The sequence below is a fragment of the Paenibacillus sp. cl123 genome (assembly GCF_900101595.1).
Lineage (GTDB): Bacteria > Bacillota > Bacilli > Paenibacillales > NBRC-103111 > Paenibacillus_G.
The window spans coordinates 144,033-259,375 of record NZ_FMYY01000006.1 but is presented as its reverse complement, the minus strand read 5'-3'; the positions used below and the strand labels follow the sequence as shown (position 1 = coordinate 259,375).

Genomic DNA, 115,343 nt, shown 5'->3' with positions numbered 1-115,343 from the left:
GATGGCCATTATTGAGAAATATTATTCAAAGCTGTCAATCAAGGAGTTAAACCAGCTGAAGGCCATTCTGGAAAAATTCGAAGGCATTATCGCGGCATCCGCTGTTCAAGCAGGCTCGGGGGGAGATATATGAATTTGGCAATAGAGGAACGTATCGGAGACATCGCTTCATCTTACGTGCGCAAAAAGCCGGGAGCTTTACTGACGATCGGGGTTCTCGACCATGGACAAACGCATATTTTCGCTTTTGGTGAAAACCCCATTCAAACCAAGGTTCAATCCAAGGACGTTATTTACGAGATCGGGTCCATCTCCAAATTGTTTACCACGAGCTTGCTGGCGAATCTCATTCACCAGCGATCAATGGCCTTGGAAGATCCGATTGCACACTACTGGCAGGATATCCGAAGCGATTGTCCGATTACCCTTAAGCAATTGGCAACGCATACGTCCGGCTTGCCCTCCTACCGTGCGCTTCGCGATATAAAAATTGCATGCTCGCAGAACGTCCAGCGAGACCCCTATTGTCAATATTCCTTGGAGGAGCTCAGACAGTTGATCAATCGAACAACCGCCATCGGGAAAGGAAAATTCCGCTATTCCAACGTCGGCATGGGGCTGCTTGGACAGCTTATGGCTTGGCATCACCGGACTTCTTACGCGGAATTGCTGGACCGGCTTATTGCAAAGCCGCTCCGTATGCAGGATACGTTCATCGCCTTAACGAACGTCAATCCGGATCGGGTCATTCAAGGCCACACCAGCAAAGGTATACCTGTCGGGCCGCTGGCGATGAGCGACTTTCAGGGCGCTGGCGCCATTCGTTCGACGGTATCGGACCAGCTCCGCTTTCTGTCCGCCCATATGACGGCTCAAGAAGGATCGGCATTCGCCATGACGCATGTGCCGCACGTTAAAATCACGAATAAGCTATCCTCCGGATTAGGCTGGATGATGGACAAGGAGATGCTCTGTCACAATGGCGCTACAACCGGCTTCTCCAGCTTTATGGGGATGGATAAGAGCGCTCAGGCTGGCGTCGTCGTATTGTCCAATTACCGCAACAGCCTTATTCAAGACACTCCCGACCGAATCGCATACGATGTCATGGCCGCGCTGACAGGTAGAGGGCGTCAACAGACTTAAATTTATTTTTCGATAATGACATTCTCTAATTTAAGATTTACCAGGTTTGCGATCGTATCTCCAACCGGGCACTTGCTCTCCAAGAAGTGTATAAATTCATCAACCTTCTCTTTGGGCGAATCGGTTTTGATCCGGAACGTATATCGGATGTCGGAGTAGCCCGGGCGAACCGAGGATTTGTTGAAAAATCCGTCAAGATCAATATCGCCCTCAACCTCCACGCGAAAATCATCGAGCTTCACATCAAACTTGGGCGCATAAACTCTGGCAACGATAGATTGGCATGCTCCCAACGAGGCAAGCAGAGCTTCGACCGGATTCATACCCGTATCCGTGCCTCCCAAGCTTTTGGGCTCATCGATGATCAATTCAAAATTTCGGGCGGTTGTTTTAACCTTCACTCCGTCTTGCAAATGCGCTGTTGCTTTAAAGGTGTGAACATTGGGCATTGTACGCTCTCCTTTGGGAATCGGACACACAACTAAATCCGACTTATTTAATATGTATTATAGGTATTATATAAGCGACCCTACATCCTGTCAATCGATTCCCGCGTCTTCTCGCCCTCTCACAAAGTCCCTTGCGCTGTATCTTGCCTTAAGTCTGCTGTCATTCGCAGACCTAAGCAAGAATAGAACGAACATTAGTGATAATATGCATAAAGAAAGTAGATGCCGGGTCTTCTTGACCAACAACTTCGGCATCCCTTGCATGCAAATCGAGTGATTTTCCCTGATCAGTCAACACTACTCCAGTTAACTCAGCCTGAATTCTGCCAGAAGGTATAGCCACCTCGAAGGGATATCCCTTCGACTGGTTTGTTATTGGGACAACGAAGGCAAATGAGGAGTTGCCTAGATCAACCATTCCATCCGAGAGCACAATGGCCGGACCCTAGCCGGACTGCTTATGCCCTGCTTGAGAATGCGGCCGCATCCATACAATACTTCCTCGTTGAACCGTTCCGGTAATCGTCATTAAAAAATCTCATCCCCTGCCGGCTCGTTGAAAACTTCTTCGTGCACCGCGCCGGCTTTGCATTGTGCCCGCAATTTTAGAAAATGCTGGCTCTGAGCCTTATGATGATTATCATGTTCGATAAACTCTTGAATGATATACAACACCGAGTATGGCGTTCCCGTATGAGGACACAGCTTAACTCCGTTTACGGTTACATGCTTCCTGATCGCATCTTCACCGGCTTCTAGCAGCAAATCAATTAGTTCCATGCGGGTAGCGCAGAATAAGTCTAGCATCTGATTTTTACTTACTCCGGATTTGGCATATTCATAGGCCCGAGCATTAAATGAGTCAAAGTCCGGAAATACGATTGTATTGTCTTGTTGTGCCGAAGGAATGGCGTTTGTTATCAGATACCGGTTTGGCTATAAGCCTACGATCCTTTTCCATTTTCTGATTTTCGTCCGAAAGCTTTTGAAGGGTGCGACAGAATTAATATGAATCCATTTGCTCATAGGCCAATTTGCGCTGGTTACAGTCCACTTTCGTCTTCCTGCAACGAATAAATCCTCCTCTTCAAGCACTTCGATCCATTCACAAATCTCTAGCACCCGCCGTTTTAATAAGGGGCGTAGTTCATTTAGGGGAAGACCTGCGTAGGTGTCGTAAAAATGCTTATACAATAGTCCTAGCTCATTCCACTTGTAAGCTGGAGATGGGGTAATCACTTCTTTTCCCGCTTTTTCATCGCGTTCCCAGCCTAATAACAAGTTAAGCCATCCTAACTGGTAGGCAATCATTTCTCGAGGAGTCCGGTCGACTTCTGCAGTTCGATACTCTTCTTTATCTATGGGAATCCCGTCAAACTCTTGATCCAGTAACAAATATGTTCTCATTATTTCATCTGCAAGAGCCTTCTTACTTTCATATGCCGGCACGTCGACCTCTCCTTTATCACCTATCATCTTTCTCAGCACAGCTTTGTCCAAACTATACTAAATGGGCCCAAATAATCCCATACCCTATGGACGGATAGTTTAGATTATTTGTTGCGTTTATTGCTAAAAGAAGAGCAGATTAGATGCGCAAGTTTTGTGAAGAGGAAGGACGGTCCAACTTGTTCAGCAGGGGGAGTAGGAATTGGCTGGAAATACGGCTACAATAAAATAGGTTGTACCTACACAATCACACTCGTGAAGGAGGAATATTCATGCAGCTAACCTATCACGGACATTCCTGCGTACAGATTGCTTCAGGCGGGCAATCGCTGATTATCGACCCGTTTCTGAGAGGAAACGAGCTGGCGGTGACGGCGCCCGAGGACATTCGCACGAACGCGGTGCTGCTGACGCATGCGCATGCGGATCACATTACCGATGCCGATCTGATCGCCAAAGCCAACGATGCGCCGGTTGTCGCCACCTTTGAGCTGGCTGCCTACATGTCCTGGCAGGGCGTGCGCACAATCGACATGAACATGGGCGGAACCGTTGATCTGGGGTTTGCGAAGGCCAAGATGATCCAGGCGTTCCACAGCTCCGGCATCATTGTGGACGATGAGAAGCGCATTGTCTATGGCGGCATGCCCGGCGGCTATATCGTCACAGCGGGCGGCTTCACCGTCCTTCATGCCGGAGATACGTGCCTGTTCAGCGATATGAAGCTGATCGGCGAACGCCATGCTCCCATCGATGTCGCCTTTATTCCGATCGGCGACCGTTATACGATGGGACCGGACGATGCGCTGCAAGCAGCCGAATGGTACGGCGCCCGCTTAACTATCCCCGTACACTACGATACGTTTGGGGTTATACGGCAGGATGCGGAAGCATTTGTAAGGCAGCTGGCTGAACGGGGAATGCAAGGGCGTGTGCTGCGTCCAGGGGAGTCACTGACGATCGGGGCGGAGTAACAACCTGCATGCGCCACAAGGGGAGCCTCCCGTCGCCGGGAAGCTCCCTATACGTTTAAGGAGGATGGCAGTATATGACGCTCACCTTTGAAACCAATCGTCTAACTCTTCGACCTTTTGAATTAACCGATGCAAAAATGGTTCAACTATTAGCCGGCTCTGAAGAAGTAGCAAGTACAACCCTCTCCATTCCCTATCCCTATCCAGACGGAGTAGCTGAAAAGTGGATTGAAGCGGTACGCCAATCTATTGAAAAAGGGGAAAACTATGCTTTTGCCATCGTAAAAAAAGAAGATGGGGCATTGATTGGAAATATGAGTATGGGGGTTTCTCTCAAACATAAACGTGCTGAGCTTGCATATTGGATCGGGAAACCTTTCTGGGGGCAAGGGTATGCAACAGAAGCTGCCAAACGGATTGTTCAATTTGGATTTGAAGATTTAGGATTGAATCGTATTCAAGCTGCCGCCATGACAAGAAATCCTGCATCCTATAAAGTTATGATAAAAATCGGCATGAAATACGAAGGTACTTTCCCGCAGCATGTGCTAAAGCAGGAGAACTTCGAAGACCTCGTATATTATGGAATGATGAAATCAGACTATACGAACCCGTCGTCGTGAACGTTTCCTCCCCAACAACACCTATATTAGAGGAGCTCAATAAAGATGAACCCAGATAGTATCCATCAAACAAACAGCTTCTATTGGAGCACAAAAGGAAATGACTTTTTAGGAGCGATTGTGCTTCCTCATTATGGAGGATCTATCTCAGAAGAAAAATGCCAGCTTTTCGGTGATGTCTCAGGGAAAAAGATGTTGGAGATAGGATGTGGAAACGGTCAGTCCTTGCAGTATCAGGGGGAACGCAAAGCATCGGAGCTATGGGGGATCGATATATCAGAAAAACAGCTCGAAAGGGCGGCGCAGCATCTGACGTCGTGCGGTCTTTCAGCAAACTTGATTTGTTCTCCCATGGAAGAAGAATGCGGCATACCGGAGGATTATTTTGATTTTGTTTATTCGATTTATGCCATAGGCTGGACCACCGACCTTGAGGGTACTTTTCGCCGGATCGCTTCTTACTTGAAAAAAGACGGCGTGTTTATTTTCAGCTGGTCTCATCCTATACATAAATGTGTTGTTGCCGAAAATAATCTGCTTGTTTTCAACAAATGTTATTTTGATGAATCTTGGTATTCGGTGCCTCTGGATTTAGCCGGAGAAGGCGTGCTGACATTATCGGACCGTAAGCTATCCACTTATGTGAATGCGCTGGCGAAAGCGGGATTTGTTATCGAGCAAATGATTGAGCAACCCGATGATGAGATTATGCAATCATGGAACGATAACAGCGGCAGCTTTGCCAAAAAAGCAAAGATGCTCCCTCTAACCTTTGTAATCAAGGCAAGAAAGCTATAACCCTTAAACCCACTCGCCGATTTATCGCCCAGCAAGAGCTCCCTGTACAATGGGACTTTGTCCGTATCCGATGTACAGTGGAGCTCAAACCGAGGCCGACGGCCATCTCAGACATTTTGCAACCACAACTGAACTATCGTCCCCGTTAGCTGGGCAATCGCAGACTATCGGCAAAACCTTTCCGCCAAGTCGGGTACAGCGGCTTCCAGCCGTATTCCTCACGGGCCTTCCTGTTCGATGCCCCTCGCTCCCAATCATTGCCGCTCGAAACAGTTTGCGGCCCAGGCGCTCCTAACGATTGTGCAAAAACCGGCAGCCAGTCTACTCCTTTTGCCGGTTCGTCGTCCACGATGTTCACTGGACCGGATGGCCATCGCAAGGCTAAAAGCGCTGCTTCAGCGGCATCCTCCACATGAAGAAAAGAAGTGATTCCCTCCGTTGCCGGGACCTGCCTTTGACGAATTTGTTCAGCTATAAATCCATTAGGCGCATACCAAGTGCCTGGACCGTAGAACATCCCATAGCGCAGAATGACATGCTCCGGTAGTTCAGTCACCGCTTTCTCCAGTGCCAGTATGCCATCAATCGTCGTTTTTCGAGGCTCTGCGGCTGACACATGTAACGGCACATCTTCTGTTGCCGCTCCCTCCCCCGGTTCATACGCCCAAGAAATACTCTGTGCAATGATGCGTTTAACACCAATGGCCACGGCAGCAGCTACTAGATTTTGCGTGCCTTCAATGCGTATCCTTGTATTCTCCGAAAAATTGCGACTGCTCAATGAAGTCAATTGGTGAATGACAACATCTGGTCGGGATTCTTCCAATGCTGTTCGCAGCGACTCACGGTCAAAAACGTCAGAGAGCAATGCCTTTGCTCCCGCGTTTTCGATGGCGGCTTTCTTACTCTCGTGGTGCGTCATTCCAATGACTTCATGACCTTCACGAATTAATTTTGGGAGCAACAAACGTCCGACAGCTCCAGTAGCTCCAGCGACAACAATTCTCATGAATTTGTCCCTCCTGCTAAATTTCCATCATGATTAGGTATGATTCTACAGGGTATTAAAATGGAAATAAAGCCCCCGTATGGGCAGCTCATGCGGTCTCAACTGCCCCACTGTGGCTGGTTCCGTGGTTTCTGCCGATGCTTCGCCGTGTTGTTGTGTGCAAGCAGTTGAGCGAAAAAACAAAGAGGACTGCAACAGCCTGCCTCTCGGCAAGCTGATACAGCCCTCTAATCCGTGTCAGACGCGGCCGCGGCCTTACCACATTAGCTAAGCACAGAATCAGGCAAGGGGTTCCAAAACTCAGCTTGATTCCTTAATCCGCCGGATTCCCTGCACCACCTGCTCCTTAATTGTCTCCCGGAGAGCGTAAACGACCGGTGCTGAAGGTATGTCGAATTTTAGATGAGAGTGGGGAATTTCCGTGAGCAGGGTGCCGATCGGGCTGCCTTGCTTGTCATGGATTACGTTCCAGAATATTCTCGATCTGTTATCCTCCGTACCCCATTTTTCAAGGGAGTTTCGGAAAACCAAGCGCTTGGCGATAACGAAATCATTCTCTTCAAGCTTTTCCATAGCGCTGAAACCGGCATCTTCCAGCTGTTCGAATATGAACGGCATAAGCTGATCCAAATAAAGACCATAGGCCGCGTCTTCGATCTCAACAAAAGCAGCCGTCAATTGTTCATACATGGATTCGTACAAGGACTTCCACTCGGAATCGATGTAACGGTTGGCCACCTCACGTATTTCTTCGATCGCCATGTCTTGCCGGAAAATCGGGAACTCTTTCTCCACAAGCAAACGCCTCCTTTTCTTCATGTCAATTCCATTGTACAACTTGTAAGCCAATTCGAAGGTTTAGCAAAAAAGCGGAAGGAAAATCACCTGTTTTTATAGAAAACCTTATAATAAAGTTTAATCTTGGTCTTTTGCTATGAGGAGAGAGATGATGAATTGACAAGTCCCCAAAAAATGGCCGCGAAATTCATGATTAGCGCCAGTACGATAAGGAATTACGAAGCTAGAGGTCTCATACCTCCAGCTGAACGATCATCCAATGGCTACCGTATTTATACGGACCGGCACGCGGCCTATCTGTCGTGTATCCAAGCCATGGCCCCGGCATTCGGAATGGAAGTGACGGCCGAGGCGCTTCGCTGCATCCATCAGGACAAGCCGCAAGATGCCATGTGGATCGTCCGTGAAAAAGAAGTCGCTTTGTACGAGGAAAAAAAGAAAGTAGAGAGGTTAATCCAGGATATTCGGATATCCGCTAACGAGCATAAATCTCCGTCTGCCGAAGAGCCGTTCACCATCAACGAGGTATCCAGACTGACGCAGGTTCCCAAATCGACGATCCGCTACTGGGAGCACGCGGGATATGTAACGGCTGAACGCAATCCTGACAACCGGTATCGTCGATACCGTGGATCTCATTTGCTAAAAATCAGGTTGCTTCAAGCGCTGCAAAGCTCCGTGTATTCCGAGGATACCGTGAACTTCAAGCAATCTATCGCCGCAGCCGAACTTGAGGATCTGCAGAGGGTTATAAATGTGGCTGAGAGGGTCAGGACTTATCTGGATCAGATCATCGAATCCCAGATGTGCGGGATATCCTGTTTGCACCAATTAATTCAGTTTAGAAAAGCCGCGATTCCTGACGATTAAGCTTGAGGCAATTACCGCCGATCTGCTTTACCCAACCTCTTGTTTGCACACTTTTAGCAGAAAAATCCAAAGAGAGCTGCAACAGCCTGCCTCCCGGCAACCTGTCACAGCCCTCAAATCTGCGTCCGGCACGGCCTTACGCCTCGCCCTCTTCCCCCGTCGCGATCGGATTATCCGGATACGAAATCCAATCGCTCCAGCTGCCCGCGTACAGCTTCACATTTTTGACCCCTGCCTCGGTCAGCGCCAGCACATTCGGCGTAGCCGAAATGCCCGAGCCGCAGTACACGATAACCTCCTGCGCGTCCGCGATGCCGCGGAATCGCTCCTGCAGGTCCTGCGCCGGCTTCCAGGCACCGTTTTCCGTCAGCGCATCCTTCCAGAAGTAATGGACAGCGCCGGGGATATGGCCCGCCACCGGATCGAAAGGAGCCTCAAGCCCCAGGTACTGGTTCAGATCCCGCGAGTCGACCAGCACGGTGCCCGGACGTTCCGCCGCCGTCCGCACCTCCCTGACGTCCGCCAGCAACTGCGGCCGAGGCTCGGCTGCGAACTGCCGGGGCTGCGGAGCCGGCAGCTCGTCCGAGACAAGCAGCCCCGCGGCCGTCCAGGCGCTGTAGCCTCCATCCAGCACATGGACATCGTCATGGCCGAGGTAGCGCAGCACCCACCACAGCCGGGCCGCGGCCGGCCCGTTGCCGTCCTCATAGATGACGACCGTGGTGGAGCGGTCTATCCCGAGCTGCCCGAACCGCTCGGACAGCCGCTCCGGCGAAGGCAGCGGGCTGCGTCCGCCATGCTCGCCGGCAGGCGCTGTCAGATCTGCTTTGAAATCTACAAACACCGCTCCCGGGATATGTCCCTGTTCATAAGCGCGTCGTCCGTAGTCTGCGTCCTTAGGGGAGAAGCGGACATCCGCCAGCACAAGCTCTCCCGTCTCCAAGCGCTTCAGTACCCAGTCCGTGCTTACAATATGCGAAACCGACATCGAAGCTTCCAACTCCCTCTGTTCCCGATTAGATTAGATCGTAAACTCCAAGTCCTCTTCCGTCTTGATCTCATGTATCGTTGCATAAATATCCTGCTGAATCTTCAGCAGTTCCACGTCATCGCGCTTGCGCGGGCGCTTGGCACGCACCTGGAAAATCGAGCGGATGCGGCCCGGCCTCGGGGACAGCAGCACAACCCGGTCTCCGAGGAACACAGCCTCCGACACGTCATGTGTGATAAACACAACCGTCTTCTTCTCCGCCTGCCAGATCGTGAGCAGGTCGTCCTGAAGCTGCAGCCGGGTCAGATGATCGACCGCTCCGAACGGCTCGTCCATCAGCAGCACCTTCGGACTGTTCGACAGCGCCCGGGCCAATCCGGCACGCTGCCGCATTCCTCCGGACAGATGATGCGGGTACTTATGCTCAAAACCCTTCAGGCCGACGAGGTCCAAATATTTCTGAACCCGGAGCTTTCTCTCCGGCTTCGGAACGCCTCCTATCTCCAGACCGAGCTCTACGTTCTGGAATACCGTCCGCCAGGGGTACAGGGACGGGTCCTGAAATACGACTCCCCGCTCCTTGCCGGGGCCAGTCAACGGCTTACCCTCGAACAGCACCTCGCCCGAGGACGCCGGCTGCAAGCCTGCGAGGATGTCCAGCAGCGTGCTCTTGCCGCAGCCGCTCGGCCCGAGTATGGCGAGAAACTCGCCGTCTTCAATATGCAGCTGTATGTGGCTTAGCGTCTCCGTAGGCGAGGAGCCGCCGTATATCTTGGAGACATCATTAATTTCAAATCCCGCCATACGACACCTCCGCTCCCCTTATTTGCCCGGAATATATCTTAGGTCCAGCAGCTTGTCCACGTCATAGATTTGATCCTGCAGGCCCAGCTCCAGCTGGGTTTGCTGCGTGGAGAGCAGCGCCTGCTTGTCCACATTGGGGTTGTTCTCCCACAGCACATTCTCCCGCTCGAACGCCTTGTCCGCTGCGGCCGCGTCCACCTTGACCTTGGACAGGAAATATTCCTTGTATTCCGGTAGATGGCTCTTCGCATATTCCTGGCTCTTGAAGTAAGCTCTCAGGAGCTTCTTCACTGTCTCCGGATGCTTCTCCACGAAGTCGGTCCGCGAGATGATGACGCCGGTATGGAAATCCGGAAGGTAATCCCAGCCCTTGGCCAGCAGCTTGCCTTTGCCGCTCGCCTCCGCGAGCGATGCGAACGGCTCATGAATGATCGTAGCGTCGACCTGTCCGCTCGTCAGACTGGCGAAGGCGGCGTCATTCACGCCGTTAGCCAGATAAGTCACATCGGTTTTGCTCAGGCCGTGCTTCTTCAATATCGTCTGCGTATAGACGTCAAGACCGCTGCCGAAGGCCGCCGCTCCGACCTTCTTCCCCTTTAACTCCTCGATCGAATTAATGTCCGGACGGGCGATTAGGTAGAAGGGGCCTTTCGTACGGAACAGCGAGGAAACGATCTTGAGCGGCGCCCCCTTCCCTCCGGCGATGATCGCGCTCGTCGTAGCCGCATCGGCGATATCCAGGTCCTTGCTCGTCAAACCGGCGATCGGGTCCTGAGTGGAGATGAACTCCACGTCCAATCCTTCGTCCTTGAAAAAGCCTTTGCTCGCGCCGAATTGCACCGCCAGTCCGCTGACTCCGTTGAATGCCGCATACCTGACCTTCTCCAGCGGCTTCTCCCCGCTGGCTGAGGCTGCCTGCGCCTGTGAAGCGCCGGAAGCCCCTCGATCGACGGCCGCCCCGCATGCCGAGGCGATGACCATTGTCGCCAAGCTCGTAATCGTTAGCCCTGCTCGAAGCAGCTTATTCATCTGTGACTCCCCCATTGGTTGCTTATCGAATTTTGATTGAATTCCTTATGCAGCGGTTGCGAAATGCCTAGGATGATTTCCACTTCAGCACAACCTTCTTCTCCAGCAGATCGATCAGCCAGATGATCCCGACGGAGACCAGCGTCACCACCGCAATAACGGCAAACGCCTGCGCCGTGTTGTATAACGAAGTCGCCTTGATCAGCAGATTGCCCAGCCCGTTCTTGGAAGCGATCATCTCGCCGTACAGCGCCCCGACAAGCCCTGTCGCCGCAGACACCCGCAGCCCGGCGAAAATCGTCGGAGCGGCGGAAGGCAGGATGACCTTCACGATCAGCTGCAGCTGGTTCGCCTCGAACACGCGGGCCACCCTCAGATGGTTTTCCTGCGTTTGCTTGATCCCGGTAATCGTATTGAAGGCGATCGTGAAGAAGCAGAACAACACGATGATGGCGATCTTATGAGACGGGCCGATGCCCAGCCATAGCATCAACAGCGGAATGATCGTCACCTTGGGCACAGCCATCAGCGCCGAGAGGAAAGGGCGGAAGAACCGCTCCGCCCCGGGCACCAGCACGAGAAGCATGCCGGCGGCGATGCCGGACACGACCGATATTGAATACCCCACTATAAATTCGTGCAAGGTGACCAGCAGATCCGTGTAGATGCCTCCGGCTGCGAACAGCCCCACTGCCTCTTTCCATACCTGCGTCGGCGCAGACAAGTATAACGAGCCGACAATTTCCTGCCTGACCAGCCACTCGCAGACTGCCAGGAGCGCAATGATCAGTGCGACCTGACCGGCAAGCACGCCGGCGGGGCGCCCCTTTCTGACCCTATTCGTACCCATGCGATTAACCCCTTATGTCAAAATACGGCCGCTTCCGGCCGCAGCGTCGTCCGGTTAACTCTCCTGCAGAGCGCCTTGCTTGGCGAACTGGTTGGCCGGACGCTCCAGGCCGAAATGCGAGCGGAATGTGCTGCCTTCGTATTCGGTACGGAACAGCCCGCGTCTCTGCAGCACGGGCACGACATGCTCGAGGAACAGATCGAGACCGCCCGGCATATACGGAGGGCAGATGTTAAAGCCGTCGCAGGCTTCCTGCACGAACCACTCCTCGATCTGATCGGCGATCTGCTCCGGGTCCCCGACGATCAGCAGATGGCCTCTGGCCGTCGCGGAGAAATAATAGAACAGCTCGCGGACCGTCAGCTCCTCTTTGCCCGAGGCTCTCTGCGCGAGCCGCACCAGGCTGCGTACTTCCTCTATGGGGAGGCTCGACTGCTCCAGCTCCGGCAGCGGGTCATCCAGCGAATACCCCGACAGATCGATGCCGATGCGCGCGGACAGCGGTCCCAGGTCGAAGTTCGTGACCAGCAGCTCGCTCAGCTCCACATACTTCGCGCGGGCAGCCTCCTCCGTCACCCCGACGAGCGGCACAAGCCCGGGCATAATAAATAATTCCTCCGGCGAGCGGCCATACTTGGCCGTCTTCGCCTTGATGCCGGCGTAAAATTTCTTGGCCGCATCGATGACGATCTGACCGGTGAAGATGACATTGGAGAAGCGGGCTCCAAGCTCCTGGCTGCGTTCGGATGTCCCTGCCGACAGCAGCGGAAGCTGCCCTTGCGGGGGCCTGGCCACATTCAGCGGACCCTTGACCGAGAAATGCTCGCCGACATGGTTGATCGCATGCACCTTGCTCCCATCCACGAACACGCCGCTTTCCTTATCTCTTACGAAAGCTTCGTCCTCCCAGGTATCCCACAGCTGCTTCACCACGCCCACGAATTCATCGGCATAATCATATCTCTTCTCATTATCCCAATGCTTCTCCCGGCTGAAGTTCAGCGCAGCCCGCGCGTCCGCGCCCGTGACGATATTCCAGGCCGTGCGTCCCCCGCTCAAATAATCCAGCGATGCGGTCAGACGCGCGATATGATAAGGCTCCGCATAAGTCGTATTGGCGGTGACGATCAGCCCGATGTTTTCGGTCACGGCCGCGAGATTGGCAATCATCGTGAACGGCTCCAGCCTGACCATCTGGGAAGGGAATTGATGCTGCATATCCGCACTGGAAGCGAGCGCATCGCCAAGGAAAAAGAAGTCGAACTTCGCTTTCTCCAATGACCGGATTGTGCTGTGCAGAAATCCGGGATCGAAGGCCCCGTCCGTGCGCGCCTCAGGCAATCTCCAGCCTGCGGGATGATAGCCGGTAGCGAACAGGAACAGACCGAGATGCAGCTGACGTTTCGTTTGACTCATAGAAATACCCTCCAGCCTTGTTGGCGTGAATTTAGATGTGCAGACCGATGGAACGCGCTGCGGTGTCGATGTCGTCGAGCTCTTCGCTCGTCAGGCGTTCACCCGCAAACTGGACGCCTTGCTCGATATGCTGCGGCTTCGACGCTCCCAGGATTGCCGAAGTGATAGATGGGCGGCTCAGCACCCAAGCCAGCGCGTACTGGCCCAGCGTCCAGCCGCGCCGCTCGGCGAGCGGGCGGAGCACCTCGACCAGCGCATAAGCCGGATTCGCCTCCAGCAGCGTTTGCAGCCGCTTCTCCCCGGCGGCCAGCCTGGAGTCTTCCGGCGGCGCTTCATCCTGCCGATACTTGCCGGTCAGGATACCCCGGCCAAGCGGGCTGTAGACGATAACCCCGACTTCCTCCGACTGAACGAACGGGACGAGCTCCCGCTCGATGGACCGGGAGATAAGGCTGTACTCCGGCTGAACGCTTTCGAACCGGTGCAAGCCGTGGAGCGCGCTGATGCCGTGCGCCTTGGCAAGCTGCCAGGCCGCATAGTTGGAGCAGCCGATATAACGGATCTTGCCCTGCTTCACCAAGTCGTCCAGCGCGCGAAGCGTCTCCTCGAGCGGAGTCCCCGGGTCGAAGCTGTGCACCTGGTACAGGTCGATATGATCGGTCTGCAGCCGCCGCAGGCTGTTCTCCAAGGCGCGGTACAGATGGTACCGGCTTTGGCCGGCATCGTTGACGCCCGGACCGACTCTGGCGGTAAACTTCGTGGCAAGAATCACGTCGTCCCGCCTTCCCTTCAGCAGCCTGCCCAGGATGGACTCGGATTCCCCGATTTGGCTCAGATTGCCGTTATCCATACCGCTTCCATATATATCAGCCGTATCGATGAGGTTGATGCCGGCGTCCAGCGCGCGGTCCACCACTCCGGCCGAAGCCTCCTCGTCGATCCAGCGCCCGAATGCCATCGTGCCCAAGCTGATTTCGGTTATTTTCAATCCTGTTTTTCCCAATCTCCGGTACTGCATGTTCAGCCCTCTTTTCTTGAAGTTAAGCTTCCGGGAACGAGGAACGAGGAACGAGGATAAACGCCTCACGGCTTCTATTTAGAAGTCTCGCGTTTAACAAGAAATCGCACATTCACCGGAGCTTTTATGCTTGCTGTAATAACAAAAACAACCGAAAGACGCCTTTACTGCTTAAGGATGCGTCTCCGGTTGTCCGGTAGATGATATTTAATTCTTATTATTCCTAGTAGATAAATCAGATATTAGCATGATTGATAGAACAATGCAATGGAAAAACGTGGAACTAGCCTATGTTCTCGCGTTCACTCTTCTTACATTATGCTCTTGCGACAAAAACAGGAGGCGAGCTGACGCTTCGCCTCCTCCTTCCGCTCTATGCTACTTAATGGAATAGGGCAGCTTGAACTGCCAGAGCAGCGTACCGTTGCCAGGCCCGACATCCCCTGCCACGCCGAAGTCGTTATCGTTCAGAATGGACAGCACATTGCCGTTCACCAGGGAGATCCCTTCGATCTTCTCGAACGGGAAGCCGAACTCCACCGCGTCAAGCACCGTACGCTTGGCCGGGAAGCGGATGCTCTGCTGAGCCAGCTCGTCCATGCTCATCTGCTCCAGCGTCTTGTCTGCCGCCTGCGCGTCATCATACTTGCCGAGCACATTTGTCGCTTCGGACAGATCGGTCAAATAAATGCGCTTGAGCTGCGCCGCCTCGCCCGCATTCTTATCCCGCTCATCGACGAGCAGGGTGGTCTCGTTTACCGCTATCAGATCCGAGATAACGATGTCCGCCTGAGCCAGCTTTTGAAATTGACCCGCATCCTCCGACACATACGCGTATTCGGCGACCGGCTTCAGCGTGCTCAGATCGAACTTGAGGATGCGCAGCACCCGCGAGTTATCCGTTTTCTTATCCGGATTACGCAGCGGGCTTTGCATGGCCGCGAACATCCACTTGCCGTCAGGCGTAATCCCGACCGCCTCCATCCCGCGGTTGGAGCGGCGGTTCAGATAGGCCGCCGGAATCGTGTCCACCAGCGGAACAGCCGGAGAATCGAGCAGCTCCTTCATGCCTGCCGGCACGATGCGCTGAATAATCGTTCCGTCGCGCTTGACCTGCACGATGCTCGGGCCATACTCCTCGGAGATCCAGAAGGTATCATCCTTGGCATTGTAGGCGATGCCTTCGATATCGAGGCCGTACGGATCGTAGCTAAGCAAGGTTTTCGCTTCCTTGTCATAAGGCTTCTCGTCGCGGGAGGCCACATTGGACAGGCCCGTAATGTTAGCGGTTTGGGATACCGGGTCCACGCCGTTCACTTTCAGAGGGATCGTCTCCAGAATCTTGATCTCGCCCTTGTCCACCTGAATTTTATAGATCGACGGTGTGTAGGAGCTAAGCGGGAAGGTGCGGCGGACTTCGCCGTCCACCGGCACTTCGCCGTTCGGGCCGCGGTCGGCCGTGGAATAGAACACATTGTCCGGATCGCCCGGCAGATGGGTCAGCGAGGAGCCGACGCTCATCTTGATGCCGTCCGCCAGATCGGGCGCATTCAGCTCGTATTTGCCTATCAGCTCGGGCTTGTCCGTCAGCAGGACGCTTTGCGTCGCAGCATCCCAATCCACATACTTGTTCAACAGCTGGCCGAAAGCGCGTACGGGCAGAAACAAGCTGCCTTCCACATTCACCGCCGGCAGAGCCGGCTTCACTGCCGTACCGTTCAAGCTGTACTGCACCTGATCGGCGACTACAGCGGATTTTTCTTGGGTCGCGGCGGAGGCCGGCTCTTGGAATGCGGCACCGGCGAGCAGGATGGCGGATAAAGCGCCTATCATCGTTTTGCTTGTCATGGGATGGATGATCCCCTTTCCGATTAGAAGGTTATGGTTATGTACCCTTCCACTGTACATCGGTTATGTTAACGGAGAAGGCATTTTTCATTAACGGAAGGTTAAGCTTTAAACTTTTCACCCCGGACAGAAAATCGGTTATAATAGAGCGGAGAATATTACTTAAGAAAGCAGGTTCGAGATGGGTCGTAAATGGAATAACATCAAAGAAAAGAAGGCGTCCAAGGACGCCAATACAAGCCGGATCTATGCCAAGTTCGGGCTGGAGATTTACGTAGCCGCCCGCAAGGGCGAGCCGGACCCCGAGTCCAACCGCGCTCTGAGGGTCGTGCTGGAGCGGGCGAAGACGTACAATGTGCCCAAGGCGATTATTGACCGCGCGATCGACAAAGCCAAGGGCAGCTCCGACGAAATCTATGAAGAGCTGCGGTATGAGGGCTTCGGCCCGAACGGCTCCATGATCATCGTGGACGCGCTGACCAACAACGTGAACCGCACGGCCTCCGCTGTGCGCGCAGCGTTCAGCAAGAACAACGGCAACATGGGCGTTAACGGCTCCGTTGCTTATATGTTCGATGCTGCGGCCGTCATCGGCGTAGCGGGCAAGTCGCTGGATGAAGTGATGGAGCTGCTGATCGAAGCCGATGTGGATGTGAAGGACATCGAAGAGGAAGAGGATAACGTGCTCGTCTACGCCGAGCCCGAGCAGTTCCACGCCGTGCAGGAGGCGCTCCGTCAGGCGGGCATCACGGAATTTACCGTGGCCGAGCTGACGATGCTCGCTCAGAACTATGTCACGCTGCCGGAAGACGCCCAGGTTCAATTCGACAAAATCATCGACACGCTGGAGGATCTGGAAGACGTTCAGCAGGTGTACCATAACGTGGAGTATGCCGACTAGGAACAGGACAAGCTCCTGCCCAGCAACCGCAAACAAGCCGTTCCCTCGCCTCGGTTGGCGACAGGAACGGCTTCTTTGTTTAGCTGTATGGAGGGCTTTTGCCCGGCGCAGACTTTAGGTTATTTCCGCTCCCGCAAGATCCGCTCCAGCATAGCTGCCGCCTCCGCCCGGGTCGAGATGCCGTCCGGAACGAAGCGGCTTGCCTCGCGTCCTTCCACGAGTCCAAGCGCAGCTGCCGCTCTTACGTGCTCGAGGGCCCACGGAGCTACAGATGACTCGTCGCCGAATGCGGATAGTTGGCTGCCGTCCGGCTGGACGCCCTGGATAGCCGCATACGCACGCATCAGCATGGTGACCATTTCTTGTCTGGCGAGCTTGCTGTTCGGGTTGAAGACAGCTTCGCTCTCCCCGGCAGCTATGCCCGCCTGCACCGCAATGGCTATCGGCTGCTCATACCAGACACCCTTCTCCACATCCTCGAATGTCAGCTCGCCGCCCTTCGTCAGCTTCAGCGCCCGGACGAGCAAAGCCGTAAACTCGGCGCGCGTGATCGCCCGCTCCGGTTCGAAGGTCTTATCGCTCGTGCCTGACACGATAAGCTTGGACGTTAACCCGCCTATGATATCGCTCGCCCAGTGAGCATCGGGTACATCGGTAAACGACTTCTTGAGCTCCAATACCGCATATTTGCTGAAATGATGAATGTCCGCGGTCCATTCTCCGTTCAGGAGCTTGCCTCCCGCGTACTCAAGTGTCCCATCGTCCGCCACATAATAGACGCCCGCCCGCTTGGCGTCGATGCCTGCATGCGCCTTCAGCTTCAGCGTCATCGGCGGATCGAACGCCGCCAAGCTGACGGCTTCGCCATTTTTCTTGACGAAGGAAAAGCTGAAGTCCATCACCTCGCCGGCAAGCTTGATGACGGCTTGCTTGGACGATTGAAGCTGAGCGATCAGCTTCCCGGATTCGGCCGCAGGCACAGGCTGCGCCTCCAGAACGATAGAGCCTTGCTCAAGCTCAGCCGCAAGCACCTGGCTCGTTAACTGCCGCAGCAGGCCGGAAGGAATCTCGACAGCCCAGGAGGCGGCTTCAATCGCCAAACGGTTCGAGCCGATCGCTTCGGCCGCGTTGGCAGGCAGTACAACCTGCCGGGACTTCTCGGAAACGGAGATGGCTATCTTTCCGTTCTCGGCGGCCTTCTGCAGCTCTTTCTGATCGATCACAGCCTTCTGTTCGTTAGCTTCGTTAGGGACAGGCGCCTGCGGCGTTCCACCGGAAGCTTGCCCCGGCGTCGAGTCTTCCGGCGTCTCTTCAGGGTTGCCACCCGGGTTTCCGCCTGGATTCCCTCCTGGGTTACCACCCGGGTTCTCGCCCGGATTGCCGCCAGGATCTCCGCCAGGATCTCCGCCAGGCTCCCCTCCGGTCTCTTTCTTCCAAGCAATCTTGTATGCCAGCTTCGATTTGCCATCCTTCGCCAACACACGGATGACCGTTGCCTCGGAAGCATGCAGCACTTCCGTCGATACGACGGCTTCCGCTTGGGTTGCCGTCGCTTGAACCTCCGATTTGGCAGACAGCGGATGGCTGTAGTTAAGCACGCCTGGCGAAAAGCCTTCCAGCGGCTTTCCGTCGATCGAGATAGCGGACAGCGTCGCATCCGTCTCCGGTATCGCGATACGGGATAAGGAAACTCCGGCGTCCGGAGCATAATAAATGCTGCCGTCGATGCCCAAAGTCATGCTGTTCAAGAAATCATTCACGATGACTTTATACCGCAGCGTTTCAGGATCAACCGCGATAATTTTCCGCGACAGCGTCGTGTACAACATCCCGTCCGGCGCCCATCTGAGGTGGAACGGCATCCATTTGCTCGTATTATACGTGCTTGGCTGGATCAGCTTGCTTTTCACGACCTGCTTGGTCGCCACATCCATGGCAAAAATAGTTCCGTCCACCGCGCCCCACAGCAGCCCGTCGGGTCCGAAGGAGATTTCGCCGATCATGCGCGGCGCTTGGTCGATGCCGGGGATGGCCGGCGTAAATTCGTCGATTTTTTGACCGCTTGCCACATCCCATACGAAAATTTTGGCCGCCGGCTCGGAAGGATCGATGCCCAGTCCGCCCCATACCGAGGTGCCGCCGTACAGGAGTCCATCTTTATACGCCAGGCCGATGATGCTTTGATTCGCCACAACCTGATCATATTGCTTCCAGGTATCCTTTGCTTCATCATAGACCGCCAGCGCCCCGCCCAAATATCCGTAATCGGGCACTGTCCCGACAAACAGCTTGTTATCGCCCGACGTGATGGCGAACGGCCGGTCCTGATGCTTTACTTGGTATTCCAGCTCCGGGTTCTGATTCAGCTGAACGGGCTTCGCCGGGTCATAGCTGTACATCACGGCTCCGACATACGTGCCATAATACACCTTGTTGTTCATAAACCCGATGCCTTCCGGCTGCGCAAATGAAGAAATATTGACATCCGTCCGATTCGTGAACGGGTTATAAATGCTCATCCCCCGCTGATAGCCGCCGAAGTACAGCCTGCCGTCGAAGCCGCGCTCTATGCCTTGAATGCGGACCGGCTGCGGGTCGATCTTCAGCTCGACGAAGGACATCCAGTTATCGGCAGGGTCATACAGCATGTATTCGCCATACTGCGTAACCATTGCCAGCACCGTCTTCCCGGCCTTCTCTCCGCCGGTCATCTGAATCCAGCTCATATCCTTCACACGGGTCGTATCCGGGAGAGGGACAGCGAGCGGAATTTCCGTCGATGTCTTGGTCCTGATATTGTATTGGTACAGCTTGGTCAAATATTTATAATAGATCAAGTCCGGATCGGCCGGAGACGGCTCCGAGATCATATTGCTGTATTGGAAGCTACTGTCGATCGTGCCGGTATCCAAATCCCAGACGACCATATTGATTGTGCTGACCGAGACAAACAGCTTGTTCCGAACCTTGAACACATCCGCTATCGTATTGGTAGCTCCCGTATGGCCTGGAATTTGGATCTCCGTTTTCTCGCCGGTCACGCGATTTACCTTGAACAGCTGGACCGTCGTTCCCAATCCCGCGTAGATGTAGTCCTCGTCGACGGCGATCCCGCGAACATATTGCTGTCCGGGCTGGACCGTGCCATAATTGCGGAACTGCTTGGTCGTCGTGTCGTATTCGAACAATTTGCCGTCCGATGTCGGACTGTAGGTGCCCCCGTATATTTTGCCGTCGATCTCCTCGATATCCCATACCCAATTATCCGCCGTGTTGTAGCCCAGCGTCTCCACCCGACGCTCGGCAGGCAGGTAGCGGTATAAAGTCCCGTCGCCCGTTCCGGCAAAATAAACATTTTTGTCCGAGCCGACCGCCATCGCCCAGGTCGCCTCCGTGTTCGGAATATCCTGAGTAAACTTGCGCGCGCCCGTCTCCGCGTCCACCACGTAGAAAGTGCCGGGCAAGCCGTTGGTGACGAAATACACTTCATTTTCGCCCTGCGCATTCGTTTGGACAGCCCCTGCCTGGCCCAGATTGACATTCACCATCGGACCGAGATCAACCAGCGCTCCGTATTGGCGGGCAAGCGGCTCTTCAGGCGGCAGCACCGTAAGAGAAACATCGTCGAAATACGCCTTGGTCAAGCTGACGCCGCCGGAATACAGACCGATTCTGGCATAGGCCGCTCCTTCCGGCGCCTGCGTCAGCATCTTCATCTCGGCCCATTTGCCCGTCCCGAGCGTGTTGCCGGAGAACAGCTCCTGCTTGACCGCCAGGCGCGTATCTTGATCGTTATAATAATGGACCTCCAGGACGATATTATGCGTTTGCTGGAGGACATGCACGAAGCTTGACGCGATATACGTCGTCTTCGGGGTCACCTCGATCCGGTTCGTGAGCACGCGGAAGCCCGAGCTTTGGGCATCTGCCGTCGCATCCTCGAAATAAAGGCTGTAATTGCCGCTGCGCGCCTGCTCCGCACTCCGCGTCATGCTGCCCGATGTGGCCGGGTCCGTCATCCATTGCGGAATTTTACCGCCGGACAGCTCCTCTTCGAAGCCAGGGTTCAATACTTCCTTCGCAAGCTCCGGAGCCTGCGGCTGATCGACCCGCTCGATGGAAACATCGTCGAAATACGCCTCAGTCGTCGCCGCCTTGCCCGAATTGAAGCGCAGCTGAATTTGAGTCGCATCCGCAGGTACCTTGAACGGAACTGCAAGCTCATTCCACGCGTTCAGCAGCAGCTTGCCCTTGGCGAAGTTGATGAACGTTGCCGTACCGACCTTGGCCGCTTTGTCATTGAAATAATGAACCTCGTAGCCGATGCTGTGGGACTGCTGAATGACATAAGCAAATGCCTGCGCCTTGTATTCCGCGCCTGGTACTACCGGAATCATACCGCTTGTGACCTGCAGCTGCTCCTTATCGGTGAGATTGCGGAAGTGCAGGCTTCGGATTCCTCCGTGGGCCTGATAAGTGCTGGCCGCCACAGTGCTAATCGCGTTCGTCGTGACGAGACTCCAGCCCGGTATGCTCCCGTCAGCCTCGGGCTCCAGCTCGAAGCCGGCGTTCACGATGCCTTGACTCTCCCCGCTCGCTGCCGAAGCGCCCCCAGACAGCGTCAGCATGGGGAAGAACAGGACAAGACACATTAAAAAAGACAATGCTCGGCTGCTATATTTTTTCTTCATTCACAATTCACCCCTGTACCAAATTTGAAAAACACCTCGGTTAGCGTCCTTCATACACTGTACATCCTCCGGGACATCACTCCTTCCAAGCCTTCTTCCAGGCTTTCCCCTTTCCTCTCCCGGTTCCGCGCCAGCTCTCCGCCCGTCCGTCGCTTCGGGGCTACTTCGCCAGCCACCGGCTGCGGAGGCTTCCGGCGAGCTCCACAATATGCTGTCCGAATCGTTGCGCTTCATTGTCCAGAGGCAAGCCCGCCTGCTGCAGCGCACGCCGGACAGCATCCTGAATACCGGCCAAAGCAGCCGTAATTCGTTCCTTCTGCTCCTCCGTCGCCTCGGCCTTATCCACATCGACTACTCTCGCCGGGAACAACGGGATGTTCCAGTACGTAATCTGGCCCAGCTGCGCTTCGAGCTCCTCGAACAAGGCGCGTACGCCAGCCCGTTCCGCCGCCGGATAATACGCGTAGTAATCGCGAAGAATTCCCTCCAGGTCGTCGCTCCATAACGCCCGGCAGAAAACATAGCTGTTAAAGCCATGCACCCATCTCCATGGATACGGGTCCTCCCCGCGGTAAGGAACGACGAGATCGACGATGCCATGCACCTGAAGCTGTTCGTAGAAAGCCACATCCTCCATGATGCGCCTCGGCATGAACGGGAACAGCCGGGAAAGCATAAAATGATCGCTGTAATATTCAAAGATCGTCAGCTCGCGCCCCGTTTGCCCGGTCGTATCCGCCCACTCCAGCAAGGCCCGCTTCGCCCGCCGGTCCGATTCATGCGGGCTATCCTCATAGCCGTACCGGTAATCCCGGCCCCAATAGGCCCAAAGCGTATGTACATCCCTTGAGGGCTCGGCGTCCCGGCGCTCCAGCATTCCCCATGCAAGTCCGGCGTTATAGGCGATATGCTCCACGCAGACCGGCAGACCGGCCTCGCGCAGACCGGCGTCCAGCTTCTCGGTAAACCGAAGGTAAGCGTTCAGAAAGCCTTCCTTATCAGCCGCCTTATCTTCGGGCCACAAGGAGATGCGGGACAGATTCGACACATCCCGGCAATAAGCGATCATGTCCCGGAGCAGAAGCTCCTGCCAGACCGCATCCTTGAAATCCACCTGTGCTTTGGCCGTATAAGGATGCGCCGCCGTTTGATTCGGATACCTGTCCCTCCCCTTCTCCAGGAAGAACATCAGGCTGTGGCCGCCAAGCGTGACGGATATACCGCGCTTCGCGATCTCGGGGGCCAGCTCTCCCCCTACTTGATCCCACAAGGAGAAGGTGAAAAACAGTTCGTTCACTCTGTTTTTGGCCAGCCAGTCAACCATCGCCTTCAAATAATCCGGTTCATTGATCGTCTCGAACACAAAACCTCTTCGCTCCAAGCGCGGGGAGTAAGCACGAATTCGTACGGGGGCGCTCGCTTCCCTGCTGCCCGCTCCCTGCGCATCCGCTCCCCGACTCTCCTGCCAGGCAGCAGGTCCCAAGACAGCCGGCGCTTCGCCCGGATACACCCAGCCCAGTCCCCACTGCTCTCGGGCGTACTCGTACACCGCATACAAGGTCGCCCGCTCCGACTTGCCCGACAAAACCAGCCCATGCCTGGTGCGGAGCACGACGAAATCATCGGAGTAACGGGACTGTCCGCACCCGGCGGCTTGCGCCAAGTCCGGCCTCCAGTCCTTCAAGTCGTCCCATGTCCCGATCCATACCTGCTCAGGGGCGTCCGCCCGGTCGATACCAGCAGCGCGCATGCGCCCTGCATGCCGCTCGCTCCAGTCAAGCAGCCTGTTCCACTCCTCGCCGGCAAAAGCTAGCACCGTATGCTCTCTCGAAATTGTCACCTTATTCACGCTTCCTGTCTCCCCTTCCCATCAATCTTTCTCCGCCATCGATCCCGTCACGGATGCCAAGCTCGGCCCCAGCCTTCAGCAAGCGCTGCTGCAGTTCCAGCACCGGCACATCGGCAGCGGCACACTCATAGCGGACCGCCAAGGCGGCGGCCGCGCCGGCAGCCTGGCCAATAGCCATACAGCTCGGCGTTAATCGGGTGGTCGCCTGAGCTTCATGGGTCGTCGAGATGCACCGTCCGGCGAGCAGCAGGTTATCCACTTGCCTTGGCACGATACTCCGGTAAGGAATATCGTAGGCCCCGCCCTCCCGGATGAAGTTTGCCGTCACGCCCTTGCCTTCCGGGTTATGAATGTCGATCGGATATCCGCTGCGGGCGATCACATCGTCGAATCTTCTTCCGCCGAGCACGTCCTCGCCGCTCAGCACATACCGACCAAGGATGCGACGGGTTTCCCTGACCCCGATCTGCGTGCCTACTGCCGAAACGCTGGCTTGCTCAAAGCCCGGAATATGCTGACGGAAAAATGCCTCAAGCAGCAGCACCTGCTTGCGACCCTCGATCTCGGCTTTCGTCAAATCCTCGGCAAGCGTCGGGTCCAGTCCCGAGATGCGAGATACGTTGATCAGCACTTCATCCTCATGGGGACCCGTGAAGAACAAGAGACCCTCGCGCTCTATAGGCAGATTCGCCGCTTTCCAGTGACTGTAGAAGCCCATCACCCCGGTAAGCGGCAGCCGGTCCAGCTCATTCACCAGCGATTTTTCATAGAACTCTGCGGGATTCGCCTGCATGTACTGCTTCACCTTGGCCAGATCTACCCCGCGCATCCGGAATTTCATCGTCATAGGCTGTACCTTGTGTCCATCGTTCCCCTGCTCCCAGGGCGCCCCTGCCAGGCAGGCAATATCGCCATCGCCCGTAGCATCGACATAAGTATGAGCTTTAAGCTCTACAAGCCCGCTTTTGTTATGCAGCAGCACGCTCTTGATGCATCCCTCGGTGGCATTGACGCTGATCACCGACGTATGGAGCAGCACCTCCACCCCCGCCTCGTGCAGCATATCGCAGGCAAGCACTTTATACACCTCGGGATTATACGGGGTCAGCGTATGAACGAAGCCCACCGTATCCCGCAGATGCCCGGGCGACGCCTGCAGAGCCATCAACCGGTCGACGATCTCCTGAGCGATCCCCCGGATAACCTGTTCCCCGGCCGCCGAATGAAAGGTCATCCACGGATATACGAGCGCAGCCGTAGACATGCCGCCCAGAAATCCGTAACGCTCGACAAGAATCGTTTTGGCTCCGCCCCTCGCCGCGCTGATCGCCGCCGCTATTCCTGCGGGTCCTCCGCCTAGAACGGCTACCTCAACCTGTTTCTGTGAATTCATCCGCTTTCTCATTCCTCTCCATTATTGGGAGCGCTCCCAGTTTGCCCAAAAAAGAACGGATGGGTCATAGCCCTTCCAGTTCTCCTACTTTCTATTTTGATGCAGGCTCATGCCTGAGGACTCTTCCATGTTGAGCTTTTCATTGTTAACAACTTTCCTCCAACTGAATTTTCCCTCTATGGACCTTCCCCCGGCTTGCTCCGAGGCAGTTCTGACTCGTTTTCCCTGCCGGCTCTCTCACGTCGTTTTCCGGATGATCAGCTCATTCTCGATAACTATATCCTTCGCTTCATACGGACTCCGGTCACCGCGCAGCAGCTCCATCAAGAGCCCCATCGCTTCCCGGCCAAGTCTGATCTTGTCCTGACGAACCGTTGTAAGCGGAGGGGTAAAGTAGGGCGCAGCCTGGATATCGTCATAACCTACGACAGCTACGTCCTCAGGCACTCTGAGACCCCGCTCGAATAAAGCTTCCATCGCTCCGAAGGCCATCAAGTCATTGGCCGCGAACACCGCGTCAGGCCGGACTCCGCTGTCCAGCAGCTGTCCCATCCGCTTGCGAGCCTCTCCCTGATCGGCTCTGCCGTCCATAACCAGGGAGCTGTCCGGAAGAAACCCGGACTCTGCATGCGCTTTCTTATATCCCGTAAACCGTTCCGTTTCGTGATACGTATCGCGAAGCCCCCCGATATAGGCAATCCGGCTTCTTCCCCGCTCCAGCAGATGCCGGGTCGCTTGATAAGCGCCGCCGCGGTAGTTGGAGGTTACGCAGGCGAGCGGAAGCCCTTCATAGCTCCGTTTGCCCACAAGCACATAAGGAATATGCTGCTGGCGGTAATACTGCAAATACTCCTCCCGGATAGTTTCGCCCATAATAATAAGCCCGTCCACCTTCCGCCTCGTGCCTATGCGTTTCCAATATTCACGGTCGGATTGGCTGCGGTTGGCGAAGAGCAGCAGATCATAATCGTACGCGGCCGAATCCGTCTGAATCCCTTGCAGCACCTCGTAGAAAATATGATGCGTCAAGAAATTGGGATCGAGCCCGAATACCATCACCCCGATATTGCCGGTCTTGCCTCCAGCCAAGCTTCTCGCCTGGGGATGGGGGTAGTAGCCGGTCTGCTCAATGATGCCCAGCACCTTCTCCCGCACTTCCGGCTTCACGCCCGGCTGATCGTTGATCACACGGGACACGGTTCCTCTCGACACTCCCGCCAAGCCTGCGATGGATTCCAGCGTATGCTTCATCTTGCACCTCACAATTTGGGAGCGCTCCAAAAATTTATTGCTTTTATTATCAAGCACGCCGGTACGAAAGTCAATCCCTTTGCTTGCCCGCGCTTTAGAGGATTTAATCGAGACTGCTTAGGCAAACCTTCGTGGAAGATTTTTCAAAATCATGTTAAGAACTCCAGTCCCTCTTGCAGAAATTAAACGAGGAGCTGGACTGCGCGTATTCGCCAAGCAATCAGGCCAGCTTATACGATTTACCTTATAAACCTTATCCTTTTAAGCGCCAACAGAGCGTATCTATACGGCTTTTCGCATAAACCCCATACTTGTAACCGCTGGTAGGACAAATGTATTCGTTTTTCCGTATAAATCCTCTAGGTTGACCGCCTATCGGGCATATTTCATCCGATTTTTCGGACAAGCACTCTAGGCTATGTTCGGAACGATAATCCCCTCTCCTCCAACGCCGCCCTAAGTACAGGCAAAGATTTGGGTCCCATCCCGTGCAGATCCATGATCTCTTTTTCCGTGCAGGCGGAGAGATGCTCCACCGTGGATATGCCATGATGCTCCAACGCTCGTCTTGCCGGGGCTGCTAGCAGCGCAAGAAATCCGTCAGCAGGCTTGCGTTCTTGCTCGCAGATCGGACAGGAAGGACAGTCGCTGCTTTTATAAAATTGATGACCCTTGTCACAAACTTTTAACTTTTTATTAGAAGCTGCCATGCCGGGGCCTCCTGTTTCTTAATTTATTTAGATGAAGGCTTGGATTCCGCCATCCCCCGGAATTTCCCATAGAAAGCCACCCAATTTTGTATATCTTGGAGCGGCGCGGCGTTCAGCCTGTATCGCGTTTCCCTGCCGACTTTCCTGTCAAGCACCAGCCCGGCTTCCTTAAGGATGGCCAGATGCTTGGATACCGCCGTGCGGCCCATTTGAAACTGTGGCGTCAATTCATGAAGCGGCAGCTCTTCCGCCTCGGCTAACAGATGAATGAGCTGGCGTCTGGTCGGATCGGCAATCGCGCCAAACACATCACGCAACTGGTCGCGCTCGCTCATAACACCCCCTCCTACGTTCAGGTTGATCCTATGATAGGACACTGTTTGGTGACACTTCGATTATGGGGCACCACTAGCCGTCCTGTCAACAAGCCGTACAGGCTATGGATAAAAGTGTCTCAGGCTGTGGGGTCCGGCGGGTTGGAGCGAGCGGCGAGGCGGCCGGCGTCATGCCCTGCAAAAGCGATCCTCTCAATGCTCGGCAAGACAAAAAAGAATAATCGCCTGTTGGACGTCCACTAAAGTTTTCTTGAATTCATACCCGACAAAATACGAGGAAGAGATGACATCTTCGCTTACTTCTTCATGCCGGTAAAATGGAGGACACGGATTGATCATGGCCCCTTCCTTGGCCAGCTTCATACGATCCAACGTCATCTGATAGCTGCGGATATACGGTTCTGTCACATATCCACTCGGTAAAGAGTCGGTAAGAACGACATCGCTGTCAGCCAAAACGCTCTCCAGATCGGTGTGAAAGATATAGTTCGGAGTTTCTTGCTCCAGCTTATTGCCTTCCGTACAAACGTGGTGGAATTTGAGATTCATGACCTTCGCCGCTTGCATCCAGGTTCGTGCTATATTGCCCCTTGGTCCGACAAAAGTGTAGACCAGGTCCCGGTAATCTTTTCTCAGTTTACTTATCGCGTATAAGTCCGATAAAATCTCGCATGGGTGGTTATAAGCAGTCATGGCGTTGATAATGGGGATGGAAGCATGTGCGGCAAGCTCCTTCACTTTTGAAAAATCGGCATGCCTGACGATGGCTCCATCCGCCCAGTTTTCCATATACCGGATAATATCTTCCAGACTTTCTTTCCGATCCAGAGCCTGCGGAGGAAACAGGATACTTCGGCCACCTAAATCCTGTATGCCCCGTTCGAAAGTTACGCGAGTTCTCAAACTTGTTTCGGGGAAAAACAACAGAAACGTTCGGTCTTTTAGTAAATGCTGCTGCTGCCCTGCCCTCACTCGATCGGCTAAATTGAAAATTTCTTCAATATGATGCGTAGTTAAGTCTTCTATATCCAGCAAGTTCACGGACGACACCTCCAGCCAGTAAAATTCGCCCTTCGAATAAATATACTTTATTATGAATATTTATTTAAATCAATTAGTGTACAGACGGAGCGGACGCAAAGCGCCCCCCTCATGCTTGTTACAGCCGAAGCCGGGCGAAGCGGCGCGGAATTCGCACGATTGCCGTCACTTCCGTCGAACACGCTTCATCCACTCCGGCCAATCATCCTGCGCGCCATCCGTCCAAGCGCAATCTGCATGATCTAGCGGATACCGTCTTGGACAGCAAGGTGCCGGTAGGCGATGCCATTGTCGGGATTGACGGGCTGGACCAGAAGGTTGCCGCCGTCTCGACCTTCGCCAACTCCTTCCTGCTGAATGCGTTGGTGGCGGAGACAGTGGAGTTGCTGGTTCAGGACGGCGTGCAGCCGCCCATCTGGACGAGCGGCAACGCGTCCGGCGGCGACGAGGCGAACGGCCGACATCTCGAGCGATTTAAGGGCAGAGTCAAAATGCTGTAGCGGACGCCGCCAAGCGGTCAACGATCCAAGCCGCCGGCGGAAGCTTTTTCGATCGGAGCAGGATAGTATGTCAGAAGGGAAAACAGGCTGCAAGCGCTATGTTGGCAGCCTGTTCTCCGTTGTTTTGCAGCAGGGACGCCCTTGCCTACGCCTTATAGAATGGGATGGATGAACACGGTTACTGCTCAGGTCGGCCTTAGATGGGGCCATTCAAGCAGCAGCTTGTAGCTGTACTCGAAAAACCGTATAACATGTGCCCGATTGGCGGTCAGCGTATAGGGTTTATACGAAAAAACGTATACCTGCACCCTGCTGGCGGCCACAAAGACAAGATTTGTGCGGAATATCGTAGCAGATACGCTCGACCGGCAGCCAAAGGGATAAAAATTATACGAAAAATCGTATAAATGAGTCTGATAGCATGCTGAATACGCGCAGCCTGGTCTTGTTTGATATCCTTCTCCTTTATACGAGAGGCTGGAACTCCTTGGCATCAAACCGGTAGCCGTTATCGATCCGAATATAACCGCGGACGCAGTGCCGCCGGTCTCTGGCGAATACGCTGGAGTAGTTCTCATTGTCTCTGTTGCCCTCAGCGACTACTAGGTCCTCCTCCCTGCAAGCTAAGACAACTCCAATATGGTCATGCGGGTCATCGGAAAGCAGCTTCTCATAAATGACGATATCCCCGCGCTGCGGAACAAATCCCTCTTGGCCGTCCTCATAAAGAAAACCCGTTTCAGGCCGCTCGGCCCACTCCAGCCAGGCGCCTACACCGGCCAACCGGCATATGCCGTTCGGGTAGCGAATCGGCAGCCGAAATCCGGCCTGCCAGCAGCAATGATAGACAAATGCGGCGCACCAGCTGTTCTGCAGCTCCTTGTATATGGCCGCATCCGGCCAATATTGGCAGATTTCCCGGTAACGCCGGTCTCCCGGCACTCCCACTACTTTCGATCCCGCCAAAGCCTCCGCGATATCCGCTAACTTAGCGCGTCTGTCCGTCCCCCTGTGCGGACCTTCCTCGACTGCGCTGAGGTTACGGCTCTCTGCCGGTAACTCTGCCAGTAACTCGGCCGGTAACTCTGCCGGAATCCCCAACTCATGCAGCACCCGTCGCAGTCTGAAGGCATTCGGCGGCGGAAAGCTGCATCCCGTATGTTGAAAATAAGCTTGCAGCATGCAGGCATCCTTGACGATTTCCTCATACGGTCCATGAACCCGGCTGCCGTCCTCCTGATAAAAGATCGCCTTTAGCATCGTCATCTGCTCTTCTCCTGAAAAAGTCTTCATATCCCGTAACAGCGGCCTCACGGCCTCGGAGCTGTTGGGTCCGGGGAACTCATGAATACCCGTTTTGTAAAAGTAGTAATGATGAAGCAGCCCCGCGATCGCTGCGGGCTCTTGATCCAGTCCGCGTTTCTTCGCCAGCAGCGAAGCAAAGGCCGATACCCCGTACAAATGAACAGAAGCCGCTTGTTTCCGGGTCTCGGAACCAATGGAAGTAATCATCTCCTGAACGATAAAGCGAACGCTATCCAGCCTTGTAGTCACTTGTTCAATGTTCAAGCCCTCCCCACCCTCTCCTTGAAGCTTACCCGCTCGCTGCGGAAATTTAGCAATAATCATAAGGACTCCTTCAGTCTTTCAGAGTCGCAATACGGTTACCGATTCGTTTTCTACGATTTCGCCGCTGTCGCGGAAGCCGAAGCTTTCATAAAGCCTTTTGGCCGCCACATTCTCAGGCTTGTAAGGAATCCAGCAGCAATAAGCAGGTCCTGCCGGAGAGGTGCGGATAAACTGCAGGATTTTCTTCATGGCTTCCCGGCCATAACCCCTGTTCTGATGGTGCTTGTCGATCATCAGCCGCAGAATGCAATAGCTGTCCTCTGCGATTGCCGGAAGTTCGTACCCGGTGATGCGATAAGTAATCATCACAAATCCGACCGGCTGTTCATCCGCATAGATGGCAAATGGAAACGGATGTCCCCCATTGGTCGTCAGGACGTAACACGAAGCCACGCTGGACAGATTGGATGCAACGAAGCGGCGCTGATCTTCAGAAACCTCCAGGTTAAATATGGCACGCCGGTTTTCCAGCGTAATTTTTCTGAGCGTAATCATGCAAGACTGCTCCCTTCAAGGATCTTTATTTGCGCCGCGGTCGCTTATCTAACATACAACTTACACAAAAAAATAAATAGACTTATATTGATTTTTTTTATAGACTAGTATGTATCCATGCCATTTTTAGGAACTGCCCTTCTGGGGCCTAATCGCCAACTGCTCAAGAGCTTGAGGAAGTGACGGAGGCAGCCGAACGGTTAAACGAACTTAAAGCGGCTTTAGCCACTGCTGATGAGTAGGTCAGTCTCGCCGCAGCGCAACAGCGATATGAAAATGGCTTCACCTCTACTCCTTCCGGCCTGATTTCAGGATAGATGTCAGGTTGTTTCAGACCCCCGCGGGTCGAAGCAGCGAGAACGCCAAAGAGGGCTGCAACAGACTTGCCAACCGGCAATCTATCGCAGCCCCTTGCATTACTTGATCTGACATTGCCTTTTAAATTCGAAAATCTCATCGACCGCTTGCATATACCCGCCTGACTGTCGGAAGGACTCCCCCACAGCTGCCGCAGCTGTCTTGAAAGCCGGGAGGCTTAGAACATGATCGGCGGTCCCTCTTAGCTGATCTGCAGTCAAGCTTTGCATGTGCAAGGTAACGCCTGCTCCGAGATTGGCGACTTGCCTCGCAATGTTCGGCTGATCCGCGCTTTGCGGGATGACAATGAGCGGAACCCCGTAGTAGAGACCTTCATGGGCACTGTTCATTCCCCCATGGGTAATAAATAGCTCCGCGCACGGCAAGACATCGATTTGCGGGACATAACTTTTTACGATGAAATTTCCAGGGAGTTCCCCCAGGTCGCCGATTTGGACTTTATTGCCTACTGACATGACAACCGTATAATCCGTGTTCCCAAATGCCTCAAAACATAATTTATAAAAATCACGGGCCTGGTTAAAGACGGTCCCCAGTGAGATATAAACGGTTTTTTTCTCCTTGATCGCTTCGAAGTCAAAATCCGCCCAACCAGATCGCGCAGAGATGGACGGACCTACAAACTTGTAAGTTTGGTCGAAAGCTTCTCCGCCAGGTTGAAACTCTCTTGTCGTATACACGATGGTAAGCGGCGCCGGATTGCAAAATACTTCATAGGGAGAATGAACCTCCGCCCCATATTTCTCCTTGATCATGGCCGTCAGACTTTGAAAATGATCACGTATAGGTGCGGCAACTTCTGCTGGAACCTGAGTGTAAAATGGTTCAAGCATCTGCTCGAAGGAGCCCGGGGTCTCCGCAAAAGAACTGCACGAGCTGACGGCCGGAAGCTTGAGCAGTTGCGCAAGCAAACGCCCGCAGCCAAACATGGAATCATGAATCATATAATCAAACTGCTCTCCTCTGATCTGCTCCAGCACGCTTGGTATCACGATATCGGCCGTAAGCAGCAGGCCGTTGACTCTTTCGAGCAAATGGTCCCTTCCTCCGGAGATAAAAGCTTTTATAAATTTTTGACCGTCAAATGTTCGTACGGTTGCTCCCGTCTCCTCCATGCGCTCCCGAAAAGCTTCTATGCAGAAGTAGACGACCTCTTCCCCTCGGGAAATAAGCTCTTTCACCACACCAATCGTCGGATTGATATGTCCCTCTGATCCGCCATTTATAAATAAAGCACGCGCCATATTCATCGCTCCTCCATGCGATAGAAATACAAGGCGGAGCCAACAGCTTGCGCTGCGGCCCTTCGCCTCTTACTCGTCTCAGTCGCTGCCGGATTACGGCTGCTCCAGCCTGTTACATGGTATTATGCGTTCGATCCGGCTCCTTCTAACCATTCCATACAACCATCCGCCATTTCTTGAAGCTCGTTAAATAACAAGCCGGCGTGATAGCCGTCGCAAACCGCATGATGGAACTGCGCCGATAAAGGCAGCCGTATTGTATTGTCCCGGCTATGGTATTTCCCAATCGTAAATATGGGTAGCAAGTAAGTCCCTTCGGTGTAAATGTTCAGGTTAAACCCCGTAAAGGCAACCCAGGGAATGCTGGAAATCGGGAACGTGTTGGGCGGTTCATGGGGATCGGGGAATAACTGCCCGGCATTCTTGTAGGTTTCCGTCTGGTGAAGATACCGAACATAAAATGTCATAAACTCCTCGCTGTACGGCGTCCATATGCTGGAAAAGGTTCTGTCCTCCTCGTGAAATATGGTGAAGCTGGGAGACATATGATCCCAGTAGCCCAACCGGCCCTCCGAATCGAAACAAGTTCGAAATTCACAGTAGCGATTCACCACTGTCGTAATCATATGGATCAAAGCGGGGTATAACTTAATTCCCTGCCGCTTTAGTTCCGTTCGCAGCAAAGTAATGTCAATGTCGGCCGTCATGCTGTACGTGCAGCGGACCTGATTCAAATAGTGTTCGAAATATGATTTTCTGGCCCAGCGATCCGTATCAATCAAATTGAAATTCATTTTTCACCCTCCTAAAATGTTTGTATTTTAAGAGGGACTATCCACTGCTTTAACCATATCCCTATCACGTTCCTCGTCGGTTTTATAGAGCGTTCGATCATTTTTCCGCAAGTTCCTGCTCCATAAATATACCATGACGAAACTTTCCCGCCAAAATCTTTCTTAAATACCAAGGTGAATCTTCATCTGTGGGCGGGTGAAGCCGAATGGAACGTCAACAAAGAGCAAGTGAAGCATGCTAGCGCTCGGAGGGTGGAAAAGCTACGGGTGTACGGAAAGAAAAGCCGGACTCCCTTACCCGGTAAGGAAACCCGGCTCTAATAGTTATTTTATGGCCAGCCATATTTCATTCAACGAATCCTGACTATAGGGATCCGGGTCAATATACGCTTCAATGGCTGCAATTTCAGCGAGCTCATACCCGTTCGACGGGACCCATTCTGAATAAATCTGCCTCCACGCATTTACCATCGCAGTCGGGGCATGTCCCCGCACTTCAAAAACGGCCCATTTAGAGGCGGGAATTTGAATGCTCTCTAAACCGCTTGAAACCTCCCCGGCATGCTCTGCAGCAATCCAATAATCAATCGTGCTCTTTTCAGCATTATAATTGTCGGTAATCCCTAATAAACCTTTAATTTCTCCGTTCATTAGTGGAATCAGCTTGTCGACCGTTCCATTTCCGTGGGCTTCACCCCAAAATCCGGCAATACCTGGACCTTTAGCTTCTTCGCCGCATGGACATTCACGTTTTACGCCAACTACTTGGAAAACATCTCTCTCAACAATCCGATATTTCATGGGTTCCGCTCCTTTCAAACTGACCTGAATTGTCAGGCGGTTATAAGATTGCAGCCTCCCCGCCCCTTTTCGTACTTCACTCGGGGTGACGCCATGCTGTTTACGAAAAGCTTTGGAGAAAGCCTCAGGAGTGTCGTAGCCATATTTGTAAGCAAGGTCGATGATTTTGCAATCTGTAGTGGATAACTCTTGCGCTGCCAAAGTCAGTCGACGTCGCCGAAGGTATTCCCCGACGGTGACATCCGTCAAAATCGTAAATGTGCGTTGAAAGTGAAAGGGAGAGACATTGGCTTGCCTGGATATTTCTTCAATTGTAATAGGCTCCAGTAAATGTTCTTCCATATAGTCTATCGCTCTTTGCAAAGATTCGACCATTGCCATATAGCCCAGCTCCTAATGAAAATTATAATGATAATGTTACCGTCCATCCTGTTATTTTGTGCTCTGTGCGGACTGTTTTTATGGCCGGCTGCGCGGTTCCTGCAGCTGCATTCTCCAGCTTCCTGTGTGCAAGCTGTCGGACGAAAGCCAAAAAAAGGGCCGCAACAGCCTGCTTCCCAGCAACCTGTCACAACCCTCAAACCCGCGTCCGGCGCGGCCTTACGCCTTACTCTTCCCCTGTCGCCACCGGGTTCTCGCTGTACGAAACCCAGTCGCTCCAGCTTCCCGCATACAGCTTGACATTGCCGAAGCCTGCCTGCTGAAGCGCCAGCACATTCGGGCAGGCGGTGACGCCGGACCCGCAGTACACGACGATCTCCTCCGCCTCCTTCAGATCGGCGAACCGGTCCGCCTGCTCGGCGGCAGGACGCCATAGACCACCCTCGGTCAGCCCATCCTTCCAGAAGCGGTTCTTCGCGCCGGGAATATGGCCGGCGACCGGATCGATCGCTTCCTCCAGACCAGCGTAGCGGCGAGGCTCCCGTGAGTCGATCAGCACGGTTCCCGGGCGGCCCAGCCGCTGCTTTACGTCGTCCATGGACAGCACCAGCTCCGGGCGCAGCCGCGGCCGGAACTCGGCCGCACGTTCTACCGGCGGCTCGTCGGTTACCGGGTAGCCCGCTTCCTTCCATCTCGTGTAGCCTCCGTCCAAAATCGCAGCGCGCTCATGCCCCATGTAGGCGAGCAGCCACCACAAGCGGGAAGCCATCGCGCCGCCCTGATCGTCGTAAGCCACGACGAATGCCCCCGCGTCTACCCCGATAGCCCCAAGCTTCGCAGCCAGCTTCTCCACGTCAGGCAGCGGGTGACGCCCGCCGTGCGCAGCCTTGGGAGCGGACAGGTCTTCCTCCAGATCGAGATAGAACGCTCCGGGAATATGGTCAGCTTCGTAGTCCTTCCTTCCGCTTGTCGGATTCCCCAATGCAAAGCGGCAGTCGACAATCACGATATGATCGTCGGTGCCATGCTCGAATAACCATTCCTGACTGACCACATGCGACAAATCCAGTCACTTCCTTTACCGGGATGATTTGCTGTATAGTTACCAGTATACACCGGAACGACGCTGTGGCGAAAGTCAGCCCAAGCTCCTTTGGGCTTTCGGCCCGGTTCATCCGGGACAAGGAGGGTTGCTGCCATATGACAGACAAACGCGCAAACGACCGCCGGACAAGCTTATCCGGTACCCATACAAGCCGCCTGGCGGAAACGGAGCAAAACCGCACCGACTGCGGGCAATCCTCTCCGTTCCGCATAGCTCCGCTTCTGCTGGAGCATTGCCGGGACATCTGCGAGTGGCGCTACGAGCCCCCGTACGACATCTACGCCTGGCAGCCTTGGGAGCTGATGGCCTCCCTTCAGCAAGAATTTGGCGACCCTCAGCTGCGCGAGGAGCAGTATCGGGCCGTGCTCGACGCACAGGGCGGACTGTGCGGGTTTGCGCAATTTTTCCCGATGGCTGCGGTGACGCGTTTGGGTCTGGGGATGCGGCCGGACGCCTGCGGCCAGGGAAGCGGAGCGGAATTCGTCCGGGCCATCGCTGCCGAAGCGCGGAGGATGAAGCCGGAGGATGAGATCGACCTCGAGGTGCTGACGTGGAATAAGCGGGCTATACGCGCCTACCGGCGAGCAGGCTTCGTCATCACAGACACGTACGAGCGGATGACGCCGACCGGTGAGGCTGAATTTCATTGTATGGTATGGTCGGAATAGAGCATGGCCAACACGATAAATAAAGGAGCTGTCGCAGCATGTTCAACGAGCACCGGGAAACGCTGAGGCTGATCGCCTCCCGGCTGCATTCCGCAAAGGTCGAATGGGCGCTTGGCGGTTCAGCGCTGCTCGCGCTGTACGACTTGGCCGATCAGGTAAATGATCTGGACCTGCTTGTCGCCGCCGAAGACGCAGAAAGGGCCCATGACGCGCTGAAGCCCCTCGGAGCATTCACTGCCATGGAGCCCCGGGAGCCCTTCTGCACCGCCTATTATGCCCGCTGCTCGATCAACGGGACAGGCGTGGATATGATGAGCTTATTCGGCATCCGCCACGAGCAAGGCGTATACCGGCTGGACTGGCATGCGGAGGAAGCAGACGAAACCTTTCGCTTGCCAGACGGGGACAGCGGCGCCGCAACGGATATCCCGCTATCTGCGCTCGAGGACTGGTACGTGCTGTACAGCTTGATTCCCGGACGGATGGCCAAGGCCGAGCGCATCGCCCGCTACTGGACCCGGCACGGTGGCCCGGCGCGGCATCGTCTGCAGCAGGCATTAGCCCGAGAGCTGCCCGACTTCCTGCGTGACCGGGTGCTTCAGCTGCTGCAGGACGCCGGGCAATAAGCAGGCGGCGGCTATCTAGCATGTACGGGGAATTGGTGCAGCCCCCGGGCTTGCCCGCTCAGGAGTCCGTATCTGGATGCGGAGGCCCCTCTACGGCCGCATAACGGCAAAAGCCTCATCGAACCGCTCGGCGACGGTAAAGTCCAGCCGGGTGAGCCCGCCTGCGCTCCAGGTCGTCAGCCGCAGGGTGACGACCTTGTAATCGATCGCGATCAGCGGATGATGCTCCTCCTCCTCGGCGATCCGCGCCACTTCGCCGACGAAGGCGACCGCTTCGGGAAATGATCCGAACCGGTACCGCTTCGAGATCCAGCGGCTGTCTCCCTCGTCTTGGAGCCAGCCCGGCCTTGCGGCAAGCAGGGCCGCTGCGGCTTCTTCCGTCAGCTTGCTTCTCATCGCAACCGTCCCCCTTTCCCCAGCGGGGTTATTTACACCAGATGGATCACTCTAGTAAAGGAATCTCCGCGATCCAGCCGGATCAGATGCCGCTTCGCGTCATGCGTCACCTGGCAATCCCCCACGCTCATGGACGACTCCGTCCCTAGTCCGTAGAACAGATCGTCCGCCAGCGTCTGCATACATGCAGTCCTATCTTCGGGCGCCAGCTCCGCCCAGTCCGCTTCCTCCATCTCCAGAAATTCGTGACAGCCGTCCACCGCTTGAAGCGCTTCCGTAAAATCCCCGATAATGTCCTTGTATTCCCGACCGAACTTAACTCCCATAGCTTATCCATCCTCCCTTGGCCGAAACCGGATATATTGCCTTCATTGTACCTGCAAATCCGCCGCAGCCGCAACCGGACCGCTGCCAGAATCCGGCTGCGGCAGGCGCGCCTGTCAGGGCCCGCGCATTCATATGCAAAATCTGGTACACTATAAGGATAGACAAAACGAGCGGAGGGCAACACATGCTCAAGCTGCAGATCCCGAAAAATCGAATAACGATGTTGGCCCGGTATCTGCGCGACCACTTTGATGCGGATCAGATTGAAGCCGGATGGGACTGCTTCCACAAGCGGCGCGTCGAGGAGATCGAGCTGAAGCACGGGCTGGAGGTACACGCGCTGGTGCGAGCCGCTAAAACCTTCGAGGTCATCCTCGATCTGGAGTCCGCCGGGCGCAGCGAGTGCAGCTGTACGGAAGGCGAGTACTGCCAGCACAAGGCCGCGGTCATATTCGCGCTGTACGTGCCTTACGGCAGGCCCGAGCTGATGCTGCAGCAGCTGAAGCAGGCCATCCTCGTGCGCAACCGGCAGCAGCAGACGCGGCAGTCGAACCGCATCGCAGAGAAAAAACAGCAGGAGCGGCTGGAGCCGCCGACGCCGGAACAGCCGCCGAGCCGATGGCAGCGGTTTTTCGATCAGCAGTTTTACGGATTTTCCTTGAATCAGCAGCAATCGATCGAGCAGTTCTACACCAGCGCGCAAACGCTGCTGACTCCGTACGGCGAAGACTGGGAGCAGAAGCTCCGGCAGCTGTACGATTTCCATATTTTGCTGTTCGTCATGCGAAAAATTGAGCATTTTTATGCCGATACGCAAAACTCGTATATGTCCTATTACATCGAGACGGGCTGCAAGGCCGTAGCCAGACAATGCCATGAAGAATTCCAGCAGCGACTCCCCCGCATGAATGTGACCGGGATTGCCAAAACTTACCCGGCCTACTGGAAGGAAACACTGGCCCTGATCGGTGAAGAAGCGCTCACCGGCAAGGATTCGCCGCTGTCCTGGTCGACGGTGTATCGCGGGATCTGGTGGCGCATGGCCTCCGAAGAGCGCTGGATTCAGACCGAGCGTCTGCGGATACGGAAGCTGCAGCAGGCTCCAGAGACAGGCACGCGGCGCAAGGACGCTTTGCTGCTGGCCGAGGCCCACTTCGACCTGCTGGAAGCCGGGGATGAAGCCGCCCGGGAGAAGCTGGATCAGCTGTCCCGCAAGGAGCCGCGCGACTTTTTTCTTTACCTGCATGACTGCTATGCGGAAAGGAACTGGCCGCGGATGCTCGCTTGGCTGCGCTGGCTGCTGCCCTTGATGCAGCGGGCCCAGCAGGAGGACCTGCGGCAGTTCTGCCACTACTGGATCGAAGCGGTCCAGCAGCAGACGGGAGACGACAGCGAGTGGGTGGAAGTGATGGTGGCGCTGCTGCCGAGAACCTACAGCTTCTACACAACTTACTTGATGAAGTCCGGGCGTTACCAGGCGTGGGTCGATCTGCAGCTGGCGAGCCGCGTGTCTCCGCTGGACCTGTACGGGCCGGACCTGGCTGCGGCCGAGAAGCATGATCCGTCGCTGACGCTTCCTTTGTACCATCAGGCGGTGGAGAGATGCATAGCGGAGAAAAACCGGACCGCCTACCAGCATGCGATGAAGCTGCTGAAAAAATTGCACGGCATCTACTCCAAGCTGCAGCGGCAGGTCGTCTGGGAAGACTACATGTTCCGGCTGGCCAGCAAGCATGCCAGACTGCGCGCGCTGCAGGAGGAGCTTCGGAGGGGAAAATGGATTCCATGATCGATACGACCGCGATTCGCGTGCATATACGATGGGCGCAGCAGGACGGCTTCTTCATCTGGGGGACGCGCTACAATAATGGAATCTGCGACGCTTACGCGCTGAAGGACTGGATGTTCGCTTGGCATGCGCCCTCCTTCTACGGCGCCTTCATCGAAGTGACGGAAGCGGCCGGAGTAGAAGGATTGTTCCTGCCTGCGCTGGAGGCCTTGCATTACTTGGCGGCTCCCGCGATGGTTCAGCATCAGAAGCTCACGCCGGACACCGACTTTGCCCTGCTCACAAGGCTCGCCGCTCCGGTGCGCGACGCGCTCGCGGCGGGACGCTTCATGCCCGATTTCGCCAAATGGAAAGCAGGCGAGCTCGGCTGGAAGCTGGAGCTGCCGGAGCGCGCCGCAGTCTGGGCCGCATCTGCGCTGGCCCGGCAATGGATGGAGCGGCTTATCCCGCTGTGGATCGAGTCCGACGGCGTTATGCGGGAGCACCTGAAGCGTCTGGAGCGGTCCTTTCCGTTGTTCCGCCGCGGGGGACAGACAGCGGACACCGACGTTTGGATGGATGAGGAAGACTGGCTGGTCTCCATCGGATGGCAGTCGGACGGCACGCCGTTCCGCACCTGTCTGAAGCTGGAAGAAGCGGCGGCGGCCGGCGGGGAGTGGCCGCTGCGCATCGTCCTTCAGGACCGCGCAGACAAGGAGAAGCTCATTGAGCTGCCGGCCGCCGCTGTTCGGAGCTGGGCGGAAGCGGAGCTTGAACCGGGCGAGGCCGGCGTGCCGCCTCGTGGTGCGGAGGCAGGTGCTCCGCCTCGTGGTGCGGAAACAGGAGCGCCGGCTTACGCTGTAGAGACAAGGGTGCCAGGGGCCGGCGCAGAGACGGGCGCTCCCGCAGGCGGCGCAGATGCGGCGGCGGCGAACACGACGGGAACTGCGGATGCAGCGGCTGCCCCGGATATGGAGAAGCTGCCCGCGGAGTGGCGGCCCCATATTCTCCGCGCCGTCCGGGATACGGACAAATGGACCCGGATGGCGCCGTGGCTCGCAGACGAAGAAGACGGCAGGCTGCGCAGCGGCCTGACGCAGGACGAAGCATGGCTGCTGCTGACCCAGGGCAGCCTGAGGCTGATGGAAGCCGGCTATTCGGTCTTTCTGCCGGCCTGGTGGGAGCGTATCCGCAAGTGGAAGCCGCGGCTCAAGGCCAAGATCAAATCGTCCGTCGGCACAGGCCCCGGGTCCACGCTCGGATTGAATCAGCTGATGCGCTTCGACTGGAAAATCGCGCTGGGCGACCTGGAGCTGACCGAAGCAGAATTCCGCGAGCTGCTGGCGCAGAACCGCAAGCTGGTCCAGATCCGCGGGCAGTGGGTTCAGCTTGATCCCGCCCATCTCGACCAGCTGCAGCAGGTGATGAAGCAGGTGCAGAAAAAGCAGGGCCTCACGCTCAGGGACGTGCTGGAGCTGCACCTGCTCGGCTCCTCCGAGGGCGAGGAGGATTTGGACTTCCATCGTTCCCTGCAGATGGAGGTCGAGCTGAACGAGCATCTGCAGGAGCTGGTCGAGCTGTTGAACCATACGAAGCGTCCGCCTCTGCTGGAGCCTCCGGCCTCCTTCCGCGGGACGCTGCGTCCCTATCAGCTGGAGGGCATCTCCTGGCTGCTCTTCCTGCGGCAATGCGGGCTTGGCGGCTGTCTGGCCGATGACATGGGCCTCGGAAAGACGATCCAGATGATCACTTATCTGCTCCATCTGCGCGAGCAATCCGGCAACCCCGCAGGCGAAGCCGAGGCGGACCAAAGCGCAGCGGACGGGCGGGCAGCCGGGGCTGGCCGCTTGCCGACGACGGGATACGGCCATATGGCGAAAGAAGCCGCAGAGAACGATACTGGGCCGCTCAAACAGGGAGCGCCTGGACACGGAAGCCCTTCGCTGCTCGTCTGTCCGACCTCCGTGCTGGGCAACTGGCAGAAGGAGCTGCAGCGCTTCGCTCCGAATCTGCGGGTGCATCTGCATTACGGTCCGAACCGGACCAAAGGCGAAGCCTTCGCCGCAGCGGCCAGCGCCTGCGATATCGTGCTGACGACCTATACGCTATCCCATCTGGACGAAGCGGAGCTGGCGGCGATCGAGTGGGAAGCGATCTGTCTTGACGAAGCCCAAAACATCAAGAATGCCTATACGAAGCAATCCTCCTCGATCCGCAATCTGAAGGGACGTCATCGGATCGCACTGACGGGAACGCCTATCGAAAACCGGCTGACGGAGCTCTGGTCCATCTTCGATTTCCTGAATCCCGGCTATCTGGGCACCTTGCGCGACTTTACCCAGCGGTACGTCAATGCGATCGAGCGGACGCAGGACGCGGAGCTGATCGGCAAGGTGCAGCGTCTCATCCGCCCGTTCCTGCTGCGGCGCGTGAAGAAGGACCCTTCCATCCAGCTCGATCTGCCGGATAAATACGAATACAAGTCGTATATTTCCCTGACCGCGGAGCAGGCAACCTTATACGAAACCTATATCCGCGATATGTTCGAGCGGCTCGACAAGCTGTCGACGATGGAGCGGCGGGGGCTTATATTGGCTGCGCTAACCAAGCTGAAGCAAATCTGCAATCACCCCGGACTCGCCGGCGGGCTCGGCAATGCCGCTCAGGCGCGGCTGGACTGGCGGCAGCGGTCCAACAAAGTGGAGCGGCTGCTGGAGATGGTGCAGGAGCTGCGCCAGGAGGGCGACAAATGCTTGATCTTCACCCAATTCGTGGAGACCGGCCATCTGCTGCAAAGAGCGCTGACCGAGGAATTCGGGGGTAAAATTCCGTTCCTGCACGGCGGCACCGTCAAGGCGGAACGGGACCGGATGATCGATGCGTTTCAAGAAGGCGATGCCGCCGATGCGGACAATGCCGGCATTTTCCTTCTGTCGCTCAAGGCCGGCGGGACAGGGCTGAATCTGACGGCGGCCAACCACGTCTTTCATTTCGACCGCTGGTGGAATCCGGCTGTTGAAAATCAGGCGACCGACCGGGCGTTCCGCATCGGACAGACCCGCCATGTGCAGGTGCACAAATTCGTGACGCTCGGCACGCTGGAGGAGCGCATCGATGAGATGATCGACCGCAAGCTCGGCTTAAGCCAACAGATCGTCGGCACCGGCGAGCAATGGATCACAGAGCTGTCCACCAGCGATCTGAAGGATCTGTTCGCCTTAAGGAGCGAGTGGGTTGACTGAGCCGAGCCACGGTTCCTTCAAGCAGAGCCTGCCATAAGCTTCTTCCCGTTGCCTGCGCAGGGGAAAAGCTGGCGAGCACGGGCGGCCCTCCACGCAGACTGGGAGGCCGAAAGGCGAGCGCCATCCCGCCTTCATCAGCCGGGCAACCTGAGCTGCCCCCGGCTGACCGGGCGGCCGAAGAACAAGCGCCGTACCGCGTACATCCAGCCCGTATAACCGGAGCTGCCCGGCAAATCGGGCTGCCTAAGGCCGGGCGCCGGAAGCGGCGGCCAAGCCAGCCACCGGACTCCCTTCTTGCTCCGCATACCAGCTGCTGCTCATGCAGCGGCAACGGCAAGAACCGTTCCATCACCCGACGGGTGGCAGAACGGTTCTTTTTTTTGCAGCGAGGCTTTCGCAAAAGCAAGCTTCTCGACAAAAATACAGCTCTCATGCATGCCCCCCGGCCCAAGCCCCGCTTTCCCCGCTTTCCCCGCAACAGCAAGCGTGAACCGTACCTTAGGCACGCTCCTTCCCCCGAATGAGAAAGCAACATTTCAAAATTTCTCCTGTGGTACAACAGAAATGAACTAAAAAAAGGAGCTGATACGACAATGAAAACGCTGCAAGGCAAGATCGCGCTGGTTACAGGAGCAAGCCGGGGGATTGGGCGGGCCATCGCGGGACGATTGGCGCAAGAAGGCGCCGCGGTAGCCGTTCATTTCGGCAAAAACCGGACCGCTGCCGAAGAAGTCGTTCGCGAGATCCAGCAGAACGGAGGGAAGGCATTTTCCGTAGAAGCCGATCTCGGCTCCGCCGACGGCATACAAGCTCTCTACGCCGCCTTCGATGAAGCGTTGAAGCAGTATACGGACGGCGCTTCCTTCGATATTCTGGTCAACAATGCCGGAATCGGCCTTGTCGCCTCCATCGAGGAAACGACGGAAGCCGCCTTCGATGAGGTCATCGCCATCAATGTGAAAGCTCCCTTTTTCCTGATTCGGGAGGCTCTTCCCCGGCTGCGGGACGGCGGCCGCATCGTTAATCTGTCGTCATTCGTCACTCGGGTGTCCTTGCCCGGCATTCCCGCATACAGCATGTCCAAGGGAGCCATCGACGCGCTAACGCTCGCCTTGGCTCCACAGCTCGGCCCGCGCGGCATTACGATCAATGCGATCCAGCCCGGATTCGTCGCCACGGATATGAATGCGGCCGCGCTGCATAACCCTGCGGCGCGCCAATCGGCGGCCGGCTTCTCAGTCTTCGGCCGCTGGGGAGAACCCGCCGATATAGCCGATATTGCCGTCTTCCTGGCCTCTCCCGCCAGCCGCTGGATTACCGGCCAATGCATCGACGCCAGCGGGGGATCGCATCTGTAGCCGCCCGGCGGCTCAGATGCTTGCCCTTGGTATGATGCAACGGACAGCACTTGTCGTCCGCACTCACAGCACGCAGTCGCGACGCCTTACGCAGCACTCGCCGCCTTCCCTCACGGCGCGCAACCCGCGACACATACTTGCCGCCTCCACTCCCAACAAGCAGTCGCGGCATCCGGCTGCCGCTTGCCCGCAGCCGCAAAAGCCTGGCCCCCCGGCCAGGCTGTATTTCCAGTTTGTCTTCACCCGCCCGCCAAATCAATCTCCAGATCAAAAAATATGTAATGCGCCTCCCCCAGCGGCTCCGAATACGTCTGCATGGAACGCGAGGTTTCAAGGTCCGTGTACGGCTGTGACAGGCAGCCTTGCCCCCCATGCTTCATCTGCAGCACAGTGGGAATGAAGTACGGCCGCCAGATCCAGTTCGACCCCTCGTAAGCGGCATCCCGGCGCCAGCTGCCGTCCGGATTCCGGGTATAGTTCGACGACACCTGGAAGCCCTCTTCCCGGCATATGTACATCCGCACGACATTCTTGTCCACATGGCCGGACAAGGTCTGCAGCAGCGCATCCGCCTCTGCGGGCGTCCGGGCTCCTGACCGGGCCGAGAGCAGCGTCCGCAAGCCGCTTGCCGCCGAGAACAACGCCCGGTGGCGCTCCAATTCGCCGTGCGTGTAGAGCGCGATATGCTCGCGCAGCAGCGGCTCGTAAGCTTCCTTGCGCTGCAGCTCGGCCTCCGCCGGCGAGAACAGAAAACCCTGCACGTACCTCGCGCCCACTTTTAACGCATAATGCAAATCCTCCTTCGTCTCGACGCCTTCCACCAGCATGGAAGCGCCCATCTGCGCAGCCAGAATGGAAAAGGAGTTCAACAGCGCGTGGTAGCCCTCGTGCCTGGCCCCCTTCTTCATCAGCTTCAAGTCGATCTTTAGAATATGGGGCTGCAAGGAGGCGATACGGTCATAATTGCTGTGACCGCTGCCGATATCGTCGATCGCGATCGTGCAGCCCGCTTCCCGGTATAAGCCGATCATCTCCGACAGCTCCTCCAGCTTCCCTGAGAATGGCTCCTCGGTTATTTCCACCACGATCCGCGACGGATCGAGCCCATGGCGCTCGGCCATCTGCAGCGTGGGCAGCTCGCTGACCCGTCTGGCTTTCCGATAGATCCATGACGGCTTCAGGTTCAGAAACAGACGCTCTTCTCCCGGCGCCCGGGCCATAGCTGCAATCGCCTGCTCCCGGATCAACCGGTCTACCTTCACCAGCCGTTCGTCAGGCAATCCGCTTTGCTGGAAAAAGGGGCCCAGACTGCGTACGACTCCGCCCGCCACATGCCGCCCCAACGCTTCATAGCCGATGATATGCTGCGTCTGCAGGGACAGAATCGGCTGGAAATAGGGGGAAATCTCCGCAGCAGCAGGGACCTGGGCGGCAGAAGCAGACTCCGAATTTATCATGATTTGTTCCTCCTAACGCCTTAACCAGATTGTTCGAATTCGGGCAGCGCTGCCAAATCTTCCACAGGCACTGCAGCAGATCGGCACTCACTAAAACTAAACCGATCTTTAGGGTAAAAAGGATTCATTTCTCCATTTGTCGAATAAAAGAGAATTAATACTTAAATTGAGTTAGGATGGTCCTCCTTATGAAAGCATCGCATTCCCGCACGTCCATCGTTTATCCGATCATCCTGGTCGTCCTGCTCGTCCTCATCAGTCTGTCGAGCTTCGTTGCCTCGTCCAATACGGAGGGCAAAATAAACAGTCTGGTTGACTCCATCATCCCGATGAACGATCTCGCGGACAGCCTGCTCATCGACCTGATCAACATGGAAACCGGCCTGCGCGGCTACGAGCTGTCCGGGGACGAAACATTCCTGGAGCCGTACCACCGGGGCAAAAGCAAGCTGCAAATCGACTTGGCCGGCATGACCGAGTTCGGACAGTCCTATCCGCGGCTCCGCGAGCTAATGACCGACAAGGCTCTGCCGCTTATTTCGCAGATGGAGAGCCATTACGCCAATCAGATTAACCTGTTCGACAACGGGCAGCGAGAGAAAGCACTGAACCTGGTCTCGACCGGCAAAGCTTATATGGACAGCTTCCGGCTGGTCCAGCAGGAGCTGAAGGACGAGATTGACAAGATGGCGACTGACGCGCGCCAATCGGCTCATCAGGCGGAGCTGCTGGCCAGATTGATCATCGGTGTCGGAGGCTTACTCGCCCTTGCCGTCGGCGTATTGTCCGTCCTGATCTTCATTCGGGCCAGCCGGGCCGAGAGCGCGCTGCGCAAAAGTGAGGAAACCTACCGGTATATGGCAGAAAACCTCGAAATTCAGAATGAGGAAATTATCGCCCAGCAGGAGGAACAGGAAGTCACGCTCGAGAAGCTGTCCGCGCGGGAACGCGAGCTGGAGGCGATCAGCATGTACCAGGAGAAGCTGAGCGGCTCGGCCCGCCTGGAGGCCTTCCTCCGCGACTCGATTCCCGCCCTGCTAGAGACGCTTCAGCTGGATTCGGCGATGCTCGTGCTAAGCCGCGCCGCCGGAGAGCGGGTGTCGGGCACGGAAGACAATCCCGCGGAAGCCGATGAACCGGTCTTCGAGCCGGTCTTCTCGATCGGCTATCCGTCCAAGCTGACGGCCGTCCGGCAGAGCGAGCTTTACGGGACCGCTCGCCGCGTGCTTGAAGAGAAGCGGATGCTGGAGTCCGTCCGGCAGCCCTCCGAAGCGGAGTGCGGCTTCCACCAAGGCATCGACAGAGCGGTCGACTATTATTTCCCTTTGCTCGACGAACAACAGGAGAGCGTCGGCTTCCTGATGCTGACCGGCTACCAGACGACCTCCTTCGAGCATCGGGCCAGAATTGCGCAAGGGCTCATCCGCCAGTTCAGCCTTGCCTTCATGGTCCAGCAGGCCAACGAAGCCCGGAACAGGCAAACCGCGCGGCTGGAGCAGCTCAACTTGCAGCTGCTGCAGGAGAAGCAGCTGATTCAGGAGCAGAGCGATGTGATCGGCAACATTTTGCAATCGACCCACGAGGGCATGGTGATGTGCGATAATCGCGGCCGCATTATGTTCGCGAACCATCGGATGCTCGAGCTGTCCGGCATGGAGCATCCCGTAGGCGCGCCTCTTCTGGACCTGAGCCGGCATATGCTCGCCGGGTCGGACGCCGGACGCCAGGCGCTTGCCTCCTTCGAGGAGCTGCTCGCCGGCAAACTGGACCGTTTCTCGGAGCGCTTTCCCCTCGCGTCCGGCGAGCAATCGCGATACGTGGAGCTTTACGCCACCAAGGTCGGCGACTCCGCGCTCCAGCAAGAGCAAGGATACCTGTTTGTGTTCCGCGACCGGACGGAGGAAGAGAAAATCGACGAGTTGAAAAATGAATTCATCAGCATCGTCTCTCACGAGCTCCGGACCCCGCTGGCCAGCGTGCTTGGCTTCATCGAAATTTTGCTGCACCGCCAGCTGACGCCGGAGAAGCAGCAGAGATATCTGCAAACGGTCTATAAAGAAGCAACCCGTCTATCCACGCTGATCAACGACTTTCTCGACCTGCAGCGGATGGAAGCCGGCAAGCAGGAATACCGGCTGCTTCCGCTGGAGCTGGGCGAGCTGATACGGGAAGCCGCCGGGCAATGGAGCAGCAGGCAGAGCCACACGATCCGCCTGCACCTGCCCGAGCAGGAAGTCTGGGTTCGCGCCGATGCCGACCGCCTGATGCAGGTGGCGCATAACTTGCTCAGCAACGCCATCAAGTACTCGCCGAATGCCAGTCAGGTGGATGTCTTCCTCGAGGCCGACGGCGACCACGTCCGCTTCCGCGTGCAGGATTACGGACTCGGCATCCCGGAGGAAGCGAGGGACAAGCTGTTCTCCAAATTTTACCGCGTCGACAATTCCGACCGGCGCCAGATCGGCGGGACAGGGCTTGGCCTGTCGATCGTCCGCGAGATCGTAGAGGCCCATCAAGGAACGATCGATTTCGAATCGGTTATGGGCCAGGGGAGCGTATTTACCGTAACGCTCAGCGCCTATCGCGGCATGAATCCGAATCATGGCATCCTGCTTCTTGAGGATGACGACAACCTCGCCAAGCTGATTCAGGTGGGCTTGCAGAAACTGCAGCTGCCGACCGTCCATCTGCGTTCCGCCGAGGAGGGGCTGCTCGCGCTGGAGAGCCATCCCCAAACGCCGCCCCGGCTGTGCATCGTGGACATCGGGCTCGAAGGGGCCAAGAGCGGCTGGGATTTCATCGCCGAGCTGTACCGCCACCCCAAGCTGCACCGGACGCCGGTCATCGTCTCGTCCGCCATGGACCCCCCTCTCGATTACCGGGAGAAGGAAGGGGAAACCTACCTGCGCAAGCCGTTCTCCATGGAGAAGCTGCTGCAGGTCGCCGAGCAGCTGCTGCAGCGCAGCGAGCAGCGGCCGACCTACGTGTTTCCTTCGGGGGATGAAGGGCTCATCCGCTCCAGCCTGGCCCGCCAAGGCATCGAGATCGATTCGGTAACCTTGAGCGCAGACCATATACAGATCGAACCTAAGCCCCAGCGGGAGGACTAGACTCGCGGGGATCATAAGCTCCCGAGCCGGCGACCGGGCCATTCCCCGGTCGCCTGTTTGCCACATAGCCCCGGAAATCCGGCGCATAACGCGCAGCCCGCGGCCGGTCGGGGTTTCTATTCGCTGTGTCCAACTCCCCATAGGCTCTCCGGCTTTCCGGCCTCCTATTGACCGGACTTCTAGCGTATGCGCGTTTCGTTCAGCTGGAACTGATTGACGAGCTGCTCCAGGAATGCCGTAATCGACTCGACACGCTTGCTGGTCAGCTTCACCTGCCCGGTATCCGCCATCAGCTCCTGCACATTGCCCTCCACCTCGCGGGATATGAGCCGGTTATCCTTGCTGATCCCCGCGATGCGCTCCATCAGCCGGACCACCTCGTCGATCACCTGCATCTTCAGGGAATCATTGCCCGAAGCATCGCTTAGCAATTCGGAAGCGGCCGCCGCCAGCACGCTGCCCTCCTCCACTACCCGGCTTCCTTCCTCCATGGAAGCAAATGCCTTCTCCGCATGAGCCGATATGCGCTGGATAGTGTCGTGAATCTCCTCGGTGGACTGCCGGGTCAGATCGGCCAGCTTGCGAATCTCGGAGGCAACGACGGCAAAGCCCTTGCCGTGCTCGCCTACCCGAGCCGCCTCGATGGATGCATTCAAGGCCAGCAGATTCGTTCTCGCCGATATCTCTTCAATCACCTGCAGCACACTGCTGATCTCCCCGGTCGTCTCCATGAATGTCCCTATCGTCCGATGCGTCTCCTCCACCTTGGAGGTGATGTGAGACATCTTGTCGCCGATCCGCTCCACTTCATGATGCGCTACGGCGATCTGGCCGGATGCGTGGCTTTCGAGCTCGCGCAGCGTTTGCTTCATCTCCTCGACGGCATCCTTGGCTTGATCGATATCCTGAAGCTGCCTGCGCAGCGAACGGATCATATCGCCAATCTTGCCGTTCATCCGCTCCGTAGAGCCGGCGGTCGCATCGGTCGAGGCATGGAGCTGCCGCTGACTGGACAGCACATCAGCCGCCGCCCGCTTCACTTGCAGCATAACCCCCTCCAGCGAGTCGATCATATTATTGATCCATTTGGCCAGCTCCCGCGATTCGTCCCCCCGGAAAAGCTCCGGCTTCAGTCGCTGCGTCAAGTCGCCTTTCCCCTCGGCGTTCATCCGGATAAACCGCATGATCTGCTGCAAGTAGCCGGACAGCGGCGACGTCCCCTTGCGATACAATACCGAGGCAATCAACAGGCCGATCACGGCCTGGAGCAGACCGGCAGCCAGGCCCGTCAGCCAGAACGGCATGCTTTCCCGCGCCAGCAGCCCGATGATCCCGGCCGCGACGACAGCTCCGATGCCGATCCAGGGCAGCTGCAGCCGGAACAGCCGCCAATTCATTCCGCGGACCCGGTATACCTCCTCCAGATCCCCTTCGCACATCATTCCCCACAGATCGGGACAATGCGCCAGCCGGAACGTGACCCCCTTGCCGATGACAGGAATATGCCGATAATCCGAATAACCGGGGAAAGCGACGAACAGATGGCTGCCGTTCTTGATCGTGTTCGCTACGCCGGGGTGAAGCTCGCCTGTAGCCGGATCGGTGAAACGAAGCTCGAGCTCCGTATGCTCCCTCACCGTCACCTTCCCCCAATCCGTCGTCACGCCGTCCTTCAGGTTCTCGCCGTGCGTAAAAGTCCGATCCTCGAATCGGCTCCGGGATAATGCCGTACCGGGCGCGATATGCGTCAGCGGTCCGGCGGCAGCCATGAACAAATAATTGTCTCCCGAATCGGGATACACATGGCCGGACTCCCGCTGGATCAGATCGCCGATCACATCATTGGGCACCCGGCCGCAGAGCGCCCCTCGCCATCCGCCTTCCTGCCCGAACGGTAAAATAAACAGCAGCGTCATCTCATCGTGGAAGCTCGAAGTGCTCGGTCCGATCCTCATGGTTATCGGATCGGCATACGGGCCGAACAAGCAGCGCCCGCCCTCCCCCTGAGAGCGGGAGTACTGCAGGCCGGGACCGATCACGCTCTGGTCGCCGTACGCGGCAGCGACGTGAGGCTTGTAGGTGGAGTAGATGACCTTGCCCTGCTCATCCAGCACGAACAGCTCGGAGAAGTCCGGCGCCCTCTGGCGCATGGAGGCGCAGTACGCGTCCCAGCCTGACATATCCGGTCCGGAAGCTGCCTCTTCCCCCCGGACCGCGACGGCCCCATCGTCCGTCAGCCTCTCCAGAAGCCGGTCCAGATGCCCCCAATACTCGTCCGCCCAACCGACCAGCAGCTCCCGGCGAGTCGCTGCGATCCCTTCGAAGATATCCTCCACATCTTTCTTAAGCCCCCGGTTAAGCCGATACGACCACCAGAGGGGCAACCCCCGGCGAAATCCTAGCCAATCAAACATTTCCCCCACCTACCTTCGACTGGTCTATATTATTTATGTCATGTATTATAACACAAATAATGAGATTTTCACTGTATTTTATGTATTTCGAACTATTGAAATGGGGGTTTTTTCGAAAACAGCCCCAGCTCAAGATAGGTTTTCTGTCATAATTTCTGATACCTAAGAATCAAGCCTGACCGAAGTTCCGTCGGATCGCCGTACAACATGCAGACCGGGAGCTTAAACCCTTCCTCCCCAGAATCCGCTGGCAGCGCGCCAGGGAGCAAGCAGCAAAAACCCCTGTCGCCGACTATTCAACGGCAACAGGGGTACGAAAATTTACGTGAGATAGCATGACATCCGCCGGACGAACGGAGCAGCCGGTTACTTCGATTTGGGCGAGGCGAACAGCGGGTACACAGCCTGCGTCTTCGCCTTGGCCGCCCTGGACCGCTCCAGCCAATCCCGGATCATCGTCAGCAATTGGGCGCTGTTCACGGGCTTGGTGATGTAGTCGGAGGCGCCGGCCTCCAGGCATTGCTCCCGGTCTCCCTTCATCGCCTTGGCGGTCAGCGCGATGATCGGCAGCTCCCGATACTCCGGCTTCTGCCGGATGGCCCTCGTCGTCTCGTAGCCATCCATCACCGGCATCATAATATCCATCAAAATAATCTCAATATCCGGCGTCTGCTCCAGCAGATGGATCGCATCGTGACCGTTCTCCGCCGGAATCACCTTCATGTTGTGACGCTCCAGAATGGTCGTCAGCGCGAAGATGTTGCGGATATCGTCGTCAACGACCATGACCTTCTTGTACTCGATCATATCGTCGGATTGATGCAGCTTGACGAGCATATCCTTGGAGTCCTGCGGCATATCCTCCGATTTTCGATGCAGGAACAGCGTCGTCTCGTCCACGATCTGGATCGGCGAGGTCACCTCCTTGACCACAGCCGACCTCATCAGCTCCTCGAGCTCATCCTCTTCATCCGGCGTCAGCTTCTTGCTGCATTTCACGATAATAGGCAAATATTTATGCTTGGCGTTCTTCTGAACTTCCCGCACGAAGGCGGCAAATCCCATATCCGGCACATGATTGTCGCACAGGATGCAGTCGAACGTCTTGGACTTCAGCTGATTGAGCGCCTTGCGCGCCGTATCGACGACCACGATCTTCAGATCGTCTCCTTGGACCAGCTTGGTGAACTCGCTGCGCTGCTCTTCCTCTCCTGCCATCACAAGAAGATGGTGGACCGGCCGGTCGGCGAAGCCGCTCAATTGATCGATTGCCTTCTCCAGCTCTTCATTGGTCACAGGCTTGCAGAGGTATTCGTACACGCCTTTGCGCATCAGCCCGACTTCGTTCTCTTCAACCGAAATGACGCAGATCGGCACATGGCGGGCATGCAGGTCGTTTTTCAGATGCTCAATCACGAGCCAGCCGTCCATATCCCCCAAGTTCAGATCCAGCGTAATCGCCGCCGGCTTATACTTCAGCGCCAGGTCCAGCGCTTCCGAGCCCTTCGTCGTGATCACCGCCTTGATGCCCTTGCGGTGCAGCGCCTCCAGCAGAATTTCATTAAATTTCAGATCATCCTCAATGACCAGAAACACGCGATCGCCAGGCTCGATGTTCTCGCGGTCGTCGATCATCGCCGGATCGGCTGCCGGCGCGAAGGTTCGCATCCGTTTGGGAGGCGTGACGTCGATAACTTCCGGCACATATTTGGCCTTCGGCTCCGGTTCGGGCGGCTCTCCCCCCTGGAAGGGCAGATACAGATTGAATGTACTTCCCTTGCCCAATACGCTGTAGAGGGTAATCTCGCCGCCGAGCATCGTGGCAATTTCCCGCGATATCGCAAGCCCCAGTCCCGTGCCGCCATACTCGCGGTTGGTGCTGCCGTCCGCTTGCTGGAAAGCCTCGAAAATAATCTGCTGCTTCTCCAGCGGAATTCCGATCCCCGTATCGCTGACCGAGAAGCACAGCACCAGCGGAGCCCGCTGCAGCGCCTCCGCCTCCCGGCTCCAGCCCTCGTAGGCCCGGCGGATGACCAGCTGCACCTCGCCGCTGAGTGTGAACTTGAACGCATTGGACAGCAGGTTCTTCAGGATCTGCTGCAGCCGCTTGGGATCTGTGAGAATCGTCTGCGGCACGCCCGGCTCAGTCCGGATGCGGAATTCCAGCTCCTTCTCATTGACCATATGACGGAACGTGCGGTCCAGGCTATCCGTCAGCTCCTGCACGCTCGTCTCGCTGTAATCCGGCGAAGCCGTGCCTGACTCGATCTTGGACAGATCGAGAATATCGTTGATCAGGTTCAGGAGCTCCAGCCCCGACTCCTGAATGGTCTTGGCATATTTCACCTGATGCGTGCTTAGGTTCTCATCCGGATTTTCGGAGAGCTGCTCGGCCAGCAGAAGCAAGGAATTCAGCGGCGTCCGCAGCTCATGCGACATGTTCGCCAAAAACTCGGACTTGTACCGCGACGTCAGCGCAAGCTGCTCGGCCTTTTCCTCCAGGACCCGCTTGGCGACCTCGACCTCGTTGTTCTTGCTTTCGACCTCCGCCTTCTGAAGCACGAGCAGCTTGGCCTTGTCCTCCAGCTCTTCGTTCGTATTTTGCAGCTCCATCTGCTGCTTCTGCAGCTCTTCCGTCAGCGACTGGGACTGCGCGAGCAGCTGCTCGGTGCGCTGGTTCGCCTGCATCGTATTGATCACGATCCCGATCGATTCGGTCAGCTGATCAAGGAACGCGACATCGATCTCGCTGAACGCCCGGAACGAGGAAAGCTCCAGCACGGCAAGCACCTGGTCCTCGAATATAATCGGCAGCAGCACGATGTTCAGCGGCGCGCTTTCTCCGAGTCCCGAGGAGATGACCACATAATCCGGGGGCACATTCGTCAGCAGAATGCGCTGCTTCTCGATCAGGCATTGCCCGACCAGCCCTTGTCCGGCGCGGAATTCGCTGGACAGGTGCTTGCGCTGCTGGTAGGCGTAGCTGGCGAACAGCTTAAGCACGGCTTCCCCGCCGACCGGCTCATTGATATAGAACACTCCGTGCTGCATCGAGACGAGCGGAGCCAACTCGGAGAGAATCATCCGGCTGACCGCGTACAGATCCCGCTGCCCCTGCAGCAGTCTGGAGAACTTGGCCAGGTTCGTCTTGAGCCAGTCCTGCTCGGTATTGATACGGGTCGTCTCCTTCAGATTACGGATCATCTCGTTGATATTGTCCTTCAGTGTAGCGACCTCGCCCGCCGCCGCCACATCGATCGAGCGGGACAGATCGCCCTTGGTTACCGCCGTGGCGACGTTCGTAATCGCGCGCACCTGAGTCGTCAGCGTGCTCGCCATGTAGTTAACGTTATCGGTCAGATCGCGCCAGGTGCCGGCTGCGCCAGGCACGTTCGCCTGACCGCCCAGCTTGCCCTCCGCGCCGACCTCACGCGCAACCGTTGTTACCTGATCGGCGAACGTGGCCAGCGTATCGATCATATTGTTGATCGTATCCGTCAGCTCCGCGATCTCGCCCTTCGCATCGACCGTCAGCTTCTGCTTCATATTTCCGTTCGCTACGGCCGTTACGACCTTCGCGATGCCGCGCACCTGATCGGTGAGGTTCGTCGCCATAATATTAACGTTGTCGGTCAGATCCTTCCAGATCCCCCCGACTCCGCGCACCTGCGCCTGACCGCCGAGCTTCCCGTCCGTGCCGACCTCCCGAGCGACCCGGGTAACCTCGGAGGCGAAGGAGTTGAGCTGATCCACCATCGTGTTGATCGTATTTTTCAGCTCCAGCAGCTCGCCTTTGACATCGACGGTTATTTTCTTGGACAGGTCCCCGTTTGCAACCGCCGTCGTCACGCCCGCGATGTTCCGCATCTGGATCGTCAGGTTGCTCGCCATGTAGTTGACCGTGTCGGTCAAATCCTTCCACGTGCCCGAGACGTCCTTCACATCGGCCTGCACGCCCAGCTTGCCCTCGGTGCCGACCTCGCGCGCCACGCGCGTTACTTCGGAGGCGAAGTTGCTGAGCTGATCCACCATCGTATTCATCGTGATCTTCAGCTCAAGAATTTCGCCCTTCACGTCAACCGTGATTTTCTTGGACAAATCGCCCTTGGCGACGGCGGTCGTCACATCGGCGATATTGCGCACCTGGTCGGTGAGATTGCGGGCCATGCTGTTTACGCCCTCCGTCAGGTCCTTCCACGTTCCGCCGACTCCCTTGACCTGGGCTTGGCCGCCGAGCTTGCCCTCGGTGCCGACCTCCCGCGCCACGCGCGTGACCTCGGAAGCGAAGGTCGACAGCTGATCCACCATCGTATTGATCGTGTTTTTCAGCTCCAAAATCTCGCCCTGCACATCGGCCGTTATCTTCTTCGACAGGTCGCCGTTCGCGACCGCCGTCGTGACGACCGCGATGTTGCGCACCTGATTGGTCAAGTTGGACGCCATGTAGTTGACGCTTTCCGTCAAATCCCGCCATGTCCCGGCCACTCCGCGCACCTGCGCCTGGCCGCCCAGCATGCCAAGCGTGCCGACCTCCCGCGCCACGCGCGTTACCTCGGAGGCGAAGGTCGAGAGCTGCTCCACCATCGTGTTGATCGTATTTTTCAGCTCGAGAATTTCGCCCTTGGCGTTAACGGTGATCTGCTTGGACAAATCGCCCTTCGCGACCGCCGTCGTCACCTCGGCGATATTGCGCACCTGATCGGTTAAGGTGCCGGCCATAAAGTTGACGCTGTCCGTCAAGTCCTTCCAGGTGCCCGAGACATCCTGCACATCGGCCTGACCGCCCAAAATCCCTTCCGTCGACACCTCGCGCGCGACGCGCGTGACCTCTGACGCAAAGTTGCTGAGCTGATCGACCATGATGTTGATTGTGCTCTTCAGCTCCAGAATCTCGCCCTTGGCGTCGACCGTGATCTTCTTGGACAAGTCGCCCTTCGCGACCGCCGTCGTCACCTCGGCGATATTGCGCACCTGATTCGTCAGATTCGACGCCATGTAGTTGACGCTTTCCGTCAGATCGCGCCAGGTGCCGGCCACTCCGCTGACCTCGGCTTGTCCGCCAAGGATGCCCTCCGTGCCGACCTCCCGCGCCATCCGCGTCACTTCGGAGGCGAAGGTGCTGAGCTGATCGACCATCGTGTTGATCGTATTTTTCAGCTCCAGAATTTCTCCCTGGACATCGGCCGTTATTTTCTTGGACAAATCGCCGTTGGCGACAGCCGTCGTCACGACCGCGATATTGCGCACCTGATTCGTCAGATTGGAAGCCATATAGTTAACGCTTTCGGTTAGGTCGCGCCATGTGCCCGACACGCCCTTAACGTCCGCCTGGCCGCCCAGCTTGCCTTCCGTGCCGACCTCCCGCGCCACGCGCGTCACCTCGGAGGAGAATGTCGACAGCTGATCGACCATCGTATTGATCGTGTTTTTCAACTCCAGAATCTCGCCCTTGGCGTTGACCGTAATTTGCTTGGACAGATCGCCGTTGGCGACAGCCGTCGTGACAGCCGCGATATTGCGCACCTGATCGGTCAGATTGCTGGCCATATTATTGACGCTATCGGTCAAGTCTTTCCAGGTGCCCGACACGCCCTTGACGTCCGCCTGGCCGCCCAGCTTGCCCTCCGTACCGACTTCCCGCGCCACGCGCGTTACCTCGGAGGCGAAGGTGCTGAGCTGATTGACCATCATATTAATATTAGTCGCGGTTCGCTGAAATTCGCCGGTCAATGCCCGGCCCTCGAATTCAAGCTCCACCTTCCGGGACAAATCCCCTTGAGCGACCGCATTGATCACGCGGACCATCTCGCTGGTCGGCTGAATCAGATCGACGACGAGGCCGTTGAGCGATTCCACCACCGTTTCCCAGGAACCGCCTGTATTTTTGTGTACGAATCTGCGTGAGAGCTTCCCTTCCTTCCCCACTACCTTGGCAACGGTCTGCACCTCATGAACCAAGCTTTCCTGCATATCCATAATCTCGTTGAACGTATCAGCGATTTTGCCGTTGATCCCCGTATGGTCATAGGGCATACGGTAAGAAAAATTGCCTTTCTTCAAGGCCATCAATGCATTCAACAATTCGCCCGTATGTACCTGATCGCTTATCGACTCTTGATTTCGGTCTTGATCTGCCATAGTGTTGATCCTCTCTACACGTTGTATACTAGCTGCTGCCATGCTGATAGCTATGGTTAGATTGCTTGCGCGAGGGAAACTCTCAACTATGTATTCTACTATGGGCGGAAATGCTTGTCATTGAGCGAATTTGTCGATATTCGTAGAAACGAGTCAGGTGACAGCAGAATATAGATTTTTTTCGTAAAGAATCGTTAAGCGATGAGCGTATTTTGGATATTCATGGCATACCTGGATATCCGTGTGCAGCGAAGGGTTTTCCGGCTTGGGCAAACAAGAAAAAACCTGGCCATCGGTCAGGTCCACGAAGATCTCTGCGTACGTTTCCCCGCTTTTGGTGAGTGGGAAGGAATGGATATGGGATTCCAACCGCTCTTGAAGTTATGTCCCACTGGAATCCATTTAGCGGTAAGGATATGACATCAAAGGCGGCCGCTTTCGCTTTTCCATCCCATATCCATTCCCTTTTTTCGACTGCGTTCTTTCTTCCATTTCTCCAAAAGTTCGGTAAATACCGCGCGGCCTGCGGCTGATGGGGTTTCCATGGGCTGTTTCAACTCGCAGTTTCAACTTTCTATCGGCTCTCCTCCCCCCATGTTTTAGTTCCGTCAATAGCACTTAGTTCCATGAAGGAAGTAAATTCCCTGATGCACAAAAAACAACCGTATCCCGGCTAAGACCGGCATACGGCTGTCTAGACGCCTTATTCGAATCCGAGCTGCCGGACGAAGCGGCGGAACGCCTCCTGCCCCGCATCATTGCGCTTGAACACGCCGGCATCCGTCAGCACGCTCTCGAACTTGCGGCCCACCTCGGCCTGCAGCGTCAGCGCCGCCTGCTCGCGCGTCTGAGCGGTTCCATGCTTGCGGGCAAGCTCCTGCAGCCAGGAGGCATGCTTGTGGAGCGGATGCTGGGCATCGGCGGCGATGGCGTCCGGCTGCAGCTCACCGGTCAACGCACCGGCAGCCAGCTCCAGCTCATCCTTCAACCGGCCGGGAAGCACAGCCAGCCCCATCACCTCGATCAGGCCGATGTTCTCCTTCTTGATGTGATGCAGCTCCTGATGCGGATGAAAGATGCCGTCAGGATGCTCTTCGCTTGTCCGGTTGTTGCGCAATACGAGATCCAGCTCGTATTCGCCCGAAGCATTGTTGCGGGCGATCGGCGTGACCGTATTATGCGGCACCTGCGCTCCGTCCTGCTCGCTGAATGCCAGCACTTCGCTGGCAGGATCGCTGTATGCGCGCCAGCTGTCCAGAATATGCGAAGCGAGCTCCAGCAGCGCCACGCGATCATGGCTCGAGATGCGGAGAACCGACATCGGCCACTTGACGATCCCGAGCTTCACTCCGCTGTAGGCCGGGGAGGAGAACTTCGCCTCGACAGGCGCCAGCTCCATCGGAAACTTATGACGTCCCCCCTGGAAATGATCATGGCTCAGAATCGACCCGCCGACGATAGGCAGATCGGCGTTGGAGCCGATAAAATAATGCGGGAACAGCTCCACGAAGTCGAGCAGCCGCTCGAACGAATAACGCGACATCTTCATAGGGCGATGCTCCCGGTCGAAGATGATGCTGTGCTCGTTATAATACACGTAAGGCGAGTATTGGAAATACCACGGCTCTCCGGTCAGCTCCAGCGGAATGACCCGCAGGTTCTGCCTCGCCGGATGGTTAAGCCGGCCCGCATAACCTACGTTTTCTACACACAGCAGGCACTTGGGGTAGTGGCTGGCCTTGGCGTTTTTGAGCATGGCGATTTCCTTCGGGTCCTTCTCCGGTTTGGACAGATTCACCGTAATCTCCAGATCGCCATAGTCCGTCGCCGCCAGCCAATACAGGTTGTTGTTGATCCGGTCCATGCGGATATAGTTGGAATCGGTGCTTAGCTTGTAGAAGTCGTCCGTCGCGCGCTCGATCCCCTCCCGCTTGGCCGTCGCCCAGAAGCGGTGAATGACCTCGGACGGACGCGGCAGCAGAGCGCCCATGATGCGCGCATCCAGCAGGTCGCGAAGAGTCGTGTTGTCTTCCTCCAGCAACCCGGTCAAGGCCGCATAATCAAGCAGCGGCGCGAGCAGCTCATTGACGCTTGCCCCGCTCGCATCCTCGCATTCGCCCTCGTAAGACTCCTCCAGCTTCAGCATATCGAGCAGCGCATTGCGCGCGGCGATGGCATCAAGCGGTTCCAGCAGCTTGCGGTGCATCCCGAATTGCAGCAGGCGCTCGATATCGTATGCAGCCTTGCGGGCGGCATCGCCTTGGAACGTATGGCTTTCTGACGTACTCATCTGATCCACTCCTGATCCGGGAGTCCGGCAGCGTCCGTCGAGAGCTAGAGGACGTATTCCGCCGGAATTTCCCCCTAGAGTCCTCTCCGGTTCTGCCCGGATGCTCCGTTTGTCATAAATATATCTAACTCAGGTCTGCTTACTTGTCATAGCCGTCCGGACAAGCCTGATGCCACGCCCAGGCCGAGGCGATGATACGCTCCAGCGAATCGCGCTGCGGCGCCCAGCCCAGCTCGGTGCGCGCCCGCTCCGAGGAAGCGACCAGTGAAGCCGGATCGCCCGCCCGGCGAGCCTCCACCACGGCAGGGATCGGATGTCCGGTCACCTGACGGGCGATGTCGATCACTTCCTTGACCGAAAAGCCCTTGCCGTTGCCCAGGTTGTAAATACGGCTCTCGCTTCCCTCCCGCAGCTTCTGTACAGCGAGAATGTGGGCATCCGCCAGATCGGTCACATGAATATAATCGCGGATGCAGGTGCCGTCCGGCGTCTCGTAATCGTCGCCGAAGACGGAGATATGCGGACGCTGGCCGAGCGCTACCTGCAAAATGATCGGGATCAGATGCGTCTCCGGAGAATGATCCTCTCCGATGCCGCCTCCTTCGCGAGCGCCGGCAGCGTTGAAATAGCGTAGAGATACATATTTGATGCCGTGAGCGGTATCGAACCACTTCATCATCTTCTCCATCGCCAGCTTCGTTTCGCCATAGGCGTTCGTCGGCAGGGTGCGGTCCGTCTCCAGAATCGGCACATTCTCGGGTTCTCCGTATGTCGCAGCCGTCGAGGAGAACACGATCCGCTTGATGTTGTGCTCGTTCATAACCTCCAGCAGACATAAAGTGCCGTACACGTTATTGTGATAATATTTTCCCGGGTCCTTCATGCTCTCGCCGACCAGCGAGTTCGCAGCGAAATGAATGACCGCGTCGATATCGTTTTCTGCAAATACTTGGCCCAGAAAAGCTTTGTCGCGCAGGTCGCCGACATACAGCTTGCCTCCGAGCAGCGCCTCGCGATGGCCCTGCTCCAGATTATCGACGACCACAACCTCCTCGCCGCGCTCCAGCAGCTCCGCTACCGTATGCGAACCGATGTAGCCCGCGCCTCCCGTTACCAATACCGCCATGTGCCTCTCTCCTCCCGTTGATCTGCTTGAAGCGTGGGCTCCCCTGTCAGCGCGGTTTCAGATCCGCTCGGGTTTGCCTTGCTTTTGTAATTCACTTCGGATATGCAACAGTTCGCAGCATGCAGGCTTTACAATTCCTTGACGCCGTCCCCGATATCGCAAACGTAGAAGCTGGCTTCCAGCCCGGTTTTCTCCCGGTACGCCTGTCCGACCTCGCGGATAAATCTCTCCACACTGTCCTCATGCACCAGCGACACCGTGCAGCCGCCGAAGCCTGCGCCCGTCATCCGGGCTCCGAGTACGCCCGGCACCTGCCAGGCAGCCTCCACCATCGTATCCAGCTCGAATCCGGTCACTTCATAGAGATCGCGCAGCGATACATGGGAGGCGTTCATCAGCTTGCCGAACGCTTCCAGATCTCCGAGCTCCAGCACCTTGATGGACTGCAGCACCCGGTCAATTTCCTCCACGACATGACGCGCCCGCTTGCGAACCGTTTCGTCCTGAATCAAGTGCTCCGCTTCCTCGTATTCAGCCAGTGACAGCTGTCCGAGCAGCGTCAGCTCCGGATGCCGGCCGCGCAGCTCGGCGACCGCCTGCTCGCATTGGGAGCGGCGCTCGTTGTATGCCGAATCGACCAGCCCGCGCTTTTTGTTCGTGTTGCCGATCACCAGCTTGTAAGCGCCGCTTTGGAACGGCACATGGCGGTATTCCAGCGTATCGCACATCAGCAGCACGGCATGATCCTTCTTGCCCATAGCGACGGCAAATTGATCCATGATCCCGCATTTGACCCCGATAAACTCGTTCTCCGCCTTCTGGGAGAGCAGCGCGATCTTTACCTTGTCCGTCGGCTGCCCTTCCATCGTCAGCAGAGCGAATGCGGTCACTACCTCGATGGAAGCCGAGGAGGACAGGCCCGCCCCATTCGGGATGGCTCCGCTGAACAGCATATCGTAGCCGCCGACCGCAACGCCGCCAAGCTGGAGCTCGCGGATAACGCCCTTCGGATAGTTCATCCAGTCGTCCGCCGGATCATTGACAAGGGATTGAATGGAAATATGTTGGCGCTGCTCGAAGTTCGTGGAAGCGAGCCCCACTTGCCCGTCCTCCCGCTTGCGCACCAGCAGCGTCGTGCCGAAGGTCAGCGCCGCCGGAAACACGTACCCGCCGTTGTAATCCGTATGCTCGCCGATCAGATTTACGCGTCCGGGCGCATGGAACACCCGGATGGGATGGCTGTCGTCCGCCCCGTATAGGTCAACGAACCGTTGCTGCAAAGCTTGAATATCCGCCATTGTGAGCTTCACCTCGAGTATTGGATTATTCGCCTGCCGGCTCTTGTGCCGGACATGGCGATATGGATTGATATCAGTATAGCGTCCGGACGCGCCGGAAACTATGGAACGATGTCAGTTCCGTATGGAAAAATGTTAGATCCCTATGCTACAATCAAGTAAAACCGAGGACGCCGGACCGGCTCCGTCCCCCTGCCGCCGCGTATTGTTTCTCTCCGCCGCGCAGCCGACTATTCGCCTGCCCGCCTTGCCTGGGCTACTTGCCTGCCTGTCTGTCGCCTGCACCCTGAACGAAAGGAGCCGTCTCCCGCATGTCTTCCGCCGAGAAACGCAAAGACAGTTATTATGTCGTATCGAATCCTTCCGCACCGTCCAAAGACCGCTCCCTGGTCGTGCTGTTCGCCGGCAACAGCCAGACCAAGCCGGGACATAAACCCGGTCCCAAGGTCGTCGACTATTATTTGCTGCATCACGTGCTCTCCGGCAGAGGCACCTACACCTGCGCCGGGCAAATGCATGAACTGGGACCGGGAGATACGTTTCTTATCGAGCCGGGCTCCCTCGTCCAATATACGGCCGATCTCGACGCTCCTTGGCAATATCGCTGGATCGCCTTCGAGGGCACAGCCGCCCTCAGCCTGCTGAGCGAAGCAGGCCTTGGCTCCCGCCAGCTCATCGTCGCCACCGGCCGCAGCCGGCTTGTGCCTTCCCTGTTCCTCCAGGTGCAGGAGGCGTTCCAGACGAGAGCGACGGGCGCTTCACTGAAGGCCGCAGGCTGTCTCCACCTGCTTCTGGCGGAGTTCGCCCAAGCGCTGCAGCAAGCCGAGCCGGGGCAGCCCGCCGCGGAGACAAGCGGCGCGCGCACGGTGCAGCAAGCCGTGCAATATTTATCCGCGCAATATGCCGAGCCGATTACGATCGAGCTGATGGCGGAGGCGCTGGGCTACAACCGGGCTTATTTGTCCACGATGTTCAAAGCGCATACCGGCGTAAGCCCCGTGACCTTCCTGCTCAGCCTCCGTCTGGACAAGGCGCGCCATCTGCTGCGCGAGCGTCCGGAGCTCACCGTCGAGCAGATCGCCTCATCCGTCGGCTTCCAGGACCCGCTCCATTTCTCCAAGCAGTTCAAGCGCCGCTACCAGAGCTCGCCGACCGACTACCGGCATTCGGTGCTGTCCCGGAGGGGAGAAGGGTGACGGGGGCTCGGAACAGAGTCTTCTTCACTTCACCAGCGGCAGCATAAAGGCGATGCACGCCCCTTGGCCAAGCCGGCTGTGAGCCCAGATGCGCCCGCCGTGGAAATCGATGATTTCCTTGGCGATCGCAAGCCCAAGTCCGCTGCCGCCGCCGGCCGTATTGCGCGACTTGTCTTTTTTGTAGAAGCGGTCGAAAATATAAGGCAGGTCCTCAGGCGCTATGCCGGCCCCGTTATCCTGCACCTGAACGACCAGCGAATGCTCGTCCGCCGTGAACTGTAGCTGAATAAGCCCTCCCTCGGGCGTGTACTTGACCGCATTGTAAATAATATTGGTCAGCACCTGATCGATCCGGTCGATGTCGACGCGGACGATAGGCGGCCGCCCGTCTCCGGGATGCAGGATGCGGGAGGTCGTCTCGAAGCGCAGACCCGCCCCTGCCAGCTCCAGCTCATAACGCTCGTCGAAGAACCGGACCAGCTCATCTGTGCCGATGGTCTGGATATCGAATTCCATCTGCCTGGCTTCCAGCTTGGAGAGCTGGAACAAGTCCTTGATCAGCCGGCTTAGCCCGAGAATCCGGTTATGAATCAGCTTCAAATATTGCTGCTGCTGCTCCGGCTTGACCACCCCGTCCATCAGCGCTTCGACATAGCCCTGGATAAGCGTCATCGGCGTGCCCAGATCATGCGAGATATTGCTGAGCAGATGCCGCCGCGAGGTCTCCAGCCGAGCCAGCTCCTCGTTGACGAGCTCCAGACTCCGGTTAATGCGCTCCAGCTCGGCGGTACGATCGCGGATTTTTTGCTCCAGACCGGCGTTCAACTCCCGCATTTGCCTGGATAGCGTTTCGACGGATGTCATCGCCTTGACCGATCGGGCGCTCAGGATGAAGGAAGCCAGCAATGTTCCGAGCAGCAGACCGAACAACGACAGCTGTCCGACAAAGGCCGGCTCCTGGCCGATCAGCTCGTCTCCGAGCATCGCCCCCAGACATGCGGCCGCTCCGAGAATCACGAAGATCGCACCCTCCCTGCCGCGTTTGTACGCCAGCCCCAAGCAGACCAGCAGCCACGCGCCCAGCAGCACGGAAGCCCCTTCGTAGAATCGGACGGTGCCGCTTATCCAGGAAGACGGCAGCAAGAACGCGCATAACGTGCTGATCGCGCCAAGTCCGATCATGAGCCGCACCAGCCGCCTTGGAACCTCCGCAGGATAGAGACGCTCAACGAACAGACCGATCGCAGGAGCGCTCAGGAACAAGCTTATGTAAGAGATCCGGGTAACCGTCAGATGGGAGAGTCCAGCCTGCCAGACGTAAGAGACGCCGTCGCTGAGGAACAGAGCCCGGATGCCGAGCAGCAGACAGAAGCAGCCGAACCAGAAGGACTCCATCTCCTTGCGCCTGAGCAAAAATTGGACGATATAATGAACGCCAAGCACCAGCAAGCCGCCGACGGCGGCCATGTCGATGGACAAGCTCGCTTTCGCCTCGGCATCGATCTTCTCCGCCAAGCCGAGATACGGAGCGCTCCAGCCGCCTCCTTTGACCGGCTGTCCGTAGAGCTGCAGCACAAGCTCCGCCTTGCCGTCCGCGGGAGTGAACAGCAGCGTCCGCGCGCCCTGATCGGGCAGCGAGTCTGCCTCTTCGCCTCTCCCCCTGCCCGCCTCCGCCAGCAGCTCGCCGTTCAGCCACAATTGGTAAGCTGTGTGGATAGCCGGCATCTGCACGGCAAACCTCCGGGAGGAAGCGTCCAGCGCCACGGTCAGCCGGTAGGTCGCGAATGCTTCCCCGGTCTGCATATCGGGCAGAGCCGCTCCCTTCTTCCAGTGATCCGGAAGCTTTGCGAACTCGGGGGATTCGGCTCTCGTCCGGGCCGGACCGGGGAAGTCCGATGAGCCGAGATCGGGCAGCCAATACAGCTCCCATTCGCCATTTAACCGGGCGCCGGAACGCTTCTCCCACGGGTATCCCTGCAGATCCAGCCGGCCCCCATCCGCGAGTACGGACGATTCTGCAAAGGTCATCAGCCGGTGCAGGGGAGCCGCGGCGAGCAAGGTAAACAAAAATATAGCCATGACGACCCAAAACCATTTATAATAAGAATAGTTCCTGGAAATCGATACCACTTTCTTTCTTGAGAACTTGTCTCGGGAATGGACTATTCATCTGTGCACGACCGGTTGGAGGAGAGCTTTGATGTCTGGAGAAAAAATTTTGATCGTGGACGATGAGACGGAAATCGTCGAGCTGATTACATTATATTTAAGAAAAGAGGGATTTGACGTACTTAGCTCCTCCAATGGAGCGGAAGCCATCGAGATGGTCCGTCTGTACAGACCGGATCTGGTCATATTGGATATTTTGCTGCCGGAGCTCGACGGAATTGAAGTATGCCGTCAGATACGCAAGCATTATACGACGCCGATCCTCTTTCTGAGCTGCAAAAGCGAAGACATGGACATCATCCTCGGCTTCAGCATCGGCGGGGATGATTATATGACCAAGCCTTTCAGCCCCGGGCAGCTTGTAGCCCGCGTCAAAGCGCATTTGCGCCGGAGCCAGCTGCTGGAGCAGCACAAAGAGGAGGCCCAGATTTTGTCCTACCCGGGCCTGGAGATCGACCTGCTGAGCCGTACCGTCAAAGTGAGGGGACGGCCCGTACCCTTATCCTCGAAGGAGTTCGACCTGCTCCTGCATCTGGCCCGGACACCGGGCCAAGTGATGTCGCTCGAGCAGCTGTACAAGCTTACCTGGGGAGTGGACAGCAACGGCGATACCCGTACGCTGCTCGTTCACATCAGCAACCTGCGCAAAAAAGTGGAGCCGAACCCTGCCGATCCCCGGTATATTTTGACCGTCCGCGGAACCGGCTACAAATTCAATGGCTGAGCGGCGGCTTAACGGGTCGGCTCATGACCGATCAGACGGAGCAGCTCCGAAAGCTCCGTCTCGGTCAGCTCCCGCCACTTCCCCACGGGGAGCGAGGCCAGCCGGATATTCATGATGCGCACGCGCTTCAGCCGCCGGACCTCATAGCCGAAGGCGCTGCACATCCGGCGGATTTGCCGGTTAAGCCCTTGCGTGAGGATGATCCGGAAGGTCCGCTCATCGATCCGGCTGATCTTGCACGGCTTGGTCGTCGTCCCCAGGATGCGCACGCCCGAGGCCATCCCTTGCAGGAATACAGCCGTGACCGGGCGGTCGACGGTGACGATGTATTCCTTCTCATGCTCGTTCTCCGAGCGGAGCACCTTGTTGACGATATCTCCGTCATTGGTCATCAGAATCAAACCTTCGGAGTCCTTATCCAGACGCCCGATCGGGAAGATCCGCTCGCGGTGGCCTACGAAATCTACAATATTGCCCTGCACGTGGCGCTCCGTCGTACTGGTGATGCCTACCGGCTTGTTCAAGGCGATATAGACCGCCTTGGTTTTCACGCTAATCGGCCGGCCGTCCACCAGCACGCGATCTCCCTCGTTCACCTGCGCGCCGAGGTCGGCCTTCACGCCGTTGATCGTCACCCGGCCGGCTTCGACGAGCTTGTCTACCTCCCGCCGGGAGCATAGGCCCGTCTCGCTGATATATTTATTGATTCGCATAGCTATTCTCGCTTTCCTTTCGATATCGGCGGCTTTTTTCATACCTGCCGTTCGCTGCTTATCATATCATGTTTCTGGGGGATTTCGCGTGACCTTTCCGGCTAAAACCGTCTTTTACTTCAGCTTCTACATGTTCGCGCTCAGCTTGACGCTGCTGCTTGCGCCCGGGTGGCTCGCCGGGATGCTCGGCTACGGGCCGGACAGCTACATCTGGGTCCGCCTGATCGGGATGTTCCTGCTGTACTTGGCTTTCGATTATTTCCAAGCCTCGCGCGAGAATATGCGCGGCTTCTTCTACCTGACCGTGTACACGCGCGCTTCCATCCCGGCGTTCATGGCGGTCTTCGTCATGCTCGGCATGCTGAAGCCCATCTTCCTCCTGCTCAGCATGATCGACTTCAGCGGAGCCATGCTTACCTGGGGAGCGCTGCGCAGCACGAGCCGCAAAAAGCGGACATCGACTTCGGCAGAGGATGAATCATCCGGTTTATCCGATTAGAATACGGAGGAAGGAAGCTGGTAAGCACGGCAGCCTCCTGTCTGTTCTGGCAGATGCCACCCCGGTTCATCCGGCAGCCTTCCCTGCCGGATGCGAACCCGGAACTGCCGGCGATGCTCCGCTTCTTCCTCCTTAGCCGCCAGTCCATGCGGCCTCACATGCCCTCATACCGTTCTCCGCTCCAGCAGGCGGCAGGACAGCTCCCGTTTCTGGGGCCGTTCCGAACGCCCTGTCACCTGATCGTGGAGCAAACGGAAGGCGGCCTCACCCATCATATCCAGCTGGTTGTCAATCGTCGTGATGCCGAGCACCCGCGCTATCGGCTGATTATCCAGTCCGATGACGGCCAGATCCTCCGGTACGCGCAGTCCGCAGCGCTCCGCCTCCGCCAGGATGCCGGCGGCTACCGTGTCGCCGGCTACCAGCAGGGCGGTAGGACGCTCCTCCATATCCAGCAGGCGGCCGACCACTCGCGCACCGTCCTCCATCTGGATGCAGTCGCTGAACATCCACTGCTCCCGGACAGGCTCGCCCAGCTCGTTCATAATCGCTAAATAAGCCTCGCGGCGAAGCATGCCGCTGCTGCTGTCCGTCCGGCTCAGGCAATAGCCGATGCGCCGGTGACCTTTGCGGATCAAATACCGGATGCCCAGCTCGAAGCAGCCGTAATGATCGACATAAACCGCCGAAATCGGCAGCTCCCCCACATCCTCGCAAGCTACGATCGGTCCCCATCCCGTATAAGCTCGAATGATGTCCCAGGACGAAGCCTTGGAGCAGATGACCAGCCCGTCAAGCTGCTTCATCTTCAGCATCTCCAGCACCTCCAGCTCCTTGTCCGGCTCATAGTTGGTCTGACACAGCAGCAGCTGGACATGATTCTGGAGGGCTCCATGGCCGATCCCTTCCACCAATGCTCCGAAATACGCATGATTCACATAAGGAAGCATAACCCCGATCATATTGGTTTTGCCTTTAATCAGATGAACCGCATTGGCGTTGCGCGCATAATCCAAGGCTTCCACCGCCGCTTGGACGGCCTCCCGCTTGGCTTCCGATACGTAGGGATGTCCGTTCAGGACGCGCGAGACAGTCGTCACCGATACGCCGGCCGCCTGGGCGATTTGTTTGATGTTAGCCACGAGCCCCACCCTTTGCTTGTCGAGGATAACCGCCTTAAGGCTTCTTTCAATGCCGTGTGTTTACCAAGAAATCGAACAATCACCGGAGCCATACTTTCTGAAGATATTGAAAAAATGGCTTGACATGAAATGCATTTCACAAAGTAAGCTGAACGGGAAGCGAGCGACAACCGTACCGTATTTGCCGCTGAGGCAGATTCACAAGCGGCTTCCACATCGCTTCACCTGCGGCAAGACGGCGTGACGGGTGTGTCCTGCGACGACCGGCGTGACGGATGCCGCAAAGATCATGCAGAGCGAGGAATCGACTATGCCCCATCATGGAACCTATGTATTTTTCGATATCGACGGCACTCTGCTGGACCACAGCAACCGTCTGCCCGAGTCGACCAGACAAGCGGTGAAGGAGCTTCAAGCAAACGGCATTACGACGATTCTCTCCACCGGACGCATGCCCACTCAGTTCGCCTGGCTGCGGGAAGAGCTTGGCATCGACTCTTACGTGTCGGCCAACGGCCAGTATGTCGTGCATCAAGGCCGCGAAATTCACGCCTCTCGGATGGACCCGGAGCGCCTGGAAGCCATGCATGCTTTCGCTTCGGATCGCGGGCATTGCCTGGCCTTCAGCAGCGATACGCTGCTATGCGCTTCCCATGCCGCCCATCCTCTGCTTGGCGACAGCTTCGGCTCGCTGCAGCTGGAGTATCCTTCGGTCGATCCTTTGTTCTATAAGCATTCCCCGGTCTATCAGGCGTATTTATTTTGCCCCGATGCCGACGGAGGGCTGTATGCGGAGAGCTTCCCCGAATACCGCTTCTACCGCTGGCATGCGCTGGCCGCAGACGTCATGCCGGCCGGGGGCTCCAAAGCCGTCGGCATCGGCAAGCTGCTGGACGTGCTGGGGGCTTCCCCCGAGCGCTGCTACGCCTTCGGCGACGGGCTGAACGACAAGGAGATGCTGTCTCTGGTCGGCACCGGGATCGCTATGGGCAACGCCCCGGATGAAGTCAAGCAGCTGGCCGACCTGGTCACCGGCACCAGCTCGCAGGACGGCATAAGACAAGGGCTCAAGCTCGTCGGCTTGCTGTAGCCAGATGCCTCCAGTATAGCATAGGACTGCCTCGTATGCCGCAGGTCCGCATTTGCGGATTGGAGCACATTGGGCAGTCCGCGCTGTCCGGCTTGTACGGCTTTCCCCCCTCGTCTCTTGTCCGCCTTGTCCGCCTTGCCGCCTTGCCGTCTTGTTCGTCTTACCGTCTCCCCCCTTACTCGCCTCTTCCAACTTGTCCGCCTCACCCACCTTGCCCGTTTTACCCGCCTTGACCGCCTCATTATTTCGTCCGATTTGCCCGCCTTTGTCCAACTTGTACGTGTTGTCCGCCTTATCTGTCTCGTTCACCTTCTCCGACTTCCCCGCCTTGTCCGCCTTATCTGTCTCGTTCACCTTCTCCGACTTCCCCGCCTTGTCCGCTTTGTCGCCTCGAATTCCTTGTCGAATATACGACTATGCGGCGCATCCATAGGGTTGTCTTCTTGGCGACTTAGGTGGATAGGGTAGTCGGTGCGAGTCGTATTTTGGCAAATATGGTTTTTTTCTGTTTCAGCCTGTCCCATCCTGTTTAAGTAATGGGTACTCGGTCAGCTCTGCCTACCTTGCCGGCGGGTTCGTGCACCGAAGTATTTAATCGAAGGAGTGTTCGTGTATGTCTCGTAAGAAAACGCTGCCGTCGATCGCAAAGCCATTTGCCCATGTCCACAGTACGCTTGCTACGCTTGGTTTCACCAAGTCGCCAGCCCTATCGGGCGTCGTCTACGAACTGTCGTTTCGAGATCCCTCCTCTTCGAGGGAGTACCCCTTTCGGTTATATGCACAAACACAGGACAACGGCTTGACCCATATTAACTTAAATGAAGCTACGTTTGCCGGCAAAGGTGAGGTTCCGGCCGCTATCACAGGGGCCGCGCGCGAGATTCTGGTCGATATCGCCGATTACCTGGACACAAGTCCGTCCAAGACAAAATTTCTGCCCGTCGAAACAGCCATGAATGGCCATATGGCAAGCAATGAGGAGGAAGTCCGGCGTCTGGGCCGATCTATGGCCAAGCTGCCGACAAATGCCAAGATCCGTGCAGGCGGCATGCATCCCGATCCCGTCCAATAGTAGACGTGTAACCAGGCTAACCGCTCCATACGAACATGTAGAGGGCCCCTTCCGGTGTGTGCTGCCGGTCGGGCGCCCTTTTTTAGCCTAAGAAGACGCAGATAAAGCCTCGGGAGTTTTAGTGAAATCTGTTTGCCGAATATTCCGAAGCTTGAGACCGCCCGCAGGCTTGCAGCGCCCGGCCGGGCCGCTCACAGCTCGTTTAAGACCAACGGCGAGCTTGCACTCATAATCCAGGCTCGATGCGACTTCGATTCACGCAATCATTGTCCGCCTGTCGGCCTACTCGGAAAGGCTTACTAAACATCCACGGTGAGCTCTGCATGCAGCATGCAGCATGCAACAATTCTCCGGCGGCAAAAGAATCCGCACCCGGTTTCCCGGTCATTTCGCTTGGCCACCACGCCAAAACGATACCGGCTTACGAATAAACTAACTGTGCGCAGGCAACAGCCAAACCGCCATTAAAAAACGGGACACTATCAGCAAGGGGGTCGTCACCTATGAATAATCCCCGTCATTCGCATATACCGGATAATAACCGGAAGAAATCTTCCCCCGCCCAAGCGATGCGGTCGGCTTGGGGTTCTTCCGCTCCGGGGCCGGCTTCAAGGCCAGCCCCTGTGGAACGCGCGGCGGAGAAAGCCGCCGACAATCGCCGCATGCCGAAGCTTCCCGGCAGCGCAAACGAGCGCAGCCAGGCGGCAGGCAGCGAGAGCATCGCCCGGCCCGCCGAAGCCGCCTCGCCGGACGAGGCAGACGCCCCGGGCGCGCTAAAGCGCCGGCCTGCCCCGGAAGCCGAAGGCCCCGCCCCGCCACCGCCAACGACGGGCACAGAGCAGCCGACGAGGGCCGAGGCAGCCGATGGAAAACGGGTCAATGCCCCGTTAACGGAACCGCCGCAGACAGCAGTACGGAAGCCTCCCGGCGTGAGCGCCGCCGCTGCCGGGCTGCCGCGCACCAAGAAGCCGCGCACCCTACTCTGGATAAGCGCCTTCGGCTTCCTCTTGCTCGTGCTGGCCATGGGTCTGCTGTCCGGCTGGGTTAGCGGGCTGGATATCAGCAAGCTGGAGCATCCGCTGCCGGAACCGAGTCTGGTCCTAGACGCGAACGGACAGCCGGTCTCCCAGCTGTCCTCCTCGAGAATGGAGCCGGTACCGCTGGCGCAAATTCCTAAGTCGCTGCAGAACGCCATCATCGCTGTCGAAGACCGGCGCTTCTACGAGCACCGCGGCTATGATCTGAGGTCGATGGCACGGGCGCTGCTGCGCGATCTGCAGGCCGGTTCGCTTGAAGAAGGCGGCAGCACCATCACTCAGCAGCTCGCCAAAAATATGTTCCTTTCCTCCGACAAGACGTTGACGAGAAAAATCAAGGAGCTGGGCTACGCGGTCAAAATTCATGTCTCTCACAGCAAAGAAGAGATTTTGGAGCTGTATTTGAACAGCATTTATTTCGGCGAAGGACGGTGGGGCGTGCAGGGAGCGGCTCAGCAATATTTCGGCAAATCCGTCGAGAAGCTGTCCTTATCAGAGGCAGCCCTGCTGGCCGGGCTCCCCAAAGCGCCGAACCGCTTCTCTCCGCTCCGCAATCCCGAAGCGGCGTTGGAGCGCCGCAATCTCGTGCTGTCGCTTATGAAGGAGCAGGAGATGATCACGGCAGAGGATTATGCGAAGGCGTCCGCCGAGCCGCTGAATCTGCATACCGACAACGGAGAGTCCCTGAAGGGGAAATTCCCCGCATTCGTCGACTATGTGATGGATGAAGCCGCGGCCAAATACGGATTGACTGAGCAGCAGATCCTGACGCAGGGACTGCGCATCCATACGACAATGGATCTGAATTTGCAGCAGACGGCAGATAGCGTATTCGCCCAGGCGGAGCTGTTCCCCGCCAGTCCTGACGATCGGCCCATCCAAGGGGCGGCCGTCGTGCTCGACCCGGCGACCGGTGCCGTACGGGCTATCGTCGGCGGCCGAGGCGAGCAGACTTACCGCGGCTTCAACCGGGCCACGGAGCTTAAGCGTCAGCCCGGCTCGGCGTTCAAGCCTTTGGCCGTCTACGGTCCGGCTCTGGAGCTCGGCTACACGGCCGCCTCTCCGCTCTTCGACGGAGAGCTGGACATAGCCGGTTACCGGCCGCGTGACTGGGACGGCAAAACCCGCGGGGAGGTTACCCTGCAGGAGGCGGTCATCCGGTCTTGGAACATTCCGGCGGTTTGGCTGCTGAACGAGATCGGCATAGAGACCGGTCTCGACTATTTGCGCCGTACCGGCATTGCGCTCACCGAGGAAGACCGGCACTTGAGCCTCGCGCTCGGCGGACTGAGCCAAGGCGTCTCTCCGCTCCAGATGGCCTCCGCTTACGGCGCGATCGCCAACCAGGGTGTCCGGCATGAAGCGCATGCCATCGTCCGCATCACAGCGAAGGACGGCAGCGTGCTGGTTGAGGCGCAGCCCCCGCAAACGACCGTCACCTCGCCTCTTCATGCGTATGCGCTGACCTCGCTGCTGCAGGAGGCCGTAACTTCGGGCACCGGCACGGCCGCCAATATCCCGGGCAGGCCAACGGCCGGCAAAACCGGCACGACCCAGCTGCCGGACACGGAGGAATTTGCTTCCGCAGGCAGCCAGGGAGCCAAAGACGCCTGGTTTGTCGGCTATACGCCCGAGCTGGCGGCTGCTATTTGGATCGGATACGATCAGACAGACCGCAATCACTATTTGACCACCTCGGGCGGGTCCGTGCCGGCTGTCCTGTTCCGTGAGATTATGTCGCGGGGACTGCAGGGAACGGCCGTGAAGCCGTTCCCCGTGCCGCCGGAGGTGCTGCGGGCCCGAGAGGAAGAGAAGGCCAGACTGCAGGCAGAGCAGAGAGAAAAAGAGAAACGGGAGAAGGAAGAGAAGCGGGAGAAGGAGAAGGAAGCTCCGGGGAAAAACAAGAAAGAGGAAAACTCTAAAAAGAAGAAGGACAACGAGAAAAACAGCCCGGCGGAGCGATGGATCGAAGATATCCGCAATAAGCTGCGGGATTCGCGCAAGGACGATGGATGACGGACATTCCATTTCCCCTTCGGCAACGGGATTGCCGCTTGTCATTTATAGCGATTATTTCGCTCAGGTAGGAGACCGCAGCAGCAGCTAAAAAGCATCGACCACAAGGTCGATGCTTTTTAGTTGAACCATTTACTCCATGTTAGAGCATTGTATATATCTCATCATTTCCGACACGCCCTTCATTTGCTTTTCCAACTGCTCATTCAGCTTCTGAAGAGCCGCTTTGAAGGAGCGTTCGATTGTCGTTAGATCATGGGTCTCCAAAGCTTCCAGCAGCTGCTTCATGCTGTCAATGAAAAAGACGGTTTTTCTTAAGCTGCTTAGCACAATAATCTTTTTTAATTCCTGCGACGTGAAAACTCGATATCTGTTTTCCTGATTCCGCTTGGCGCGCAGCAGCCCTTCCTTTTCCCAATGCCGAATAGCGGACGGGTTTACGCCGGCGATAGCGGCGACCTCCCCGATTTTCAACTCTTCCGTGACCCGTATATTTCTGTACATGGAGAAATCAGTTTGATGAATGAGGCCCATGATCTCTTCGATTCGCTGCTTTTCTACCTGAATATTGTATTGTTGTAAATTAATCGCCCAAAGCGCTTGTTCGACGCGGCCTTTTTTCAATAAGCTCATGACCTTGTAGGCGGTAGGCACATCGAATCCTTTGATCAAGGACCGCAGTGCAAGGAAAGCTTGAACATGCAACGAAGTATAAGTTCTTCGGTTACTGGCTGTCCGAGGTACGTCAGGCACCAAATCAAGACTTTCATATCTTCGCAAGGTTGTGGTGCTGACACGAAGTTTCTTTGCCATCTGTTTTGGCGTAAAAGTTTTGTCCACCTGCGGCACCTTCCTTAAAGTCAAACTCTCAAGTTCAGCAACAATATTATAAGAAACAAGAGCCGTCCGCACAACGCTTCCCGGCAGATCAAATGAAATCTTGCATGAATGTTATATGATCGAATTGGAGATGAGCGATCGAGGAGGGGAACTTAATGAACAAGGATGAGCTTGCTCAATCGTACCGGAATCTGAAGCCTGGCGAATGGCTGACGTTCGGCACGTATCCGCAGTCTGCAGACGGTGGAGAATCGGCGATCCAATGGCGTGTTCTTCAAAATTCAGGAAGCGAGCTGTTTGTTTTGAGCGAATATATTCTGGACTGCAAGAGGTATCACGGCAAAACAGCGGATCTGAAGTGGCGTGATAGCATGGAAATAACGTGGCATGACTGCGATTTGCGCGAGTGGCTGAATGATGAATTCTACAACGCCGCATTCCATGCCGCCGAAAAGCAATTCATACCGGCGACTGTCTGCACGGACAACGGCGAAGGTTGCCCGGATACGGCGGACAAGGTCTTTCTGCTTAGCGCAGCCGAAATAAAAGCTTTAACCGAGGTCCACGGCAAGGAGTTGAGGCGCGCTGCCGGAACCGCTTTTGCCAAAACGAAAAAGCCCGACGGATGCAGCTTGTACGTTTATGATAAAACGAACAAAGACAACTATATCGTCAGAGACGGCGAAGAGGCCGGCTGTTCCTGGTGGTGGCTGCGAACCCAGGGAAACAAGCCTTCACGTGCGTTTTTCATAGGGCCCGGTTGCAGTATTCGCAGCTATGGAAACAACAGTATAGACGGCTATGGCGTACGACCCGCTTTAAAAATCAATTTCTCATGATTGACATACAGGGAGGTAACATATGGCTGACATGACAACGAAAAAAACGGCACTAAAGATGAACCGCTGGCCTAAAGCTACCCTGGCGGCGGGTCGGCGTCATACTGTTGGTCTCCACGCTGACGGCACGTTGATAGCTGTTGGGGATAATAAATATGGCCAATGTGAGGTAAGCGGCTGGCGCGATATGGTGGCTGTGGCGGCCGGCAATGTTCATATGGCGACGAACACAGGCAATGCTCATACGGTCGGACTTCAATCGGACGGCAAGGTGGCGGCTGTGGGCTGGAACAAGCATAACCAATGCGATGTAAACGAATGGCGCGATATCGTAGCGGTTGCGGCGGGCTGGCGTCGTACTGTTGGGCTTAAACCGGATGGCACGGCGGTGGCCGTGGGCCACAATCATGACGGGGAATGTCAAGTAAGCGGCTGGCACGATATGGTGGCGATCGCGGCGGGGGATTGGCATACGATCGGTCTTCGATCGGACGGTACGGTGACGGCTGTAGGAAATAATAGGTACGGCCAATGCCAGGTCAGCGATTGGCGGGGCATAGTGGCCATAGCCGGAGGATACCTGCATACCGTCGGCCTTCAATCGGACGGCACAGCGGTTGCTGCGGGTTTGAAAAGGCATGGCCAATGCGATATCAGCGGCTGGCGCGATATAGTGTCGATTGCGGCGGGCAGCAGCCATACCGTCGGCCTCAAATCGGACGGCACCGTGGTTGCTGTGGGGTTGAATACGTATGGCCAATGTGAGGTAAGCGGCTGGCGCGGCATCCAGCTGCCCGGTAATTAGTCCCTCCCCATCACCCGGTCAGGCGATTGTATAGTCCTCTGCTACCTCCAGGTTCCGGCATGAAAGGATACAATCGCTGACAGGGTTACATCAAGCAGCCGCCATCACGCTTCCGCATTCTCACCGCTCCCTCGCGGCACATGCTCCCAGCGGCCCGCATGCTTGACGAGCAGGGACGGCATGCTCTCGTCTTCCCCGCCTGCAATCAGCAGCCGGACCTTGGTCAGCCAGTGGTCGAAGCCTTCATACCCCGCCAGCTTGCGGGCCGTTTCCCCGGTCACATAGAGGAAGAACGGCGATCTGTACTTCTCCTCCAGAAACCGGAAGGCCGTATCCGCAGGCGTGTACTTCTTCCGCTTTCCTTCGAATCGCTCGATCGTCCAGTCCGTCAGCGGGTCCGCTTCTTCGATCAGCTGCTCCAACGCCTCTACCCGGCGGTAGTAAGGCTCGGCAGCCCGCTTGTCCATACGCCGTATCGTTTCCTCGTGCAGCGGGTAAAACACGATCTTGGCAAAATGCCGCTCCTCCGCAACCTTCAGCAGCACAAGCAGCTCCTGCCTGGTATAGCCTTCAAAGCTGTCGTACACCCAGATCGTACCGCGCTCCTTCTCCCGTTCTTTGGGCAGCTCATATCCGAAGGGCACTCTCAGGTTTTGTTTGGGCATGGCTGATTCCTCCCTTGCAGCACTTGGTTCTAGTATACCGTTCATGAATCGGTTTTCCTCATGGAAGTAAAACCAATGATTCGGAGGACGCCGGCACTGACCGGTCCGCGTCCCTTCTCTCCGGCCAGCTTGGACAGTCTCAGCCGGGTCCAAGCATAGTTCTGCCGCCTTCTGCGCAACGTAAGCAGGGACGAGCCGACAGCATAGGCCATCGTCCACTTCATGAAGAGGAGGGCCCGCTCATGTCAGAAAATAAAAAGCATCAAGGCAACTACGAAGGCACCGCCTCCATGTCCGCAGAAAATCAAGACATGGAATTCGTCAACGATACCGTCGAAAATGTGAAGACAGCTAAAAACTTGAATGGCGCGACGCAAAAAGAGAAGAAATAATATTCGTTTCCGCGAAGGAAGATTACCTATTTCCCCTTCATGTCGCATGAACGCATGAAGCCTGCGGGAAAAGGAAGGCAGCCTGAATACAATCAAGCCGGTTTGGGACTAAGAGATTTCTCTACGCAAAAAAGTCTTGGCCTGTGACCTGCACTTCCATTATGAAACATGCAGATGAATAGGCCAAGACATTTTCATGCATGATGGTGGCCGTCAGACCATGGAACAGCGTCTTAATTTTAAGTAACAACGGATGTCCACACACAAGCCCTTGGCTTAGTCCGCCGATTAAGCGCATGTATATGGTTTTTCGTACAACTTCCCCATTCTGGCGATCGGTTGGGTATGTTTTATACGGTTTTTCGTACAACTTTCCCACTTAGGCTGGTCAGTCGAATGAGTTTTATACGGTTTTTCGTTCAACTTCCCCATCTGGGCTGCCAGTCGGAAGAGTTTTATACGTTTTTCCATCCACCCTTCGTACTTGCCCATCAATGATGCGTTTTCTACAAATGGAAGCGTAATCGGACCGACCTATCTCTGGGACGGTCTGTTTCCGTCTATTTAACCGCTGCCGCCGCTCCGCGAGGCGATCCAATCTTCGCGCAGACAGCCCCACGCCGCAAGCTTGGCCTCGAAGCTCATAGCTCTGGCCGGACTGGAGGACGGCAGCGTGCGATAGACCCGCCCTCCTTCCGGCTCCGGCCCCGCGAAGCGCACATGCTTGCGGTACAGCTCGGCGGCCGCGCTGCCGTTGAAGTACACATAGCTTACGCGCGGATACCGCTCGAACAGCCCGGCGAAGTCCTGGACCTCCGGTCGGCGGATAGCCGAATCCAGACTGCCTTTCCGCTCGCAGGAGCGGAGCACATCCCACAGCGCTATTCCGCGTGATAGAGCGAAGCGCAGGCGATCCTCATAGGCGGCAGCGGGCTCGCCTCCATCCAGCAGCGCGTACAGCAGACGCCAGAATATATTTCGCGGATGACCGTAATAGCGGCCCGCCCGCAGCGAAGCCTCCCCCGGCATGGAGCCCAGGATCAAGAGCCGGGAATTGTCGTCGATCTCCGGTCCGAAGCTTACCTTGAACGAATCGGAAGCGGATATGTCACCGGACCCAGGCATCGCGGTCCCCTCCCTTCCACTTACCCTTTAGTCGGAATCTGCCGTCTCCAAGTTAAGGAGCCCGTCCAAAGCATGCTCCAAGTAGGGGTCCGCGTGTATGAATTGGCGGAACTGCTTGTATTCCGCCGCAAGCTTGGCCCGCTCCGCCGGAGCCGGCGGTTTGCCGGCTTTCACCGCGCGGATCAGCAGGTTTTTGGGCGTATGCTCCAGATCGATGAATTCCATCAGCTGCGTGCGGTAGCCGACCAGCTCCAGCAGCTTGGCCCGCAGCGCATCGGTAGCGAGCGCCGAGAATCGTTCCTTCAGAATGCCATGCTGCAGCAAGGGCGACAGCACCTCGCTTTTCACCTGAGCGAACAGCTCATGCTGACAGCAGGGGACGGACAAAATGACCGAGGCGTTCCATCTGACAGCCTTGTCCAGCGCCGCATCTGTCGCCGTATCGCAGGCATGCAGGGTTACGACCATATCGACCCTCTCCAGCTCGTCGTAATCGGCGATGTCGCCCACCAGAAACCGCAGCCGTTCATAGCCGAGCCGCTGAGCCAGCCCGTTGCAGAACCGGATGACATCTTCCTTCAGATCAAGCCCGACGATTTGGATGTCCAGCCCCCGGCTGACGTGCAGATAATGATACAAAGCGAAGGTCAGGTAAGATTTTCCGCAGCCAAAATCGATGATGTGCAGCTTCCGGCCTTCAGGCAGATGCGGCAGCACATCCGCGATCATCTCCAAGAACCGGTTGATCTGACGGAACTTGTCGTATTTTTTGGCCAGCACCTTGCCCTCTGCATTCATAATGCCCAGCTCCACAAGAAAAGGAACCGGCACTCCCTCCTCCAACTCGTAACGCTTCTTCCTGTTGTGCGCCTGCGGCAACCCCTCTGCGGCCTGCTTCGTGGGCGGCTTCTTCAGAACCGCCAGCTTGCCCTTCTTGCTGAGCAGCACCTGGTAGTCGGCTTCGCCCGCTTGAAGCAAGCCCTGGCGAAACGAGCTTCCGAGCCAGTCCGCCAGCTTGCGCGCCGCCTCCGCCTGCGGGACATTCTCATGCTGCACCTTGGTTCCGATGTAAGCGCTGAATTGATAGAACGGCTCTCCCTTTAGCGCTATCGGCTTTACTGTTACCTTCCCCGCACTGCCGGCCTCCTTGGACCGGGGCTGGCTAAGCGTCGCTTGAATCAGGCTCTGATCGCCCACCAATCGGTCTGTCAGTTCGTACAATTCCTGCATCATGTCTACTCCATTCCGCTATCGGGCGCAGGATCGTCCGCACGCCCGAATCTGATCTGAAAGGTTGTCCCCTTCGGGCTCGTCTGCCAGGATATTTTGGCTTGATGGCGCGCCGCAATGCTGAAGCAAACGGCCAGCCCCAGGCCCGTCCCTTGTTCCTTCGTAGTAAAGAACGGCGTTCCGATCTTGGCCACGACTTCTTTATCCATGCCATGCCCCTGATCGGCAACCTCCAGCACGACTTCTCCGTCCGCTCCTAACGAAGTGATGAGCTGCAGCCGGCCGCCCGGCTCCATCGCCTCCAGCCCGTTCAAGGCCAGATTGAGGATCATCTGCCGGATCTCCTTCTGATCCAGCCGGAGCTCCGGGCCATCGGAGAGCTCCAGCTGTACCTCCTTGCCTCCAAGCGTCGCCTCCGCCTGAATCAGCGGGTAGATCGCTTCGATGACATCGTTCAGCCGGCAGGCTTCCCGATCCGTCGTCTTGTTTTTGGCCAGCGCCAGAAATTCGCTGATAATATCGTTGGCGCGGTCGAGCTCTTGGATCATCACTTCGAGAACGGCGTCGCTCGGCAATTGCCTACGCTTGCCCATCAGCTGCAGGAAACCGCGCACCGTGGTCATCGGATTGCGGATTTCATGAGCGATACCTGCCGCCATCTCGCCAATCAGATGGAGCCGGTCGAGCCGGCCCATTTCCTGCTCGAGCTGTACGCGACCGGTAATATCGATGATCACTACGAGCAGACACGGCTCCTCGGGCGTATCGATCGTCTCTGTCGAAAGAAGTCCGGTCCGCACCTCTCCCGTCCGGGAGCGGTACTGCACCTTGACATTGCTGAGCCCCCGATTGAGGCTGCAGTCGGAAGAGAGCTCAATCTCGGCTCCCCCTTCCGTCGTCAATTGAAGCTCCTGAGGACTTGCCACCATCTCTTCCAGCGCATAACCCGTATGCTGCCGCCAGCTTTCGTTCACATCCAGATAGCCGTAGTTCCGCAGCGAGATAAGCGCCATCAGGCTGGGGCTAGCTTGAAAGATTTTATAGAACTTCTCATGCGAATTGCGGACCTTCTGCAGCATCCGGCGCCGCTCCGTCATATCCTGCACATACATATTCACACCGCGCGAGCCGGGGTAAACTCTGACCTCCACCCATTTATCTATCAAATGGGAGTAAACCTCCCGGCGCAGCGCCTCACCCCGCCGGATGGACTCCTTCATAATCTCGTATCCGACGGATTCCTCCTTCGGTATGAATTCCCACAATGAACGGCCCAGCGCACGATCCCTCGAGACGCCCAGCTGCGCTTCGGCTGAAGCATTCAAATAGATAATGTTCCACTCGTTATCCAGCGCGTAGAAGGCATCGGTAATGCTCTCGAGAATATCGTTGATCCGGTCGTAAGAGAGCTGAAGCCGAGCATTGGCTTCCTTCAAATCCCTCGTGCGCTGATCCACGGCCAGCTCCAGACGGGCGAAGCTTTGCTTGCGCTCCGTGCTGTCTCTCACCGCACAGACATAAACCGGCCGGTCTTCTACGAACGCAAGCCCGAGCTGCAGATCGGCCGGGAAGGACATGCCGTCCTTCCTGATTCCCACGACCTCGGCAGCCGCCGAGACATGGCCGGACAGAACGCGGCCCGACGCTAGAGGTCCGCCCCAGGTATGGCCGAAATCGGAGAGCAGAGATGATACGTGCATGCCTTTGCTCTCGTCCAAGCCATACCCGAACATACGAATTGAGGCGGGATTGGCCGCCAGGATGACCCCTTCCTCGCTCAAGGTGAAGAAGGTATCGATCGACGTGTCGCCGATCGCCCGGGCCATGGCCTCCGCTCGCATTAGCCGGCGGGAGGATGCCAGCAGCCGCTTGTTGGCCGCCTCCAGCTCAGCCGTGCGCCAGCTGGTCAGCTCCTTTTGCTGCTCCAGCTCTACGCGGTATTTATACATGGATACAAAATGTTCGACCTTCAGCTGCAGCACTTTCGGGTCGAACGGCTTGAATATGAAGTCGATTCCCCCCACCTCATACCCGCGCAGCATATGCGCCTCAGCCTGACTCAGCGCCGTTACGAATATAACCGGTATATGCTTGGAACGTTCCCTGGATTTGATGATCTCCACGGTTTCGAAGCCATTCATGCCCGGCATTTGGATATCCATCAGAATCAGAGCATAGTCATCCTGCAGCAGCTTGCGCAAGGCTTCCTCGCCTGTACTCGCTGTGACCGCCGTATAACGATCGCCTTGCAGGATGGAAACCATGGCCAACCGATTCTCGGGACGGTCATCTACGATTAAGATGTTCACTTGAGACAGCGCCATGTCGAATTCTCCCGTAACCTTTATTCGTTGGAATCCCCTCAAGGACTTTGGTATTTTTTCACTCTATCTCCACTTAAGTTCGATAACGCCTGCTTACTATCCTTCCCCTGCCTGGAAAAAGCAAAACAACAAAAAAGGTTCACCCGCCCGCAGAGGTGAACCTTCAAGACTTAGCTGTAACGCGAAATCAGCTCTTTCAGCTGGCCTGCCACGGTCTGGACCCCGCGCCGCAGCTCCCCGCCAGGTATCGTAACGCGCACCAGACTCTCATCAAGCCCCATCTCTTCGGCGAACAAACCGCGCAAGCCGCGTGCCTTCCGGTCGATCTGGAGCATCAGTTCCAGGTCTGCGCCCCGAGGGAAGAACAGCACCTCCAGCTCATCGAGCTTGCCTCTGAAATGCGTCGTCGGCACGAACTCGAACTCCTGCACGAACGGCAGCGCCCCTCCCAGCCTCGGCGCGTAATCATTGGTCACCTCGCGCAGCCGGAAGCCCAGATTATCCAGCGCGTCGAGCACCGTCTGAATCTCCTGGTTCGGCAGCACTTGAATATAGTCCCGGTCCGTCGGATCTACCGCTTGGCTGATGTCGAGCCCCGTCTCCACCCAGACCGGCGCTTGGCGCAAAGTGATAGGCATCTGCTGCGGAAGCGCGAAATGGAACGGAATTTCCTTGTTCTCCCCCGGATTCAGCGTAAACGCTGCAGACAGCTGGTATTTGGCGATAACGGCCTCATGGGTTACCTTGGAATCATTATGCTCCCTGACGTAACTCGTCTTCAGGTACAAATAGATGTTCTCCACCCGCTGCTCCGTCTGCCCGCCCTGCACCCGGACTCTGCCGCTTATCGTCCCGTCCACAACTACCTGGGCAGAATCGAGCTCGGTGTCCACCTTCGCTGAGCCGATCCCAACGCTGGCCAGCATTTTTTTGAAAAAAGACATAGTTTGTCGCCTCCCTGGATTAAACCCCGGCGTACCGTGCCCGCAAAGTCGCTGCCGGATACGCGTTTATGCGTATGATACGTATCCGGGCAACAGGCGGTTTCATGTCCGGTCTACGGCTTGCGGCTAACGGCTGCGGCGTTTCCTCCAGATCCGGTAGCCCCGGCGCACCGTATCGAGCAGCGGCTCCGGCATCCGAAGCCGGCTGAGCCACGGCCGGTAGAACCGGCCATACGCCCGCTTGAGATCGTCCCACATCAGGCATGGCTCCTGCTTCAGGAAGTCGGAAACATCGACGACCTTGCCCCGTCCGTTCTGAAGCATCACATTTTTGCCGTGCACGTCATGCGGATTGAGCCCCACGCTGCGCGCGTAGCCCAATGCCAGATCAATGTCCATAATAACCTGCCGCGGGATCGGAATCCCTCTGAGCAGACATTGATAGAGCGTGATCCCCGTCAATCGCCGCAGCACCAAATAACCTGCGCCGGCGTGCAGGCATTCGGAATAAGCCGGATGACGGCCGAGTCTCCGGTATACCTCCGCTTCTTCCTCTATACCCGGTCTGCCGGGCGCATACACCTTGACGACAAGGTCCGGCTGATCCGGATGCACCAGGACGGCGGCGTAGTTGCCTACGCCTAACGTCTTCCATGGAGCCGGCACCCGGTGTACCCGGACGGGCTCGTGCTGCTGCTCGCTCGCGATCACAAGCTCCGGCAGCAGCTTCGATTCGATCTCCCGTATGAACCGCTGCATGCCCGGGAAATCCGTGTCCTCCCCGGCGGCTCTGCTTTCTTCCTTACCCATACCGCTATAGTCTTCCTTCCCTGCCCAGTTCCGACCGGCATCGTCCGGCGGCCTGTGCCAAAAGCGTGCGTCCTTTTTCTTGTATTGTATCACAAGCGCGCAAGGACCGCAGTCCTCATTCACCCTCTCCCGGCTGCCTGTCATCTGCCCCGGCGCCTGTTGTCCGCCGCTGTCCCCGTTAAAATTTGGCGCATAGGGACATTCGAACATACGCCAGGTTCCTGTACGTCATACGATAACCTAGACTTCCACAATAAAGGAGAGTGAAGTTCCATGGCATATTGTCACAACTGCCCGCCTCTAAGCCCGATCGTTACAGCTCCAACGCAGGTGTACAACAACTTCTACTACCCGCAAGCCCAGCCTATCGTGCATCCGGTTGAGGTGATCAACCAGCATCATTGCGTCCCTGTTCCTCAGCATTATGTGACCTACACTGAAAAGGATGTCGTTGTCAGCAGCGTCAAGAAGCGGAAAAAAAGAAAGTAATGCTTCTATGCTAAGTAAAAAGCGGGAACAGGAATAGCCATTCGGCTATCTCCAAGCAGCTGAGCTTCCTTCACCGGCCTGCCGGCACAGTCGAAGGAAGCCCAGGCTGTGGGGCTCTCTTTATCGTGAAACGCTGAGGCAGACGCGGACATCTCTATGGAGCCGACAAATCGCCAAAAAGCCGCAAGCGCTTGAGCTTGCGGCGGGTTCATACACGGTCATGGCGGCCTCGGCGGAGGACCGCGCTTACTCCTGCTGCATCGGCTGCTGGCTGTACAGCGCCGCCTCATCCTCGGCCAGAGACTCCGCCGCCCGTTGTAGCGGCTCCTGATTGTCGCTGTCCGCGGCTTGATCCAAAGCCCGATGAGCCTTCCCAATGGCCGTTTCCGCTTGGCTGATCATCTGCTGGGAAGGATGGGACTGAGCCTGCTTCACGGCATGATGAGCTTTCTCTACGGAATTCTGCGCTTGCGAGATCGGATTTTGCGACTGCAGGCTGGAATCATATTCGAACTTTGTCATCTCACACATCTCCTTCTTCATGCAAGTCAATGCTGTTAATGTGAGTTAAAGGAGGCTGTTTTATACGGCGTTCGCTTCTTCTAGTCCAGCCGGGAGCCGAGCAAGCGATCCTCCTGCATCCTCGCCGTTACATAAGCCGCATCCCCTGCGGCGCCGGCAATCAGCGCCGAGCTGCGCGAGCGCTGCCAGGGCAAGCCGAGGTAGTACAAGCCAGGAACGGGACTCACGCCCTCGGTATGCAGAGGGCGGCCATCGCCATCCAGCGCCCCGTCTACGCGAAGCCAGCTATAGTCGGGGCGAAAGCCCGTAGCCCAGATGACGTTGGCCACCTTCAAGAGGGAGCCGTCCGCGAAGCGAATATCGCGGCCCTCAGCCCCGCTCACCCGCGGCATAAGCCGGATAGCTCCACGCCGCAAGCTCTCCGTCAGCTCGCGGCCGAAGACCGGGTCCCTCTGCTTGCGCAGCCAGCGTCCCATCAGCGACTGACCGGACGCCCTGAGCAGTCCCAGCCGATCCATCCAATGGAAGATGCTGCGCCCCAAGAAGCGCAGAGGCAGCACCCGAATCGGCCCGGAGGCCGACAGCAGCACCTCGCGCCCCTGCCCGGACAGCTCCACAGCGATCTGAGCGCCGGAGTTGCCCGCTCCAACGACCAGTACAGGGCCTGCCTGCAGCTGTGCGGGATGCCTATATTCGCTCGAGTGGAGCTGAAGGACGCCCTCGTCCAGGGAAGCGGCGGCCTGAGGCACCGCCGGCTTCTGGAAAGGTCCGGTTGCCGCAAGCAGCTGCTCGGCATACAGCGTTTCACCGTCGGCCAGCTTCAGCCGGAACCGTCCTTCATGCCGCTCGGCCTTCACGACCCTGGCTCCGTAGCGGATGGGCAGCTCGAAGCGCTCTCTGTAAGCCTGTAAATAATCGGCCACCTCATCCTTGGTCGGGAAGCCGTGAGGATCTCCGCTCATCGGAAAACCGGGAAGACCGTCACAGCGGCGCGGGGTAAACAGCGTAAGCGAATCATATCGGCTTCGCCAACTGTCTCCAGCCTGCCCGGCCCCATCCAGACCGATAAACGATACCCCCTGCTTTCGCAAATGATAGGCGGCCGCCAGACCAGCCTGACCCGCCCCTATGAGAATCGTCTGGTAGGATTGTTTTGCCATGGCGTTCAACTCCGCTTCGTCCTGGGGTTATTGGTTGTCTTATACCTTCAGCTCGCTGTGCCGGATCGAGGAATCCTCGACCTGTATCGTCGAATGCCGGATGCCGAACTGTGTTTCTATCCTCTGAATAGCTTGCTGCAAAACTGCCCGGTAGTCGGCTCTGTCGTCGATCAGCAGATGACAGCTGAGCGAATCCATCCCTGAGGTGATCGTCCATATATGCAGATCATGCATGTCACGGACGCCTTCGATGCTTCGCAGAGCCGCTTCCACAGCTGCAGGCTGGACCCTGGACGGCGTGCCCTCCATCAGAATATGGACGGTCTGCTTCATGACGCCCCAGGCTCCCTTCAGAATAAGCAAGGACACGATGACGCTGATGACAGGGTCTGCCCAATACCAGCCGAACGCCCATACGACCAGGCCTGCTGCGATCGCTCCGACCGAGCCGAGCGCATCCCCCATGACGTGCAGGTAAGCGCTGCGCATGTTTACATTGCCTTTTACATCCCCCTTGCGCATCAGCGCCCAGGCGCTGAGCAGGTTCGCGATCAGCCCCACTGCCGCGATCAGCATCATGGAGCCGCCGGCTACTACAGGCGGATGGGAGATGCGTTCATATGCTTCCCAGATGATAAAGCCGGCGATAGCGAATAGCGTGATCCCGTTAAATAAGGCCGCCAAAATTTCAAATCGGTAGAAGCCGTACGTCTTAGCTGCCGAAGCGGGCCTGGCTGCAATGCCGATGGCGATCAGGCTAAGCGCCAACGAGCTTGCATCGCTGAGCATATGCCCGGAGTCCGACAATAGAGCCAGGCTCCCTGTCCATAGTCCGCCGACGAACTCCAGCAGCATGATGCCCGCTGTCAAGATCAGGGCGATGAGCAGCCCCTTCCGGTTGCCGTCCCGTCCGAGATCAAAATGATGATGCCCGCCTATCCCGTGGTGGTGGTGGTGGTGATCATGGCCGTGACCATGGCTGTGACTGTTATCGTGGCTATGATCGTGATCATGGTCATGCTCATAGCTGCTATGAGCATGGCTTTCCGCTTGCTGATGATCATGGCTGTGCTCACAAGCGACGCCGCTCCTTTGAGTATGGCCCTGTTCGTTTTTCCCCGCTTCATTTGCATGATGTTCTTGTCTGCCTGTATGGCTGTGATTGCCTCCGCGGTTGCCCATAATTCTTCCTCTCCTCGTTCCGAACTGTTCGGGGTGTATATGACTTTAATAAATATAACATATGAACATGTATTCATATATTATATTATGCGGAATCCCCTCCCTTGTCAATAATTGTTTGGCTCCACCCTCACGGCCGATCCATTTTATGGAGCTATTGTAACGGGGACGCTTACCTTCCGGTAACTACCTGAAAAAAATGTGCATACTTTTAACTCGAGATAATTGCCGTTACACTCATGAATAAAGGAGGGGTCACATGAAAACCCTGGTGATTGTAACGCACCCAAGCATTGAAACGTCAACCATCAACAGACGGCTGGTAGCAGAATTAAATAAGTTTCCGGCAAAGTATACCGTCCATGATTTGCACAAGACATACCCGGACGGAAACATTGATGCAATGAGCGAACAGAGACTGGTAGAGTCGCATGGCAATCTCGTTTTGCAGTTCCCGGTCTTCTGGTTCAATTGCCCGCCGCTGTTGAAAAAATGGCTTGATGAGGTATTAACTTACGGCTGGGGCTATGGCTCGGGCAACGGAAACCAAATGAAAAACCGAAAAGTCGCTCTAGCCGTGTCAACCGGGATAAGTAGAAAGGAATATAGTCCGGACGGGAAATACAAATATGCGTTAACGCAGCTGCTAGCACCGTTTGAAACGACGTTCCATTACTGTCATTCAGACTACCGCTCATTCTTTGCCGTTTATGGAAAGGAAGGGGACGACGTGTCCACAGTCGAAGACAACAGACCGACGACCGACGTATTGGATGAGAGCGCACATGAATATCTTCGCTTTATAGACGCTATGTAAGGCGTAAACCTTTCGGAGGATTACTCCAGCCTTCTGTTTTTCTCTCCCCACTCACACATCATATGTAAAATTGGAATGACCGAGTGCCCGAGCTCCGTTAAGGAGTATTCAACTTTCGGGGGGATTTGGGCATACTCTTTGCGCAGAATGAGGCCGTCAGCTTCGAGTTCTTTAAGCATGATGCTTAACGTCTTGAAAGGAATGCCGTAAATTCTGCGCAGCATTTCATTGGGGCGTAGAACATTGTGCTCGGCCAGACAGTATAGAATGGTCATTTTATACTTGCCGCCAATAACGGACAGCGTATAACCGAACCCGGTTTCTTTCTGATTCACGCCATACGGAACACAGGTCCCACGATTAACATCCATAGAAATGACACTTCCTTTGCTGTTATTTAAAAATTTCAATAACCTCACGTTCCGAACAAGGAGCGGCGGATGCTCCAAAAGACCCGGAAGCAGCCGGATGCTCCCGGGTCTCCTAATAGTGCGGCCTAGAACAAATCAAGCTGACGCGGCGCCATCGGTTCCGTCGGCATGCCGAGCAGCTTCATCAGCTCCAACCCGTTCGAGGCCGCGTCCCCTCCCGAATTGTTGTTGAAGATGAGGCAAATTTCTTTGCACTGCTTCTCGAGAGCAAGCAGATGATCTCTCCATTCCGCCAATTCAGCTTCGTTGTACCGGTACAAATACCGGACCTCCCGCCAGTTGGGTCCTCCGCCTTTATTCCAGTTCGCCGTATTCCGGCCATGCATCCTTACAATCGTAACCGCATCATTCGTCGGAGCTAGCACAGTCGGTACCGAGCCTTCTCCGGCCTGGGGCTCGTCGCAGATGCTGTGAATCCACCCTTCGCGGGTCATAAACGTCAGCGTCTTATCCCGCATCTGAGGCGTGAACCAGCTTTGATGACGGAACTCCAGCGCCACCGGAATGTCCTCCATCCTCATCTTGGCCTCGCGCAGCAGCTCCACATTCACCCGATTGCAATCGAACCAGGGCGGGTATTGAAAGAGTACGCACTTCAGCTTCCCTGCCTCCAGCAACGGCTCTATGGAACGCCGGAAGGCGAAAAACATCGACTCCGTGTCATCGAACGGGATCTTTCCCCGGGAGTGGCCCGTCATGCCTTGATAAGCCTTCACGACAAACGCGAAGTCCTCAGGCGTGCTCGCCGACCACCTGGCAAAGTTCTCCTGCGACTGAACGGCATAAAAGGAGCTGTCCACCTCCACAAGCGGGAAGAAGCGGCTGTATGCTTTGAGCTTAAGTTTGGCATCTAGGCCGGGGCCATACAGATCGTCGTGGTCGCCCCAGCCTGTAAGTCCGATACGGATCATTCCGATCCCCCCCTTCTGCAGGCAGCGTCCGGCATTCCAAGGCATGGCTTAAGTCCTTACTTTGGGGCCGGCCGCATCCTGACGCCTTGTATTTCGTATACTTCGTATGATCGAATCCGCTATTTGCCGAAGGAGCGATAACCTGTGCCTATCGACGATATACATCCATCCTACCATAGTCCGGAATCCCGGGAAACGCTGCAAACCTTGCTGCAGGACATTACCGCATGGGAGAAAAGCCAGAAGGATCTCTGGTTTTGGGAAAAAATCGGACGGCTTCCCTTCCAGCTGCTGGACCGTCTCACTCCCCAATCGATCCAGAAAAAGTTAGGCGAAGCCATGGACGAGGTCGGCAGCTATGTGCAGACCGGCGGGCAATATCTGGTATCCGAGCAGGGCGTGCTGACGCGCCTGTCCCAAGAAGCTGACGCTCTTGGCGGAGCCTGCCTGCCGGACGAGCCTCTGACGCTCGCTCATGTCCGCAGCGGTCTGCCTCTGGCCGTCATGGACAAGGCGGCCCGCCAGCTCGCCCAGAGCAGGATCGCCTTCGCTACCGCTCAAGGGGCGACGACCGGCTTCGGCGGCCTGTTCACGCTGGCCATCGACATCCCCGCGATTCTCGGGCTCTCTTTGAAGACCATCCAGGAAATTGCGATGACCTACGGATACGATCCCAAGGAAAAAGCGGAACGCGTATTCGTCATCAAATGCCTGCAGTTTGCCTCCGCCGATATTGTCGGCAAAAAGGCCGTGCTCGAAGAGCTGGCCGACTTCGGCAACGATCAGCGTCAGCGCGAGACCTTGTCCCAGCTGCAGGGCTGGCGCGAGGTTGTCGCTGCTTACCGCGACAATTTCGGCTGGAAGAAGCTGTTCCAGCTGGTGCCGATCGCCGGGATGCTGTTCGGCGCGGTGCTCAACCGCGGCACTCTCCAGGATGTCGCGGAAGCCGCCACCATGCTGTACCGCAAGCGCCGCATACTTGAGCGGCTGGAGTTGCTGGAGCGCCTGACGGACTAGCGCGGCGCGCTCGCGGCCCGAGGCTTGGGCAAAGCTGCCTGAGGCTCGCCGAGTCCATCCGGGCAGCTCCGGCCACGGCAGCTCGCCTAATCCCGCCTAAGCAGCTCTGACCCTCGGCTTGTCCGGCTCTCCTCCCGTTTTTGCGAGGAATCCCTTGCTTCCCCTTACCCGTATCTGCTGCCATCGCCTCAACCGGTTGGCAGGCATGTATGGAACCTGCCCATGAAGAGGCTCGAGGCTCCTTTCGCCTAATCGGACAGCTTCTGTGCCTTAGCTCTCGTCTCTCCAGGTCGAATCGTGCTGCAAATAGCGCTTTCTTGCGGTCATATTCATAGGATCGTGCGGAAAACCATTATATTTACTGTCGATTTTGTGTATTATAAAGAGTAATAGATTTAGGCAGTCCCTTAGAGAAAGGTTGGAACCCACATGGAGACGACGAAACCGCTACCTGCCACATCCGGCAATTTCATCAAACAAATCATTATCGACGATCTGAAGACCGGTAAAGTTAATGAAGTAGTCACCCGGTTCCCTCCGGAGCCGAACGGATATTTGCATATCGGCCATGCCAAGTCAATCTGTCTGAACTTCGAGCTGGCCGACGAATTTGGCGGACGCACGCATCTGAGATTCGACGACACCAATCCGGTCAAGGAAGATACCGAATACGTCCAATCCATCCAGGAGGACGTGAAGTGGCTCGGCTTTGAATGGGAGAAGCTGTTTTTTGCCTCCGATTTTTTCGAGGAAATGTATGCGCGGGCGATCGTGCTGATCAAGAAGGGCAAGGCTTATGTATGCGACCTGACAGCCGAACAGATCCGGGAGATGCGCGGCACGCTGACTTCACCGGGACAGGACAGCCCTTACCGCGAACGGAGCGTAGAGGAAAATCTGGACTTGTTCGAGCGCATGCGCAAGGGCGAGTTCGCGGGCGGGGAGAAGGTGCTGCGCGCCAAGATCGATATGGCTTCCCCGAACGTCAATCTGCGCGACCCGGTCCTGTACCGAATCGCGCACGCGCATCATCACAATACGGGCGATACCTGGTGCATTTACCCGATGTACGACTATGCGCATCCTCTGGAGGATGCGATCGAGGGAATAACCCATTCCATCTGTACGCTTGAATTCGCCGACCACCGCCCGCTGTACGATTGGGTTGTCCGGGAATGCGAGATGGCTTGCGTTCCGCAGCAGTATGAGTTCGGACGGCTGAACGTGACCAATACGGTCATGAGCAAGCGCAAGCTGAAGCTGCTGGTCGAAGAGAAAGTCGTAGACGGCTGGGACGACCCGCGGATGCCGACGATCTCAGGCTTGCGCCGCAAAGGCTACACACCGGAAGCAATCCGCGAGTTTTGCCGCGAGATCGGCGTCGTGAAGAGCAATAACAGCACGGTCGATGAGAAGCTGCTGGAGCATTTCATCCGCGAGGATCTGAAGCTGAAGGCGCCGCGGACGATGGCCGTCGTACAGCCGCTTAAGGTCGTGATCACCAATTATCCCGAAGGACAGGTCGAACAGCTCGAGGCGGAAAATAACCCCGAGAATGAAGCGATGGGCAGCCGTCAGATTCCTTTCTCCCGGGAGATTTACATCGAGCGGGATGACTTCATGGAAGAGCCGGTCAAAGGCTACCACCGCTTGTTCCCGGGCAATGAAGTCCGGCTCAAGCATGCTTATTTCATCAAATGCGAGGATGTCGTGAAGGATGCGGACGGCAACGTGATCGAGCTGCACTGCACGTATGATCCGGAGACCAAGAGCGGCAGCGGCTTTACCGGCCGCAAAGTGAAAGGGACGATCCACTGGGTGGAGGCCACGCAGGCGAAGCCCGCCGAGTTCCGGCTGTATGAGCCGCTGATTCTCGACGAAACGGCCGGGGAGAGCGACGACTTCCTCAGCAACCTTAATCCCAACTCGCTGGAGACGCTGCAGGGCTTTGTCGAAGACAATATGAAGGATGCTAAGCCGCAGGATAAATTCCAGTTTTTCCGCCACGGGTACTTCAATGTCGATTCCAAGGATTCGGGCGCGGAGAAGCTTGTCTTCAACCGGATCGTTTCGCTGAAAAGCTCGTTTGACCCTAAAAAATAAGCTGCGGCGTTAAAGACGTCATACAAACAGGCCCCTCTCGAAAAGACTCTCGGAGAGGGGCCTGTTTGTATTTGCACATGAACCGGGCACGGGAATTACCGCGCTCGCCTCAGCCTGCGAATCACGCTGATGACGGCCAGCACCAGAGTCACGGCCCAAGTAAACATCAGCGCAATACCTAGTCCGATATTGGCGTCCAGATAGTTATGGCGATAATCGTCGTAGGCGAGATAAGCCAGCGGGAAGGCGAGCACGACGAACAGCAGGAGCATCCCGGCAGCCCGCTTGCCCCGGCGGTTCGGGAGCGTTCTCCATATCTCAAAGTGGGCGGCAGCCAGCACCAGAAGCGTAAGCACAATCTTGGTCATCCCTTTCGGACACCTCCTTGTATTCATACAATACCCGGATGCCGGGCAGCGCAATCTCCTCTGGGAAAACTTACAAGTATGGCAACCCCTACATGCTAACGGCCGCTGCCGCGCCTCTCACTTAACCGCCCAGCTGTTGAATCCGGGTCAGCGTCTCCGTGATTTGATTCATCGTCTGCATAAGCGGAGAATCGGCAAGCTTGCTTAGATCAATTCCGGTATTATTTTTGATGCCTTCGAAGAAGATATTGACTTCCTTCAACAGCGTTTCATTATAGCCGACCAGCTGCTTGTGAACGTCCCGGGCAAAGGCAGGCGCCTCGATTCCGTTAAACTGGACGATAGCCGTCTTCAAAGCTTCGATCTCGCTCAGCAAGTTTTGCCTGACGGCAGGATCTGTGGCCGCTTCCCGGGCCATGGCGGGGACCTGCTCGGAAAATGTCTTGATTCTCTCGACATAGGTTGTCGCTTCATTCACATAATCCAGCGAGGTGTTCACTTCCTTCCAGAGGGAGCAGCCGGAGAGCAGGCCGCAGATCAGAATAAGACCAATTAGTCTGAATCCCCATTTCATCATAAGGGTTCCTCCTTTTAATTCCGGATACCCTTTCTTACTCCCAAGCGGCGGTTTGGTTTCATTCCTTATCCCTGCCCCGAGTGAAAGCCTGGGGAGGCGACGGCCGCAGCAGCCCGCCAGACGCCACCGAAAATCTGTGAACCGCAGTCATTCGGGAAAAAGAAAACGACCGCCCCTGGAAGAAATTCCAGCATTGCGGTCGTTCAAACGCTATCTGTTATCCGTATCTGCCAGGTTGGTGTCCATCATCGCACGGTCAATCCCTCTTCTCAATGCGATTGATCACAAGCGCCGAATTCTGTTCGGACATAAAGTCGTGGAAATGCTCCTCCGTCTCAAAAAGATACGTATCCTCTTCCGTGACAACCGTGTACAAAGCCTCTTCGTTCATCGTTGTCTACCTCCTTTGATATACGTTATGACATCATAAGGCGAAGAATAGAGCGCTTTCATAATATTACCACAAAATTCTAATTGTTTAAACATTAATATGACTTAACTGACGAGAAAACAACTAATTTGATATACTATTCCTAGGCAATCCTGTCCCGAGCACGCCCCAACTATGAATGCCGCAGAGATCCGCGGGCAGGCGGCGAGCAGGAGTACGCCGACTCTTGAGACGGAAGGATAGGATCCCATGTTTATCCACAGCATCTCTGCATTCGAAGAGGAGTTCAAGACGGAGAGCTCCTCCACACTGAAAGTATTTCGCGCGCTGACCGACGCCTCTCTCGCACATGAGGTAGCCCCGGGATACCGCACCCTGGGCGAGCTTGCCTGGCATATCGTGACTACCTATCATGAGATGCTGTCGCGCACCGGTCTTCGCTTTGATTCGGCGGACGAACATTCCGCTCAGCCTCAGACCGCCCAGGAGCTCGTCCGGGCCTACGAACAAGCGGCGCAGGCCGCTTCCGAAGCCGTCCGCACCCAATGGACGGACAGCTCGCTGGTTGAAGTTTCGGACATGTACGGGGAATCCTGGCCGAACGGCCTGACGCTCCATGTGCTGATCAATCACGAGGTTCATCATCGCGCCCAGATGACGATTCTGATGCGCCAAGCCGGGTTGAAGGTACCTGGCGTGTACGGCCCGTCCAAGGAAGAATGGGAAGCCATGGGTCAATAGCAGACGCTACAATCGATTAATTTTTCGCTTTTCCGTACGCAGAACCCGTCCGTTGTTGACGGGTTTTTGGCATTCCGCGACCATTGGAGCTGACGCACGACGCGAGAATAATTTGAGTTGCTCACTGTATAAAGAGCCCCGGACGCAGGGTCATATTTGGAATTTGTACGAAAAACCGCGCACAACGCCCCCGACATGCGACTGAAATTGAAGATTTATGCGAAATACCGAATAAACCGCTGCCGAGTTGCGCTCAACATTTGGAGCTTATGCGAAAAATCGTATAAACGGTCCAGGCTTGCGGTCAAAATACGGAATTTGTGTGGAGAATCGTACAAAATGTCCCGGCCCGGCTCTCGGAATGCTTTGTCATCCTCCCCCGCTGCTCGCTTCCTGCTCCTTGCCTTCCATCGCCGGCTCCATGCAGAAAGAGACGCCGTCCGCCTCGTTGACTGCCCGGACAGTCATCCCGTGATTGCCGGCAATCTGCCGGACGATGGCCAGGCCGAGTCCGAACTGTCCGTTGCCGCCGGTACGGAAGGGCTCGAACATGCTATCCAGCTCGCTTGCCTCCAGCAAGGGACCGTCGTTGGCTACTACAATCGTCGGAGGGGCCCCCGACTTCAGCGTGATCCCTATCCGGGTTCGAGCATACCGAAGCTGGTTATCCAGCAGATTTTCGAAGGCAACGCCCCACTGCTCCTTGTCCCCCTGCATCGCTGCCTCATCGATATCCAGCTCCCATACGAGCTCGGGCCGGCGGCAGCGCAGCCGTTCGATGGCATCCTCGATTACGGCCTTTACATCGAAGGACTGGTGAGGCTTCATTCGGGCCGAGAAATAATTGAGTTTATTTAAGATCAGCAGATCCCGAATCCGTCTTTCCAGACGCTCCGATTCTTTCATAATAACGCCGACGCTGCCGGATAGATTGCCTTTGGGGAACACGCCGTCCTGAATAGACTGCGCGTAGCTGCGGATGACCATGACGGGCGTCTTGAGCTCATGAGAAATATGCTGGAGGAAAAACTGATGGGACTTGTCCTGCCTGACCAGTCTTTGACGCATCGTCTCGATCGCCTTCGCCAAACGTCCAATCTCGTCGCGCCGGCGGCCGGTCTCCAGCGCCTCATGCCAATCCCGCTCGGCCATGCGCACTACATGCCGCTCCATCTGGACAAGCGGACGCGTCAAATACCGGGCAAGCGCTATGCACGGCAGCCAGCTGACGATAATCAGTCCGACCATCAGCAGCAGCAGCCGGGCGAACATCGTCATGACAAGATCATTGCGATATTGGCTGGAGGCGTAGGACACCATGTAGTTTGGCTTTCCTTCAAGCAGATCCTTGCGGATGACATACAGCATGCTCTCTTGATTAACGTCCAGCTTGTACTTCTGAATAGAGGCTGTCTGGCTGAAAGCATTTTGCTCGATAATCGCGACAGCCGAAGCGGGAAGAGGTCGCCCGGACAGCTGAAGCCGATCTGCAGGGATCGTCTGCGCCGGGACGGATTTGACCGCCGGCGCAGCTTCGGACGCCTTGCCGCTTATTTCGGCGGATGCCGGGCTGGTTCCGATAATAAAGTGCCGGATGACCTGCTCGCCTTTCTCTCCCGGCGTACCGGACGACTTGGCGATGCGCAGCACCTGCTGATCGACGGACAGGTCGACCCCCTTGACGGTTTGGCCTGACAATCCGCCCGGCAGCATCGTGAGCGTCATAAACGGCAGCACTTCCCCGAGCTCGGTTTCCCGCACGGCTTGGCCCTCCGAGTCGCCCAGAGCCAGAGCTTGAGCGGCGGATACCTCGGCTGCGGTTATTTGCTCCGCGTACCCGTACACTTGACCGCTGACGGTCCCGATTCCCGCTGACAGCGGAGCGGCAACCGCGCCGGGCTCCCTCGCCCCCCGGGAAGACTCGGGCAGCAGGAGGCTGTCCGCAGCGACCGTAACGGTCGCTTCATTCGCGCGGACCGGCTGACGGTATTCCAGCTGGACGCCCATCTGGGAATCAACCAGAATATCGTACAGCTGGTCCGTGAAGAAGCCCTTCAGCATCCACGGAAGAAGCACCGCCAGCACGGCAAATATACACAACGTCAGGGCTGCAAAAACGCCCCACAGCTTGACGGCCAGCGGCCATTGCCCTACTTTCATGTCTTCACCATCCTATAGCCGAAGCCATACACCGTCTCCAGCCTCATCTCGGGCAGCTTGCGCCGCAGTCTTCGCACCAGATCATCAACCACACGATCCGAGCCATAATAGTCGGTTCCCCATACGGCGGCAAGCACCTGCTCTCTCTCAAGCACTTGCCCTGAATGGCGGGAGAGGTAGAGCAGCAGCTCGAACTCCTTGGAGGTCAGCTCGATCGGCTGCCCGCTTCCATCCTCTACAATTCTCGCCGACTCATTGATCGTATAAGGGGACAGCTGGATTTTCGTACGACGGTCGGCGGCCACGGCAGCGCCGGCTGTCCCCCCAACGCCCGCAGGGTACCCGTATACCCGCTCAAGCAGCTTGCGCATGCGCACGACAAGCTCCCGGGGCAGGAACGGCTTCGCCAAATAATCATCGCTCCCCAGCTCCAGCCCGACGATCCGGTCGATATCCGCGTCGCGGGCGGATATGAAAATAACCGGAAGCAACGGCCGGTCCGCCTTGATCTCCCGTACAAGCTGGTAACCGTCCACTCCGCCGGGAAGCATAATATCGAGGACCCACAGGTCCGGCCGTTCTCCGATCGCCGCCTGTGCAGCGACTCCGCTTGAGAACGAGCGCACCTGCCACCCCTCCTTCTCCATGTAGGCGGTCAACACCCCCTGCAGATGCTCTTCGTCTTCCACCAGATAAACCCGGTACATTCCTTCTCGCCTCCCTCTTCCCGCCGGACAACGCAAGCCGGAGGCAGCCTGATAGGCTTTGCTCCGGCTTGGCATTGTGCTGCTTGAGCCACGGTTCCCACGGTTCATGCTCCGCTCTGTGCCCATCTGTATAGCTTTGGACGCCTGCAGCCTGCCGCTCGCTTGTCTCGGGCCGGGCAGCCCGGCTCCTCGTCGTTATTTTGCAGCAGAACGGATATCGGCGGCTCCATTTGTTCGGTTTACTTATCCTGTCCGGCTTCGGCAGCCGATTTCGTTTCCGCCTGTGATTTCAGCTTCTCCGCAGCTCCGCGAATCGCTTCAGTTTGCTTCCGGTAATCCTCCAGCAGCTGAGGCAGCAGCTCGCGGATCTTATCGCCGTCTCCCTGCTCTACCGCTTCGGTCAACTGCTGCTGCCGCTTGATCTCCTCGGGAAGCTCCGTCTTCATTATAGCACCGGACTCTTCCAGAGGAATAACCTTTCCATCAACTTCCGCTATCCGCTTGCCGTCCTCGAGCTTTCTGATCTGCACCCGATGGGAGAGGGCTCCTTCTGGCGCCGTTTCCAGCACCATGTCCAACTGCTCCAGCCCATCTGCCTTCGCAGTCGGTATAGCCGAAACGGCGAGGGGGGCCGGAAGGGATTCTGCGTCACTTTTACCCTGCGCGGCCTCGGCTTTATAAAGCCTTATCGTAGCGCTCCGACCCGCACTGGGCAGGTCAGCCTGCACCTGCTTGCGCTCCTCCAACGCGGCATTCCATGCTTCCGCAGATTCCGGCGCATAGGCGCCTACGAGAAGCTTCCAATAATGGCGCTCATGCACCGGGTTAAGCAGCAGGTCTGGAGCGGCGGTCGCCGCCACCTGAAGAACAGCCGGGGCAGCCGTTCGAACCGCTTCCGCGTCTTTCATAAGCGTTTTGTTTTCTGCCGCAGCAGCGCCGCCCACACTTCCTGCAGCCATCGTCAATACCATAACCGCCATGCCCGCCTGCACCATTTTTCGCTTCAAACCCATTACCATATCTCTCATTCCTCCCTGTTTACTTGCATGAGCGGAGTCCGGGTTGGGACTTTCCTCTCTTGATTCCAAGTGTACAGGCCAAATGCGGATATCCTGTCGCAACATTATGGGAAATTATGTGACCGGCCGTATGTCCCGACGCAAAAAAGCCATCCCCTGTCCGGCAAGGAGCCGGGACAATATATCCCGCGCTCCTTAGCCGAATACCAGGGACGGCTGAGCACTGAGCCGCGAAGGCTCGGGCACTGCCGGTCTCCTAAGCTCGTCCTGCTTCGTCGATTCGCCCGCCCTCCTGCAGCCGCCTCCTGCTCTCGCGAAGCGCCAGCCAGCCGACCAAGGCAAGAGAGCCAATGCCATACACCAGCACCATCCACTGCAGGCCGATCGTGTCGAGGAGCAAGCCGGTGCTGAGCAGCACAATCTGGAACATGACCCGGTCCAGCATGCTCCGGAAGGAGAAAAACCGCCCGTGGTAGGCTTTCGGAATATGATGCTGGAACAAGGTAGCCGCAGCCGGGAAGAAGCCCCCGACCGATACGCCGAAGACGCCGAAGGCGATCAAGGACAGCGCCGGAATCTGGGCGAAAAAGAGCAGAGCCTGCGCCGCACCTACAAAGGAGGCGAAAAGAAACAGCCGGCCCATCAACTGCCCTCCGGCGGCAAACCGCTTGATCAGAAAGCCCGTAGCGATGATGCAGATGCCCTCAACGGCATACAGCCAGCTCTTGATGCCCGCGCTTTGCTGCAGCTCGCTGATATTGATGACCATCAGATTGAATCCTCCGATGAACAGCGTAGGCACGATCGTCAACAGCAATACGGTCACGACGGCAGGATGAGCGCGAAGCACCGGCAGAATCGCCTTGAACCCCCGCTCGGGCATGGCCTCGTACGCAGCAGCCGCCTCTTCGGCGGGAACCGCCTCAGCGGTTTTCGCCTTGCCTGTGCCGACCGTGTCCGTTTCCTTCGGCAGCTCCCCGGTCTCGCGCACCTGCAGCAGGAAGGTTGACACGAAGAGCAGCGCATAGGCGATGATCGACAGCAGGTACAAGCCGTACAAGGACATCACGGCCAGAAGCAGCCCCGCCAAGGTCGTTCCGAGAATACGCGCCAGCGTACCCGCATTCATGTGTACGCCGTTCAGCGTCAGCAGGTCCCGCTCAGGCACGATAAGCGGAATAACGGATTGCAGCGCCGGAAAGTAAAAGGCCGACGATGCCTGAAGCGCGACGAAGAACACGACCATCCAGAACACCGAGTCCTGGTTCAGCGCGATAAACATGATGCCGACGCTCAGCGTGCGCCCGCCGCTCGCGTACAGCAGCACCTTTTTCTTCGATACGGTATCGATGACCCGTCCTGCCAGCGGTCCGAAGGCGACGCCGGCGACAAGCCCGGCGAATAAAATTAATGATTTCACAAAATCGGATGGAACCTGCTGCTGCATAAACTCCAGGTTGGCTATAATGGACATCCATAGTCCCAGCCCGGCGATAAACTCGCCGATCAGTACAATCCATACGTTCCGGTTACTCCACATCGCGCAGATCCTCCACCCTGGTATAAGCCTTCTCTATCGGTTCCTCTAGGTTAACACAACTCGGAAGGCGGCAAAAAGTCCTTTCTCCGAATGCCATCCGGAGGAAGGACTTTGCAGAATGGGTCACGCTCGTTATCAGCGCAGCCCTTTGGACTGATTTCTCATACTGCTATGAATGCTCTTCAAGCGCTCCTTCTCGGCCCTCGCCAGCGAGCTGTCCGCCTTGCGCGCCTCATAAGCCAGCTCCTTCTGAAGCTTCACGTAATTCTGATAGCGCGCGGAGGAAAGCGTCCCGTCCTCCAGCGCCGCCCGAACGGCGCAGCCCGGCTCGCTGCCGTGGCCGCAATCGCCGAACCGGCAAGCCAGCGCCAGCTCCTCCACATCGCCGAAGGCCGTGCCCAGACCGCTGTCGGCGTCCCACAGCTGCAGCTCGCGCATCCCCGGCGTATCGATCAGCAGCGCTCCGCCAGGCAGCCGGATCAATTCCCTATGCGTCGTCGTATGCCGTCCACGGTCATCTCCTTCGCGGATGCCGCCTGTTCGCAGCACCTCGCTGCCGTACAGCCGGTTGACGAGCGTAGACTTCCCCGCCCCTGACGAACCCAGCAGCGCAGCTGTGCGCCCTGGCTGCAGATAACTCTCCAGCGGTTCCAGCCCTTCGCCGGTCAGCGTGCTTACGGCATGCACCGGCACGCCGGGAGCGACGGTGCCGACCTCGGCGAGACGCGTCTCCACGTCATCGGCCAGATCGGCCTTGCTGAGTATAATAACAGGCGATGCTCCGCTCTCATAGGCAAGCGTCAGATAGCGTTCCAGCCGCCTCAAGTTATAATCCTGATTCAGCGCATGCACGAGAAATACAATGTCCACATTGGCGGCCACGATCTGCTCCTCTACCGCAGGTCCCGCGGCCCGCCGCGAAAAAGTGCTGCGCCTCGGCACAAGTCCGTGAATCGTCGCCCTCCCGTCGGACAGCCTCGGCTGAAGCGCCACCCAATCGCCGACCGCCGGGTAATCCGCACGGCCTCCGGCTTGATGCATCAGCTTGCCCGACACCTCGGCGAGCAGCTCGCCGCCCGCACATACTACCCGGTATAATCGCTTGTGCTCCAGCGTCACGCGCCCCGGCTCATAGCCGAGCTGGCGATAAGCGGCAAAGTCCGCCTCCAGCGCTTCATCCCAGCCCCACGACTCCGGCTTCCAATCCATGTTAATGCGCAAAACCCCCATATCCGTATATACGAGTCACCCCGTTGTATCCATTGTAAAAGATGCAGCGGGACGTCGCTATGGAGAGGAACGCTATAATCAATCTTCCCGGGGAGCCTGGCCAATCCCGAAACCGAGGATCGCCGCCTTCTCATCGCTCCAGTTCTCCGCCAGCTGCCGGATCACCTCATTGCGTCTGGCGAGCAGACGCGTCATGTATCGCTCGAGAAAAAGCCGGTCGGCCAGCCGGCCCAGACTACCCAGCGGCGATGTATAGTCAAACGTATCGCCCATCAGCGTGCCGGAGCCCTGAGCCTGAAACGTATGCTCATGGCAGAACCGCCGGAACGCTCCGCTGACCATCTCATCGACAAACCGGTGCGGCCGGTCCATCTCCGTGATGCGGGCGGTCAGCCGCTGCCGGATGCCGAAATGAACAGCCTCCCAGGTGACCGTCTCGCCGCATTCGATCAGACCGCTCCTTCTGCCTCCTACCGCCCTTTCTCCGGTCTGCGCCATTGAGTCCATATGCACATCAATGCTGCGCGACAGGTCGAAGCAAAGCTCCGGAGAAGCTTCGATATACAACTGCTGCCTGATGATAGGCAAGGCTATTCCTCCTTTCCGAAGAGCAGGTGAGAGCATGCATTAAGAGGCATCCGTCACTTCATATATTTGGACTCGACTTTCTTGCCGAGCAGCCACATCAGGCCGAAGGCCGACAGAATCAAGACAAGCTTCCACGGATGGCGGAGAATACCGGCCAGATCGCTGCCCGCAAGGGACACGAGGAAGATCATCACCCCTTTGCCGAGAGCTGTTGCGATAACGAAGGTGTGAAGCGGCATGCGGGACAAGGCGGACACCAAGGTAACGACCGCCGAGGGCGTGAAAGGAAAACAGGCCAATAAAAACACCGAAGTAAAGCCGTGCTCCTCCAGCCAATGAATCAGCCTGCCGGTACGGGGCAGCTTTCGCTCCAGAAAACCGCGCAGTCTCCCGCCGAACGTCCTCACCAAAGCGAAGACGCAAACCGCTCCGCCCACAACGCCTATCCAGGACAGGAAGGCGCCTTCTGCGAGCCCATAGGCATTGACGTTGGCTACGAGAATCGCAACCAGCGGCAGCATCGGCACGAAGGCTTCAACGAAGGGCGCCAGCACACCCGGCAGCGGTCCGAGCGCTTCATACTGCTTGAGCCATCTATCTATATCTTCCCAGGTTAGTGCAGATAACGCTTGCGTCCACTCCATACGTTCGTCTTCAACCACCTTTTTTGGCTTGTACTCCCTCCACTATACGCCCAAATGACTGTCAAAATCAAAGCAATCGCCTCGATCAAGCGTTCCGTCTTCCTTATCTGCACCTGGCCGCGGCTAGAACAGCCGCAAGCCGTGCTATCCCTTCTCCGACACGCTCCTCGGACTCTCTGGAGAAGGCGAGCCGCAGACAGCCTGGCCGGGCTCCGTAGACGCTTCCCGGCACAAGCGCTACGCCCCTGGCCGCCGCCTCGCGGAGCAGGTCGGGTTCGCCTATGCGATCCTTCAGCCTCAGCCACAAATAATATCCGCCATCCGGCGCCTTCCACTCCGCAGCATCCGCCAGATGAAGCTTCAGCGCCTCCAGCATCCGGTCCCTTCGTCCCGTCAGACCGGCGCGTATCCGCTCCAGCTCCGACTCCCACAGCTTCGAGTCCAGAATGGCCAACGTCAGCTCCTGAAGCACGGCGCTGAAGCCGTAATCCATCTCCTCCTTCGCCTCAGCCAGACGCCTGATCACGCCGGCGGGCGCAGCGATCCATCCGGTACGCAGACCCGGCGCGGCGATCTTGGACAGCGTGCCCACATACAGCACGGCGTCGCCGCTCGGGTCCAGCGCCTTGAGAGAGGCCGGCGGCAGCGGCGAACCAAGCGCTGGCAGCAGGCTGTACGGATCATCCTCCACGATCGGAATCCGGCGTTCCTGACAGATGGCCAGCAGCTCCAAACGGCGGGCGGCGGACAACGTCGTGCCCGTCGGATTCTGGTAGGTCGGATTGATAAAGATCATCCGGATCCTGTGCCTGGCGTACAGGTCCGCCACGGCTTCGGGGATCAGCCCTTGCTCGTCCATAGCAATCTGGAACAATCGCAGGCCCGCCGACATAAACAGCGACCGCGAGTAGGTATACGAAGGGCCTTCCATACCGATCGCATCGCCGGGACGCAGCAGACAGCTGGCGATCAGATGCAGCGCCTGCTGCGCCCCGCCGGTCAGCAGCAGCTCATCCGGCCCCGCAGCAATTCCGTGACGGTCATGCAGATGAACGGACAGCCGCTCGCGCACCGCTTTGTCCCCTCGGGCATCGGCATACCCGAAAGGCAGCTCCAATCCCAGCCCGCCGGAGAGCTGCCTCAGCACCCCCTTGGGCATCAGCTCCGGCGACAGCTCTCCCCGCGCCAGGTTGACCACGCCGGGCTGCTCGGCCATTTCCCGGGTCTGCCGCACAAGCTCGCGCGTCGGCACGAAGGCTCCGCCCTCCACATAGGCATGCCAGTTCATATTGCGCTTTGGGGCGTCTCCCCATAACGTCTCGCTCACTCTCGTTCCGCTCCCCCGCACAGAGCTCACCAGCCCCGCCGAGCGCAAGTCCGCATAGGCTGCCGCGACGGTGCTCCGATTCATGCCCAGCCGCTTCGCCAGCTCACGCTCCGCCGGCAGCGGCTCGCCCGGCAGCAGCTCGCCGGCTGCGATCCGCCGCTCATAGTACCGGGCCAATTGCCGGTACACCGGCTCACGGCTGCCCGCCTCCCGTCGAAATTCCATGCCTGATCCCCTCCCCATATATAGTCAGTATAGCTCATAATTGGCTGGCCATGGAGGTAGCCAATTGGCTGAGTACAGGCGAAAGACGCGCCGCTATAATAAATGCCAGGGTCCGCTTGAAGAATGGAGGAATAGGCAATGTGGCTTCGAGAAAGAAAATACGCATGGCTTCTGCTAGCGGTTCTGTGGGTGTTCGGCTGTATCGGGGCGTTGTCCCGTTTTGTCATGGCGTACTACCAGGTCGCCATTACCGAGGATTTTGCCGTAGGCCGCAGCTTCATTTCCTACGCCTGGTCGCTCAATCTGCTCGTTGCCGCGCTCTGTATGCCGCTCGGGGGATGGCTGGTCGACAAATACGGGGCAAAAGCGGTGATGGCCGTCAGCGCCTTGTTCGGGGCGGCCGGCTCCGCCCTGATTTTCATCGTGCAGCATCCCTTGGCCTTCGTGCTGGGTTACGGTCTGCTCTCCGGACTCGTGGGGATCGGAGCGACCACAACGTATGCGCTCGTCTTTCACTGGTTTGAGCATCACCGGGCCAAGGCGCTGACCATCCTGAGCAGCGCCTCGCCGCTGGGACTGGCGATCGCAAGCCCCGTGTTCATTCACTACAAGGGACTTACCTGGGAATATGCCTTCCTGGCAACCGCTCTGCTCGGGCTCCTGCTCGTTATTCCAAGCACGCTGCTGCTCGTGAGAAATCCCGCCGCATCCGGCGCCTCTGCTCCCGCCAGGCCGGATGCGGAGGCTACCCGGCCGACCGCAGCCGAGCAAAGCGCAGCAGCCGAACCGCGCCTATCACATCCCGTCCGCCGGCTTGCCGGTCGGATGCTGACCGCAGCTTCTACGGCAAGCTCGACGCCTGTGCTGCCGATGGTGATGCTCGGCTTATTCGTATGCGGCTTCCATATGGGGACCGTCGAGATGAATATGGTGGCCATCCATCAGCATGCCCAGGTGTCCGACACCATGGTCGCTTCCGCGATCAGCGCGCTCGGCTTGATGGAGATCGCGGGCTCGTTCCTGTTCGGCTACATGCTGGACCGGTTTCCCCGGGCCTTCATCCTGGCTCTGCTCTACGGGCTACGCGCGATTGGCTTCATCGTGCTTTACGTTCATCTCGAGCTCTCGCCGCTGTTATTCTCCGTGATGTTCGGCGCTACTTACGTAGGGGCGGTTCCCGGCGGCCTGCTGCTGGCCCGGGAAGCGATACGGGGAGGCGGTACGACGCAGACGGGCTTCCTGCTGCTGTTCCACCAGGCCGGCGGCATCGTCGGAGCCTTGGTCGCCGGACTGCTGTTCGACCGCTTCTCCAGCTATCAGCCGCTGATCGGCGTCAGCATCGGCCTCGCAGTTTTGACTATGGCCGGCTATTTCGCCGTCCATGTCTGGCTGCGCCGCCGGTCCGCGCATCCCGTCCCGGCCAATCAGACTCGCGGCGCAAGCGCGGAAGAAGCGGGCGCCTAAACAAGCAAGGCCAGGACACATGCCGTCATGGAGCCATATTTGCAAGAAGGCCGCGCTCCGCCCTCTTATTCACCGGACTTCTGCAGAGTCACCGTATTTGTTTCGCGTTTACGCCAGGGTACGCGGACAGCAGCAACGTTTTCAAGCTGAGTTTTCCTTACTCTCGAAAAAAAACGCAGCCTGCCGGAGCGATGGAGGTAGGTAGGTACCCAAGATGGGTTCGGTGCTGTTGCCCCATTTGCCTTCTTCCGCCCGTTGCCGCATACTGTTGTTGACTCATTATCTTGTAGGGGAGGTTTCATCATGATACAGATCGACATTTACTCGGATATGGTATGCCCCTGGTGCCGCATCGGCAAGTCCAATCTGATGAAGGCGCTGGCCGCTTGGAAAGACGGGGACCAGGCTACCGTAAGCTACCGCGCCTATCAGCTCGACCCGGAGCTGCCCCCGGAGGGCAAACCGTTCCAAGAGGCTATGGCCAAGAAGATGGGCGGCGTTCATCAGATTGCTCAAGCTACGGACCAGGTGACGCGCGCCGGAGCTGCAGCGGGGGTTCCCTTCCGGTTTGACCGGGTAACCCGGATGCCCAATACGAAGCTCGCGCATCGATTGACCGCTCTGCTGCCGTCCGACAAGCAAGGACCGTGGGTGGATGCGGTCATGAAGGCCTACTTCGAAGAAGGGCAGGACATCGCCCTCCGGGAAGTGCTGCTTAGCCTGGCGTCCGAGCTGGGAGAAGATGCCGAGGCGCTCGGCCGGCGTCTGGACCTGGGCGAAGGGGAGACGCAGGTGAAGGACGACCAGCAGCAGGCAGCCCGCATGGGCGTAACGGGAGTTCCCTTCTTCGTCTTCAACAACAAATACGCCTTGTCGGGAGCGTACCCGCCCGATCAGATCGTCAAGGTGCTGGAGCAGACGGCGGCGGAAGCGGCGGACTGACCCGCATAGACAAGCGGGCGTACGGCCAAGAGCCCGGCTCTCCCCACTACGGGGAAACCGGGCTCTCTTTCAAGCGGAAGGACAAGCGTTACTTGTCAGCAAGCAAGCGTGACTCCGAAGCAGCTCCCAGGCACGCCGGACTTCATACCTGCACTGCCCGTCACCGCTACAGCACGCGGACACCTTTCCTCCCGCAGCCGTCAGCTACTCTCCTCCAGCAGCAACCGCCACCTCCGAGTTAAGCTCATACGAGCGGTATATGCCCTCCAGAACGGCAATGACATCTCTGGAATAGTTCATTGAGCATTCCGGCTCGCGCTCCTCTTCGATGCTTGCGAGCAACTCGCGGAATTGAAGGACGAAAGGGTCCTCGGCGCGAGATACCGGGATTTGTTCGTATGCGCCATTGCGGCTGATCCACACCCCTTGGCCGGGAGCGACCTTCACCATCGCTTTCGTGAAAACAAGCTCCAGCTCGTTCCTCGGCACGCCGCCGTACCCCGACTGCACGATGGTGGAAGGCACTCCCCGTTCATTCTCCAGAAAGACGACTCCGCTCCCCTCCACGTCGCCTGCCGGTCCGTGATGGCTGATCGAGGCGCGGACCTTTACGATTTTCGCCTGTCCGAGCCACATGATCCGATCGACGGAGTGGGACCCCAGATTAAACAGGATGCCGCCTCCCGAACGCTGCTTATCGAGAAACCACGCGGGCCGCTGCGCCGTGTAGTAGGTAGTGTGGCGCGTGTCATTCATCATGACCAGCTGTCCCAATTGCTGCGCTTCGTCTTCGATGAGCTTTTTCGCGAGCAGGTTTTCCGCCAGGAAATGCTGCGTATGGCCGACCATCAGCCGAACGCCGCTGCGCCGCACGGCTTCCATAATGGCGCTGCACTCCAGCGCACTCAGCGCCATCGGCTTTTCCAGAAGCACGTGACACCCCGCCTCGGCGCAAAAGACCGCCGCTTCCCTATGCAAATGATGCGGCAGCGTAATGACGACGATATCCGGCTTCTCCTTCATCACCATTTCGCGATAATCTGTATACGCAGTAGCGCCGAACGCTGCGGACAGCAGCTCCGCCCGGTCGAGCCGGATATCCGCTACCGCGACAGGCTGCAATTGTTCCCGCAGCCCATTCATCGCCTTCAAATGGCCTTCTGCATTATGCCCGGCTCCTACGACCGCTATTTTGTAGATCCTTGTCATGTGGCTCATCGCTTCCTTCACCTTCGCGTTCCCGCTGTTGATTGGCTTAATCTTTAGACACATTGAAATTATCGAAATACACATTGCCCGCCGCCCGCTGGCTGTAGACGCGGAAGGCGCTGATTTTGGGACTTGCGGCCGTATACGTTTCCTGGGCCTGCTGCGTCAGCGTGCCGTTCTGCGGTCCCGTGCGGAACGTAACGGTATTCGTGGTGAAATCGAGTTCAACCGTCACCCTATACCACGTGTTCAATTGGAAGCCGGGAAGCAGATTCCGGTAAGTGCTGCTCGTGCCCAGCCGGTATTTCAGACCGTTCGCCGTATCCGTCTGAATCTCCAGGAAGTTCGAGCCGGTATAAAGCAAAATCTTGTCTCCGTTAAAGTTCGCTTCCCGCATATAGTCGAAGCTGAACTGCGCAGTTGGCCCCTCGTCTATAAAGTCGTATACGAAGTTGCTCGCCGCTCCGTTCGGAACGCTCAAGCTGCGGTTCGCACTGCTTGGCACCACCGCGACCAGCCATGCCGCCGGCCATGCGGTAGGATAGGCGGAATACGGCTCCCCTACCGTTCCGTCGTTGAAATCGACAAGCAGGTCCGAGGACGGGCCGCCGACTGTCACTTGCAGCGGAGCCGACAGAGGTGATTCCCCTTCCGCGTTGATGGCGCTGATCTTATAGTAATACGTCGTGTCCGACACCAGACCCTTATTCCGGTAGGAGTTGCCCGTGATAGCTCCAACCTCCAGCTTCCGGTACGGTCCGCCCAAGCTTTCCGCCCGGTAGATGGCGTAAGAGTCGGCCCCGCTTACGGAATTCCAGCTGAGCGCGACTTCGTTCCTTCTGGCGGTGGCGGTGACGCCGGACGGTTCCGCCGGCCCGTTCCAGGCTGTCAGGTTATCGAAGTACACATTGCCGCTCGAGCGCTGATTGTAGATGCGCAAGGCGCTGATTTTGGGGCTTGCTCCCGTATACGATTCCTGAGCCTGCACGGTCAGCGGACCGTTCTTGGGCCCTGTGCGGAACGTCACCGTATTCGCGGCAAAATCGAGATCAATCGCCACCGTATACCAGTTGTTCAATTGGAACCCTGGAATAAGATTACGGTACTCGTTCGTCGTCCCCAGCCGGTAACGCAAGCCGTAGACGGAATCAGCCACCGTCTCAAGGAAATTCGATCCCGTATAGAACAAAAGCTTATCCAGATCGAAGTTTGCCTCCCGCATGTAATCGAACCGGAGATGGGAGGTCGTTCCTGCAGCTGTAAAGTCGTACGTGAACGTCCCGATCGCATTGGGCGGAACGCTGAGGCTCTTGTCGGCCGAACTCGGCGTAGACGATACAAGCCAGGCAGCCGGCCAGTCGGCCGGTGCGAAATAAGGCGCTCCGTTCGTTCCGTCGTTGAAATCGACGGCAATCGGCTGAAGCGGCGCTTTCGTCGTGGCAGCGGCGTGCAGCGACAAAGCGGATTCCCCGTTAGAAGTAACGGCCGTCACTTTGTACGCATATTCGGTCCCGGCGGTCAATCCGTTATTAACGAATAGCGGAGCCGTCAGCGCCGTTGTCGTCAGCTTCGTGTACGCGCCATTGGCGCTGGCCGCCCGGTAAACATGATACCCGGTTGCTCCAGCCACGGGCGTCCAGTCCAGCCGGATCGAATCCCGGTTCAATGCCAAAGCCCGTACATCGCCGGGAGCCCCGTTCACAACAGCCTTCGGCACGGAGGGAACGACCCCTTCCGGAAACGTGCCTCTCGTCAGTTCGTTCAAGTATTTCTCCAGATTGGTATAGCCGTCGCCGGTAAAGTCGGTTTTCCCGTCAAGAGCGTCATTCGGATTCAATCCGTGCTCCAGCTCCCACACATCCGGCATCCCGTCGCCATCCGTATCCGCAGGCACTTCGGCCGTTTGCAGCGCCGGCCATTGCAGCGTTACTTTCGTCGCACGCTTCCCGTCCAGGGTCGCTTGCTCCTCAGCCGTTACGTTGTTCGCCGTATAGATGACGCTCCCCGTCCCGTTGATAACGTCGTTCACGAGGTCATGATCGACGGCATCGCGCTTGAGGCTGGCGCCGGCGTAATTCAGCACCTTCTCGTAAGCGACGTCGGGACTGTCCTGCGGCGACGGATTCGGCATCGCGAACGGTGTGCTGACGAACATCTGCGGATTTTTGTAGATGCCGCTGAAGTTGTTCGGGTGGCTGCTGGCGGACAAGCTGCCGTCCCGGCGCACGCTCTTGTTGCCGGTAAGCGCGATACTGGAGCTGTAAGGCGGACTCGCGTCAACTACATCCGTCTCTGCCATCCGGGCTTCTATCAGGGTGCTGATCCCGGCCTTGTAGTAATTGTTGACCAAATTGCCTTGAGCGTTCTGGCCGTACATGCTCTTATAACCCCAGTCATAAATCACATTGTTGCGCACGTCCATCGATTTGCCGGAAAACCGCGGATTGCGGCTGTCGTTGTGAGCGAGCAAGTTGTAATAGAAGGTGGCATTTTCGCCGCCCCAGATTCCGCCGTAGCCGTGGAACCCTTTGCCGGGCACATTCGATTTCACGATCGTCGGGCCGATCGTGCTGTATTGCAGCGTGAAGTCGACGTTCTGATAGAAGGAAAACGATTCGTCGGTTCCCCAGCTCGCCGAAATATGGTCGAAGATGAGCTGCTGGCGATGCCGCCCGGTGGTGCCGTCCATATCAAGCCCCGCTTCGTCTCCTGTACGGAAACGAAGATAGCGGACAATCAGGTTGTCGCCCTGGAACACAACGGTATAGTTCTTGAATGTAATGCCGTCCCCGGGCGCGCTTTGCCCGGCAATTGTCAAGTTGGAGGACGCTACGTATAACATTGATTGCAGCTCGATCGTCCCGGACACCTTGAACAGGATCGTCCTGTTGCTTTGGCTGACCGCGTCGCGGAACGAGCCTGGACCGGAATCGTTCAAATTCGTGACGTAGTACACGTCCTTGCCGCGCCCGCCTGTGGCGAATTTACCGCCCCCTTCAGCTCCGGGGAAAGCGGGAATCGTGCCGGGGACCACACTGGGCGGTGGCGGCGGCGGATCCAGCGGCGTGCCGACTGCGGGGCCGACCAGCACCGCATACATCCGGCCGAATCCGATATGCCCCGTGGCTTGGTTCCCGCCCAAGGCGACGGTTCCGGCCTTATAGGTGCGCGAGTAGACGCGGTAGATGTTCGTATCCGTCACGTTGCCTTCCGCATCCTTGACTTCGGCTTCGATCGTGTTCCCCGTAAACGTCCAGCCGTATTGCGGGGCCAGCCAGTAATCGGAATTGAATGGCTCCGTTGAAGCGTTGTCGGCGTGCATAGCGACATAAATGGTGGCATCCGTATCAATATTGAATGTAAGGAAGGGATTGGTCGGTTCGTTCTTATGATCCGCTCCGCCGCTGGTTTGGATAAAGGACATGCCGGCATAAGGGCCTATGTTGGAAAAAGTCGTGGAGGGATCGTTAACGTAAACTTGCTTGCCGGTCTGCAGATCGTCATATACCGCATAAGTTATCGGATCGTACCAGAGGTTGTTTTGCGTTAGATTGCTGATGCCGATCGGCGAAGCCAGCGTCGGCGCCGCGGGCAGCAGCTGAATCGCAAGCAGGAGCGCAAGCATTAAAGAAATCGTTTTCTTCTTCATCATGTACCTCCTCTAATTGGTAGGCCAGCCTGAAACTAGCTTGGTCATTCCCTTCCCCTGAATCCTGTCCAGCCACCCCCTTTTACCAGTAAGAACCAAAGCAGGAGCCGACTTGTAATCGCTTTCTTTTCGTGATGAATTATCGCTCCCCTTCTTGTCGATCATAACCCTTGTACGCCCGTGCGGACCACTTCCATCTGCTGCGGACACCGTACAATTTTTTAGAAAAAAGCATTTTCCCGTATGGAATCTAATGAATAGTACCCCTCTCATGAGATGTACCTTGTACCCCGGAAGGAGGCTTTGTAAGATGACTGTAAGCGTTGGTGGAAGCGCTGCCAGGGGTCGTCAAGACATGGCAGCCTCCGTGCAATGAACGCATCATCATGCGATAAGCGAAAGGAGATGAAGCAAGTGAATCATGTTGCGCCCCTAGCCAATGATCCGGTGAAAAAACGGGACAGTTGGGCAGCTGCGTTCAAGAAAGGGTGGGCGCGCTCGAAGTATCTTCATTTATTGGCATTGCCGGGGGTTTTGTATTATCTGATTTTCAATTATGTTCCGATGTATGGCATCCTGATCGCGTTTCAAGATTTTCAGCCTTTGAAAGGGGTATGGGGCAGCACCTGGATCGGCTTCGATCAATTCAAGGCGTTTTTCCAGCATATGTACTTCTGGCGGGTCATCCGCAATACATTGCTGCTGAGCTTTCTCGAATTATTGTTCGTTTTTCCGCTGCAAATCTTGTTCGCCATCTTCCTCAACGAGATACGGAACCGTTTCTACAAGCGATTCGTGCAGACGGTGAGCTACTTGCCGCATTTTATCTCGCTGCCGGCGATCGTCGGGATGCTGTTCATGTTCCTCTCGCCCCAGGACGGCCCGTTCAATATGCTGCTCGTGAAAGTGTTCCATATGGAGCCGATCAACTTCATGGGCCAGTCGGAGTGGTTCCGGCCGCTTTATATTCTCTCCGATATATGGACGACGCTCGGGTGGGGCGCGATCATCTACCTGGCCGCCTTGACGAACGTGAATCCGGATATGTATGAATCCGCCTCGCTTGACGGGGCAAGCCGCGTGCAGATGATCTGGCACATTACCCTGCCCGCGATCCAGCCTACGATCATGATCATGCTGCTGCTCCAGATCGGCAAAATGATGTCGCTCGGCGCTGACAAGGTGCTGCTCATGCAGTCTCCCGTCACGTACGAAGTATCGGATGTGATCAGCACGTTCGTATACCGCCGCGGCCTGGAGTTCGGCGAATTCAGCTTCGCTACGGCGGTTGGATTTTTTAACTCGCTGATTAATATCTTTCTGCTGCTGACCGCCAACTGGATCGTTAAGAAGACGACCGACAACAGCTTGTTCTAAACCGAAGGAGGTGCCGCTATGATCCGCGATCAATCGCTATCGTCCAAACTGCTGGACGTTGTGGTGCATGCGGTCGTCATTATAGTCCTGATCGTGACGATATACCCGGTTCTTTACGTGTTATCCGCATCGCTCAGCAGTCCGGAAGCTTACAACTTAGGCAAGGTAACAATTTTCCCGGTTGATGTTACAATGAAAGCATACCGTCTCATCTGGGAAGCTAAAACGGTCCCTCGCTCTTTCCTGAACTCCGTCGTCTATACGACGCTTGGAACGGCGATAAGCATGCTGCTTACGACCTCGCTCGCTTACGCCATTTCGCGGAAAAAGCTGGCGCTGCGGCGATATTACATGTGGTTCGTACTGATCACGATGTACTTTAACGGCGGGATGATCACCAACTTCTTACTCGTGAAAAATTTGGGGCTGTACAACACCCTATGGGCCATCGTCCTGCCGACGGCCGTATCCACCTATTACTTGATCATCATGCGGTCTTATTTCCAGGCGGTTCCGGAAGAATTAAATGAATCCGCTTACTTGGACGGGGCCAACGATCTGATCATCTTTATCCGCATCACCTTGCCTTTATCGATGGCGGCGCTCGTTACGATCGGTCTCTTCTACGCCGTGAACTATTGGAACGCCTGGTTCTCCTCGCTGCTTTACTTGAAGGATACGGATAAATACCCGCTGCAGATGGTTTTGCGGCAGATCATCATCCGCTCCGAGCTGCTCATGCAGTCGATCAAGGCGGGCGAGGCGTCAGCCAGCGAGATGGCTTCTACGGACGTCACGTCGATCAAATACGCCACATTATTCGTGTCCATCGGACCTATGATGATTTTGTATCCATTCATTCAGAAATATTTCGTCAAGGGCGTCATGATCGGTTCGTTAAAAGGCTGAGCCTGCACAGATTAAGAAACCAAGGGGGAATTCAACATGGTCAAAAAACCGCTTAAACTCGTGGCAGCCGCTATCCTGCCTCTTACACTCGTCATCGGCTGTTCCGAGAGCGGGGAGACGCCGCCTGCATCGCCGGGTACGGCAGCACCCGCATCCAATGGCAGTGGCAGTGGTAAATACGACAAGGAACTGACGATTACCGTGTCGAGAGCGATTCTGGATACCTCGACGGTCAAGGACGATTTGGAAGCGAAGATGCTGAAAGAGAAATTCAATCTTGTGTTCAAGGCGGAGGACTACAGCCGCAACGATTGGGCGACCAAGACGACGCTGATGTTCTCCACCGGAGACGGTCCCGAGTTCATCCCCTACTCCCGCGATCAATGGAAATCGATCGAGTGGATGTCGGCGGGCTACCTGCGCCCGTTTGAGCTGGACGAGATCAAGCAAAAGCTGCCTAACTACCTGAAAATTTGGACCGACGAGGAATGGGATACCGTCCTCAAGTCGACGCGCTTCTCCGATGGCAAGCTGTACTTCCTGCCTAATAAGCGGACGATACCGGTGCAGAATGCCTGGCAATACCGCAAGGATCTATTTGACAAATACGGTCTGAAGTTCCCGGGCACGCCGGATGAAATGATCGACACGCTCAAGACGATCAAGGATAAAACCGGTCTCATTCCGTTCGTGGTGCCGGGAAACTCGTCGTCTCCGCTATGGGCTGTCAGCACGTTTTTCCAAATGTTCGGTTTTCCTGACCTGCTGCTCACCTGGAACTCTTACGTGGACCCGGTCACCAAACAGTTTCATGCCTATCCGCTCGCTACCGACCAAAGCCGCGATATTCTTATATTCCTGAACAAAATGTACAAAAACGGCTTGCTCATGAAGGATTTCGCTACAGCGACGGCCGACCAGACAAACAAACTGATTGCCCAAGGCAATCACGTCATTGCGCAGACGATTAACGATCCTTCCTTCATGGACGGACAGCAGAAGACTGCCGCTCCGGACGTCAAATGGGCGTGGGTCGACAATTTCGACCATCCGACGAGCGACCCGAAAAAAACGATTTACAAGAAGGAATCGTATTATTCGTACTGGGGGCCGGCGATCAAGAAAGGCACTAGCCAGGAGAAGGTCGATCGTTTGCTTGATTACTTGAACTGGGCCGTCTCGGAAGAAGGCCAGCTCTGGTACACGTATGGCAAGGAAGGGGTTACGTACGAGAAGAAGGACGGCGTTCCTACGTTCTTGCCGTCCATGAGCACGCCTACCCAGGCGCAGGGCGACAAGCTGGCGAACTACGGCATCAACATCGGGGTGATCGGATTAGGGGGCTTCATTTTACCTCACAAGTCCTTTGACCAAACGTTCAACAAGCTGAAGCTGGAGATGAGCAAGGTCATCCCGTCCAAGCCTAACTACTACGGCCCCATCGAGCCGATTCTCCAGTTAAGCGACGCAGATCGCAAGAAGCTGGTCGGGCTTGAAACGAATCTGAACGGCGTGCGCGACGAATACTGGCTGAAATTCATTATGGGTGCGCTCGACCCGTCCAATGATGCCGACTGGAAGAAGTTTATGGACGCCGCGAACAAAGCCGGCCTGCCGGAAGTTGTGAAACTGCGGACGGACGCTTACAGCAAAGCGAATAACAGTTAACCTTGCATTTCCTTGTAGGACGATGGGGACACTCCCATCGTCCTTTTGAATGCGCGGCGAAACGAATGCGTGCTGTTGTAGCCTGCCTGCACCGCGATATTGTCGATGGACAACGAGCCTTGTGCAATCAACCGGCAGGCAAGCGAGATGCGGAGCTGCTCCAGGTAGGAGCTGAACGTTTCCCCGGACTGCTCTTTGAAAAACTGCGACAAGTAAGATTCCGATAAATTAAAATGAGAAGCAATGGCGTACAAGCTAATATTCGGATCCTGGAAATGATCGTGGATATAAGCCACTATTTTGTCCAGGAGATGCGTATTCCGGCTCTTTTTGTTTCTCTCGTTCGAACGGCACAAGTGATGGAATTGCAGAAAAATATCCCGCAAGCCCGGCTCGGTATCCGCGATGTCCAGCGTATAACCAGGGTCATTCTCCTCCACGACAGGGGGATGTCCGAGCTCATCCTTCAGCTTAAGCTCCGTTGCCTGCAGCTCGCTGAGCAGATGCTGCTTCATGCCCGCGGACAAGGTCCGGGTCAAGAAGTTCTCATTGTGCA

General features: G+C 56.9%; 99 protein-coding genes (2 of these 99 cut by a window edge). 33 read left to right on the top strand and 66 right to left on the bottom strand.

The window, feature by feature from the left end; all coding sequences use genetic code 11:
* Together BLR08_RS13125 and BLR08_RS13120 are read left to right on the top strand one after the other, a co-directional pair.
* Positions 1-133, top strand: partial view of a MarR family winged helix-turn-helix transcriptional regulator gene (locus BLR08_RS13125; protein ID WP_072329672.1) — the final stretch only. Its footprint begins 332 nt before the window's first position; only the last 133 of its 465 coding nucleotides appear in the window; its start codon lies off the left edge, out of view; it ends in the stop codon at positions 131-133.
* Complete coding sequence (locus BLR08_RS13120) at positions 130-1,146, top strand: serine hydrolase domain-containing protein (RefSeq protein WP_072329670.1); 1,017 nt, start codon at positions 130-132, stop codon at positions 1,144-1,146. Before BLR08_RS13125 ends, BLR08_RS13120 begins: the two co-directional genes overlap by 4 nt.
* Before the next feature lie 2 nt (positions 1,147-1,148).
* Here the strand turns inward: BLR08_RS13120 and BLR08_RS13115 are convergent, their stop codons facing one another.
* The 4 genes from BLR08_RS13115 to BLR08_RS13100 all read right to left on the bottom strand — a co-directional run bounded on the left by BLR08_RS13115 (position 1,149) and on the right by BLR08_RS13100 (position 3,044).
* Positions 1,149-1,595, bottom strand: a complete 447-nt coding sequence (locus tag BLR08_RS13115; protein ID WP_072329668.1) for an OsmC family protein — start codon at positions 1,593-1,595, stop codon at positions 1,149-1,151.
* A gap of 172 nt (positions 1,596-1,767) precedes the next feature.
* On the bottom strand, positions 1,768-2,028 hold the full coding sequence (locus BLR08_RS31690; protein ID WP_256257545.1) for a type II toxin-antitoxin system PemK/MazF family toxin: 261 nt from the start codon (positions 2,026-2,028) through the stop codon (positions 1,768-1,770).
* A 95-nt stretch (positions 2,029-2,123) separates the two neighbouring features.
* Complete coding sequence (locus tag BLR08_RS13105) at positions 2,124-2,402, bottom strand: hypothetical protein (RefSeq protein ID WP_143151539.1); 279 nt, start codon at positions 2,400-2,402, stop codon at positions 2,124-2,126.
* A gap of 129 nt (positions 2,403-2,531) precedes the next feature.
* The gene (locus BLR08_RS13100) at positions 2,532-3,044 is read right to left on the bottom strand and encodes a ClbS/DfsB family four-helix bundle protein (RefSeq protein ID WP_090586112.1); all 513 of its coding nucleotides are present in this window, start codon (positions 3,042-3,044) and stop codon (positions 2,532-2,534) included.
* 272 nt (positions 3,045-3,316) lie between these two features.
* Between BLR08_RS13100 and BLR08_RS13095 the strand changes: the two genes are divergently transcribed.
* From BLR08_RS13095 to BLR08_RS13085, 3 genes are all read left to right on the top strand, one after another.
* Positions 3,317-4,018, top strand: coding sequence for a metal-dependent hydrolase (locus tag BLR08_RS13095; protein ID WP_072329662.1), 702 nt, complete (start codon positions 3,317-3,319; stop codon positions 4,016-4,018).
* Positions 4,019-4,092: 74 nt separating this feature from the next.
* Entirely contained in the window at positions 4,093-4,641 is a 549-nt protein-coding gene (locus BLR08_RS13090) for a GNAT family N-acetyltransferase (protein WP_072329660.1), read from the top strand.
* A 45-nt stretch (positions 4,642-4,686) separates the two neighbouring features.
* Positions 4,687-5,439 (top strand): class I SAM-dependent methyltransferase, encoded by a 753-nt coding sequence (locus tag BLR08_RS13085; RefSeq protein ID WP_072329658.1) that lies wholly within the window; start codon positions 4,687-4,689, stop codon positions 5,437-5,439.
* Positions 5,440-5,584: 145 nt separating this feature from the next.
* Here the strand turns inward: BLR08_RS13085 and BLR08_RS13080 are convergent, their stop codons facing one another.
* Together BLR08_RS13080 and BLR08_RS13075 are read right to left on the bottom strand one after the other, a co-directional pair.
* Positions 5,585-6,448: an NAD-dependent epimerase/dehydratase family protein gene (locus BLR08_RS13080; RefSeq protein WP_072329656.1), complete on the bottom strand. Its 864-nt coding sequence runs from the start codon at positions 6,446-6,448 to the stop codon at positions 5,585-5,587.
* 300 nt (positions 6,449-6,748) lie between these two features.
* Positions 6,749-7,243, bottom strand: a complete 495-nt coding sequence (locus BLR08_RS13075; protein WP_083536998.1) for a DUF6022 family protein — start codon at positions 7,241-7,243, stop codon at positions 6,749-6,751.
* Positions 7,244-7,402: 159 nt separating this feature from the next.
* Here BLR08_RS13075 and BLR08_RS13070 point away from each other — a divergent pair, with 159 nt between their 5' ends.
* Positions 7,403-8,116 (top strand): MerR family DNA-binding transcriptional regulator, encoded by a 714-nt coding sequence (locus BLR08_RS13070; protein ID WP_083536996.1) that lies wholly within the window; start codon positions 7,403-7,405, stop codon positions 8,114-8,116.
* A gap of 136 nt (positions 8,117-8,252) precedes the next feature.
* Here the strand turns inward: BLR08_RS13070 and BLR08_RS13065 are convergent, their stop codons facing one another.
* From BLR08_RS13065 to BLR08_RS13035, 7 genes are all read right to left on the bottom strand, one after another.
* On the bottom strand, positions 8,253-9,104 hold the full coding sequence (locus tag BLR08_RS13065) for a sulfurtransferase (protein ID WP_072329654.1): 852 nt from the start codon (positions 9,102-9,104) through the stop codon (positions 8,253-8,255).
* A 33-nt stretch (positions 9,105-9,137) separates the two neighbouring features.
* Positions 9,138-9,911, bottom strand: coding sequence for an ABC transporter ATP-binding protein (locus BLR08_RS13060; RefSeq protein ID WP_072329652.1), 774 nt, complete (start codon positions 9,909-9,911; stop codon positions 9,138-9,140).
* A gap of 18 nt (positions 9,912-9,929) precedes the next feature.
* Positions 9,930-10,940: an ABC transporter substrate-binding protein gene (locus BLR08_RS13055; protein ID WP_083536994.1), complete on the bottom strand. Its 1,011-nt coding sequence runs from the start codon at positions 10,938-10,940 to the stop codon at positions 9,930-9,932.
* Between the two features lie 67 nt (positions 10,941-11,007).
* The gene (locus tag BLR08_RS13050) at positions 11,008-11,790 is read right to left on the bottom strand and encodes an ABC transporter permease (RefSeq protein ID WP_072329647.1); all 783 of its coding nucleotides are present in this window, start codon (positions 11,788-11,790) and stop codon (positions 11,008-11,010) included.
* Between the two features lie 54 nt (positions 11,791-11,844).
* A complete protein-coding gene (locus tag BLR08_RS13045) occupies positions 11,845-13,206 on the bottom strand; it encodes an LLM class flavin-dependent oxidoreductase (RefSeq protein ID WP_072329645.1) in 1,362 nt (453 codons plus the stop codon).
* Between the two features lie 31 nt (positions 13,207-13,237).
* Positions 13,238-14,224: an aldo/keto reductase gene (locus BLR08_RS13040; RefSeq protein ID WP_072329643.1), complete on the bottom strand. Its 987-nt coding sequence runs from the start codon at positions 14,222-14,224 to the stop codon at positions 13,238-13,240.
* 378 nt (positions 14,225-14,602) lie between these two features.
* Positions 14,603-16,072: an esterase-like activity of phytase family protein gene (locus tag BLR08_RS13035; RefSeq protein ID WP_072329642.1), complete on the bottom strand. Its 1,470-nt coding sequence runs from the start codon at positions 16,070-16,072 to the stop codon at positions 14,603-14,605.
* A 181-nt stretch (positions 16,073-16,253) separates the two neighbouring features.
* On the opposite strand from BLR08_RS13035, the gene BLR08_RS13030 reads away from it, so the two are divergent.
* Entirely contained in the window at positions 16,254-16,973 is a 720-nt protein-coding gene (locus BLR08_RS13030) for a YebC/PmpR family DNA-binding transcriptional regulator (protein WP_072329640.1), read from the top strand.
* 119 nt (positions 16,974-17,092) lie between these two features.
* Here BLR08_RS13030 and BLR08_RS13025 read toward each other — a convergent pair whose 3' ends face one another.
* The 7 genes from BLR08_RS13025 to BLR08_RS12995 all read right to left on the bottom strand — a co-directional run bounded on the left by BLR08_RS13025 (position 17,093) and on the right by BLR08_RS12995 (position 28,243).
* Entirely contained in the window at positions 17,093-21,664 is a 4,572-nt protein-coding gene (locus BLR08_RS13025) for an S-layer homology domain-containing protein (protein ID WP_072329639.1), read from the bottom strand.
* 160 nt (positions 21,665-21,824) lie between these two features.
* Positions 21,825-23,513 carry a hypothetical protein gene (locus tag BLR08_RS13020; RefSeq protein WP_072329638.1) on the bottom strand — a complete coding sequence of 563 codons (1,689 nt, stop codon included), beginning with the start codon at positions 23,511-23,513 and terminating at the stop codon, positions 21,825-21,827.
* The gene (locus tag BLR08_RS13015; protein WP_072329637.1) at positions 23,506-24,906 is read right to left on the bottom strand and encodes an FAD-dependent oxidoreductase; all 1,401 of its coding nucleotides are present in this window, start codon (positions 24,904-24,906) and stop codon (positions 23,506-23,508) included. Before BLR08_RS13015 ends, BLR08_RS13020 begins: the two co-directional genes overlap by 8 nt.
* A 237-nt stretch (positions 24,907-25,143) precedes the next feature.
* Positions 25,144-26,157, bottom strand: coding sequence for a LacI family DNA-binding transcriptional regulator (locus BLR08_RS13010; protein ID WP_072329636.1), 1,014 nt, complete (start codon positions 26,155-26,157; stop codon positions 25,144-25,146).
* Between the two features lie 416 nt (positions 26,158-26,573).
* A complete protein-coding gene (locus tag BLR08_RS13005) occupies positions 26,574-26,867 on the bottom strand; it encodes a helix-hairpin-helix domain-containing protein (RefSeq protein WP_072329635.1) in 294 nt (97 codons plus the stop codon).
* 23 nt (positions 26,868-26,890) lie between these two features.
* Complete coding sequence (locus tag BLR08_RS13000; RefSeq protein ID WP_072329634.1) at positions 26,891-27,202, bottom strand: ArsR/SmtB family transcription factor; 312 nt, start codon at positions 27,200-27,202, stop codon at positions 26,891-26,893.
* A gap of 192 nt (positions 27,203-27,394) precedes the next feature.
* Positions 27,395-28,243, bottom strand: coding sequence for an ornithine carbamoyltransferase (locus tag BLR08_RS12995; protein ID WP_072329633.1), 849 nt, complete (start codon positions 28,241-28,243; stop codon positions 27,395-27,397).
* A gap of 269 nt (positions 28,244-28,512) precedes the next feature.
* Between BLR08_RS12995 and BLR08_RS12990 the strand changes: the two genes are divergently transcribed.
* Entirely contained in the window at positions 28,513-28,743 is a 231-nt protein-coding gene (locus BLR08_RS12990) for a phosphoheptose isomerase family protein (RefSeq protein ID WP_143014369.1), read from the top strand.
* A 465-nt stretch (positions 28,744-29,208) separates the two neighbouring features.
* Here BLR08_RS12990 and BLR08_RS12985 read toward each other — a convergent pair whose 3' ends face one another.
* The 6 genes from BLR08_RS12985 to BLR08_RS12960 form a co-directional block, all read right to left on the bottom strand.
* Positions 29,209-30,312: a CHAP domain-containing protein gene (locus tag BLR08_RS12985; RefSeq protein ID WP_256257543.1), complete on the bottom strand. Its 1,104-nt coding sequence runs from the start codon at positions 30,310-30,312 to the stop codon at positions 29,209-29,211.
* A 78-nt stretch (positions 30,313-30,390) separates the two neighbouring features.
* The gene (locus BLR08_RS12980) at positions 30,391-30,867 is read right to left on the bottom strand and encodes a GNAT family N-acetyltransferase (protein ID WP_072329631.1); all 477 of its coding nucleotides are present in this window, start codon (positions 30,865-30,867) and stop codon (positions 30,391-30,393) included.
* A gap of 416 nt (positions 30,868-31,283) precedes the next feature.
* Entirely contained in the window at positions 31,284-32,489 is a 1,206-nt protein-coding gene (locus BLR08_RS12975) for a macrolide family glycosyltransferase (protein WP_072329630.1), read from the bottom strand.
* 122 nt (positions 32,490-32,611) lie between these two features.
* Positions 32,612-33,283, bottom strand: a complete 672-nt coding sequence (gene catA / locus BLR08_RS12970) for a type A chloramphenicol O-acetyltransferase (RefSeq protein ID WP_072329629.1) — start codon at positions 33,281-33,283, stop codon at positions 32,612-32,614.
* Positions 33,284-33,607: 324 nt separating this feature from the next.
* Complete coding sequence (locus BLR08_RS12965; protein WP_072329628.1) at positions 33,608-34,465, bottom strand: AraC family transcriptional regulator; 858 nt, start codon at positions 34,463-34,465, stop codon at positions 33,608-33,610.
* 226 nt (positions 34,466-34,691) lie between these two features.
* Positions 34,692-35,528 (bottom strand): sulfurtransferase, encoded by an 837-nt coding sequence (locus tag BLR08_RS12960; protein ID WP_072329627.1) that lies wholly within the window; start codon positions 35,526-35,528, stop codon positions 34,692-34,694.
* 137 nt (positions 35,529-35,665) lie between these two features.
* On the opposite strand from BLR08_RS12960, the gene BLR08_RS12955 reads away from it, so the two are divergent.
* Together BLR08_RS12955 and BLR08_RS12950 are read left to right on the top strand one after the other, a co-directional pair.
* On the top strand, positions 35,666-36,238 hold the full coding sequence (locus tag BLR08_RS12955) for a GNAT family N-acetyltransferase (RefSeq protein ID WP_083536990.1): 573 nt from the start codon (positions 35,666-35,668) through the stop codon (positions 36,236-36,238).
* A 38-nt stretch (positions 36,239-36,276) separates the two neighbouring features.
* Positions 36,277-36,864: a nucleotidyltransferase family protein gene (locus BLR08_RS12950; RefSeq protein ID WP_072329626.1), complete on the top strand. Its 588-nt coding sequence runs from the start codon at positions 36,277-36,279 to the stop codon at positions 36,862-36,864.
* A gap of 90 nt (positions 36,865-36,954) precedes the next feature.
* On the opposite strand, the gene BLR08_RS12945 is transcribed toward BLR08_RS12950, so the two are convergent.
* On the bottom strand, positions 36,955-37,260 hold the full coding sequence (locus BLR08_RS12945) for a 4a-hydroxytetrahydrobiopterin dehydratase (protein WP_072329625.1): 306 nt from the start codon (positions 37,258-37,260) through the stop codon (positions 36,955-36,957).
* A gap of 32 nt (positions 37,261-37,292) precedes the next feature.
* On the bottom strand, positions 37,293-37,586 hold the full coding sequence (locus BLR08_RS12940) for a hypothetical protein (protein ID WP_072329624.1): 294 nt from the start codon (positions 37,584-37,586) through the stop codon (positions 37,293-37,295).
* A gap of 185 nt (positions 37,587-37,771) precedes the next feature.
* Between BLR08_RS12940 and BLR08_RS12935 the strand changes: the two genes are divergently transcribed.
* Positions 37,772-39,376, top strand: a complete 1,605-nt coding sequence (locus BLR08_RS12935; protein ID WP_072329623.1) for a hypothetical protein — start codon at positions 37,772-37,774, stop codon at positions 39,374-39,376.
* Positions 39,364-42,597: a DEAD/DEAH box helicase gene (locus tag BLR08_RS31685; protein ID WP_083536987.1), complete on the top strand. Its 3,234-nt coding sequence runs from the start codon at positions 39,364-39,366 to the stop codon at positions 42,595-42,597. Before BLR08_RS12935 ends, BLR08_RS31685 begins: the two co-directional genes overlap by 13 nt.
* Before the next feature lie 134 nt (positions 42,598-42,731).
* Here the strand turns inward: BLR08_RS31685 and BLR08_RS31115 are convergent, their stop codons facing one another.
* Complete coding sequence (locus tag BLR08_RS31115; RefSeq protein WP_176835508.1) at positions 42,732-42,902, bottom strand: hypothetical protein; 171 nt, start codon at positions 42,900-42,902, stop codon at positions 42,732-42,734.
* A 12-nt stretch (positions 42,903-42,914) separates the two neighbouring features.
* Positions 42,915-43,103 (bottom strand): hypothetical protein, encoded by a 189-nt coding sequence (locus BLR08_RS12920; RefSeq protein WP_072329622.1) that lies wholly within the window; start codon positions 43,101-43,103, stop codon positions 42,915-42,917.
* Between the two features lie 87 nt (positions 43,104-43,190).
* Between BLR08_RS12920 and BLR08_RS12915 the strand changes: the two genes are divergently transcribed.
* Entirely contained in the window at positions 43,191-43,955 is a 765-nt protein-coding gene (locus tag BLR08_RS12915) for an SDR family oxidoreductase (RefSeq protein WP_072329621.1), read from the top strand.
* A gap of 239 nt (positions 43,956-44,194) precedes the next feature.
* Here BLR08_RS12915 and BLR08_RS12910 read toward each other — a convergent pair whose 3' ends face one another.
* The gene (locus BLR08_RS12910; protein ID WP_072329620.1) at positions 44,195-45,412 is read right to left on the bottom strand and encodes an EAL domain-containing protein; all 1,218 of its coding nucleotides are present in this window, start codon (positions 45,410-45,412) and stop codon (positions 44,195-44,197) included.
* A gap of 188 nt (positions 45,413-45,600) precedes the next feature.
* Here BLR08_RS12910 and BLR08_RS12905 point away from each other — a divergent pair, with 188 nt between their 5' ends.
* Positions 45,601-48,522 carry an ATP-binding protein gene (locus BLR08_RS12905; RefSeq protein WP_072329619.1) on the top strand — a complete coding sequence of 974 codons (2,922 nt, stop codon included), beginning with the start codon at positions 45,601-45,603 and terminating at the stop codon, positions 48,520-48,522.
* A gap of 179 nt (positions 48,523-48,701) precedes the next feature.
* On the opposite strand, the gene BLR08_RS12900 is transcribed toward BLR08_RS12905, so the two are convergent.
* The 5 genes from BLR08_RS12900 to BLR08_RS12875 all read right to left on the bottom strand — a co-directional run bounded on the left by BLR08_RS12900 (position 48,702) and on the right by BLR08_RS12875 (position 61,788).
* The gene (locus BLR08_RS12900; RefSeq protein WP_072329618.1) at positions 48,702-50,936 is read right to left on the bottom strand and encodes a methyl-accepting chemotaxis protein; all 2,235 of its coding nucleotides are present in this window, start codon (positions 50,934-50,936) and stop codon (positions 48,702-48,704) included.
* Positions 50,937-51,302: 366 nt separating this feature from the next.
* A complete protein-coding gene (locus tag BLR08_RS12895) occupies positions 51,303-57,074 on the bottom strand; it encodes a HAMP domain-containing protein (protein ID WP_083536985.1) in 5,772 nt (1,923 codons plus the stop codon).
* Positions 57,075-57,777: 703 nt separating this feature from the next.
* A complete protein-coding gene (locus BLR08_RS12885; protein ID WP_072329616.1) occupies positions 57,778-59,364 on the bottom strand; it encodes a UDP-glucose--hexose-1-phosphate uridylyltransferase in 1,587 nt (528 codons plus the stop codon).
* Positions 59,365-59,503: 139 nt separating this feature from the next.
* On the bottom strand, positions 59,504-60,490 hold the full coding sequence (gene galE, locus BLR08_RS12880; protein WP_072329615.1) for a UDP-glucose 4-epimerase GalE: 987 nt from the start codon (positions 60,488-60,490) through the stop codon (positions 59,504-59,506).
* 128 nt (positions 60,491-60,618) lie between these two features.
* Positions 60,619-61,788: a galactokinase gene (locus tag BLR08_RS12875; RefSeq protein ID WP_072329614.1), complete on the bottom strand. Its 1,170-nt coding sequence runs from the start codon at positions 61,786-61,788 to the stop codon at positions 60,619-60,621.
* Positions 61,789-62,099: 311 nt separating this feature from the next.
* On the opposite strand from BLR08_RS12875, the gene BLR08_RS12870 reads away from it, so the two are divergent.
* Positions 62,100-62,984: an AraC family transcriptional regulator gene (locus BLR08_RS12870; RefSeq protein ID WP_072329613.1), complete on the top strand. Its 885-nt coding sequence runs from the start codon at positions 62,100-62,102 to the stop codon at positions 62,982-62,984.
* 24 nt (positions 62,985-63,008) lie between these two features.
* Here BLR08_RS12870 and BLR08_RS12865 read toward each other — a convergent pair whose 3' ends face one another.
* Positions 63,009-65,063, bottom strand: a complete 2,055-nt coding sequence (locus tag BLR08_RS12865; RefSeq protein WP_083536984.1) for a sensor histidine kinase — start codon at positions 65,061-65,063, stop codon at positions 63,009-63,011.
* A gap of 121 nt (positions 65,064-65,184) precedes the next feature.
* Between BLR08_RS12865 and BLR08_RS12860 the strand changes: the two genes are divergently transcribed.
* Entirely contained in the window at positions 65,185-65,877 is a 693-nt protein-coding gene (locus BLR08_RS12860; protein ID WP_072329611.1) for a response regulator transcription factor, read from the top strand.
* An 8-nt stretch (positions 65,878-65,885) separates the two neighbouring features.
* On the opposite strand, the gene rluF is transcribed toward BLR08_RS12860, so the two are convergent.
* Entirely contained in the window at positions 65,886-66,590 is a 705-nt protein-coding gene (gene rluF / locus BLR08_RS12855; RefSeq protein WP_072329610.1) for a 23S rRNA pseudouridine(2604) synthase RluF, read from the bottom strand.
* A gap of 88 nt (positions 66,591-66,678) precedes the next feature.
* Here rluF and BLR08_RS12850 point away from each other — a divergent pair, with 88 nt between their 5' ends.
* A complete protein-coding gene (locus BLR08_RS12850) occupies positions 66,679-67,089 on the top strand; it encodes a hypothetical protein (RefSeq protein WP_072329609.1) in 411 nt (136 codons plus the stop codon).
* 164 nt (positions 67,090-67,253) lie between these two features.
* Here BLR08_RS12850 and BLR08_RS12845 read toward each other — a convergent pair whose 3' ends face one another.
* On the bottom strand, positions 67,254-68,231 hold the full coding sequence (locus BLR08_RS12845; protein ID WP_072329608.1) for a LacI family DNA-binding transcriptional regulator: 978 nt from the start codon (positions 68,229-68,231) through the stop codon (positions 67,254-67,256).
* 247 nt (positions 68,232-68,478) lie between these two features.
* Between BLR08_RS12845 and BLR08_RS12840 the strand changes: the two genes are divergently transcribed.
* The 3 genes from BLR08_RS12840 (at position 68,479) to BLR08_RS12830 (ending at position 73,446) form a co-directional block, all read left to right on the top strand.
* On the top strand, positions 68,479-69,321 hold the full coding sequence (locus tag BLR08_RS12840; protein ID WP_256257541.1) for a Cof-type HAD-IIB family hydrolase: 843 nt from the start codon (positions 68,479-68,481) through the stop codon (positions 69,319-69,321).
* 613 nt (positions 69,322-69,934) lie between these two features.
* Entirely contained in the window at positions 69,935-70,393 is a 459-nt protein-coding gene (locus BLR08_RS12835) for a hypothetical protein (RefSeq protein ID WP_072329607.1), read from the top strand.
* Positions 70,394-70,896: 503 nt separating this feature from the next.
* Positions 70,897-73,446, top strand: a complete 2,550-nt coding sequence (locus BLR08_RS12830; protein ID WP_072329606.1) for a PBP1A family penicillin-binding protein — start codon at positions 70,897-70,899, stop codon at positions 73,444-73,446.
* A gap of 132 nt (positions 73,447-73,578) precedes the next feature.
* Here the strand turns inward: BLR08_RS12830 and BLR08_RS12825 are convergent, their stop codons facing one another.
* Entirely contained in the window at positions 73,579-74,286 is a 708-nt protein-coding gene (locus tag BLR08_RS12825) for a MerR family DNA-binding transcriptional regulator (RefSeq protein WP_072329605.1), read from the bottom strand.
* Between the two features lie 155 nt (positions 74,287-74,441).
* Here BLR08_RS12825 and BLR08_RS12820 point away from each other — a divergent pair, with 155 nt between their 5' ends.
* On the top strand, positions 74,442-75,125 hold the full coding sequence (locus BLR08_RS12820) for a DUF6273 domain-containing protein (RefSeq protein ID WP_072329604.1): 684 nt from the start codon (positions 74,442-74,444) through the stop codon (positions 75,123-75,125).
* A gap of 22 nt (positions 75,126-75,147) precedes the next feature.
* Positions 75,148-75,930 (top strand): RCC1 domain-containing protein, encoded by a 783-nt coding sequence (locus BLR08_RS12815; RefSeq protein ID WP_090586108.1) that lies wholly within the window; start codon positions 75,148-75,150, stop codon positions 75,928-75,930.
* Positions 75,931-76,034: 104 nt separating this feature from the next.
* Here the strand turns inward: BLR08_RS12815 and BLR08_RS12810 are convergent, their stop codons facing one another.
* Both BLR08_RS12810 and BLR08_RS30645 read right to left on the bottom strand, forming a co-directional pair.
* Positions 76,035-76,595, bottom strand: a complete 561-nt coding sequence (locus tag BLR08_RS12810; RefSeq protein ID WP_072329602.1) for a hypothetical protein — start codon at positions 76,593-76,595, stop codon at positions 76,035-76,037.
* Between the two features lie 41 nt (positions 76,596-76,636).
* A complete protein-coding gene (locus tag BLR08_RS30645) occupies positions 76,637-76,819 on the bottom strand; it encodes a hypothetical protein (RefSeq protein ID WP_143014368.1) in 183 nt (60 codons plus the stop codon).
* Positions 76,820-76,837: 18 nt separating this feature from the next.
* On the opposite strand from BLR08_RS30645, the gene BLR08_RS31110 reads away from it, so the two are divergent.
* Positions 76,838-76,987, top strand: coding sequence for a hypothetical protein (locus tag BLR08_RS31110; protein ID WP_176835507.1), 150 nt, complete (start codon positions 76,838-76,840; stop codon positions 76,985-76,987).
* A 564-nt stretch (positions 76,988-77,551) separates the two neighbouring features.
* Here the strand turns inward: BLR08_RS31110 and BLR08_RS12800 are convergent.
* From BLR08_RS12800 to BLR08_RS12780, 5 genes are all read right to left on the bottom strand, one after another.
* Positions 77,552-78,112 carry a DNA-deoxyinosine glycosylase gene (locus tag BLR08_RS12800; RefSeq protein WP_072329600.1) on the bottom strand — a complete coding sequence of 187 codons (561 nt, stop codon included), beginning with the start codon at positions 78,110-78,112 and terminating at the stop codon, positions 77,552-77,554.
* A gap of 27 nt (positions 78,113-78,139) precedes the next feature.
* Positions 78,140-79,342: a class I SAM-dependent methyltransferase gene (locus BLR08_RS12795; RefSeq protein ID WP_072329826.1), complete on the bottom strand. Its 1,203-nt coding sequence runs from the start codon at positions 79,340-79,342 to the stop codon at positions 78,140-78,142.
* Between the two features lie 5 nt (positions 79,343-79,347).
* Entirely contained in the window at positions 79,348-81,666 is a 2,319-nt protein-coding gene (locus BLR08_RS12790; RefSeq protein ID WP_072329599.1) for a PAS domain S-box protein, read from the bottom strand.
* A 170-nt stretch (positions 81,667-81,836) separates the two neighbouring features.
* The gene (locus tag BLR08_RS12785; protein ID WP_072329598.1) at positions 81,837-82,610 is read right to left on the bottom strand and encodes a sporulation protein; all 774 of its coding nucleotides are present in this window, start codon (positions 82,608-82,610) and stop codon (positions 81,837-81,839) included.
* A 126-nt stretch (positions 82,611-82,736) separates the two neighbouring features.
* Positions 82,737-83,630, bottom strand: a complete 894-nt coding sequence (locus tag BLR08_RS12780; RefSeq protein WP_371117264.1) for a serine/threonine protein kinase — start codon at positions 83,628-83,630, stop codon at positions 82,737-82,739.
* 63 nt (positions 83,631-83,693) lie between these two features.
* On the opposite strand from BLR08_RS12780, the gene BLR08_RS12775 reads away from it, so the two are divergent.
* A complete protein-coding gene (locus tag BLR08_RS12775) occupies positions 83,694-83,909 on the top strand; it encodes a hypothetical protein (RefSeq protein WP_072329597.1) in 216 nt (71 codons plus the stop codon).
* 246 nt (positions 83,910-84,155) lie between these two features.
* Here BLR08_RS12775 and BLR08_RS12770 read toward each other — a convergent pair whose 3' ends face one another.
* The 3 genes from BLR08_RS12770 to BLR08_RS12760 all read right to left on the bottom strand — a co-directional run bounded on the left by BLR08_RS12770 (position 84,156) and on the right by BLR08_RS12760 (position 86,773).
* Positions 84,156-84,431, bottom strand: coding sequence for a hypothetical protein (locus BLR08_RS12770; protein ID WP_072329596.1), 276 nt, complete (start codon positions 84,429-84,431; stop codon positions 84,156-84,158).
* A gap of 80 nt (positions 84,432-84,511) precedes the next feature.
* Entirely contained in the window at positions 84,512-85,591 is a 1,080-nt protein-coding gene (locus tag BLR08_RS12765; protein ID WP_072329595.1) for a flavin-containing monooxygenase, read from the bottom strand.
* 39 nt (positions 85,592-85,630) lie between these two features.
* The gene (locus BLR08_RS12760; protein WP_083536982.1) at positions 85,631-86,773 is read right to left on the bottom strand and encodes a cation diffusion facilitator family transporter; all 1,143 of its coding nucleotides are present in this window, start codon (positions 86,771-86,773) and stop codon (positions 85,631-85,633) included.
* 259 nt (positions 86,774-87,032) lie between these two features.
* On the opposite strand from BLR08_RS12760, the gene BLR08_RS12755 reads away from it, so the two are divergent.
* Entirely contained in the window at positions 87,033-87,590 is a 558-nt protein-coding gene (locus tag BLR08_RS12755; RefSeq protein ID WP_072329594.1) for an NAD(P)H-dependent oxidoreductase, read from the top strand.
* A gap of 20 nt (positions 87,591-87,610) precedes the next feature.
* Here BLR08_RS12755 and BLR08_RS12750 read toward each other — a convergent pair whose 3' ends face one another.
* Positions 87,611-87,961: a winged helix-turn-helix transcriptional regulator gene (locus BLR08_RS12750; protein WP_072329593.1), complete on the bottom strand. Its 351-nt coding sequence runs from the start codon at positions 87,959-87,961 to the stop codon at positions 87,611-87,613.
* A 125-nt stretch (positions 87,962-88,086) separates the two neighbouring features.
* Entirely contained in the window at positions 88,087-88,932 is an 846-nt protein-coding gene (locus tag BLR08_RS12745) for a DUF72 domain-containing protein (RefSeq protein ID WP_072329592.1), read from the bottom strand.
* Positions 88,933-89,091: 159 nt separating this feature from the next.
* On the opposite strand from BLR08_RS12745, the gene BLR08_RS12740 reads away from it, so the two are divergent.
* Complete coding sequence (locus tag BLR08_RS12740) at positions 89,092-89,949, top strand: EcsC family protein (RefSeq protein ID WP_072329820.1); 858 nt, start codon at positions 89,092-89,094, stop codon at positions 89,947-89,949.
* A 429-nt stretch (positions 89,950-90,378) separates the two neighbouring features.
* Positions 90,379-92,052: a glutamine--tRNA ligase/YqeY domain fusion protein gene (locus BLR08_RS12735; protein ID WP_072329591.1), complete on the top strand. Its 1,674-nt coding sequence runs from the start codon at positions 90,379-90,381 to the stop codon at positions 92,050-92,052.
* A 95-nt stretch (positions 92,053-92,147) separates the two neighbouring features.
* Here BLR08_RS12735 and BLR08_RS12730 read toward each other — a convergent pair whose 3' ends face one another.
* The 3 genes from BLR08_RS12730 to BLR08_RS31680 all read right to left on the bottom strand — a co-directional run bounded on the left by BLR08_RS12730 (position 92,148) and on the right by BLR08_RS31680 (position 93,388).
* Positions 92,148-92,420 carry a hypothetical protein gene (locus BLR08_RS12730; protein WP_072329590.1) on the bottom strand — a complete coding sequence of 91 codons (273 nt, stop codon included), beginning with the start codon at positions 92,418-92,420 and terminating at the stop codon, positions 92,148-92,150.
* Between the two features lie 121 nt (positions 92,421-92,541).
* Complete coding sequence (locus BLR08_RS12725; protein ID WP_072329589.1) at positions 92,542-92,997, bottom strand: DUF6376 family protein; 456 nt, start codon at positions 92,995-92,997, stop codon at positions 92,542-92,544.
* Between the two features lie 256 nt (positions 92,998-93,253).
* Positions 93,254-93,388 carry a hypothetical protein gene (locus BLR08_RS31680; RefSeq protein WP_256257540.1) on the bottom strand — a complete coding sequence of 45 codons (135 nt, stop codon included), beginning with the start codon at positions 93,386-93,388 and terminating at the stop codon, positions 93,254-93,256.
* 249 nt (positions 93,389-93,637) lie between these two features.
* On the opposite strand from BLR08_RS31680, the gene BLR08_RS12720 reads away from it, so the two are divergent.
* Positions 93,638-94,129, top strand: coding sequence for a DinB family protein (locus BLR08_RS12720; protein WP_072329588.1), 492 nt, complete (start codon positions 93,638-93,640; stop codon positions 94,127-94,129).
* A gap of 369 nt (positions 94,130-94,498) precedes the next feature.
* Here the strand turns inward: BLR08_RS12720 and BLR08_RS12715 are convergent, their stop codons facing one another.
* The 8 genes from BLR08_RS12715 to BLR08_RS12680 all read right to left on the bottom strand — a co-directional run bounded on the left by BLR08_RS12715 (position 94,499) and on the right by BLR08_RS12680 (position 103,569).
* A complete protein-coding gene (locus BLR08_RS12715; protein WP_072329587.1) occupies positions 94,499-96,289 on the bottom strand; it encodes a sensor histidine kinase in 1,791 nt (596 codons plus the stop codon).
* Entirely contained in the window at positions 96,286-96,996 is a 711-nt protein-coding gene (locus BLR08_RS12710) for a response regulator transcription factor (RefSeq protein ID WP_072329586.1), read from the bottom strand. Before BLR08_RS12710 ends, BLR08_RS12715 begins: the two co-directional genes overlap by 4 nt.
* 239 nt (positions 96,997-97,235) lie before the next feature.
* Complete coding sequence (locus tag BLR08_RS12705; RefSeq protein ID WP_072329585.1) at positions 97,236-98,015, bottom strand: hypothetical protein; 780 nt, start codon at positions 98,013-98,015, stop codon at positions 97,236-97,238.
* 256 nt (positions 98,016-98,271) lie between these two features.
* Complete coding sequence (locus BLR08_RS12700) at positions 98,272-99,555, bottom strand: MFS transporter (RefSeq protein WP_072329584.1); 1,284 nt, start codon at positions 99,553-99,555, stop codon at positions 98,272-98,274.
* 135 nt (positions 99,556-99,690) lie between these two features.
* Positions 99,691-100,764 carry a ribosome small subunit-dependent GTPase A gene (rsgA, locus tag BLR08_RS12695; RefSeq protein ID WP_072329583.1) on the bottom strand — a complete coding sequence of 358 codons (1,074 nt, stop codon included), beginning with the start codon at positions 100,762-100,764 and terminating at the stop codon, positions 99,691-99,693.
* 99 nt (positions 100,765-100,863) lie between these two features.
* A complete protein-coding gene (locus tag BLR08_RS12690; RefSeq protein WP_072329582.1) occupies positions 100,864-101,373 on the bottom strand; it encodes an SRPBCC family protein in 510 nt (169 codons plus the stop codon).
* A gap of 53 nt (positions 101,374-101,426) precedes the next feature.
* Complete coding sequence (locus BLR08_RS12685; protein ID WP_072329581.1) at positions 101,427-102,017, bottom strand: TVP38/TMEM64 family protein; 591 nt, start codon at positions 102,015-102,017, stop codon at positions 101,427-101,429.
* A gap of 103 nt (positions 102,018-102,120) precedes the next feature.
* Entirely contained in the window at positions 102,121-103,569 is a 1,449-nt protein-coding gene (locus tag BLR08_RS12680; RefSeq protein WP_072329580.1) for an aminotransferase-like domain-containing protein, read from the bottom strand.
* A gap of 138 nt (positions 103,570-103,707) precedes the next feature.
* Here BLR08_RS12680 and BLR08_RS12675 point away from each other — a divergent pair, with 138 nt between their 5' ends.
* Together BLR08_RS12675 and BLR08_RS12670 are read left to right on the top strand one after the other, a co-directional pair.
* Positions 103,708-105,033 (top strand): MFS transporter, encoded by a 1,326-nt coding sequence (locus BLR08_RS12675; protein WP_072329579.1) that lies wholly within the window; start codon positions 103,708-103,710, stop codon positions 105,031-105,033.
* Between the two features lie 303 nt (positions 105,034-105,336).
* Positions 105,337-105,975, top strand: a complete 639-nt coding sequence (locus BLR08_RS12670; protein WP_256257539.1) for a DsbA family oxidoreductase — start codon at positions 105,337-105,339, stop codon at positions 105,973-105,975.
* A 204-nt stretch (positions 105,976-106,179) separates the two neighbouring features.
* Here the strand turns inward: BLR08_RS12670 and BLR08_RS12665 are convergent, their stop codons facing one another.
* Positions 106,180-107,184: a Gfo/Idh/MocA family protein gene (locus BLR08_RS12665; RefSeq protein WP_072329578.1), complete on the bottom strand. Its 1,005-nt coding sequence runs from the start codon at positions 107,182-107,184 to the stop codon at positions 106,180-106,182.
* Positions 107,185-107,230: 46 nt separating this feature from the next.
* Positions 107,231-110,833 carry a fibronectin type III domain-containing protein gene (locus BLR08_RS12660; RefSeq protein ID WP_072329577.1) on the bottom strand — a complete coding sequence of 1,201 codons (3,603 nt, stop codon included), beginning with the start codon at positions 110,831-110,833 and terminating at the stop codon, positions 107,231-107,233.
* 414 nt (positions 110,834-111,247) lie between these two features.
* Here BLR08_RS12660 and BLR08_RS12655 point away from each other — a divergent pair, with 414 nt between their 5' ends.
* Genes BLR08_RS12655 through BLR08_RS12645 form a run of 3 tightly spaced genes read left to right on the top strand, consistent with a single transcriptional unit; the run spans position 111,248 to position 114,787 of the window.
* On the top strand, positions 111,248-112,210 hold the full coding sequence (locus BLR08_RS12655) for an ABC transporter permease (RefSeq protein ID WP_256257538.1): 963 nt from the start codon (positions 111,248-111,250) through the stop codon (positions 112,208-112,210).
* A gap of 18 nt (positions 112,211-112,228) precedes the next feature.
* Complete coding sequence (locus BLR08_RS12650) at positions 112,229-113,119, top strand: carbohydrate ABC transporter permease (protein WP_072329576.1); 891 nt, start codon at positions 112,229-112,231, stop codon at positions 113,117-113,119.
* Between the two features lie 36 nt (positions 113,120-113,155).
* A complete protein-coding gene (locus tag BLR08_RS12645) occupies positions 113,156-114,787 on the top strand; it encodes an extracellular solute-binding protein (RefSeq protein ID WP_072329575.1) in 1,632 nt (543 codons plus the stop codon).
* On the opposite strand, the gene BLR08_RS12640 is transcribed toward BLR08_RS12645, so the two are convergent.
* A protein-coding gene (locus BLR08_RS12640; protein ID WP_176835506.1) for a helix-turn-helix domain-containing protein crosses the window boundary here: on the bottom strand, positions 114,784-115,343 show its 3' end. 1,771 nt of this gene lie beyond the right edge of the window; only the last 560 of its 2,331 coding nucleotides appear in the window; its start codon lies beyond the right edge, outside the window — the gene reads right to left on this strand; its stop codon occupies positions 114,784-114,786. The genes BLR08_RS12645 and BLR08_RS12640 overlap by 4 nt on opposite strands.

What these genes read in the sequence shown, in the direction of transcription:
- BLR08_RS12940 (WP_072329624.1), bottom strand. Translation starts at nt 37,586, where the DNA reads ATGGGAGTTAAGTTCGGTCGGGAATACAAGGACATTATCGGGGATTTT.
- BLR08_RS12715 (WP_072329587.1), bottom strand. Translation starts at nt 96,289, where the DNA reads ATGAAAGTAGGGCAATGGCCGCTGGCCGTCAAGCTGTGGGGCGTTTTT.
- BLR08_RS12875 (WP_072329614.1), bottom strand. Translation starts at nt 61,788, where the DNA reads ATGGCGGATATTCAAGCTTTGCAGCAACGGTTCGTTGACCTATACGGG.
- catA (WP_072329629.1), bottom strand. Translation starts at nt 33,283, where the DNA reads ATGAATTTCAATTTGATTGATACGGATCGCTGGGCCAGAAAATCATAT.
- BLR08_RS12775 (WP_072329597.1), top strand. Translation starts at nt 83,694, where the DNA reads ATGGCATATTGTCACAACTGCCCGCCTCTAAGCCCGATCGTTACAGCT.
- rluF (WP_072329610.1), bottom strand. Translation starts at nt 66,590, where the DNA reads ATGCGAATCAATAAATATATCAGCGAGACGGGCCTATGCTCCCGGCGG.
- BLR08_RS13005 (WP_072329635.1), bottom strand. Translation starts at nt 26,867, where the DNA reads ATGGCAGCTTCTAATAAAAAGTTAAAAGTTTGTGACAAGGGTCATCAA.
- rsgA (WP_072329583.1), bottom strand. Translation starts at nt 100,764, where the DNA reads ATGGATTGGAAGCCGGAGTCGTGGGGCTGGGATGAAGCGCTGGAGGCG.
- BLR08_RS12935 (WP_072329623.1), top strand. Translation starts at nt 37,772, where the DNA reads ATGCTCAAGCTGCAGATCCCGAAAAATCGAATAACGATGTTGGCCCGG.
- BLR08_RS13015 (WP_072329637.1), bottom strand. Translation starts at nt 24,906, where the DNA reads ATGAATTCACAGAAACAGGTTGAGGTAGCCGTTCTAGGCGGAGGACCC.
- BLR08_RS13030 (WP_072329640.1), top strand. Translation starts at nt 16,254, where the DNA reads ATGGGTCGTAAATGGAATAACATCAAAGAAAAGAAGGCGTCCAAGGAC.
- BLR08_RS12650 (WP_072329576.1), top strand. Translation starts at nt 112,229, where the DNA reads ATGATCCGCGATCAATCGCTATCGTCCAAACTGCTGGACGTTGTGGTG.
- BLR08_RS12950 (WP_072329626.1), top strand. Translation starts at nt 36,277, where the DNA reads ATGTTCAACGAGCACCGGGAAACGCTGAGGCTGATCGCCTCCCGGCTG.
- BLR08_RS12770 (WP_072329596.1), bottom strand. Translation starts at nt 84,431, where the DNA reads ATGACAAAGTTCGAATATGATTCCAGCCTGCAGTCGCAAAATCCGATC.
- BLR08_RS12810 (WP_072329602.1), bottom strand. Translation starts at nt 76,595, where the DNA reads ATGCCCAAACAAAACCTGAGAGTGCCCTTCGGATATGAGCTGCCCAAA.
- BLR08_RS12700 (WP_072329584.1), bottom strand. Translation starts at nt 99,555, where the DNA reads ATGTGGAGTAACCGGAACGTATGGATTGTACTGATCGGCGAGTTTATC.
- BLR08_RS12895 (WP_083536985.1), bottom strand. Translation starts at nt 57,074, where the DNA reads ATGGCAGATCAAGACCGAAATCAAGAGTCGATAAGCGATCAGGTACAT.
- BLR08_RS13120 (WP_072329670.1), top strand. Translation starts at nt 130, where the DNA reads ATGAATTTGGCAATAGAGGAACGTATCGGAGACATCGCTTCATCTTAC.
- BLR08_RS13000 (WP_072329634.1), bottom strand. Translation starts at nt 27,202, where the DNA reads ATGAGCGAGCGCGACCAGTTGCGTGATGTGTTTGGCGCGATTGCCGAT.
- BLR08_RS12780 (WP_371117264.1), bottom strand. Translation starts at nt 83,630, where the DNA reads ATGTTCGAATGTCCCTATGCGCCAAATTTTAACGGGGACAGCGGCGGA.
- BLR08_RS12660 (WP_072329577.1), bottom strand. Translation starts at nt 110,833, where the DNA reads ATGAAGAAGAAAACGATTTCTTTAATGCTTGCGCTCCTGCTTGCGATT.
- BLR08_RS12645 (WP_072329575.1), top strand. Translation starts at nt 113,156, where the DNA reads ATGGTCAAAAAACCGCTTAAACTCGTGGCAGCCGCTATCCTGCCTCTT.
- BLR08_RS12760 (WP_083536982.1), bottom strand. Translation starts at nt 86,773, where the DNA reads ATGGGCAACCGCGGAGGCAATCACAGCCATACAGGCAGACAAGAACAT.
- BLR08_RS13060 (WP_072329652.1), bottom strand. Translation starts at nt 9,911, where the DNA reads ATGGCGGGATTTGAAATTAATGATGTCTCCAAGATATACGGCGGCTCC.
- BLR08_RS12815 (WP_090586108.1), top strand. Translation starts at nt 75,148, where the DNA reads ATGGCTGACATGACAACGAAAAAAACGGCACTAAAGATGAACCGCTGG.
- BLR08_RS13010 (WP_072329636.1), bottom strand. Translation starts at nt 26,157, where the DNA reads ATGAAGCATACGCTGGAATCCATCGCAGGCTTGGCGGGAGTGTCGAGA.
- BLR08_RS12710 (WP_072329586.1), bottom strand. Translation starts at nt 96,996, where the DNA reads ATGTACCGGGTTTATCTGGTGGAAGACGAAGAGCATCTGCAGGGGGTG.
- BLR08_RS12835 (WP_072329607.1), top strand. Translation starts at nt 69,935, where the DNA reads ATGTCTCGTAAGAAAACGCTGCCGTCGATCGCAAAGCCATTTGCCCAT.
- BLR08_RS13035 (WP_072329642.1), bottom strand. Translation starts at nt 16,072, where the DNA reads ATGACAAGCAAAACGATGATAGGCGCTTTATCCGCCATCCTGCTCGCC.
- BLR08_RS30645 (WP_143014368.1), bottom strand. Translation starts at nt 76,819, where the DNA reads ATGAAGTGGACGATGGCCTATGCTGTCGGCTCGTCCCTGCTTACGTTG.
- BLR08_RS12915 (WP_072329621.1), top strand. Translation starts at nt 43,191, where the DNA reads ATGAAAACGCTGCAAGGCAAGATCGCGCTGGTTACAGGAGCAAGCCGG.
- BLR08_RS12885 (WP_072329616.1), bottom strand. Translation starts at nt 59,364, where the DNA reads ATGAGTACGTCAGAAAGCCATACGTTCCAAGGCGATGCCGCCCGCAAG.
- galE (WP_072329615.1), bottom strand. Translation starts at nt 60,490, where the DNA reads ATGGCGGTATTGGTAACGGGAGGCGCGGGCTACATCGGTTCGCATACG.
- BLR08_RS13105 (WP_143151539.1), bottom strand. Translation starts at nt 2,402, where the DNA reads ATGCTAGACTTATTCTGCGCTACCCGCATGGAACTAATTGATTTGCTG.
- BLR08_RS12680 (WP_072329580.1), bottom strand. Translation starts at nt 103,569, where the DNA reads ATGGAATTTCGACGGGAGGCGGGCAGCCGTGAGCCGGTGTACCGGCAA.
- BLR08_RS13095 (WP_072329662.1), top strand. Translation starts at nt 3,317, where the DNA reads ATGCAGCTAACCTATCACGGACATTCCTGCGTACAGATTGCTTCAGGC.
- BLR08_RS31115 (WP_176835508.1), bottom strand. Translation starts at nt 42,902, where the DNA reads ATGCGGAGCAAGAAGGGAGTCCGGTGGCTGGCTTGGCCGCCGCTTCCG.
- BLR08_RS13080 (WP_072329656.1), bottom strand. Translation starts at nt 6,448, where the DNA reads ATGAGAATTGTTGTCGCTGGAGCTACTGGAGCTGTCGGACGTTTGTTG.
- BLR08_RS12755 (WP_072329594.1), top strand. Translation starts at nt 87,033, where the DNA reads ATGAAAACCCTGGTGATTGTAACGCACCCAAGCATTGAAACGTCAACC.
- BLR08_RS12910 (WP_072329620.1), bottom strand. Translation starts at nt 45,412, where the DNA reads ATGATAAATTCGGAGTCTGCTTCTGCCGCCCAGGTCCCTGCTGCTGCG.
- BLR08_RS12955 (WP_083536990.1), top strand. Translation starts at nt 35,666, where the DNA reads ATGACAGACAAACGCGCAAACGACCGCCGGACAAGCTTATCCGGTACC.
- BLR08_RS12830 (WP_072329606.1), top strand. Translation starts at nt 70,897, where the DNA reads ATGAATAATCCCCGTCATTCGCATATACCGGATAATAACCGGAAGAAA.
- BLR08_RS31680 (WP_256257540.1), bottom strand. Translation starts at nt 93,388, where the DNA reads ATGAACGAAGAGGCTTTGTACACGGTTGTCACGGAAGAGGATACGTAT.
- BLR08_RS12905 (WP_072329619.1), top strand. Translation starts at nt 45,601, where the DNA reads ATGAAAGCATCGCATTCCCGCACGTCCATCGTTTATCCGATCATCCTG.
- BLR08_RS31685 (WP_083536987.1), top strand. Translation starts at nt 39,364, where the DNA reads ATGGATTCCATGATCGATACGACCGCGATTCGCGTGCATATACGATGG.
- BLR08_RS12945 (WP_072329625.1), bottom strand. Translation starts at nt 37,260, where the DNA reads ATGAGAAGCAAGCTGACGGAAGAAGCCGCAGCGGCCCTGCTTGCCGCA.
- BLR08_RS12670 (WP_256257539.1), top strand. Translation starts at nt 105,337, where the DNA reads ATGATACAGATCGACATTTACTCGGATATGGTATGCCCCTGGTGCCGC.
- BLR08_RS12800 (WP_072329600.1), bottom strand. Translation starts at nt 78,112, where the DNA reads ATGCCTGGGTCCGGTGACATATCCGCTTCCGATTCGTTCAAGGTAAGC.
- BLR08_RS12980 (WP_072329631.1), bottom strand. Translation starts at nt 30,867, where the DNA reads ATGATTACGCTCAGAAAAATTACGCTGGAAAACCGGCGTGCCATATTT.
- BLR08_RS12725 (WP_072329589.1), bottom strand. Translation starts at nt 92,997, where the DNA reads ATGATGAAATGGGGATTCAGACTAATTGGTCTTATTCTGATCTGCGGC.
- BLR08_RS12735 (WP_072329591.1), top strand. Translation starts at nt 90,379, where the DNA reads ATGGAGACGACGAAACCGCTACCTGCCACATCCGGCAATTTCATCAAA.
- BLR08_RS31110 (WP_176835507.1), top strand. Translation starts at nt 76,838, where the DNA reads ATGTCAGAAAATAAAAAGCATCAAGGCAACTACGAAGGCACCGCCTCC.
- BLR08_RS12785 (WP_072329598.1), bottom strand. Translation starts at nt 82,610, where the DNA reads ATGTCTTTTTTCAAAAAAATGCTGGCCAGCGTTGGGATCGGCTCAGCG.
- BLR08_RS12665 (WP_072329578.1), bottom strand. Translation starts at nt 107,184, where the DNA reads ATGACAAGGATCTACAAAATAGCGGTCGTAGGAGCCGGGCATAATGCA.
- BLR08_RS12685 (WP_072329581.1), bottom strand. Translation starts at nt 102,017, where the DNA reads ATGGAGTGGACGCAAGCGTTATCTGCACTAACCTGGGAAGATATAGAT.
- BLR08_RS13085 (WP_072329658.1), top strand. Translation starts at nt 4,687, where the DNA reads ATGAACCCAGATAGTATCCATCAAACAAACAGCTTCTATTGGAGCACA.
- BLR08_RS12790 (WP_072329599.1), bottom strand. Translation starts at nt 81,666, where the DNA reads ATGGCGCTGTCTCAAGTGAACATCTTAATCGTAGATGACCGTCCCGAG.
- BLR08_RS12675 (WP_072329579.1), top strand. Translation starts at nt 103,708, where the DNA reads ATGTGGCTTCGAGAAAGAAAATACGCATGGCTTCTGCTAGCGGTTCTG.
- BLR08_RS12705 (WP_072329585.1), bottom strand. Translation starts at nt 98,015, where the DNA reads ATGGTAATGGGTTTGAAGCGAAAAATGGTGCAGGCGGGCATGGCGGTT.
- BLR08_RS12860 (WP_072329611.1), top strand. Translation starts at nt 65,185, where the DNA reads ATGTCTGGAGAAAAAATTTTGATCGTGGACGATGAGACGGAAATCGTC.
- BLR08_RS12820 (WP_072329604.1), top strand. Translation starts at nt 74,442, where the DNA reads ATGAACAAGGATGAGCTTGCTCAATCGTACCGGAATCTGAAGCCTGGC.
- BLR08_RS13115 (WP_072329668.1), bottom strand. Translation starts at nt 1,595, where the DNA reads ATGCCCAATGTTCACACCTTTAAAGCAACAGCGCATTTGCAAGACGGA.
- BLR08_RS12865 (WP_083536984.1), bottom strand. Translation starts at nt 65,063, where the DNA reads ATGGCTATATTTTTGTTTACCTTGCTCGCCGCGGCTCCCCTGCACCGG.
- BLR08_RS13055 (WP_083536994.1), bottom strand. Translation starts at nt 10,940, where the DNA reads ATGAATAAGCTGCTTCGAGCAGGGCTAACGATTACGAGCTTGGCGACA.
- BLR08_RS12745 (WP_072329592.1), bottom strand. Translation starts at nt 88,932, where the DNA reads ATGATCCGTATCGGACTTACAGGCTGGGGCGACCACGACGATCTGTAT.
- BLR08_RS13065 (WP_072329654.1), bottom strand. Translation starts at nt 9,104, where the DNA reads ATGTCGGTTTCGCATATTGTAAGCACGGACTGGGTACTGAAGCGCTTG.
- BLR08_RS12965 (WP_072329628.1), bottom strand. Translation starts at nt 34,465, where the DNA reads ATGGCAATGGTCGAATCTTTGCAAAGAGCGATAGACTATATGGAAGAA.
- BLR08_RS12900 (WP_072329618.1), bottom strand. Translation starts at nt 50,936, where the DNA reads ATGTTTGATTGGCTAGGATTTCGCCGGGGGTTGCCCCTCTGGTGGTCG.
- BLR08_RS13090 (WP_072329660.1), top strand. Translation starts at nt 4,093, where the DNA reads ATGACGCTCACCTTTGAAACCAATCGTCTAACTCTTCGACCTTTTGAA.
- BLR08_RS13040 (WP_072329643.1), bottom strand. Translation starts at nt 14,224, where the DNA reads ATGCAGTACCGGAGATTGGGAAAAACAGGATTGAAAATAACCGAAATC.
- BLR08_RS12730 (WP_072329590.1), bottom strand. Translation starts at nt 92,420, where the DNA reads ATGACCAAGATTGTGCTTACGCTTCTGGTGCTGGCTGCCGCCCACTTT.
- BLR08_RS13050 (WP_072329647.1), bottom strand. Translation starts at nt 11,790, where the DNA reads ATGGGTACGAATAGGGTCAGAAAGGGGCGCCCCGCCGGCGTGCTTGCC.
- BLR08_RS12975 (WP_072329630.1), bottom strand. Translation starts at nt 32,489, where the DNA reads ATGGCGCGTGCTTTATTTATAAATGGCGGATCAGAGGGACATATCAAT.
- BLR08_RS13025 (WP_072329639.1), bottom strand. Translation starts at nt 21,664, where the DNA reads ATGAAGAAAAAATATAGCAGCCGAGCATTGTCTTTTTTAATGTGTCTT.
- BLR08_RS12750 (WP_072329593.1), bottom strand. Translation starts at nt 87,961, where the DNA reads ATGGATGTTAATCGTGGGACCTGTGTTCCGTATGGCGTGAATCAGAAA.
- BLR08_RS12795 (WP_072329826.1), bottom strand. Translation starts at nt 79,342, where the DNA reads ATGCAGGAATTGTACGAACTGACAGACCGATTGGTGGGCGATCAGAGC.
- BLR08_RS12720 (WP_072329588.1), top strand. Translation starts at nt 93,638, where the DNA reads ATGTTTATCCACAGCATCTCTGCATTCGAAGAGGAGTTCAAGACGGAG.
- BLR08_RS12870 (WP_072329613.1), top strand. Translation starts at nt 62,100, where the DNA reads ATGTCTTCCGCCGAGAAACGCAAAGACAGTTATTATGTCGTATCGAAT.
- BLR08_RS12765 (WP_072329595.1), bottom strand. Translation starts at nt 85,591, where the DNA reads ATGGCAAAACAATCCTACCAGACGATTCTCATAGGGGCGGGTCAGGCT.
- BLR08_RS13045 (WP_072329645.1), bottom strand. Translation starts at nt 13,206, where the DNA reads ATGAGTCAAACGAAACGTCAGCTGCATCTCGGTCTGTTCCTGTTCGCT.